The sequence below is a fragment of the Altererythrobacter sp. Z27 genome, assembly GCF_052683155.1.
Window position 1 is genome coordinate 1945326 of the sequence record NZ_JBQYMC010000001.1, and the last position, 111872, is coordinate 2057197.

Here is a 111872-nt window from a genome sequence, read left to right on the forward strand (position 1 = left end):
GGCGGAACAGCTGGGCAGCGATTTCCTGATCGAATGCGACGTGTCGGACATGGTGGCGCTCGATGCCGCATTCGACGCGCTCAAGGCGCGCTGGGACCGGCTCGACTTCGTGGTCCATGCGATCGGCTATTCGGACAAGACCGAGCTGCGCGGCCTTTATGTCGACACCAGCCTCGAAAACTTCCTGATGACGATGAACATCTCGGCCTATTCGTTGGTCGCGGTGGCGAAGCGCGCGGCCGAAATGATGCCGCCCCTGCAGGAAGACGGTAGCGGCGGCGGCTCGATCCTGACGCTGACCTATTACGGCGCGGAAAAGGTCGTGCCGCACTATAACGTAATGGGCGTGGCCAAGGCCGCACTCGAGACCAGCGTGAAATATCTCGCCAACGACCTTGGCCCGCGGAACATCCGCGTGAACGCGATCAGTGCCGGGCCGATCAAGACGCTGGCGGCGAGCGGGATCGGCGATTTCCGCTACATCCTCAAATGGAACGAGTACAATTCGCCGCTGCGGCGCAATGTCACGATCGAGGATGTCGGCGGTGCGGGGCTCTATTTCCTGTCCGACCTGTCATCGGGCGTGACCGGCGAGACGCACCATGTCGATGGCGGCTATCACGTGGTGGGCATGAAGCAGGAAGACGCGCCGGATATCGCGCTGGGGTGAGCGCGCGCAGTATAACTTGAGCGACATCTAGCGTTCGGTCACCAGTGTGTGCCCTGGCATGAGGGCGCCATGGCATATTTCACCCAATAGTGCAGTCGGGCCGGATAACCGATAGCTAGCGGGTATCATCAATTGCGAGGGTGCCGCCTGCCGAAGGCGCATCAAGGCGCTCATTGCCAAACCCCTCAGACCAGCGGATCAGTCGAGGAGACGCCCAGATGCAGAATTGCGCCAGCGCAATCCCGACCGGAAGATCAATGGCGTAATGCCAGCGCGTTCCGATCGCCATGATGAGGATCAGAACAAGGATCGGCCCATAAACCACGATCAACTTGCGATCATACTTCCAGATGAAGAACGCGAAGAGGTAGGTACTCGCCGAATGCAATGATGGCATGGCGCCAAGACCGGCGACGAAATACCGTTGCCCATTGACCTCGAACCAGGGAATGCCTCCTGCCATCATCTGCTGATAGGCTGCATACATGCCCAACTGCGACTGTGTGATGTGATCGACGGGGCCTGTTTCGTAGATAAACGGTCCAACGGCCGGCAAGAGCGAATAGGCTAAGCCGCCTAAGCCTTGCAGAAGCAACGCGGCGATAAAGACTTCCCTGAACTCCCTCGGGCAGTTGATCGCGTGGACAGTGAAGCTGATCACGAAAAGGAGGACGAAGCTGAGGACATAGAAGCGGTCCATCAGGGGATGAAGCGATACGAGCCAACCCGTCGCCCCAATGCATAGATCGATCAGTGGCCTGATCCATTGGTCGGTCATCCAATAGAACGCGTCGAACGAGTTCGGGTTCAGGTAATGAGACCATAGCTTAACGTTGAAGTGCGCCCACAGAACGATCGCATAGGCCGCAAGGGCGACGACGACGACGGCAAGGTGACGCTTCGCCCCAAACAGGCTGGCAAGCGAGAAAAACAACGCAACGGCCACGAAGGGATAGAGGTAGTGCATCCCGATCGCCATGGCTGAAGATGCGCTGGGTGTATGGACGGGCAAGCCGGTTGTCGCCGCAATCGCGAGCATGGCCACCACGAACGAGGCAGCGATTGCGATCTCGAGCCAGAACTGGCCGAGATGCGCTTTTGCAGATCGTCTCGGTTTGAAGCGCATTTACGGCTTTTCCCTAATCGCAAGTGGTCGCTATTTCTACGCCCGAGATTAGGTGCCCTCCATCTCCGACGGCGCAAAAGGTAGAGAAAGATCGTTAACGAATAATGGTGTAGCTGGAGCAAGTCACTCTTGGAGCGTGCGAATGAATGTGAAGGCCTGGTTCCACAGTCCTATGTTCAGGCTGAACATCGTGATGATGTCCTCGCTGGCGTTCCTCGTTTACGGGTTCAGGCCACCCGCAGGGGTGATCGAGGTCCTGCAGCTGCCCGTGGCAGGTTTGCAGGTATACTTCATAATTGCGGTCCTGCTTCAGGTCGGCGCTCGCGGCTTCATTGCACCACTCAGCAACCTCCAGCGCGGTCTGATCGGTTCGCTGATTGCCTACATTATCATTGTCTCTGTCACGTCACCCATACCTTCTGCTCACTCTCTCGTGGTCTCCTGGGTCCTCCATGCGCTGTTCTTTGTTGCGCTGCTGGCCTTCTTTCAGAACGTAGGCACTGATAAGTCGGAGTCGATTTGGCCGGTGCTGGGCTTCACGGCGGGAATTCATGTCTGTGCGTTTCTCGTCGCATGGATTGTTTGGCCCGAAAACATCGCCCGCATGAGCATTCCGGCGTTTGGGAATGTCCGCCATTTGGGCTATCTGCTCGCCCCGGTCGCCGCAGTCATGGCCTTGCAGTTCGTGACCGGGCGAGATCGCGCGCCAATATGGCTGTTGTGCTTTTCACTCGCCGCGTTCTACTTGATCTATACCGGTTCAAGGGGGGGCATAGCAGCCCTGCTTGCCGGCCTGACGATCACTGCTGTCTACTTGGCCTGGCGCGGCCAAGCGGTCCACCGCGCCAGAATTGCAGCTTTGATTGTCGCAACCGCCTTTCTGATCATTATTTCAGAGGTTCTGCCATCGCTACCTTGGCCGCCTCTCGTCAGCCGGTGGATCTTTGACATCGGCCAGGATGAGCTGGAAATAATCCAAGGTCGCGGAGCGATCTGGGCTTTGGCTGCGAGCGCCATAAAACAGAGCCCGGCTTTTGGATATGGCCCGATCCTCCTAAGCGAGGTTCCCACTTATGAAATATCGAAAGCCTACTACCAACCTCACAACATCGGTCTTCAATTACTACTCCACTGGGGAATGGTCGGATCTGTAATTCTGGCGGCAACGGCTTGCTCGTTCGCCGCAAATATCCTGAACGCGCTCCATCGCCAGCCTGGTCAAGTGCTGCTTCCTCTTGCCGGGCTTGCGACAGTTTGCATCCACGCGCTCGTCGATGGTGGGCTCTTCTATCCTTTCTCCACTTTGCTTGCCGTAACCTTCTTCGCACTTTTAAGCTCTGCCGAAAACCAGAACAGACCAGCAGTGGCTGGATAGATTCAGCGAGCAATTTACTGATCTGCTTCGAACACACCTCTGGTAGAATTGCAGGCATGCCAAATCATGTCGCAGCGCGATATTACTGCACAGGCAGATCATCGTGACATCAAAGCGAAGCGCTGATAAGCGCCCGATCCAATCCTGAAATCTAAATTAGGAAGCATTTGTGAAAGGCATCATTCTTGCCGGCGGAAGCGGCACACGACTCTATCCGGCGACACTATCCATCTCTAAGCAATTGCTGCCAGTCTACGACAAGCCGATGATCTATTATCCGCTGTCTGTCCTAATGCTGGCCGGGATCCGCGAAATTCTTGTGATTTCGACGCCGCGCGATCTTCCCCTGTTCCGCGACTTGCTGGGCGATGGCTCTGCCTTTGGCACGGATTTTTCGTACGCCGAACAGGCGCAGCCGAATGGATTGGCTGAGGCCTTTCTGATCGGGGAGAGCTTCATCGCGGGACATCCAAGTGCGTTAATCCTGGGCGACAACATCTACCATGGCGAGAAACTGGGAGAGAAATGCAAGCTGGCAGCAGAAGAAGCTGCAAATGGAGGCGCCAATGTTTTCGCGTATCACGTAGATGACCCGCAGCGATATGGCGTCGTCGAGTTTGAAGATGCTACTGGACGCGCGTTGAGTATCGAGGAGAAACCTGCCCAGCCAAAGTCGAACTGGGCAGTCACCGGGTTATATTTCTATGACCAGGACGTGGTCGACATAGCGCGCCAAGTTCGCCCTAGCGCGAGGGGTGAGTTGGAGATTACCGACGTTAATCTGGCCTATTTGAATCGAGGCGATCTGCACACAACCCGTCTGGGGCGCGGATTTGCATGGCTCGATACGGGCACTCACGACAGCCTTCACGAGGCAGCGAGTTTCGTGAAAACAATCGAGCATCGGACCGGCATCAAGATTGCCTGCCCTGAGGAGATAGCGTTCGAGCAAGGCTGGCTTGGTGCCGAAGCGGTCCTGGCGCGCGCAAGCGCTTTAGGGAAGACTGGCTATGCAGATTACCTGCGCAAGATTGCGATGAAGACCTCATGACGAAATTCATTCGCCATGCCATTCCTGAAATCATTGAGGTCCAGCCCGAGAAATTCGGCGATTATCGTGGCTATTTCTCCGAAGTCTTCAAGCAAGGCCTGTTTGAAGCTGAAGGCATCGCAGCAGATTGGATCCAGGACAATCAGTCATATTCGGCTCAGGTTGGGACCGTGCGCGGGCTTCATTTCCAGGTCCCGCCTGTGGCCCAAGCAAAGCTGGTCCGGGTGCTTCGTGGAGCGATCTTCGATGTCGCAGTGGACATTCGAAAGGGCTCACCGACTTATGGCGAGTGGGTGGGTATCGAATTGTCAGCGACCGTGCTGAACCAGCTCTATGTTCCGGTGGGGTTCGCCCATTGTTTCATGACATTGGAGCCCGATACCGAGGTGCTGTACAAGGTGTCAGCACCCTATTCCCGCGAGCACGAAGGGTCCATCTTTTGGGCTGACAAGGATCTGGGTATTGCCTGGCCCGATACTGGGGGCGCTCCCGTATTGTCAGAGAAAGATGAGGTCGCGCCATCTTTCGCGGATTTCGATTCCCCATTCGAATACCGAACCCGCTACTGAAACCTTCGGCTGTTTTGGCGAGCGGGGTGCGCAGCGCCCAATTGGGCGGGTTAGATGTCGAAGTCGCGCAGGCAGCCGATCGCTATCCGCGCCTGCAGCCCTTCATCCTGCGCCTGGCCGTCCGTTTCATCTTGCTCAGCCAGCCGGTCGCCTGAATTCGCAGCAGCCAGAACGCCGCCCTCAAGCGCCCGGTCCCGATATATCCGGGCAGCTTCCTCAATCGCGGAGAGTTGTGCGCCAGTCAGCACCCTGCTCTCGCTAAGTTTTGACATGATTGCCGTGATTGCGTCAGCACATACGAGTGCCCGCACGGCCGGATCCTCGTTCGTCGGAGAAGTACCGAGATTGCCTATCGAAAGAAGCTTGGCGGCGCGCCTTTCGGCTTCCCCGAATTCGACGCTGCGAACTGACACTTCGTCGCCGGGACCCACATCTTCCCGATTAACATCAGCGCGACAACCAGCGAGACCGGCTGTAGCTACCGCTATGAATACGCAAACCAGATATTTTTGAACCAACATATTTCTACTGCACTATGCCAGTTGGTGGTTCCTTCCAAGTGGCAATTTCTCTACGGGAGGCGCATGCCTGATTTCCGTTCAAAGCTCGCAATTTCCGGTCCCGGATTCTTCTTTGCAGCATTGGTTTCGACCCTTCTTTTACTTTGGATCGCCGGTGGCGCATCGCGTGCAGACGCTTCCGGACAGGTTCTGGTGAGGGGAGGAGCGTGGCTGATAGCGCTTGTGGCAATCCTGTTTGCACCGCGCCCAGAGTTCAAAGCAATGAAGACGACTGGCGCGATCCTCGCATGCGCGGTTGCGGTTGTTGCGATCCAACTTGTGCCGCTTCCGCCCGGGCTTTGGCAATCATTGCCGGGCAGAGAAATCTTGGCAGAGGCGGCGCTCGCAACCGGGCAACCCCAGCCATGGCGACCGATCTCGATGTCGCCAGATGCCACAGCCAACGCCTTGTCATCTTTGATTGTGCCAGCAGTGGTGCTGGTCTTTGCGGCCAATATGTCGGCCCAGCATCACAGATGGACCGTTATTGTCCTCTTGACGCTGGTCTCGTTGGCAAGCTTCTTGGGATTGCTTCAGGTTGTCGGTTCGCGGATCAACCATCCCTTTGTCAACGATGTCCCGGGCCAGGTAAGCGCTATATTTGCCAACCGGAACCATTTTGCGCTGTTTCTGGCGATCGGATGCCTTTTGTCAGCGGCAGCCGCAGTTCAGTCGAAGAAGCGCTTTCTTTGGCGTGGATTGGCTGCGAGTGGATCGATGCTTGCATTCGCGCTTCTCGTCCTGGCTACAGGCTCACGAACGGGTATCGTTGTCGTGGCGGCGGCCGTTCTGCTTGGTCACGTGATGATGTGGCGGCAGATCAAAGAGGAGCTGCAGCAGCTCCCGCGAAAGTTCTCCATCTGGATCATGGCTGCCGGGCTGCTCGGTTTTGTAGGGCTCTTGATCGCCAGCATTGTGCTTGGCCGCGCCGAAGCAGTCGAGCGACTTGTGTCGCTGGAGGCCGGCGTAGATCTGCGCATCAAAGCGCTCCCGGTTGTTCTGGAGATGGTCGCCAATTATTTTCCGGTCGGCTCTGGCTTTGGAACATTCGATCCCGTGTTCCGGATAAGCGAGCCGGATAGTTTGCTCAGCACGCATTATCTCAACCACGCGCATAATGATTTTGCAGAAGTCCTCCTCGACGGCGGAATTCTTGGGCTCGCCCTATTGGTATGGGGCATCGCCTGGTGGGCTCGGCGAAGCGTCCGCGCCTGGCGGAAGAATGACGAGCGCAACGCGATCTTTCCGCAGCTTGGCTCAGCAATTGTATTGCTGATCCTGCTCGCAAGCGCGACTGACTATCCTGCAAGAACCCCGATCGTGATGGGCCTTGTTGCACTGGCTGCTGTTTGGCTTGACGGGACCGACCGCCTTCCGGGCGATCCCTCCCGTCGCAAAAGCGCCAAGCGAGATTAATCGACAGCGCTGTCCCGCAACACGCGTCCAGTAACGGGCTTGTCCAGCAAAAGATCCAGATATTCGCCGGCAACGGTGCTCCACCTGTAGCGAAGCCGCAACCTGCCTGAGGCCTCAGCCGAGATCTTTCCCGAAGCACAATCCTGCAGCAGTGCACAAAGGCTTTCCAGATCGGTGAAATAGGCGCCTTCCCCTTCAAGGGTGGCGCGATTGAACGAGCAATCGAACGCCACGATGCGATCCGCGTGGTAGATCGCTTCGAGTAGCGACGGATTTGTGCCGCCCACACTGTGTCCATGAATATAGGCGCTGCATCCGGCCCTGATGTCAGCCAGAAGCGATTGATCGTAAGTTGGAGGAATGAGTTCAATATTGGGCAAATGCCCGTACTTTTCCAACAGACCCAGACCGTACTCCGAGGCTTCCCAATTCCCGACGAACTTCAATGGCAGGCCGGTCTTGGCTGCCGCCTCAACGATCATCGCCGTATTATTTTCTGGCTCGACCCTGGCGACCGCAAGGAAGTAACGCTCTGAGCTCGCTGGTGCGGAAGGTGCTGTCGATACATGGTCTGCACCATAGGCAATCAGACGCGGCTCTACCTTGTGAAGCCCCCGGATGATCGGGACGAGCGCGTCGTTGTCTGCAATTATCGTGTCGGAGAAGCGAACCGCAAAGGCCTCAAGACACTTCAAAACCGCACGGGCGAAACCCCCGAATTTGTCCCTTCGCCACTCGAGCCCGTCGATGTTGGTTACTACGCGCGTTTTCGGACGAAGAAACCTGACCAAAGGTAACAACCAGGCAGCCGAAGTTCCCAACAGCAGGATCTTGCCGTGGCGCCGTACGAAGGCGGCGTGAAAAAGCTGGAGGCCGTCATGGATTATACTCTGCGCCCCGCTCGCCGAGAAAGGCATCCACACGCGCGCGTGCCCGACAAAAGACCCCTGCCTTTCGTTTGTGCTATAGGCAGCCTTCTCACCGTAGATCGTAAACCGAACCTTCCCTGGATCGACCTGGATAGCCAGTTGCTCGACCATGGTCTCGAACCCGCCATAGCGTGCCGGTACCCCGCGTGTACCGACGATGGCGAGAGATGTGACTTCTTCCGCCATCGTGCCGGATTTTTCCTTGATCGGAGCAGAATTGGGTGAGGTAATCACTATGTTCGGTTCCTAAATTCGGCCCGGCGGGCGCCGAATGTTCTGATCATTATCAGAAGCGCAATCATCCTGTGGCCAAATGTCGGCCCAAGCCGCAGCATCGACTTCGCGATCTCAAAAGTGACCCTGCGCTCACCGAATCTGTGAAGCCTAGAGCACGCTGATGAACGCAAACCTTCAATTTCCCTCGTATCATCTTGAAAAGCTAGGGTCTGAATGGGAATATCGCGCGCCATTACAAAGGCCTTGCGCACATAGGCTGCGACAGAACGGCTTTGACCAGCTCCCAGCACATTACTCGAATGCTGCCGATACAGGCTGAGCTGCTGGGGGACCGAAACTATCTTGCCAAAGTGCACAGCCAAAAGCGCAAGCGCCCAATCATGCATAACGTACTGGCCGGGACGGAGGGTTTCCAACGCAAGGCGAACGAGCGGCCACGAAAGCAACATTGTATGCCCGATCACCGGGTTCGCCAGATGAAGTCGCTCTGACGCCAGATCGCGTGGCATTTGAAAAGGTCGACCTAAATAGTGGCTCTTCCGAAGCGGAACTAGCTGCTCGTCGCAAATCATGACATCATGGAACAGCAGCAAGCGCTCTTCAGCCTTTGTTCCAGCATCGGCCATTGCTTTGAGCATGACCTCAACTTTTTCCGGCAACCAGACATCGTCCTGGTCACATAGAAAAATCAGATCGTCATCTCCACAAAGGCGTGCGATATCAGATAAGGCGTGAAAGAAAGAAAGCGCGGGCCCTGGAGCGCGATTAACCCACTCAAGTGTAATCTGCGGCCACTTGTGAGAAAGAGCCGCTGCTAGATCGCGTGTGTCATCCGTGGACGCAAAGTCGTACAAATGCACAACATCCACGGGTACACGCTGAGCAAAGATCGAGGCAAGCTGCGCCTCGAGGAATTTTGCCCCATTGTGTGTGCACAAGACGACTCTAATCATTGAACGCCCGATTGCTAATCATGCGCTAGGCTGAACCACCTCGATTTCCGGCAACGGAAAGAACAAGTTTTGGCCAGCAAATGCCTTCGCACCAACAAAAAAATCGCGGAAATGCCAAGGAAGGACCAAAAGGTAGTCTGGAGATTTGCCTAGCAATTCCTGTTCGGGAATTATCGGGATATGGGTGCCAGGCGTCACGCAGCCGAACTTGTCAGGGTTCACTTCACCAACTGCATCGATCATGTCGGGGCCGAGCTCGCAATATTGCAGGAGCACATTGCCTTTTGTCGAGGCACCAAGCGCCGCCACCATCTTACCCTCGGCACGCGCGTCGAGGATAAATTGCCGAAGATCACGCTTTAGATTTTTGGCGCGATCGGCAAAATCCGCATAGGTGCTCAACAAATGGATGCCATCGTCCTGTTCCTGCCGCAGAATTTCAGCAACAACTTCGCGCATCGGGGCGCCAGTTCGCTTACCTGCGGTGACAGAGAAGCTGCCGCCATTGACATCATTGAATTCTACATCGACGATCTCAAGTCCGGCTCGTTCGGCCATCCATTGGATTTGATGCAAGGCGTAGAATTCAATGTGCTCGTGGCACACGGTATCGTAGGAATTGTGCTTGAGCATGGCAGGGAGATAGCTTTGCTCGAAAACCCAGACGCCGTCATCTTCCAAGATAGCCGCGATTTCCCGCATGAAGCCGAGTGGGTCCTCAAGGTCGTAGAACATTGAGAACGAAGTAACCACTCGTGCCTTCCGCCCCTCCAGTTTCTCTTCCACCAAGCTTGCCGAGAAGAAATCTGGGATGATCTCTATACCCGGCGCATAATACTGTCGGAATTTTTCAGCAGTCGGATCGATACCTGCGCGTCGAAGTTTCTCTCCTTCATAGAAACCCAGCGTCGTCCCGTCATTGCTGCCGATGTCAATGACCAGGTCTCCATCGCGAAGAATGCCAAGTGCTTTTATCCGTTCGACCTTGCCCCGTAAGTGGTCTACCATCGACTTGTTCAGGCCAGACCGATAACCGTAATTTTCACCATACATCTCGGCTAGGTCGAAGCTTCGGTCCAGCTGGACTAGTCCGCATACATCGTCTCCTTCGCATTTGAGCAACACCAAAGGCCCCGCTGTTAGTGGTGGATCGCCGGCCTTTGGAAAAGTACCGGTCATCTCCTGGACGCCCAGATCCAATACGGTTTCCAGGTTTGGATTTCCGCAGATACGGCACTGTGTGATGCGATCACTCATTCAATATGTCCTTCTTTGACTGACGCCCCGGCTAATTCAGCCAATTCGGCGTCGACCATTTCCTCTATTAATTCTTCAAAGCTGATTTCGGGTTGCCAGCCAAGGCATTGGCTTGCCTTGCTTGCGTCTCCAACCAACTGGAGAGACTCTGACGGCCTGACATTTGCATCGTCGCTCTTGACGTGTTTGCGCCAATCAATCCCGACTCGCGAGAAAGCAATCTCGCACAAATCCGCAACCGAGTGCGTGCGGCCCGTCGCTACTACGTAATCTGCCGGTGTCGGGTGCTGCAACATCAACCACATGGCGCGCACGGTATCGGCTGCATGTCCCCAGTCCCTTCGAGCCGAAACGTCGCCCAGAATGAGTTCATCCTGGAGGCCGGCACTGATCCGGGCAGCTGCTCGGGCAATCTTGCGGGTGACGAACTGCGGGCTGCGCAGCGGGCTCTCATGATTGAACAAGATAGCAGAGCAAGCGAACAGCCCGTATCGATCCCGCGCAATCCCAACCATATGGTGCGCGAATAGCTTGGCCGCCCCATAAGGGCTTTCAGGAGTGCCGACAGATGCTTCATCTTGCGGGCTTGCCCGACAGCCTCTGAGCATTTCGCTACTTGACGCCTGGCAGAATCTGGCCGCCGGAGCATTGAGCCGCATGGCCTCAAGAATCCGTACGACGGCCAAGCCATTGATGTCACCCATAGCGAGTGGCGCGTCGAACATTCCTATGCCGGTAGAGAAAGCAGCGAAATTGTAGATCTCGTCAGGCATTACCTCCCGCACGAGCTGCGCAATCTCTTCCGCATTTCCCAAATCCGCCTGGCGCAATTCAATCTCGCGTCCCGGACGGCTCAGGCGACCAGCGCTTGGGGCGCTCTCGCGAGACGTACCAACAACGGAATATCCCTTGTCGGCAAGCAACCTCGAAATGTAGGCGCCATCCTGGCCCAGGGCTCCGAATACCAATGCGCGCTTTTTGGTCATGCCGGGTGAATTCGATAGGATCGGCGCGCAAAGAACCGGCTGATTGCGTTAGAGAACCTGCTATTCCAGGCCAAGGCGAAGCAAGCGGCGCGGTATCGGCCATGCCGCGAAAGTAGCAACAGGGTCATTGCCGTCAGGTTGGCAATGTGCCCGGGGAAGAATGCGAAAACCAGGAGAACCAGTCGCCAGGCGCCTACCGTGCGATCAGAAAAGTGGCTCTTGTATTCATGCCGTCCGTAAGAGCCGTTCGCCCGAAACCCAAGCAGCTTTCGCACCATCCTCCATGGCTCTCGCGGAGTGACCTTTGCCTTTGCCGCATCCGAATAGCCTGGGAAGCCCCATATCAATTGGGGCCACTTGAACATCCAGATCTCAAAGCCGCGGGCGCTCCACATAGCATTTCCGAAGCGGATTTGGATGAGTGACTCTCCTAGAAGAATGGCCTTCTTGATCGGCTTTTGAAGAATGACGCCAACATGGACAAACAATGTACCGTAATAACTCGTGCGATCACGAGCGAGCCATTCGCTCCTTCTGATGATGGTGCCGCCAATAAATGAGAGCACGTCACCCCCGTCTGCAAGCAATTGATCGCAATCGGTTTCGCCGTAGGTTCGCATGCCATCGAATTCGAATCGTCGACACTGCAGCAACTGATCCATTGTTCGATCGCGCACCTCGGAATCAACCACCAAAAGGTCCGGGTTCTCCGTTTCAAGCAATTTCAGGACCCGAGGGACCGCACCTTTTACCAGAAGATCGTCGTCGGTCATGAGCCAGACGTACTCGCCTTCGGCATAGGAAACGACCTTGTCGTAGTCGGCATCAATGCCGGAGTTCGCTGTCTCGCGATAATATCGCAGCTGTGGCCAGTTGCAGGCAAACTCGCTCACCACCGCTTCGGTATTGTCTGGCGAAGCTCCGTCAAGGACAACGATTTCGACTCCTGGCTGCAACTGATCGCATACGCACTGAAGCGTTTCAGCTATGAAATCTCCGCGCTTGAACGTCGCAATGCAGATCGAGAGCTTGATGTCAGACACCTACAAGCCTCCTCAGCGCAAGCAAAGGCTTGCCCAGCAATGAGCCAAGGATCGGGGTTGCCTGAAGACGCGCGAATGCAAGACGGCGCGCCATCATCAATCGCGCGCGGATCATTGAGCTGCGATATTCTCCAGCGGGATCCAGGCTAACCGAGGGTAAGAATTCTACAGACGCATACCAATCGTTCACCCCGGTCCTGCGAAAACGCGTGTAACCCCGCTGCTCAAGATATCGACCAACTTCACTGCCAAGCAAGACGGAGTTGTCTTCAATTAGGAGCAACTTCGGTTTCCATTCGCTCAGCGTGAAACCTTTTAGAACCTCCAGCTCATGGCCTTCAACGTCGATCGACACAAAAGCGATACGCCCTGGCTCAAAACCGGCATCTTCGAGTATTTTATCGAGCGGAGCCGTATCGACCTCGACTGGGCGGATGCTATGCCCCCCCCGCTTGATCGCGTCCTCGCTACCAGGGGCGATACTCGAAACAGCGTGCGAGAGATCTCCGCCTTCAGCAAGCATCAACGTTGCCTTGCCAGCGGAACTCGAGGCCGCGCCCTCGAACAGATACGAACTGCGTTCGGAGCGCAACTTTTCACAAAGATCAGGATTTGGTTCGACAAGAACGCATTTCCACCCCAACTTCTCGAAATAGAGCGAAACGCTTCCCGTGATGCCATCGTTCGCGCCCACTTCGACGCACGTTAGCTCTTGTTCACCCTCGAAAAAATCTTTGAGGAGCCGGTCCTCGTCGAACTGGCCATAGAAAATAGTATCAGACGTCATTGCATTCTTTGCCTTACCGTATTGGCCAAGCCCCTAAATGTCTCGCGACCTTGCGGCAACACAATCAGGCTCAAGAAAAATGCTGCGCTCGATGCCACAAACGCGATCATCAATCTAAAAAGCGCTGCTTCGACCTGTTCCGTTGCGATACTTGCGACGAAGAAGGTCGACGAAGCTATAACTGCCGGCGCAACCAGCCCCTTCCAAATCCATCCGGTCCCAGCGCCGGTCAGGATCAAGCGTCCGGTCAGGTGTGTTCCAACTACCATATAGACCGTGTGCGTCGCGAGCCATGCCAATGCGGCACCGAGAAGACCAAACTCCAACGAGAGCCCGTAAAGGAGCGGCATAAACAACGCCAGCAAGCCAAGATTCAAATAAAGCGGCAACCGCGTATTTCCCGCTGCCAATTGAAGGGCGAAAGGTAAATACATCGTGCAGTGAAAGAGAGTGGCAAAACAAAGCACCACAGCGGGTCGCCACGTTCCTTCCACTATCGCCGGGTCAGCGAACCAAATTTCGAGCAATGGCTCAGCAGCAATGCTCAAAAAGAGCCCCGCCGGGAAGATAATTGCTAGAATAATGCTTGAGAAACGCTGGTAATAGTTGCGTACCTGTTCGGGCGGGCTCTCCTCAAGCAATGCAGTCAATTTCGGGTAGAGAACATTGAAGGCCGGGATTGTTAGACGATAGAGAAGCGCGGCAAGAGCAAGCGCGATGGTATAATATCCGACTTGCTCCAAATCGGTCGTACTCGACAATATGACCCTATCAAGGTTCATCATCAGTGCGCCGGTCGTTGCAACACCCGCCACCCCAACCGTAAATCGCCAGACTGATAGCGCCGATTGCCAATCATAACCTGGCTCAGTCCGCTGCCCGATGATCCGCCACGCGGCTGAACGCATGGCCAGGGAGTGCCCCGCGCCGACAATGATCTGCCACATGAAGAAGGCCGATAGTGTCGCCTCGAACCATGCCAGAACCAGAATTGCACCAATCGTTGCCAGGGTGTTCGTAGCAATTGTAAGCGCGCTTGCGATGTCAATTCGCTGGGCTCCGTTGAGCGCGCCAACGTAAATGGAACCTGGCCATCTGACACCCAACGCAATAGCACTCAATACGAGGCTATTGCGAACTTCGTCTGGCTCCAGTGCCTCGGATACTATCCATGATTCCGCGATCCATGGTGAGGCCATTACCAGAGCAAAGGCCGCCACTCCCCCCATAACTGTGAAAATTGCAGACATGGAATGCAGGATCGCTCGCCCCTGCTCGATCGAGCCGGTTGCGCGCGACCTTGCAATCTCACGGCTGACAGCCGGAGCAAATCCCATGTCCAACACCATGAAGAGACCCTGCAAGGCAAGGTGAACACCGATCATCCCAAAAGCTTCTGCGCCCAGATAATTGACGTAAAACGGCATCGCGATCAGGCCTGCAATTGCCGCCCAGACTGAGCTGGTCAGCCCGGCAAGAAAATTTCGCCTGTCGCTCATGAAGCCCTGCGGTCAGGAATGGAGTCCGTGATCGCGCAATAGGCGCTCGCTCTCGGCTTGGCGCAAGTCTGAAGCGACCATCTCTTTAACAAGCTGCTCAAATGTCGTCCGAGGTTGCCAGCCAAGTTCCTCGCGGGCAAGGGTGGCATCGCCTAACAATGTCTCTACTTCCGTTGGCCTGAAATACCGTGGATCAACAGCCACAACGGTTCGACCATCCTTGTCCATCGCCGTCTCGGTAAGCCCCTCCCCCTGCCATTCCAACTCCATGCCACCTTCGCGGAACGCGGCGTCGATAAAGCTCCGCACAGTATGTTGCTCGCCACTTGCGATAACATAATCCTTGGGCTGATCCTGCTGCAGCATCAGCCATTGCATTTCGACATAATCACGGGCGTGCCCCCAGTCGCGCATTGCATCAAGATTACCGATATAGAGGCAATCCTGCAGGCCGCACGAGATCCTTGCGACCGCCCGCGATACCTTGCGGGTAACGAAATTTTCGCCACGGACCGGTGACTCGTGATTGAAGAGAATGCCGTTGCAGGCGAAAACGCCATAGGCCTCACGGTAGTTCACAACCGTCCAGTATGCGAATAGCTTTGCGATCGCATAGGGCGAGCGAGGATAGAATGGTGTCGACTCGCGTTGTGGAACTTCCTGGACCAACCCGTATAGCTCAGACGTAGAAGCCTGGTAGAACCGGGTCGTGCGCTCGACCCCCAAGGCGCGCATGGCCTCAAGAAGCCTGAGCGTCCCTAGTGCGTTAACATTGGCCGTATATTCGGGTTGCTCGAATGACACTGCGACATGGCTTTGTGCCGCAAGATTGTATATCTCGTCTGGTTCGATTTGCTGCAGAAGCCTGATCAGGTTCCCGCCATCTGTCAGATCGCCATGGTGCAAGAAAAGACGTACGTCTTCTTGGTGGGGATCGTGATAAAGATGGTCGATCCGGGCCGTGTTGAAACTGGACGACCGTCGCTTGATGCCATGGACAATATACCCCTTCTTGAGAAGCATTTCTGCAAGATAGGAGCCGTCTTGGCCAGTGATACCGGTGATCAACGCGATTTTTTTGTTTGCCATAATAATTGTCAAAAATTTCCGTGAAAAATTTAGAACTGGCCACGATTCATGAAGTCAATGACTTCGGAGGAGTTCGGCTGGCAGGCCAATCTACCGCCACAATCAAGGAAAGCTAAACAGATCATCACTGGCCAATTAACGAGCCCCGCCATTAGAGAGGCTCATGCGCTCGGGCAAGCGCAAGATGCTGCGCAATGGTGGAGCCGGCAATTGCTCTTCAAGCCTGTGACAAAGCCTCGTCATGCCACGCAAATGCCCCCTCTACTCGGCCCGAAGTCACGGTATAGCGCTCACCGTTCTGGTGTCACGAACATCGGTGCGGAACAGAAGTTGGCAGGTTAGGAACCAAGAGGGGACAAGCAACCAGGGGTTGTTGAAGCCGATGAGAAAGTAGACGCCCGCACGCATGAAAGCCAGCAACTTGCTTTCCGCGGCAGAAAGAAACAGGGCCAGCGTCAGAGCCATGATTGCCGCCAAAGCCAACGGGCCCAGTTGCAGCATGAGCATCGGCAGCTGCATCTCGATCTGATAAGGCTGCTCTATGCTGGTCGCCAGTTGCGGAACAAAGGCGCCCCAACCCCAGGCTTGGTAGTCTGCTTGTTGAAGGCTAAGAATAACCTCCAGCTGGGTCTGCTTGGCCAGAACGCTCAGAAAAATGTCCGGCCTCAGCACGGGCAGGTACAGGTAGATCATGAACAGACCCGCAGCGCCGACCACCGCAGCACCGATCTTCGCCCCGATAGAACTTCGGACGAAAATCGGCCAGATAAGATTCATCCCCAGCAAAAGTATAACAACAACACTTTTTGCAATGAAAACAACGAAACTTATTACCAAAACAAGCGCAACGACACGAATTGTTGCTCGTCGGAATGTAGACAACAGAAATACTGCAGCGAGGCTGGCCGATTCGAAGAATAGCCTTTCGGTATAGCCATCATTGGATTCGATACGGTTTAGCCCGCGAAACTCCTGCAGATCAACATCGTTTACGAAGAAGTAAAACCCGAGTAACGCATTGAAAATGGTAAGGTATGTGAGCCCCCGAAGCAACAGTTCAGACTCGCCCCGGACGGCATGATTTATGACTGGCATTGCCCAAACGAATAGGAGGAAGCCAAGGGCATGAAAATCTTGGAAGGAATTAGCTGGCTGAGTTAAATATACGAAAAGGCCAATTGAAGTAATCGATAGAGTCAAAAAAAGGTCCCGGCGATAGGCCGCATCGCCCCAACCATTCAAGACCAGCGCCACGGGAACAAACGCCTTCTGCGACAAATAGAGCAGCGCTGGCCAGAGATTGGTTACAAACGGGAACCACAAAATACGTAGCAGGCGCCAGTAGTTGCGCCTTAGCTTGGCGGCTTGCGCGGTCAAATTCCCGGTAAAGGCGGCGTCCATCGTTGTCAGCCCAGATCCTTGTCGATAGCGCCGCGCTGCGCACGCTTTGCCGTCCTGCTTCCAAAAAGCTTCTGCTTGGCGACCACGATCGGGTTCCATGCTTGGGCAAATGCGCGCTTCAAGGGGTTGGAAGGCCGCCAAGACGTGCTTGCATAGGGAACATGCCGCGACCCATCATCCAGACTGTAGGCATATGCGGCTATCGAAGTACGATAACGCCGGGCGGGAAACCGGATCGGTTTGTAGCCATGCAATGTGTGAGGCTTTGTAAGCATGATCACCAATCGGTTCTCGACCGGATCTACCGAATTTTTCTGTCCGGTTTCCGAATGCTCTAGCTCCAGCTGGCCGCCCCAGTCAGGCTGGTAATCCGGATTGAGGTAAAGCAGGATATTCAGTTCGCGGATCCAATCATTGCGCACTGGATGCCTTGTGAAATCTGCATGCATGTCGAGAAATGAGCCCGCGCCTCCCTGGTGCAGCCCGCCTCCCGCAAAACTGGGATCGATAAACACCTCGAAACCCATCAATTGGCTCAGGAAATCAGCAAATTGCGGAGAAAGCAGTTCGTCACGCAGTTGCCGCGTTACCTGGCTCAATTCTTCGATCTTCGGATTTTCGATCTTGTTCTTTGCGAAAATGAAGTCGGACGATTTCTCTGTAGTCGTGGCCCGACTGAAAAATCCTTCCGTGCGGATCGCCTCAATCCCATGCGGACGTAAGAAGCTGTCGATCACGACATACTCGAATGGCGACGCGTTGCGATATTGCTTCACCAAATCTGCAAGCTCACGATCAAGCCGTTGGAAATCAATCAAGGTCTGCAATTGAAGCTCCTGGACGCCAGATGTTGGTGGCAATCGAGTAATATTGGATGTTCGAGACAGTCTAATAGTTGAAGGCCAGTGAAAGGCGAACCTCGAATCCGACTGGGATATTCAATGAAGTGGCAGTCGTGTTGCGCACTGCAATGGGGATTTCGACAAGTTCGAGTTTATCACTTTCGTTGCGGTAAAGTTGCTTTCTAGCGAAGGATATCGAGCCGCCGCCAAGCTCCTCTTCCTGATCGTTGCCCCAAATATCGTAGCCGCTCTGAAAAACAAGACCGGGCGCAGAAAGCTCGACACAGCAGGTAACCAGCGAATGCCCGGATGCTATCGGTACTTGCCGGACTTCGAGAACCCTTGCCTCTCCCGGTGGCAATATGATCTTCGATCTTGTCCGGACGACATGGCCAAGAGGAAGATCGAAGAGCGATGCACACCTAACTCCGCCCGCAGTCCCCTCTGTCACGACTCGGCCTCGCAGGGTGAGCGCGCTTTCCTTGTCTGCCCAAACTGCGTTCCAATAGAACCGGCCACCGAACGATGCGTTCAGGAGCACCGTTCTGGATCGTTCCACTCGAATTGCACCATCGTCATTGCCAAGATAGCCAGTTCGCCAGAATGGCGTACCGCACACAACGTCAACCGAAACATTGGTGCAGGATTGTATCGACATGCTGCGGCCCAGAGGCTGGGTGATCAGCCCGTCGAACTTAATGTCCGTGCAACCTTCGAAAGATACCGCTGTTCGCTGCTGCAGAGGCCCTTTGGTGTAATGGCCTGACCGAGCAACCTGGCTGCCTGAAATGACCGCGTATGCGCAGTTCCTGAGCACTAGGCCGCGGGCGCCGGTCTCGAACAGTGTCGCGCCCGAAATGCTGACGAATGGCGTATCCTCAATTGCGACGGATTCTTCATAGCACTGGAAGAACCTAACATTCTCGATCCGCAGACCATCGCAACGCTTTGCAATGATAACCCGCCCGCAATGTACTGCGCCAATGCAGCCTTCGATCCGCGCGTCGCGAACAACATAGAAATCCTTGTTCGCCGTTATGAACCTGATCACGGCATCGCAGTCTTCAGCTGACCAATCGACAAGTTGAGGCATCTGCGCCGAACGGCCCTCATCAGCATCTGCAAGCAAGCCGGTCTCCAATCCGTGGAAAGAGACATCTCTGGCATAGAAATGATTGGATCCTGCAAGGTCGACGCCAATCGCCCCGGGCTGGAAACCGGGCGGGGCACCCCAATCCGATTGCTTGCCTTGCTTTGCCATCAACGCAAGCCCGATGATGCGCGCGCCTGTGGTGCCGCCGGCATCGATCAGGAGCGCTCCATCAGACACAAGTTCACTGGCTGTCGCCCCAGAACTTCCCTCATTCGAAGGGTAAGGCTCCCATCCTGAAGCGCCCTCGCCAATCAGCATCTGTCCGCTCGACAATTTGATTGTGCCACTCAGCAAGTACCGGCCCCTGGGTACGTCCACGATCACACATTCGGACAGCGCCTTCTTGAATGCGGCCGTATCATCGCTGACACCGTCTCCGAGCGCCCCGAACTTCCTTACGTTTCCGCGGCTCGCCCCCTCGAAAACGGTGGCCGAGGCTTCATCGGCCCATGCAACCCCGGCACCAGCCGTAGCGCCAACCGCTGCAATGCCCAGCAACCCTCGCCTGTCGGTCAACGCCCACTTTCGCTCGTTCGCATCATCGAATGCGGATCCACCTTCCATTTGGCCAACACGCTCCTACGACTGTGTTTTATCAATGATATCAGCTTCGAGCCACCATGACGGAATCGAGCGGGAGTTCAAAGTAGGCAGGGCGATCTAGGAATACGAGAAGCGAAGGACTTTCGCGTCGCAGCATTCTGCCGAGTGCATCCATGGCGCCACCTGTTCGGCGCATTCCTTTGTGTAAGGATTGACAGTTTTGTCGCCTTTACCAAGAATGACTAGTGACCTATAGGCCCTTGCCTTGCCTCGCCAGACGCGGACATTCTACTAACATGAAAAAAATCCTTGGAGCGCTTCTATTTCTCGCGCTGCTTAGCGCATGCGGAGGGCGGGAACCTATCCGCTCGACAGAGAGCCTAACCGTCATCGATGGCGCAATGGATTTGCCGCCTCCGATTAGGACTGACTTGACTGCGCCGGATCGGCCATCGCTGATCGGGCCACTCGATCGCATCGAGGTCGATGTTTTCAACGTCCCCGATTTGAGCCGGGAGTTGCAAGTGGATGCAAGTGGCAGGATTGCAATGCCGCTTGCGGGCACAATCGAGGCAAGCGGCACGACGGCCAGCGAATTGGCTGCTGCGATCGAGGATGCGCTGCGCGGTCGATATATTCGCGATCCCGAGGTCACCTTGAATATCAAGAGTTCGGTCAGCCAGGTGGTGACAATCGACGGCGAAGTCGTTGAGCCCGGACTCTATCCAGTAACCAACCAGATGACCCTGCTGCGCGCCGTTGCGTCGGCCAAGGGACTTTCGGAATTTGCGCGTTTGGACGATGTTGTGGTCTTGCGCACCGTTGAGGGCAAGCGAATGGCCGGTTTGTACAACATGAGCGCAATTCGTCGCGGACAATACGAAGATCCGCCGATTTACGCCAATGACGTGGTTGTGGTTGGCGATTCACCACAGCGACGTCTGTTCCGGGATTTTGTTTCTGTTTCGCCGCTTCTGGCAGCACCGCTGGTCGCGATATTGCAAGGCGGAAACTGATATGAACGCTATTAGCCAGAATGTAGCTTCCTTCCCGGGCGAGGCGGTGGGCTATCATGGAGCCGGCACTGTGCTGGAGAATGAACCTGCGGTGCAGCAGTATCTCAGGATAGCGTTGCGCTGGCGCTGGGTCATCGCGGGCTCAGTTTTGCTCTTCGCAATGCTTGGGCTGATCGTCACCCTGCTGATGACGCCAATGTATTCGGCAGTAACGACAATTGAAATCTCGCGAGACTCCGATCAGGTCACCAATTTCCAGGGTGTCGAACGCGAAACCACCGTCGCCGACCAGGAGTTCTACCAGACGCAGTATGGTTTATTGCGCGCGCGAACCCTAGCGGAGCGCGTGGCTATCGAGCTCAGACTCGTCGATGATCCCGCATTTTACGAGATGTACGGCGTCGATGTAGACGATCCGGCGTTTGAGTTGGAGGCCGGCAGGTATTCCGCCGGCGCGCGCGACATGCGCCAACGCGTGGCGGGCGAAACCCTACTCGCAAATGTTAGTATTGAACCCACTAGGCTTTCGCGACTGGTGGACATTCGTGTTTCCAGCCCAGATCCCGAATTTTCTGCCCGAGTTGCCAATACTTGGGCGGACAATTTCATCAAGACGAACTTGGAGCGCAAGGTCGAGGCTACTTCGTACGGGCGGGAGCAGCTGCAACGACAGCTGGCGGAATTCAAGGAACGCCTTGATGAATCCCAGCGCCAGCTCGTCGCGTATGCCTCCAATCAGGAGATCATCAATCTCCCGGCACAGGTCGCGGGTCAGGGTGGCGCCAACACCAACCGGTCGATTGTGGCCGAGAATCTTGTAGCCTTGAATGCAGCCCTGGCCAAAGCAACCGCAGATCGTATCGAAGCGGAAGCGCGATTCCGTCAGGTAACTTCAGGTAAAGCGTCCGGTGAGGCATTGACCAACCTCGCGATCAACGGCCTTCGCCAGAAACGTGCAGAGCTTGGCGCCAAGTATCAAGAGCTGATGGTAACCTTTGAGCCAGGCTACCCATCAGCCGTCGCCTTGAAATCCCAGATCGATGAACTCGATCAGGCGATCGCGCGGGAAGAGGGACGCATCGAACGGGTACTTGATGTTTCCTACCGGGAAGCGCGGCAGCGCGAACTCGCGCTCCAAGAGAAGGTCAATGAACTCAAGGACGAGTTCCTGGATCTGCGTCGTCGCAGCATTCAGTACAATATCTTCGAGCAAGAAGTCGAAACCAACCAAGCGCTGTACGACGGCCTTCTTCAACGGTTTAAGGAGATTGGCGTTGCGGGCGGCGTCGGCGTCAACAACATTGCCATTGTTGATCCTGCGAGAGTGCCTGAAGAGCCTTCAAGTCCAAAACTTCTTCTCAATCTTCTGCTGTCTTTGATTGCCGGTGCGGCATTGGGAGCGGTCATTGCACTGGCGCTCGAACAGCTCGACGATGCGATAGTGGATCCATCGGAAGTTCAGCGAAGGCTTGGTCTGCCGTTGCTTGGCTCTGTGCCGAAGGTGGGCGATCAGGATCCCGCAGAGACTTTGCTCGACAGGAAGTCTGACCTGGCCGATGCTTATATAACCGTGCAGACAGGCCTGAGTTTCGCGACAGCACACGGCGTGCCTCGTTCGTTCTCGGTAACATCAACGCGGCCGTCTGAAGGCAAATCCACTTCAGCCCTGTCTTTGGCGGCTACGCTTGCGCGTACCGGTCGCAAGGTGATCCTAGTCGACGGTGACATGCGTTCTCCCTCGGTGCACCACTTGGGTGGCGTTCCCAACACCAAGGGCCTGAGCAATTACCTCTCCGGCGAAGAAGATCTGCCGTCTCTTTTCTTCAGAATGGAAGAATTCAACCTTACGGCAATGTCGGCAGGTCCGCCCCCCCCCAATGCCGCCGAGCTTCTCACCGGGCCGAGGCTTGATCAATTGGTCGAGACGCTGCTGCGCGAGTTCGACCACGTAGTGGTCGACTCACCTCCGGTCATGGGCTTGGCAGACGCGCCTCTGATCGCAAGCCACGTCGAAGGCATTATCTATGTGGTCGAATCCCATGGCATCAAATCGAAGATCGTCAGGCGCGCGATTGATCGCTTGCGAGGGGTCAAGGCCCAGATATTCGGTGCAATCTTGACCAAATTCGAAGCTCAGAAATCCCATTATGGCTACGGCTACGACTACGGCTACAGCTATGGACGAGAGAAGTCGGGGGCAGAGGCCTCCTAATGCCAAGGACGCAAGATCGCGAGGCAGTCGGGAGGCCAAAGATAACAAAGGCGCGCGCGCTGTTGCTGGCGCTATGCATCGGCTTGGCGGCGGTGAGCCTGTTGGACACTCTCGCCAATATTGCCCTCAAAACCCAACCGGAACTTGCCCACCGCTTGGCTCCATGGGATGGCAAAGCCAGCTCAGCGGTTTCCGAAGCGCTCTTCTCGCTAGATCCCAATCCTTCTCCGGCGACGCGGACAAGTTTTCTCGCAACGCGAGCCTTACTGCAGGATGCAACGTCCGTTGAAGCAGCCACTGTCCTTGCTCTTCAATCGAGATTGCGAGGTGATTTCGAGGAATCCGATCTCTTATTTCAGCACTCTAGAGCGCTCTCCAGGCGTGAACTGCAGGTGCAGTTTTGGGCCATTGAAGAAGCGGTGAGCCGGGGTGACATCGATAGCGCGTTGCGCAACTACGATTTGGCAATGCGTACCTCGGGCCAAGCAACAGGAATCCTGTTTCCCATCCTGGCGTCAGCGATCTCGGAGCCACGTATTCGCGCCCCGCTTTTGGACATCATGGCGAGCAACCCGCCATGGGGCGAATTTCTGATAAATTATTTCGCTGACAGGCCAGCATCCCCGCTCGATTCAGCAAAGTTCATGCGGGAAGGCGCGAAAAGGAAGTTGCCGATTGATGATCGGGATCGCGTGCTAGTGGTCAATGCCTTGCTTTCGAGCGGCGAGGCGGATGAAGCCTGGGACTTTTACAGCGAATTCCGCCGCGACGTTGCGGCCAACCGATCGCGCGACCCGCAATTTCAGCGGATCCCCGATCCCCCTGCATTTTTTGATTGGGTGCCAACGAATACCGGAGCAATTGCAGCAAACTTTGTCGCAGATGATCAAGGTGGCGCGCTCGAGTTTTTTGTCGCGACTGGCTATTCAGGCGAGATCATTCAGCAGTTGCAAGTACTCCCGCCCGGAACATACCGCCTGTCGGGGGTTGGCAAGGCCGAAGCTTCGTCTGGAAGCACGGCTCCATACTGGGCTTTATATTGCGACAATGGCAAGGAACTGGGGCGATTGGCCATCCCCGCAAGCACAGGCTCAATCGACCGCTTTCAAGGCGACTTTGACGTCCCGATCAATTGCCCGGTGCAGAGATTGGCGCTTGTTTCAAGTAGCATCAACAAGCTTGGGGGCCTTTCTGGCCAGATCAACAGCGTGCATCTATTACCGCGTGGCGCGGCGCCACAAGGCAAGGGCGAAAGATAGATGATTGTTCGCTTGGCATACATCCTCGCGATTGGTAGCCTTTTGCTGTCTGGCTTGGCCCTTCCAACGTCAGCGGTTGCACAGCAATCGCAGTCGGTCGACACTCCGGATGCCTTGACCGGCCAGGTCGGCAAGCGTCAGAGCAAGGAGCAGCTGACACAGATTTCGCGGCCACTGGGTCGGATCGAAAGTCGGCTAAATACACGCATCGACAATCGCCTGGACAACCGCATCAGACGAGAAACAAACCGAGAGGTCGACGCATCGTCAGCATTTGAAGAAGCACGCAGCAACACCGAGGTCAAAACAACCGAAGACACGCCGCAGCGCGACGACTGAAGAAGGGGTATGCTTTTGCCGATGGCATGATGTTGTGGGCAAGCTGTTCTGCCTCACGTTTAATCGGTTCAATGGCGAGATTGTGCTTTGCCGACCTTGGATTCGTTGCGATCTCTAGATCCTTGCGATCTAACTTCTTGCACTCAGTAAATACCGAAGCGCATGAGACTCTTTACGGAAGGCAACTCATGAAGATAATTATCGTCGGCGCCGGTGGCCAGGTCGGCCGCGCCCTTCTGCATTCGGCGCCTGACGAATTCGAAGTCATCGGAAGAGACTCGGCACAACTCGATGTCTCGAACAGGCAGGCGGTCTTCGACGCGGTACAATCGAATCGTCCGGATGCGATAATCAATGCTGCTGCATACACGGCAGTTGATAGGGCCGAGCAAGACGAAGAGCGCGCTCTGGCCATCAATGGAACGGGTGTCGAAAACTTAGCCCATGCCGCTGCAACCATCGGTGCGCGGCTCATTCACATCTCGACTGATTTTGTTTTCGATGGGGCCTCGCGCGAGCCATATTGTCCTGCCGATCCAGCAAGTCCGATAAACGCATACGGGCGAACTAAACTCGCCGGCGAGCATGCGGCGTTGGCTTGGCGCGACGCTCTGGTGGTCCGTACCTCTTGGGTCTACGCTTCTGAAGGCAATAACTTCGTCAACACCATGTTGCGACTGATGCGAACCCGTACCGAAGTTTCTGTCGTTTGTGATCAGATGGGCACGCCAACGTGGGCAACGAGCTTGGCGTCGGCCCTTTGGGCGCTCACGTCTTCGGAGGCGACGGGAATTCTCCATTTCACAGATGGTGGATCGACGAACTGGTACGAATTCGCGCGCGCAATTCAGGATGACGCCCTGCACTGTGGGCTGCTGGAGGCGCCAATTGAGATCAAGCCAATCGGGACCTCTTCCTATCCCACCCCCGCCAAGAGGCCGGCCTATTCTGTTCTCGATACTACAAGGACGGCGGCGATACTTGGATACCGCTCCCAAAATTGGCGAAATAACCTGAAGAAAATGATCAAGGAATTGACCACGAATGCCTGAGATTCTCGTAACTGGTGGGGCTGGATTCATCGGTGCCAACTTCGTGCACCATTGGCGCATGAACCATCCGAACGATACCATTCTAGTGCTCGATGCTCTCACCTATGCTGGTAACCCCGCAAACCTTGCTGGGCTTGACAATGTGGAGTTGGTTGAGGGCGATATTTGCGACACTGATCTGGTCTTAAGTTTGTTGATAGAACGCAAGATCGATACGATCGTCCATTTCGCTGCCGAAAGCCATGTCGACCGATCGATCACTGGGCCTGATCTTTTCGTTACGACCAATGTTGTCGGAACACACAGTTTACTGAAGGCGGCGCGGGAAGCCTGGCTCGATAAAGGTTCAGGTAGACCCCACCGGTTCCATCACGTTTCGACCGACGAAGTCTACGGATCACTTGGGCCAACCGATCCCGCGTTCAGCGAAACCACCCCGTATGCCCCGAACTCACCCTATTCGGCATCCAAGGCGGGCTCTGATCATCTCGTTAGGGCCTATCACCATACCTATGGCCTCGAAACAAGCACCAGCAATTGTTCCAATAATTACGGCCCGTTCCAATACCCAGAGAAGCTTATACCTCTGTTCCTTATCAACTGCCTCCACGGGCGCAGCCTGCCCATTTATGGTGACGGAATGAACGTCAGGGACTGGTTGCACGTATCCGACCACTGTCGTGGGATTGAAAGTGTAATCACAAAGGGACGCGCAGGAGAAACCTATAATATTGGTGGTGGGCAAGAGTTACCCAACCTCACTGTTGTAAGCGAGATGTGCAAGGCCGTTGACGAAGCATTTGCCTCCGACCCGCAACTGGTAGTTCGTTTTCCTGATGCGCCAGCGGCCAAGGGTATTCAATCAGCAAGCCTCAAGACATTTGTGTCGGATCGGGCCGGGCATGATCTTCGATATGCAATTGACGAAAGCAAGGCGCGTGACGAACTGGGCTATGTGCCCGAACGAGACTTCGCAACGGGTTTCCAGCAGACGTTGAACTGGTATCTCGAGAACGAGGATTGGTGGCGTCCATTGCTTCGCTAAGCATACGATCAAGTCACGATGTTGGCGCTTGCGCGATGGACTCTTTGCTCAACGTTGGTCACTGTGGCTCAAGCCACTAAAATGCAATGGCATTAACTGGATTTCGATGCGATGACACCTTCTGCTAAGGCCTTGAAATCTCTCTGAATGGTACGAATGAATCGTCCTCCGATAGGGCTTGCTACGGCAAGGTCTGCTCCGACATTGCATGTAGCCGAGCAAATCGGCTTCTACGTGCTTGCCGGAGTCCTGCTTCCAGCGGCCGTGTGGGCGGCCCTGCGCGGCGTTCCATTGGATGAGCCGCACATGCTGGGCATGCTTTTGCAGCTGCAGATGGCAAACCTCGCCTGCTGGTATGTGCTTGGCCGCCTGAGGACATATGCGCGTGCGCGGCTTCTGTCATACGTGCTACCGGTCAACCTCGCCTTGTTCGGCATTGTGTTTGCCATAAACGGGATGTGGCGGCTCGATTTCTCGTTCACGCTGTTCTTGACCTCTCTGTTCGCCACGCTTGGCATTAGCTATCTCGTCACGACCAGGATCCGCCATTCCAACCCCAGGCTTAGGCACTACATCGTCCCCGGCGGCTCTATCGGCACCTATCTGGCAGAACATGGGTTCGAGCCGCTAGCTTCCGAACAACAGCTTGAGGCGTTGATCCTTGTTGAACAGGTGTCCGGCTCCATCGTCGCGGACTTGCATCATGATCATTCGCCCGAATGGGAGCGACTCCTAGCGAAGGCAGCACTGAAGGGAATACCGGTCTATCATTATCGCCTTATCGAAGAGGCGCTGACCGGTGAGGTGCGGATCAACCATTTGCGCGAAAATGAGCTTGGCTCGCTCATCCCCAATCTGCCTTACCGATATGCCAAGCGAGCCATCGACGTCGCGGGCGTTGTCATCCTTGCGCCATTTTTGCTGCCGGCAATTGGTTTGTTGGCGCTCCTCATAAAGATGGATTCGCCCGGATCTGCCTTCTACTTTCACGAACGCGTCGGTTTCCGCGGCGAGAACTTCAGAATGGTCAAGCTGCGGACAATGCGCGAGCGCGTCACTCCGGTCGACATGGAGTTGCGCATAGAGGATGCGAAGACGAGAGATAACGACGACCGGATCACCGGGGCCGGACGATTTCTGCGCAAGACAAGGCTGGATGAGCTGCCGCAAGCATGGAACGTCCTGACCGGCGACATGAGTTGGATCGGGCCAAGACCGGAGGCGCGAGATCTTGCCGAGTGGTATGAAGGTGAAATCCCGTTCTATTCCTATCGGCATATCGTGCGGCCCGGGATAACCGGCTGGGCGCAGGTCAATCAGGGACATGTCGCAGATGTCGAAGAAGTAAAGACCAAGCTCCGACTCGATTTCTACTACGTCAAGAACCTCTCGCTCTGGCTCGATATCCTTATCGCCCTCAAGACGCTGCGCGTGATTGTGCGCGGCATCGGGGCCAAGTAGGATCCATCGCGAAACCATAGGGGGCGCATGCGCACAGTCCTCGTCACCGGATCGGCCGGCTTCATCGGCTACCACCTCTCGCGGCTGCTGCTCGACGAGGGGTTTGCGGTGGTCGGCTATGACGGCATGACCGACTATTACGACGTGCGCCTGAAAGAGCAGCGGCACCAGAGGCTGCTGCAGCACCAGCACTTCCGTGCCGAAATCGGCATGCTGGAGGATTTCGAGCAACTGCGGGAGCTGGCACTCGACACTCGCCCCGAAATCATCGTCCACCTCGCTGCGCAGGCCGGGGTGCGATACAGCTTCGAAAACCCGCGCGCCTATGTCGACGCAAACCTGGTCGGAAGCTTCAACGTGCTCGAGGTCGCGCGCGAGCTTGGGGTCGGGCACCTGCTGATGGCTTCGACCAGCTCGGTCTATGGCGCCAATGAAGCGATGCCCTTCACCGAGCTCGACAAATGCGACACCCCCCTGTCTCTCTACGCGGCGAGCAAGAAGGCAAATGAAGCCATGGCGCACAGCTATGCGCATCTGTGGGGATTGCCGACCACCATGTTTCGCTTCTTCACGGTCTACGGGCCGTGGGGTCGGCCCGACATGGCTTTCTTCAAATTCACCAAAGAGGTTCTCGAAGACACGCCAATCGATGTATACAACGATGGTGACATGTATCGGGATTTCACTTTTGTTACCGATCTGGTTCGTGGAATTCGCTTGCTGCTCGACACGCCCCCATCGCTGCCGGAAGGGCGGGGCGAGACCTCGCCACATGACAGTATCTCGCCCGCAGCCCCCTATCGCGTAGTCAATATCGGCAATGGCGAGAAGGTGCGGCTGCTTGATTTCATCGAGGCGATTGAGCGAGCATGTGGCCGCAAGGCAGTGCGGAACTACCTTCCGATGCAGAAGGGCGATGTCCAGGCGACATGGGCCGATACCACGCTGCTCCGCGAGCTCACCGGCTATGCCCCGCAAACGCGCGTCCCTGAAGGGATCGAGCAATTCGTTGCCTGGTATCGCGAGTATTATGGCGTTTGAACCAGGCGAATGCTGACAAGCCCGCACCCGAGTGTATATATGTCCGCTCAACGACCCTCCGGCAGCGAGGCGCAACAGGTTTGAATACGCAGGATCGCCTAACCCATTCAACAACAAGGTTGAATCGTGCCGCACCCCTGCCATGGCGGGCTGGGCGCATGTTGCTGGTGCTGGGCTGCCTTACCGTGTTCGGAACCGACGCGGCGATCGCCGATCGGCCCGACCTGCAGGTGATCAACAGTTCGCCCTTGCGGTTCGGGACCTTCGCCGTTCCGACCAGCGGTTTCCGCGAGGTTTCGCCATCGGGCGCGGTCAGCAGTTCGGGCATCTTCGTGATCGACGACAGCGGCACTGGCCCTGCGCAATTCATCGTGCAGTATGATCGCGGCAACAACAGCCGCAAGCTGATCACGGTGTCGATCGACCTCGTCATGTCCGCAGCGCCGGTGTTCAACAACGGCGGGCTAGTCGCTCGCCTGACCAGGTACCAAACCGATTTGCCCGGCTATGGCGTGGTCGATGCCGGGCAAGCCATCCGCATCGAAATCCCCAACTGCACGCAGCGGGTCTGCGCCACTTCCTTCCAGGTTGGCGGGCGGCTCAATGTAACACGGACCTTCGGCGGTGGGATAGTGAACATCCCCATCCCGATCGATGGCGTGGCAGTCGAGGTGCGCTGAGCCGAACTGTCCCGCATCGGGCCTAGGTATTCGCCCGCAATTGGCCGGCATCGGCCCCGGGAGTAAGAACGCCCCTCGACAAGGAGGCGTGAACTATCCGCATCCACCCGCCTTTTGCGACCGCGGCGCTGTCGCTTGCCCTGTTGCCGGCGCCCTCGTCGGCTCAGCCGGGTGAGTTCGCTTCGGCCAACGGATCGGCAACAGCCACGGTCGTCTCGCCGCTTAGGCTTGAGGCAGTCGCACCGCTTGAATTCGGGCCCGTAGGGATTCCCGCTGAAGCTGGAGGATCGATCACAATCTCGCCGCTGGGCGCACCACCAACCTATTTGGGCACATTGCAGCAGGCCTGCTCCGCCCATGATTCCTGCATGGCCCGACCGGCGCGATTCGCGGTCCGCGGCGAGGCCGGGCGGCACTACCGGGTCGAATATCCGACAGAAGCCCCTGCCCATCCCGTTTCAGCGGGTGGGCCGTCGCTCACTGTAACTGGGCTCATCCATGCCTTCGAGAACCGCGATGTTCCGGGTGGTCGCGGGCTGCTCGGGCCGGGCGGTGACAGCTCATTCCGAATCGGCGGTACGCTCGAAGTTCCGGAGGGAACACCTGCCGGGATCTATCGGGCCACGCTCGACGTAGTTGTCTCCTATGATTAACCCGCGACTTACTGCGGGAGCAAAGTACTGGAATTACGTGAATTTTTCTTAAGAACGATTTCTTAAGGGCCACGTAGTTATCCCTATGGTTGCACCGGCAACAGCCGGGCTCATTACCATTTCAGGAGACTACGCATGAAGAAGATCGTTCTGGCAGCCTTTGCGGCCGCCGTTGCCGTTCCGGTCGCCGCAGCGCCGGGCGATACTGCTACCACTCAGGGCGAAGCCACCGCCGAAATCGTCGCGCCGATCTCGATCGTGCATGACACCGGCGCATCGCTCAATTTTGGCCTGATCGTGGCCGGAACCACCGGCGGCACTGTTGTCGTGGATACTGCGGATGCCGGTAGCGTGACTGGTGACCTCCTTTTCGCGAGCGGTTCGAGCAACTCGGCTGACTCGTTCACCGTTTCGGGCGATCCCGACCGCGCTTTCACCATCGAACTGTTCGATGGAGCGGTTGACGATGGTGGCAGCAACAGCATGAACTTCACCACGACGACCGATTCGCTTTCGGTTTCGCTCAACGGATCCGGCTCGTACCAGTTTGCTGTTGGCGGCACGCTGACCGTGGCCGCCAACCAGCCGGCCGGCGTCTACTCGGGCCAGTACGACGTAACTGTCAGCTACGACTGAGCCATTGAACCAGGAGCAGCCGCCGGTCCGCATCGGGCTGGCGGCTGGCCTGGCCAGGGACGAGCCCGATGACGCATCCGGTCTTCATCAGATATGGCAAAAGGCTCGTCGCAGGCCTCGCCGCATGCCTGGCCATGGCCAGCCATGCCGCGCCGGGCAACACCGACACGGCCAGTGGCACAGCCACGGTAACATTGATCGAGCCGCCATCAATCACGGCGATCGACGATCTGCGCTTCGGCAGGATCATGTCGCTGCCCGCAGCGGGCACAGTCACGATTGCGCCGGGCGGCGCGGTCACAAGCACGATAGACCTTACCGGGACACCCAGCATCAGGGGCCCGGGCCGCTTCCTTGTTTTCGGCGAGCGGAACCGCCGTTTCATTACGGTGGTGTCTCCCAGCACCGTGATCGTGAACGAAAACGGCACGCCGATGGTGGTCACTGCACTGAACTACAATCGGCCAGCGTCACAGGGGCAGGGGCAAGCCCAGCACAATCGCACCAATCAAAGCGGGTTCTTCGACCTCTATGTTGGCGGTACGCTGAATGTGCTCTCCAATCAGGAACCCGGCGAATATTCGGGAATTTTCGAGGTAACCGTCGTTTACCTCTGACATATTGGTTTGCTTCTAGGGTTTACGCCTAATTAACCATAAACTGGCAATCGTTTGGGTGACATCAACAGGGGTCACCTGACATGAATTCGCTATCGGCAAAACGTCGCAACAAGGGCCTGTTCCTTGCCGGCGTGTTCGCAAGCCTGGCCGCATTCGGCCCTTCGGCTATCTCCGCACAGGACGCTTCGCAGCCCGCCGCAAACCCGGCGCCCCCACCCCCGCCCGAAGGATCGGTCGGCGGATTGGGCGACGTGAACCTGTTTCCCAAGCGGATCGTGATCAACGGGCGGCGCGAAATCGCCACTGTGGGCATCTACAACAAGACCGCGAATGACGGCGATTACGAGATCAAGATCGTCGATATGGCGATGACGCCAGAAGGGCGCGTGCTCGCATTCGACAATGGGCTCGACGAGGAAACCAAGGCCGGGGTCAAAACCGCCAGCGCGATGCTGCGCTATTCGCCCCGCCGGGTCACCCTGCATGGCAGTGAATCGCAGCTGATCCGCGTCATGGCGCGTGCACCGGCGGAATTGCCCCCCGGAGAATATCGCTCGCATTTCCTCGTTTCGGCAGTTCCGCCGATGAACCGGGGCTTCTCGATCGACAGCGCTGTCGGCAATGACAACGCCAACGGAATCGGAGTTACTATCCGCCCCCGCTTCGGGATTTCGATCCCGGTGATCGTCCGCATCGGCGAAACCACGCTCGACGTAGGCATCGCGAACCCGACGGTCGTTACACAAACCGATGGCTCGAAGGCTGTAAGCCTTACGGTGACGCGGTCCGGTACGCGTTCGGCTTATGGCGACATCGTCGTGACCGCGAACGGCTCCAGCAAGCCGGTCGCGCTTACCAGAGGGGTGGGCATCTATCCCGAAGTCGACAGCAGGCAGGTTACGATCCCGTTTGAGGAGGACGCCGATCTGCGCTTCTTCGCACCGGGGGCGCGGCTGAAAATCGAATTCATCGACGATGACTTCAAGCCGGGCGCGAAACTTGCCATGCAAGAATTCCAGGTCCCTTGAACCGCCGGAAACTCATCCGGAATGTAAGTGCCGTAAGCCTCGGCACGCTTGCGCTCGCCCTGTGTTCGTATCCGCGCGAGCAGGGCGAGGGCACAAAGCGCATGCCCATGCCCTCGCCGCAAGGGCGCGAAGACGCAAAGAAACGTGACCTCTCGGTCAAGGAGATCCCCCAGCCGGCCTTTGGCGGCGAAGCCGCGGCCAAGGCCGCGACCAAACGGAAACCTGCCTCTCCCGGCACTTCAGCTAGCCTGGCGAGCAGGCCGCCGTCGACGCAGGTCTTCGAGCCTGCACCGCCCGCCGTCATCTCCCCGGCAGGGCAGCCACCGCCCTTGCCGACACCCTCACTGAACGATGCGCCGCCGCCCTTGGCGGCGTTTGGTGTTCCCGGGGTTGGCCACGAACCGGCCGCAAGAGAAACTTCCGAGGTCGATACCACTGCGGATGTCACCTCCGTAGCTGCCGAGCCTCCGATGCCAGCTCCGGTTGACAAGTCGGACGAAACGGCAGCTCCCAGTGCTGCGGGAATCGGGATGCCCGAATCGGCACCGCAGATCCTCGACACCGATACTGCGCCGTTCGAACCTTCCGAAAGCCCCGCAACTGAAGCGGACGCAGCTGAACTGGCGACTGCCGATGTCGACGCGGAGTCCGCGATCGCGCCAGAAGGGGATGTCGAACCAACTCCGGCGACTGAAGCGACCTCAAGCGTCCGCGTATGGGACTTCAAGACCGGGGCCCCGCTCGCTCCAACCACCCCCGAAGATCGGGTCGAGGCGCCTGCCTCCGCCGATGCACCAGCCGAGGAGCCAGTCGCTGAACCGGCCGCATCCGAACCCGCCGAGCTGATCGATCCACCCATAGTCGCCGAAACGGATTCCACCGAAGCGAGCGCCGAGGAAGCGACGACCCTCGCACCTGAACCAGTGCAGGCCGAAGCCGAAAAGCTGTCGCCCGCCACCGGCGCAACACCGGTTCCGGCTGAGACAAGCGACACGACCGCGTCGGCCGCCACAGCGCGCGCCTGGGACTTCCGCACCGGCGCTCCGATCCCGCCGGTTGCAGCCGCTCCGGCAGCCGTTGAGCAAGCCGCGCCCTCCACACCGAAGAAACCTGCCCCGCAGGCGGCGGATGACAGCGCGGAAGTCGTAACCGTGACGCAAGCGGCCCCTTCATCCTCGCTCGACGGCGGCTCGGCTGAAATGCCGGTCCTGACCTATCAGGACGAGCTGATCCTCGAAGTGAAGGTCAAGGGCGTCAACGCATCCGACACGATCATCGCATACGGCACGCCAGAGGGCATCTTCCTGCCGCTGGGCGCGATGGCGCGCATTCTCGACCTTGCCATTACGGTGAGCGACGAAGGGCATTACGCCCATGGCTGGATCCTCAAGCAGGACCAGATGCTGGCGATTGATTTGCGGCAGGGGATCATCGAAACCAACGGCCAGCAGAGCGCAATCAAGGGCCCGATCGCAGCGCCGTTCGAAGGCGAACTGTACCTGCGGGTCGACCAATACGCCGAATTCTTCCCGCTCAAGATCGATGCCGACCTGCGATCGATGGCAGTGACGATCGAGACGCTTGAGCCCTTCCCCTTCCAGCTGCGCGCCGAACGCGAAGCCAAGCGCGCCAAGATCGAAGCACGCCAGAATAAAGGAGAAACACGCTCTTTCGAGCGGATCGACATGCCGTGGGAGGCAGCTTCAGTGCCTGCGGCAGACGTCGCGATCCGTGCGGTGTCGGACAGCACTTTCGGCCCGCGCGTGGAAGGCGAACTGCGGCTGGCCGGCGACCTCGGCTACCTTTCGGCTGACGCCTATCTGAGCGGCGACACCAAGAACGGCGCAACCGCAGCCCTCATCGAACTTGGCCGTGTCGATCCCGACGGCGGCATGCTGGGGCCGCTTTCGGCCAAGGCCTTCTCGGTCGGCGACGTCTCGACCGAGTCGATGTCCCTGGGGCTGCGGAGCGTTTCGGGGCGCGGGTTCTCGGTCACCAATTCCGCCACGCAGATGGCATCGGTATTCGAACGGGTCGACCTGCGCGGCATCCTGCCCGATGGCTATGAAGTCGAGCTTTACCGCAACGATGTGCTGATCGGTTCGACCCGCGATGCTGTGAACGGCCAGTACGAATTCCTGCAAGTCCCGGTCGATTTCGGGCTCAACGTGTTCCGGATCGTGTTCTACGGGCCGCAGGGCCAGCGCAGCGAAACCGTACGCCGGATCACGGTTGGCGATGGACGTGTTGCCAAGGGCGACCTGGTCTATAGCTTCGGGGCCGCGCAGAAGGACCGTAACCTGTTGGGCGTAAAGCGGCCCAATTTCGTGCCTCCGCGCGACTATGCCAATTGGCGGGCCGGGGGCCAGCTGGCCTATGGCGTCACCACTGGCCTGACCGCACTGCTCGGCGCTTCCTGGTTCGAGCGCGACGGAGACAATTGGATCACTTCGGCGGGCATCCGCACCAGCCTGGGCGGCTTTGCTGTGAAGAGCGATGTCGGAATGGCGAATGACGGAGCCATGGCCTATTCGGGCGGCATCGGCGGGCGGCTCGGCCGCTCCGCGCTCACGCTCAGCCACACCGAATATACCGGCCTGTTCCCGGACGAGACCAAGACGACCGGGCTGCAGTTCCTGCGCCGCGCAACCGAAGCCGACTTCAACACCACGATTAACCTTGGCGATCCGGCCACCGGCCTTGCCATCCCGCTCAGCGCCCGCGTGCGCAATTATGTCGACGTTAGCGGGCGCAGCACGTTCGTTGCCGGCGTTCGCGCTTCGACAAGGACTTCGGGCCTGCTGCTGTCGAACACGCTCGACTATTCGCGCACGCGCTCGCCCGGCTTCGAAACCAATGCCCAGCTATTCGGCAATTTCGACCTCTCCACCTTCTCGCGGTCCGACACGCGCGCGCGCTTCTCGCTCGGCTACCGTGTCCTGCCTGAGCCGGACATAACCAATGCCGGTATCGAGATCGACCATGCGCTCGACGAGCGGACGTCGCTGCGCGGTTCGGCCAATTATGATTTCGGCAGCAAGGCGCCGTCCTTCGGCTTGTCGGGTGTCCGCGATTTCGACCGCTTCAGCCTAGCGCTGGACGGGAATTACTCCTTCTCCAATGATTCCTATTACGTCGGCCTGCGGCTGGGCTTCAGCCTCGGGCGGGATCCGCTGAGCAAGCGGGTCTACATGGCGAAGCCCGGGGTCGCCACGTCTGGCGGGGCGGCGCTGCGCGCGTTCCAGGACATGGACGGGGACGGGGTCTATGGCCCGAGCGATCGCGTGCTGCCCGATGTCGACTTTGTCGCCTTCAACCAGACCGCCAAGACCGACAAGACCGGCCTCGCCCGGATCAGCGGACTGGGCACTGGCCGCGGCATCGGCGTCCAGATCGACCCGTCGAGCTTGCCCGATATCGACCTTGCCCCGGCAAAGCCCGGCATCGAGCTGGTGCCGCGCGCCGGCAGGCTTCAGACTGTCGACTATGCAGTGATCGCGGTCAGCGAGATCGAAGGCATCGCCAGCTTCGTTTCGGACAGCGGGGCCAAGGGTGTGTCGGGCGTCAAGCTGCAGCTGGCCGACGAGAACGGGAAGGTCGTTGGCATCGTCAAGACCGAGCTCGACGGATATTACTTCTTCGAGCGCGTGCCGCCGGGCCGCTATCGCATCACGCTCGATCCGGACCAGGCATCTCGCCTCAATTTGTGCCCGGTGGATTTCGGCATGATCACAGTCGGGTTCGAATCAAGCCTGCTCGCCAAGGACATCGAAATCGGCGTGTGCGCGATCGACCGGCCGGTGATCGCGCGCGCAGAAGCATCCGCTCCACCGCTTGGATCGGAGTAAGGCCCGTCAGGCTTCGGGCTCTTCTTCGGCGGGAGTCTGCGGCGCCGCTTCCGGCTCGGCCTGTTCACCCGGCAGCGCCTGGTCGCGTTCGCGCTCGAGCCGCTCCATATATTCGCGCTCGATCTGTTCGACCCGCTCCTGCTGTGCAGCAGCATCGGCATCGATGGTCGAAAGGCGTTCGGCCCGCGCCGCTTCGATCAGCTGGCCAAAGCGCACGTTCTGCCCTTCGCGCTTGTCGGCATAGGCGGCGTTGATCATCTGCTGGGTACAGCCGGTCCAGCCGCCTGCGCCCGCCGGATCGCAGGACAGCGCGCCAAAAGAGCCGACCATCTCGTAGCGATCGACCCGCTCGGTCCATGCGACGTTCTGCGTGCTGTCGCTGAAGCGCAGGTTCTCGGGGATGCGATAGCGCTCGCCCTCTTCCTTGCGCGCGCAGACGGTGATTTCGCCATCGGCCGGGGTCGGACAATCGTCATCGCCATAGACAATCACCATGTTGACCTTGTCGCCTGCCTCGTCCTGCGCGGCGACAGGTGCGCCAAGTGCAAGCAAGGGAGTGGCGGCGATCAGCGAAGCGGCGATGGTGCGGCGGAGCATGGCGATTCCTCGAACAAGTGAAATACAGGGCGCGATTACAGCGCCTTTCGGTTGAATAGCATATGAAGCGAGCGAAGGCGCGCCTTGATCGCGCTCAAATTCGCTCGGCCAGCCGGATCGCAGCGCGGCAGCCCAGCCGGATCGCACCAGACAGCAGCGGATAGGCCGGGGCCCGCTCCGCACCCGCTGCCAAGGCGGCGTCGCGATGGGCGCGCTCGTCTTCGCGGAATTCATGGATCATCCCGGCCAGTTCCGGGTCGCAGTCATCCTCTGCAAGCCGGTCAAGCTGCTGCGAATAGTGCCGGTCGATCTCTTCTTCGACCGCAGCGGTGCAGGCCATCGCCGCTTCGGGTCCGATCAGCGCGGTCGCGGCACCCAAAGCATAGCCGGCAACCGACCAGAACGGCTGCAAAGCCGTGGGCCTGACTCCGCGTTCGGCCATCAACGCATCGAAACGGGCGCGATGGTCAGCCTCTTGCTCGGCCATGTGCTGGATTTCCTGCACGTGCGGCCCGCGATTGCCCAGCACGGCCAACTGCCCGGCGTAAATGCGAGTGGCACCATACTCCCCCGCCTGGTCGACGCGGATCATCCGGTGAAGTTCGTCGCGCGAAATGCTGCCAGTACTCATGCTTCCAACCTCAGGCCGTTTTCGCGCCGCGGCGTAGCAACACCCAGATCGCGATGCCAGCTCCGCAGGAGATCAGGAAGTTCCAACCCGCCAGTGAAATGCCGAGCAGGTCCCACGGCGCAGAATCGCAGCGAACCAGGGGAGCGCTCATGATTGCGGCGAGCGGATCGTCAGTTACTGCGACTGCCGAGGCGCAGCCGGTGATCCCTTCCCACCAGTCGTATTCGACCCCGGCGTGAAATCCGCCGATCAAGCCCGAAACGAAGACAGAAAAACCGGCCAGCGCGACCCAGAGATTGCGCGGCGGCGCTACAAACGACAGGCCCGCCAACCCCAGTGCCACGAAATGGGGATAACGCTGCCACCAGCACATTTCACAAGGATAGAGGCCGAAGCCGTATTGCGCGAGATAGGCACCCCCCAGCAACAGGGCGGGCACGCCCAGCGCCAGATGTTGTGCCATAAGATCCGCTGGGCGCCCGCCCGACAAACTGTTCATGCCGCTCGGCTAGCCCATTCAGCGGCGCAGCGCCACTGTTGCACGCGTGGTGCGCCGCAATGTCTCAAGTGCGTAATGCAGCTGGAAGTCGCTGACGCCCTGATCCTTGAGCTGCGCGGCGGTCAGCTGGAAGCGCGGATCGATCTGCTTGTCGGCTTCGAGCGCATCGTCCTTCAATCCAAGCTCGTTGACCAGGTGGCCGCGTAAGTCGCTTTCGCGCATCACATACTTGTTGCGCTTCTCCAGGTCCGGATCGGACAGCTGCGGAACTTCGATGTCGGGCTTGATCCCGCCCTCCTGCACCGAATGCCCCGCCGGAGTGTAATAGCGCGCAGTGGTGAGCTTCAGCGCGGCATCGCGGCCAAGCGGAAGCAGCGATTGCACGCTGCCTTTGCCAAAGCTGCGATCGCCCATCACCAGCGCGCGACGGTGATCCTGCAACGCGCCCGCGACGATTTCCGAAGCCGAGGCCGAGCCTGCATCGATCAGCACGATCAGCGGAACGCTCTCGGCGATCTGGCCCATGAACTTCTGCCCTTCCTGGCGCGTCATGTGGCGATAATTGGTCCAGTCATCCGCATCGTAATGGATGTTCTCGCCGCGTGCGCGGCCGCGCTGGCTGACAATGCGGCCCTGGCTCAGGAACAGATCGCTCAGCGCCACCGCCTCGTCGAGCGATCCGCCCGGGTTCGAGCGCAGGTCGAGCACCAGCCCGCTGACGCGCCCCGCTGCTTCGCGCTGCAATGCCTGCCATGCGGTGAAGACATCGCGCCCGACATTGGTCGAGAATTCATTGACGGTGATGACCCCGACCTTGCCCGCTTCGAGCTTGTAAGTGACCGGTTCAAGCTCGATCACGCCGCGCTTTACCGACAGCTCAAGCGGCTCATCGCGGCCCGGGCGATAGATCGTGAGCTTGATCGAGGTGCCTTCCGGTCCCCGCATGCGCGCCACGGCTTCGTCGAGATCGCCGCCATAGATCAGCTCGCCATCGAGATGGGTGATGAAATCGCCCGCCTTGACGCCCGCCAGTTCGGCCGGGCTGCCGCGGAAGGGCGAAACGACCTTGACCGCGCCCTCATCCATCACGACCGACAGGCCGAGGCCCGAATAATTGCCGTCGATCAGCGTTTCGAGCCGCTGCAGCGAGCTGCCGTCGAGATAGGCCGAGTGCGGATCGAGTTCCGCCAGCATACCGTTGATCGCACCGCGGATCAGCACTTCGTCTTCGACCGGCTCGACGTAATTGGCCTTCACCTGCTGGTATGCGGCGAAGAATTTCGCAAATTGCGGACCAATGCGCCCGTCTACCTGCGCCATGCCGGCAGTGGTGGCCGGAATGAGCGCGACAGCGGTGACAAGGGCGGCGCTGCGCAGCAAGTCGGCGATTCGCATGAAGTGATCTACTCCTGTGTTCCGGTGGCGATTCTATAACGCCGCGCGGCTGAATGCCAGATGAGAGCGTGGAGGCGTCCCGATGCGGTGCGTTCCGGGGCGAAAACGCAAACTTACATATAGTCGAGCGGATTGACCGGTTGGCCATCGCGCCGCAGTTCGAGCGTGATCGCCGGGTCGCGCCGCGCGGCGGTGCCGATCGGGCTGCCGCCGATCACTTCGTCGCCCGCAGCAACGTCGGCTTGCGCAAGGCCGGTGACAAGGCTGGTAAAGCCATTGCCGTGTTCGACGATCACAATCTGGCCATACCCGCGATAGGGCCCGGCGAATGCCACGCGCCCCGCAGCCGGCGCGATCACCTGCGCCCCGGAGCCGGGCGCGAGGCGCAAGCCGGTGACTGGAAGGCCCGCTGCATCGCTTTCGCCAAAGCCCGCCAAAGTGCGGCCCTGCACCGGCAATTGCAGCGGGGCGGGCAGCGCGGTCGGGCGCGGCGTCGGGCTGGCGCGCTGTGCATCGAGCACTTGCGAGGCACCCGGGCGCGGCGGGCGGACCAGCGGGCCGGGCAGTGCAGCAAGTTCGGCGCGCAAGGCACCGGCTCGGCCCAGTTCATCGACCAGCGAATTGAGGTCGCGCGCATTCTCGCTCAGCGCCAGCGCTCGTTCGCTTTCGCGCTGCGCCACCTGACGCACTTCACGCGAAGCCAGCCTCTGCTGCGTCGCCAGCGTTTCGAGCGCGCGGCGCCGCTCGAGCAGCAATCCCTCATCCATGCGGAGGCTGGCCAGGGTTTCGCCCGCTTCCCGCTCGAGTTCGCGCCCGCGAGCCAATTCGCCACGCAGTCCCACTGTGCGGTTGCGAATCTCGGGCATGGTCGTCTCGAGCACAGCGCGGACATAGACCGTGTCCTTGAGCGTTCCCGGCTGCAGCGCCGAGAGCACCAGCGGGCGGCGCGCCATATTTTGCAGCGCGGCGGTAAGCCGCACCAGCGGCTGCTGCTGCTCAGCCAGCCGGGCATCGAGCAGACGGCGCTGGTCAGTGATTAGTGCAAAGCGGGCCTGCGCGGCAAGGATATCGGCTTCGGCCTGCTGGATTCGCGCAGCGAGCGCGGCTGCCTCGCGCGCCGAACGGTCGGCCGCTTCGCGCGTTTCGGTTGCTTCCTTGTCGAAGCGCTGGGCGCGGCGTTCGGCATCGGCGGCAGCGCGGCGCGCGCGAGCATAGGCCTCGCGGGCGGAACCCGCATCGCCCATTTGTGCGCCCACAGCCAGCATGTCGCTGGCGCCCGCCACGGGCCAGGCGAAAATCAGCCCGGCGGCGATCGGCGCGGCGACCAGTCCGGTCAGGGCAAGGAAACGGAAGGCAGGCATCGGCCCTATCCTGCCCGATGATAGGGATGGCCTGCAAGGATCGTGGTCGCGCGATAGAGCTGTTCCATCAGCATCGCTCGTGCCAGCAAATGCGGCCACGTCGCTGCCCCAAAGGCGAGCAGCAGATCTGCTTCGGCGCGCTCTTCTTCGCTGTGACCGTCCGCCGCGCCAAGCACGAAACGCGCTTCGCGCATCCCGTCGTCACGCCAGCGGCCAAGGATTTCGGCGAATTCCTCCGAAGTCAAATTGCGGCCGCGCTCGTCGAGCAGCACCGTCTTGCAGGGCATCTGCGGATCGGGAATGCGCCCGCCACTGTCGGGCAGTTCGGTGAGCTTGACCGGCCATGCCAGCCGCTTCTCATAGCGCGCGACAAGTTCCGCTTCGGGAGAGCGAGCAATCTTGCCGCGTGCAATCACGTGGAGAAGCATGGTCAGGTTTCGCGTCCGCGCTGCGCAGGGACGATTTCCCTCGCCGGCGCGGCTCAATCGCTATGCTGTGCCAGTGGCAGCGTTGCTGTCGCCGAAGCCCCACATCCGCTCGAGATTGTAGAAGCTGCGCACTTCCGGGCGGAACAGGTGGACGACGACGTCGCCGGCATCGATCAATACCCAGTCGGCCGTCGGCAGCCCTTCGATACGGACCGATCCGAAGCCTTCCTGCTTGATCTTTTCGGCCAGTTTCTGCGCCATGGCCGCGACCTGGCGGGTCGAACGGCCCGAGGCGATCACCATGTGATCGGCAATCGAACTCTTTCCCTGAAGCGGGATCGAGACGACTTCCTGCGCCTGGTCGTCATCGAGCTGGCCCAGCACGAGTTCGTGCAGCGCCTCAGCAGTCTTGCCCGCCTTAGCCACAGCCGGCGGGGCCTGGGTTGTGATGTCGGCAGCAGCCGACAGGGTTTGCGCCTGGTTCATAGGCGGTTTCGGTTCTCCTGTGCGTGGGGATATGCAAGCGATGGTTCGCGAAAAGGCCGGAAACGCGGAAAATGCGTCTCATGCGCCCTCCTCTTGGGCGACAAGATGATGAGTCAACCTGTCTCGAGGTGGGTGGCCGGAATAGCGCAAAATCCAGTCCGGATCGGCGCGGCGGATGGCCGTGGCCGAACGCGGATCGGGATCAAAACGCAATAACACCAGGGCTGGTGCGCTCCATCTGCCCCCGTCTAACAATCTGGCGACCGGTACACGATAGCGCCTTAGCCAGGCCATGGCGGGGCTCGCCAAGGCAGCGCCATCATAACCCGGCCTTGCCACAACCGCAATCGGCATCATGCGCGCGATGCTGCGCCAGTGGCGCCAGCGATGGAATTGCGCCAGATTGTCGGCCCCCATGATCCAGACGAACTCGCGCTTGGGATAGCGCCGGATGAGCGCGCGCAAGGTATCGACCGTATAGCGCGTGCCGAGTTCGCGCTCGATCGCTGTCGGCACGATCGGTGCAAGCCGTGCCTGCCGCTGCGCCGATCTGAGCCGCGCGCCGAGCGGAGCCATGCCTTGCGGGGGCTTGAGCGGGTTACCCGGCGAAACCAGCCACCACACTTCGTCGAGCCCGAGCGCATCGATCGCGAAGCGCGTGATGCGGCGATGCCCGCCATGGGCGGGGTTGAAGCTGCCGCCGAGGATGCCGGTGCGAACGGGAACCATGCCGCGCAGGATCAGGCCTTTCGCTTGCGCAAAGTCACGGGCGCGCCTGGCCGGTGCCGCGCACCTGCCATTTGTAGGTCGTCAGCCCTTCGAGCGCGACCGGGCCGCGCGCATGCAGCCGCCCGGTGGCGATGCCGATTTCCGCCCCAAGCCCGAACTCGCTTCCATCGGCAAATTGCGAGGAAGCGTTGTGCATCACGATGGCGCTGTCGACTTCGGCAAGGAAGCGTTCTGCCGCCGCCTGATCGGCGGTGACGATCGCGTCGGTATGCGCGGAAGAATGGCGCGCGATATGCGCCATCGCGTCTTCAAGCCCGTCGACCATCGCGGCCGAAGCCACGGCAGCGAGATATTCAGTGTCCCAATCATTGTCGCTTGCGGGCAGAACGCGCGGATCGAGCGCCTGGATACGGGCATCGCCGCGCACTTCGCATCCCGCGTCGATCAATGCGCCGACCAGCTCGCCTGTGAAGGGATAGCGGCAATCGACCAGCAGCGTCTCCAGCGCGCCGCAAATGCCGGTGCGACGCAGCTTGGCGTTGAGCACCACTTCGCGCGCCATCGCAGGATCGGCCGCTTCATGGACGTATGTGTGGCAGATCCCGTCGAGATGGGCGAGCACCGGCACCCGCGCATCGGCCTGGACCCGCGCCACCAGTCCCTTGCCCCCGCGCGGCACGATCATGTCGATCAGCCCCGCCGCCTTGAGCATGGCGCCCACCGCTGCACGGTCCTGCGTCGGGAGCAGTTGCACCGCCTCGGGCGAAATGCCCCCGGCGGCCAATCCGCGCACCAGCGCGGCATGGATCGCGCGGTTCGAATGGACCGCTTCGCTGCCACCGCGCAGCAAGGCGGCGTTCCCGGCGCGCACGCATAGCGCCGCGGCGTCCGCGGTCACATTGGGGCGGCTTTCATAGATGATTCCGATGGTACCGATCGGCACGCGAACGCGGCTGAGGATGAGGCCATTGGGGCGTTCGACAGTGTCGATCACTTGCCCGACCGGATCGGGCAATTGCGCCACCGCCTCGACCCCGGCAGCCATGGCTTCGAGCCGCGTTTCGTCAAGCCGCAAGCGGTCGAGCATGGCGGGGGCAAGCCCGCCTGCTTCGCCCGCAGCAATGTCGCGGGCATTGGCGGCGAGGATAATTTCAGCATCCTCACGCAAAGCAGCAGCGGCATGCATCAGCGCCGCCGCCTTGGCGTCATCCGGCATCGCCGCGAGCGCGCGCTGCGCGGCGCGCGCCTTGCGCGCCAGTCGTTCGACCAGCGCGACAGGGTCTTCAGTGCGGGTGTCTGCAAGCGTTGCCATGAGGCCCCTTTAGCACCGCTGCGCCAAGCTGTCAGGATAGTCCAAATGGCATGTCCGAAGAGGAGAAATTGCCCCGAACTTGGTAAAGTTTTCGCGTGGTAAATTTAATCTTTCCACCGGATGGAACGATTCATCGCACTTTGGCTTCGACTCGCCCCTCGGGTTAACGAGTCGATTCGACCTACCGCCCCGGCTTTGCTAGCCCGCGAATCGGGTCAAGACAGTGGTAATCCACGAGAGGGGTCGCATTGCGTAACGTCATTCCCGCCGGCGGATGGGGCGAACGCCTGCGGCGCTGGTTCCCGGATCGCGAATTTTTCATGCGATCGCAGGGCCAGGTCCGTTTCATCAAGATTTCTTCGCGCGTGCAGATGGCTGCCGCCGGCTTGGCACTGGCCTTGCTGGTCGGCTGGGGCGTGTCGATGGGCGCAATGGCCTGGTCGCAATATCGCGCGCAGGCCGATCGCACGCTGCTGCTCGAGCGCGAAGCCAAGGTCGCCACGGCGCAGGAACGGCTCGACGTCTATGGCGCGGACCTGAAGGGCGTTGAGCAAGACCTGCGCAAGCGCCAGGATTTCCTCGAGGCGATGGTCCCGATGCTGCCCGAAGACGTTGTCGCGGACGAAACCGTCAGCGATTCGTCGAGCGAAGCCGCCGCCACGGTCGACAAGGTCGGCGCATTCTTCCCCGAAGCGCGCGGCCTGGCCGAGATCGAAGCCCGCCAGCTCGCTTTCGCCGAACGGTTGACCCGTTATGCCGACCGCCGCGCCAAGCGCGCCGAACAGGCGATCCGCAAGCTCGGGCTCGACCCGCAGGCCATGCTGCGCCGCGCCGAACGACAGGCGATGGGTGGTCCGCTCGAAATCCTCGCCACCTCGGCGAACGGCGAAATCGACCCGCGCTTCGAACGGCTCGGCCTCAGCCTGGCGCGCATGGCCGCGCTTGAGGAAAGCCTCGACGGGATCCCGCAGGTTCGCCCGACCAGCCGCAGCCAAACCAAGGTTTCGTCGGGCTTCGGCTATCGCCGCGACCCCTTCACTCGCCGCGGCGCGATGCATTACGGACTCGACTTCAAGGGCCCGATCGGCGCGCCGATCTATTCCGCCGCAAAGGGTCGCGTCAGCTTCGTCGGCCGCAAGCCCGGCTATGGCAATGTCGTGGAAGTGAGCCACGGCAATGGCGTGATGACCCGTTATGCCCACCTGTCGCGTTTCGCGGCGAAGGTGGGTGACCGCGTCGAGGCAGGCGATGTGATCGCCGCGCTCGGCAACACCGGCCGTTCGACCGGCCCGCACCTGCATTTCGAAGTGCGCACCAACGACCGCGCGGTCGATCCGCGCCCCTTCCTGGAGAAAGCGCAAGATGTTCTCAAAGAAGCCCGCGGAACCGACGCGGCCAACCGGACCAGCTAAACCCATGGCCAGCAACAGCTCTACATTTTCCGTGATCGGAAGCGACGTCACCATCAAGGGCGACATCAGCGCTTCGGCAGACCTGCATGTCGACGGCACGATCGAAGGCGACATCGCCTGCGCTTCGCTGGTCCAGGGCGAAAGCAGTAAGATCACCGGCGGCATCACCGCCGAAACCGCCCGGCTTGCCGGAAAGGTCAACGGATCGATCCGTGCGCGCGAACTGGTGATCCTGCGTAGCGCGCAAATCGAAGGCGACGTACATTACGAAGCGCTCACCATCGAACAGGGCGCGCAGGTTGACGGGCGTTTCGCCCATGGCGCGCGCAACCGCGTGACCGACGCACCCAAGCTTTCCACCGAAGGCGGCAAGCCCGCTTCGGCCGAGGAGCCCAAGCTGGGGCTCGTCAGCTAATTATTCCCTCTGGTTTCGGATGACAGGGGCGCTCGGCAACGGGCGCCCTTTTTCTTTGCCCTGCGCCTTGGATCAGCTGCCCATCACTTCGGCGCGCAGCGCCTTGCGATCGAGCTTGCCGATGATCGTGCGCGGCAGGCTGTTGCGGATCACCACTTCGTCGACCCGTTCGTGCTTGCCGACCCGTGCATTGAGCCAGTCGCGCAATTGCTCGGCGCTGGCGCCTTCTTCGCCCGACAGCGTGACATAGGCGCGCGGCTTCTCGCCGTGATAGGCATCGGGCACGCCGATCACCAAAGCTTCCTTCACTGCGGGATGTTCGAGGATCACATCCTCAACCTGGCTCGGGAAGACCTTGAACCCGCCCACGGCGATCATGTCCTTGATCCGATCGACGATCTTGAGGAAGCCGTCCTCGTCGATTGTCGCGACGTCGCCGGTACGCAGCCAAATCTTGCCGTCGCGTTCGATCAGCACTTCGGCGGTCGCTTCGGGCCGGTTCCAATAGCCGCGCATCACTTGCGGCCCGTGCACCGCCAGTTCGCCCGGTTCTCCCTCGGGCGCGAGCTGCGCCGGATCGCCCTTGTCGAGCAGGATCACTTCCGTGCCCGGCAGCACCTGGCCGATGGTGCCGCGCTTGCGCATCCCTTCATAGGGATTGACCGACACCACGCCCGAGCTTTCGGTAAGGCCATAGCCTTCGACTAGCCGGACCCCGCTCAATTCCTCGAACTTCGCATGCACCGGCGCGGGCATCGGCGCGCCGCCCGAAATGCAGACCTTGAGCGAGGAGAAATCCGTACGGCCGAAATCGGGGTGGTCGAGCAGCGCCTGGAACATGGTCGGCACGCCCGGAAAGCCGGTTGCGCCATAGCGCTGGATCGTCGCCAATACCTGCCCGGCCTCGAAACGCGGCACCATGGCGATCGACGCCCCGCTCGCCACCGCATGGTTGAGCAGCGCAGTATTGGCGAAGACATGGAAGAAAGGCAGCGCGCCCAAGAACACTTCGGTTTCGGGGTTGGCGAAGGGATTGATCGCCGTAACCTGCCGCGCGTTGATCGAAAGATTGGCATGGGTGAGCATCGCGCCCTTGGGCACGCCGGTTGTTCCGCCGGTATATTGCAGCAGCGCGAGATCGTCAGGCTCGATCGCCACTTCGGGGCGAGCCGCATCAGGCTTGCCGAGCGCTTCGCTCCAGCGCCGCACCGCCGCGCCATAGGCAATCTTGGCGATCTTGCTGCGACCCAGCGTCTTGAGCGCCAGCCCCTTGTACCAGGGGAGCATCTGCACCAGCGAGCCGACCACCAGCGTTTCAAGCGCGGACTCCTCGAGAACCTGATGCGCCGTACGGTAAAGCTCGGGCACGTCGAGCGTCACCAGCAGCCTTGTGCCCGAATCCGCCACTTGGTGGCTGAGCTCCTCGATCGTGTAGAGCGGCGAGAAATTGACCACCACCGCGCCCGCCATCATCGCGCCGTAATAGGCAGAGGCGTAGATCGGGACATTGGGCAGGAACAGCCCCACCCGGTCGCCGCTCCCGATCCCCATATCGCGCAAGCCGGCGGCAAACCGGCACGCCTCCTGATGGATTTCGCGATAGGAGTAGTCGCGCCCGAGGAAATTGAGGAAGCGCGCGCTTCCCCGCCATGCAACGGCGCGGTCGAACAGCTCGGGCAGGGTTAGCGGCTCGAAGTGCGTGTCCCACGGGGTGGGATGACAGTAGTGCGACCTGCTTACATCCATGTAAGCAGGATGACCTATCCCCCGCTAGTGCACAAGCAAAAAGCGGAGATTTTGCCGTAGCTTATTCGCTGCCCGCTGCTTCGTCGGCTTCGGCGGCGCGCTTCGCGGCAAGCCATGCCTCGGCTTCGGCTTCCTGCGCGGCTTCGGTGGCGGCGGATTCGGCGGCATTGCGCTCGGCGCGCAGTTCCTCGATCAGCTTTTCCTTGTCGCTGCGGGTATCGCCGCCTGCGACGTCTTCAGCCTGGATGCCGGCGCGCTTGGCGGCCTTGGCAACCACGGCGTCAAGCTCGCGCTGCGAGCACAGGCCCAGCGTAACCGGATCCTTGGGCTGGATGTTCTGGATGTTCCAGTGAGTCCGCTCGCGGATCGCGGTGATGGTGTTGCGGGTCGTGCCGATCAGCTTGGAGACCTGCGCGTCCGACACTTCGGGGTGGTTGCGCAGGATCCACGCTATACCGTCGGGCTTGTCCTGCCGCTTCGACACCGGTGTGTAGCGCGGGCCCTTGGTGCGGGTGACCTCGACCGGAGCCTGCTGCATCTGCAGCCGGTATTCGGGATCGGCCTGGCCGCGTTCGATCTCTGCCTGGGTCAGCTCGCCCGAATGCACCGGATCGCGCCCGGTATATTTGCTGCCGGCCAGATCGTCGGCCATCGCCTGCACTTCGAGGATATGCAGGCCGCAGAAATCGGCGATCTGCTCGAAGCTAAGCGCGGTGTTGTCGACCAGCCAGGTGGCGGTGGCGTGCGGCATCAGCGGAGTGGGCTGGGCCATGATGAAGCTCCCATCGATTGAATTGGGCGTAAAAATAGAAGGGCCGCCCCTTGCGGAGCGGCCGTTGTGGCGGGGTAGATAGGGGAGAGTGGTGGATTCGGCAAGCGGAATGGCCGCTGAGGGCGAATCCGGGGCTCAGGCGGGGAGCGCCCCCGCGAGCTGTTCGGCCTCTTCCTCCAGCGCCGCCAGCCCCTGCAGGAACTGCACGCTGGCTGCTTCCCAGCTGAAGCCGGCGCCATAGGCGGCGCAGTCCTTGCGATCGCAATAGCGTGCGGCGTCGATTGCGCGATAGAGCTTGTCGGACAGCGCACCCACCTCGTCGGTCACGATGTCGAGCGGCCCTGCCACCGGAAACGCCGCGACCGGCGTACCGCAAGCCAGTGCTTCGATCATCACCAGGCCGAAAGTGTCGGTGCGGCTGGGAAAGACGAATACATCGGCCCCGGCATAGCAGCCCGCGAGCTCGCGCCCGGTCCGCTTGCCGAGGAAGATCGCATCGGGGAAGCGCTCCTCGAGATCGGCGCGCGCGGGGCCGTCGCCCACCACCACCTTGGTGCCCGGATAGTCGCAACCGAGAAATGCCTCGATATTCTTCTCGACCGACACGCGCCCGACATAGAGCAGGATCGGGCCTTCGAGCCCGACATATTCGGGCGGCGGCGGCGCGTCAGGCGAAAAGCAGTCGAGATCGACCCCGCGGCTCCAGTGATGGAGCGGCCCGATGCCTTGCTCGTGCAATTCGCGCCGGATCGTCTCGGTCGCCACCATCACGCGCTGCGCGGGGCGGTGGAACCAGCGGATGTAGGGCCAGAAGTACTTCGCCGCGAGGCCTGTGCGCCGCGCGAGATACTCGGGAAACTGCGTATGATAGGCAGTGGTGAAAGGCACGCCATGCCGGGCGCAGAAATTGCGCGCGGCGAGACCTAGCGGGCCTTCGGTAGCGATATGGACCGCGTCGGGCGCAAGCCGCGCCAGCCGCCGCCCGACCGAACCGGGAGGCGCCAGCGCCAGCCGGATCTCGGGATAGGTCGGGCACGGCATCGAACGGTAATTGTCGGGCGAGATGACTGCGACTTCGTGTCCCCAGCGCCGCAGGATGTCGTACGTCGTCGCCAGCGTGCGCACCACTCCGTTCATCTGCGGGTGCCATGCATCGGTGACGACCGCGATGCGCAAGGGCGCGTCGGGCGACCAGAACATGTTCATGCAGCCTCCCTGCACGCGGCGGGTTCGGAATCGGCTTCCGCCGGCGCCTCTTCGGCCTCGCGGCGCGCCACTTCGTCCGGCCAATGGAGGATCTCCATCCGCCCGTCGAAATGTTCGACCAGCGCGTTGCAGCCTTCGACCCAGTCGCCGTCGTTCCAATATTCGATCGACTTGCCGTGCTGGGTGAACTCGCGGAATTCGGCGGTGTGGATATGGCCGCAGACCACGCCGTCGACCCCGCGTTCGGCCGCGGCCTTGGCCACGACCTGTTCGTACCTTCCGATGAATTCGACCGCGTTCTTGACCTTGTGTTTGGCCATCTTCGACAGCGACCAATAGGGCAGGCCGAGCTTGCGGCGCGCGAGGTTGACCCAATGGTTCAGCCCCATGATGAAATGGTAGAGCGCGTCGCCCACAAAGGCGAGCCAGCGGTGCGCGAGCATCACCGCATCGAATTCGTCGCCATGCAGCACCATCAGGCGGCGGCCGTCGGCGGTGTCGTGGAACGCGACGCGGCGGATCTCGACTCCACCGAAATTGAGCCCGGTGAACTGGCGGAACATCTCGTCGTGATTGCCGGGAATGTAGACGATCCGCGTGCCGCGCCGGGCGCGCTTGAGCACGCGCCACACAATGTCGTTGTGCTCGGCGGGCCAGTAGAACTTCTTCTTGAGCCGCCAGCCATCGATAATGTCACCGACGAGATACATCGTCTCGCTGTCGGTATGGTCGAGGAAGTCGATCAGCAGTTCGGCATTGCAGCCCTTGGTGCCGAGATGCACGTCGCTGATCCAGATTGTGCGATAACGGCGGCGGCGGATTCCTTCTGGTTCGGGCCGGCTGAGCGGCCGCACCGGGAAATTCGCGACGGGCGAGGAATGCGGGCCTTCGGCGGGGAGGGGAAGCGCGGGCGAGAATTGCTCGACCATGGTCTGTGCTCCTGCGACAAGCATCTGTCGCCGGACAGCCATGGCAGGGTTTTGTTACATCACGCGCGCAGTTCAGTGACGATTCGGGGAAAGCAAGTCAGCCCTGTGTCAGGCCCGCGTCAATCCATCGGCACGAAGCCGGGAAGCGCCTGGACCCGATCGAGCCAGCGGCACAGATAGGGATAGTCCTCCAGCCCGAAGCCGCCTTCCTCGGCGACATGGGTGTAGGCGAACAGCGCAATGTCGGCGAGCGTCACTCCGTCACCTGCCATCCAGTCGCCGCGCGACAGATGCTCGTCCATCAGCCGCAGCGCTTCGCAGCCGGCCACCCTTTTGGCCATGATTTGCCCGCTCTGCTGGATCGAGAGGTTCGCTTCGCCCACAAAATGCAGCCAGAAGCGCAGCGTCGCGACATTGGGTTCGTGATTATACTGCTCGAAGAACATCCAGCGCAGCATGTCGGCCTGCGCAAAGCGATCCGCCGGGATCAGCGCGCTGCCACTGGCGAGGTACCAGCAGGCCGCATTGCTTTCAGGCAGGAAGCGCGCGCCCGGCCCTTCGCCGATCTGCAGCACCGGGATACGCCCGTTGCGGTTGATGTTGGCGAGGAAGTCGGGCGTACGGGTCTCGCCCTTCATGATGTCATATTGCAGCGTCTCTAGCGGCAGGCCGAGCAGCGCAGCGGTGAGCCGGATCTTGTAGCAATTGCCGCTGCGCGGATCCTCATGGAGGGTATAGGTTTCAGTCATCGACCGATGATGTCACGCCCAGCGATGCCCAGCAATCCCCCAGCTGCAGGGTTACCCTGTAGCAGCCGCGCCAATCCGGATCGATGCGCTCAAGCAAGGCCGCTTCTGCCGCCCCAAAGGCATAGACGGAGACCCGCTCCATATCTGGCAAGTCGCGCGAACGGAGATTTTCCAGCTGGCCGGACCAATAGGCTTCCGCATCCACTGACCATTCGCCGCCTGCCCGGCGCGCGATTTCCACTTCGGTCCATCGTGCCACGCCTTCCTTCCAAAGCTGGAAGTCGTAGTAGCGCCAGTTGCGATCGCCCGCTGCAGTGGCAAATGCAGTGCGCTTTGCGAGATATTGCTGCGTCGCTGCGAGCAGGTCTTGGTCGCTGGCGTTCAATGCGGCCAGCAATGCATCGGCAGCCGCGCGATAGGCGGTCGCAACATCACGGTCCTGGTATGGAAAGGGATACTGGATCATCCACATGCCGCTCTGGTCGCCGTCCGACAAATCAAGCGCTTCGGTCCGGTCGTAGTAGCCGGGCAGTTGGCCCTGCCATTGATGGAAATGCTCGTGCAGGATTGTCCTTCGCCAGGCAGCGCGGGAAAGACCGGTCGCATCCGGCGAACCCATCGCGATCACCTCGCCCGGCCCGAAGATCGGCATGGCCGCCAGAAGCGCCGGCCGGCGCCAGCTTGTCGGGCCTTGTTTGACCGAACACCCGGTCGCGGCGTCTTGCCCGAGCGCTTCGAACCCGGCAGGCGTCCGGCTGTCACACAGCAGGTATTCGGCCTCTTCGGTGACAAAGAGGAAGGAAAACGGCGCCGAGGTGAAGCCCGGCCAGACCGCATCGCCGGAAGCGGCCACGATTCTGGTAGCTGCAATGTCTTCGGAGATGTCCGGCGGGAGCGCGGTTCCGCCAGCAAGAATTCCAAGTAGAGCGGCGAACATCCCGGGACTCCCTCGTTGCCCTAACGAACTTGTCGGCCCAAGCCTCTGAATGCACGATGAATTTTAGCTACCAGCGACCTTAAGCACGATCTTGCCGATATGGTCGCCTGCTTCCATGCGGGCGTGCGCAGCGGCGGCATCGGCCAGCGGGAACACCGCATCCATCACCGGCCTCAGTTCGCGCGAAGTAAACAACGGCCAGGCGTTCTCCGCAATCTCGTCAGCCAGCGCGGTCTTGAACGCATCCGAGCGCGGGCGCAGCGTCGACCCGGTCAGCGTGAGGCGGCGGCTCATCACCACCGCCATGTTGATCGTCGCCTGCGCGCCGCCCAGCACCGCGATGGTGACGTGGCGGCCGTCTTCGGCAAGGCATTTGAGGTTGCGCGGCACATAATCGCCCGAAACCATGTCGAGCACGACATTCACGCCCGCGCCGCCAGTGTATTCCTTCACCGCCTCGACAAAATCGCTTTCGCGGTAATTGATCGCAAGGTCCGCGCCGATCTCGCGCGCGGCAGCGCATTTGGCCTCGTCGCCGCAAGTCGCGATCACTTCCAGCCCGAATGCCTTGCCAAGCATGATCGCCATCGTGCCGATGCCCGAAGTGCCGCCATGAACCAGCAGCCGGTCGCCTTCAGCCGCCATGCCGCGTTCGAACACATTGTGCCACACAGTGAACAACGTTTCGGGAAGCGCCGCCGCTTCGGCCAGCGGCATGTCGTGCGGCACCGGCAGGCAATGGCCCCATGGCGCGGCGCAATATTCGGCATAGCCTCCGCCAGGCGTGAGCGCGGCAACGACCTGGCCGACCAGTTCGCGCGGGACTTCGCTGCCCACCGCCACCACTTCGCCCGAAACTTCGAGCCCCGGCAGCGGCGACGCGCCGGGAGGGGCGGGATAGTGCCCGGCGCGCTGGATGCAGTCGGGCCGGTTGACCCCGGCATAGGCGACCTTGATCAGCACATCGCCCGGCTTGATCTCGGGAAGGGCGGTTTCGCGCAGGGTGAGCACTTCAGGCCCGCCGGGCGTGTCGAACCCAACAGCCTGCATCGTTTCCGGAAGCCCGCCTGCGCCCGCCTGACCCATTTTCCCCATCATCCCTGTTGCAAACGCCCTGTGTCTGCAAGGCGACAGTCGACACCTCTCCTTGCATCGACAGTGGCAAGTAGCTGTGCAGTGCATTGACAGCAAGCCACCCGGCTTGCGATGCTGCAGAAGTAATGCACGAAGACGACCTTCCCCGCCCGCGGGGCGACGCAGCGAGCAAGCTCGCAGCAGAGGATCTTTCACCCTATTCGATCGACGAGCTGGAAGAGCGGATCGCGCTGCTCGAAGCCGAGATCGCACGGGTCGAAAATCACCGTCTCAAATCCGCCGCACACCGCAATGCCGCCGATGCGCTGTTCAAGAAGCCCGATACATGAGCGCCGCCCGCGAGTTCCGGATTCGCAATTATGCGCGCAGGCCCCATATCCAGGGTGGCCGGGAATTCTCCCGGTCGTTTAACCATTCGTCTTCACTCTCTCCCGCAAGGGAGAGCTTCCGCCCCCTCCTGTAGAGTACCCCCATGCCCAGTTTCGCCCAGAACCTCGAAAGAACGCTGCACAACGCTCTCGGCAATGCTTCCGAGCGGCGGCATGAATATGCCACGCTCGAACATTTGCTGCTGGCGCTGATCGATGATGAAGACGCGGCGCAGGTGATGGCGGCCTGCGGGGTCGACCTCGCCGAGCTGGCCGAAGTGGTGAAGCAGTATCTCGACCAGGAATACCAGTCGCTGAAGACCGAGGATGGCGCCGATCCGCAGCCGACCGCGGGCTTCCAGCGCGTGATCCAGCGCGCGATCCTGCACGTGCAGTCCTCGGGCAAGGACACGGTGACGGGCGCGAATGTGCTGGTGGCGCTGTTCAGCGAGCGGGACAGCTATGCGGTCTATTTCCTGCAGCAGCAGGACATGAGCCGGCTCGATGCGGTGAGCTATATCAGCCACGGCATCGGCAAGGGCGGACGCCAGCTCGAATCGAAGTCGCCGCAAGGCTCGGATGAAGCGCAGGCGGAAAGCGGCGAGCAGGCCAAGGAAGGCGGCAACAAGAAGGAAACCGCGCTCGACCAGTTCACCGTCAACCTCAATGCCAAGGCAGAGGCCGGCAAGGTCGATCCGCTGATCGGCCGCGGGCCCGAAGTCGACCGCACGATCCAGATCCTGTGCCGCCGCAGCAAGAACAACCCGCTCTATGTCGGCGATCCCGGCGTGGGCAAGACCGCCATCGCCGAAGGGCTGGCGCGCAAGATCATCGAAGGCGATGTGCCCGAAGTGCTGCGCGACGCGGTGATCTATTCGCTAGACATGGGCGCGCTGCTTGCAGGCACGCGCTATCGCGGCGATTTCGAGGAACGGCTCAAGCAGGTCGTCAACGAACTCGAGCAGATGCCCGAAGCGATCCTGTTCATCGACGAAATCCACACCGTGATCGGCGCGGGCGCGACCAGCGGCGGGGCGATGGACGCTTCGAACCTGTTAAAGCCGGCGCTGTCCTCGGGCGCGATCCGCTGCATCGGTTCGACCACCTACAAGGAATTCCGCAACCATTTCGAGAAGGACCGCGCGCTGCTGCGGCGGTTCCAGAAGATCGACGTCAACGAACCGACCATCGAAGACACGATCAAGATCCTCAAGGGCCTGCGCAGCGCCTTCGAAAAGCACCACAAGGTCACTTACACGCCCGACGCGATAAAGACCGCAGTCGAGCTGTCGGCGCGCTACATCAATGACCGCAAGCTGCCCGACAAGGCGATCGACGTGATCGATGAAGTCGGCGCGATGCAGATGCTGGTGCCGCCCAGCCGCCGCAAGAAGAAGATCACCGCCAAGGAGATCGAAGCGGTGATCGCGACAATGGCGCGGATTCCGCCCAAATCGGTCAGCACTGATGACAAGAAGGCGCTGGAAAACCTCGAACGCGACCTGAAGCATGTCGTGTTCGGGCAGGACGAAGCGATCCACCGGCTTTCGACCGCGATGAAGCTGAGCCGTGCCGGGCTGCGCGATCCCGACAAGCCTATCGGCAGCTTCCTGTTCTCCGGCCCGACCGGCGTCGGCAAGACCGAGGTCGCGCGCCAGCTCGCATCGATCATGGGGATCGAACTAAAGCGCTTCGATATGTCCGAATACATGGAGCGCCACAGCGTCAGCCGCCTGATCGGTGCGCCTCCGGGCTATGTCGGTTACGATCAGGGCGGCTTGTTGACCGATGCGATCGACCAGAACCCGCATTGCGTGTTGCTGCTCGACGAAATCGAGAAGGCGCACCCCGACCTGTTCAATATCCTGCTGCAGGTAATGGATAACGGCCGGCTGACCGACCACCACGGCAAGACGGTCGATTTCCGCAATGTCGTGCTGATCATGACGACCAATGCCGGTGCGGCGCAAATGGCGACGCAAGGCATCGGCTTCGGCGATGTCAGCAAGGAGGATGCGGGCGACGAAGCGGTGAAGAAGATGTTCACCCCCGAGTTCCGCAACCGCCTCGATGCGATCGTGCCGTTCGCCTATCTCGGCAAGAGTACTGTCGGGCGCGTGGTCGACAAGTTCATCCTCCAGCTCGAACTCCAGCTGGCCGAGCAGAACGTGCACATCCAGTTCGACAAGGATGCGCGCGAATGGCTGGCCGACAAGGGCTATGACAAGCTCTATGGCGCGCGCCCGATGGCGCGCCTGATCCAGGAGCGGGTCAAGCAGCCGCTCGCCGAAGAGCTGCTGTTCGGCAAGCTGGCCGATGGCGGCGAAGTGCATGTCGGCATCAAGGACGGCAAGCCCAGCTTCGAGATCACGCCTGCTCCGCCCAAGGCCAAGCCGAAGCGCAAGCCCGCAGCGAAGAAGAAGCCTGCCCCGAAGAAGCCGACTGCCAAGCCCGAAGCTTCGGGCAATGACGGCGGCGACAGCAAGGGTTGACGACCGAGGCGTTTCGATTAAGTTGCAAATAACAACTTAGGAGAGCGCCGTGTCCCCTGCCGAATTCCTTCTTCCGACATATGACCATTTTCTGAGCACTCTGGCTGGGCTGGTCGAAAAGGCAAAGACTCACCCCAAGGGCGACAGCCTGCTCAGCGCAAGACTAGCAGAGGACATGCTCCCGCTGTCGACGCAGATCCGCTTCCTGTGCAACATGCCGGGCGAGCACCTGCGCACCCTGGCCGGAATCGAATTCGTTTCTTCCGACGCCGACGATGCAACTCTCGCAGATGCGGCCACCCGCATTTCGAAGGCCCGTGAATGGGTCACAAACTTCGATGTGACACAGATCAAGCCGACCGATGCGTCGGCCGGGTTCACCCTCCCCAACGGCATGGCTTTCGATCTCACGGCAGGACAATACATCCGCGACTGGGCGCTCTCGCAGTTCTATTTTCATATCATGGCTGCCTACATGATCCTGCGAAGCGAAGGTCTCGAGATCGGCAAGGCCGACTATGTGCCCTACATGCTGCAATATCTGCGCGTTCCGCAACCGGCCTAGAGCGATAGTTTTACCAGCTTGTTGCGCGATGTTGCGCCGTGCTGCAGCTCAATCTGAGACGGCGCGATGGACAGGGCGGCGGCGAGCAGGCGGATCACCGCGTCGTTCGCTGCCCCGTCGTGCGGCTTCGCGCGCGTCTTCACATGAACCACGCCATCGCGCAGCATAATCGTCTCGCTGCGTGCGCCAGGAGTCACCCTTAGCGACAGCCGCCCATCGCTATCGGCCAGCCGTGCGATTTCCTCTGCGGCAGGAACTTCTACCCTGGGTCTAGCCACCGAGTGCCTTGGCAATCGCATCGGCGTGGTGCTTTGCATTCTCGACATAATGCGCGGTGCCCATCCGCATCCCCGCGATTGCGGCGTCGTTGAGTTCGCGCAAAGGCTTGGCCGGGCGCCCGGCCCACAGCATGCGCGGCTCCATCACCTTGCCTTCGGTGAGCATCGCGCCGGCCGCGAGCATCGCCTCGCCGCCGATCACCGATTTGTTCATCGCAATCGCTCCAAGCCCCACAAAGCCGCGATCGTGGATCGTGCAGCCGTGGATCATCGCCATGTGTCCGATCAGCACATCGTCGCCGATGATCAGCGGCGAGCCATCCGGGTCGCCCGGGCGCGGCGGGTCGCAATGAAGGATGCTGCCGTCCTGCACATTGCTGCGTTCGCCGATCACGATCCGGCTGACATCGGCGCGCAGGACGCAATTGTACCAGATCGAGCTGTCCGCTCCGATCGTGACATCGCCAATGATAGTGCAGCCCGGCGCGATAAAGGCGCTGTCGTGAATCTGCGGAGTCTTTCCGTGGATCGGGACGATGTTGACGCCGGGCCGGTGTGTCATTGCTTCTGCTCCCATTGCTCGCGTGTCAGCATATACTGGATCGTGGGATTGTCCTCTGGAGCGAAATCAGGATCGTCGAAATCGAGATCGCGCCTACGCTCCATCCCAAGCTTCTCCATGAAGCGCCAGCTGGGTATGTTCCGGTCGCAGGTCAGCGCCACCAGATGAGGCACGCCAATAGTCCCAAAGGCCCAGTCGATCACCGCGCACATCGCTTCATTGGCATAGCCGTTGCGCCAGCGATCTTCGCGCACGAGCCAGCCAATCTCGTGATCGCCCAGGTTGGTCGCGTTCGGATTGTCGACCAGCTTCACCCCGCAATGACCGACCAGCTCACCGCTGGATTTCTCGATCATCAACATGAATCCGAAGCCGAACTGCGCAAACCAGGCCATCGATTTGGCGTGCTTGGCTTCGATCTCGTGCAGCTCCTTCACACCGCCGAGATGCTCCATCACTGTCGGCGTGTTGAGCACGCGGAATTGCAGTTCGGCATCGCTTTCGTCGATCCTGCGCAGCACCAGCCGCTCGGTCTCGATCACAATGTCACCCACGCTGCTTCTCCCATGTTTCGCGGTCTATCGAATAGACGATCAGCACCGGATCATCGACGTCCCAGCTCGCATCGGCAAAGTCGAGATCCTCGCGTCGGCGCATGCCAAGCCGCTGCATCAACCCCCAGCTCGGCACATTGCCATTGACGGTGAGCGCGACCACCTCGTCCGTGCCAAAGCGCTCAAAGGCCAGATCCAGCGCCGCAGTCGCGGCTTCCTTCGCATAACCCTGCCCCCAGGCGGTTTCGCGCAAGCGCCAGCCGACTTCGGTCGTGCCGATCGGCCCGCCTTCCTGATTGCACAACTTGAGCCCGCAGAAACCGAGGATTGCGCCATCCTCCTTGCGCTCGACCGCCCAGAATGTGTGGCCGTGATCGCGCGCGTAGCCCAGCAAGCGCTCCTGCACGGAAAGCCGTTTGGCCGCATCGCACACGCCGCCGAGCCAGCGCATCACGGCGGAAGTATTGGTCCCTTCCCAGAACTCCGCCCAATCCGCATCGCGCCAGTCGCGCAGTACCAGCCGTTCGGTTTCGTGACGAAATTCCGCCATCGGGTTCACCCGCCGAGCAGGCGCGCCGCGTGAAACGCGTGATAGCTGAGCACGCCGCTGCAGCCCGCCCGCTTGAACGCAAGCAGCGTTTCGAGCACCAGCGCATCGCGATCGCCCGCGCCCGCAGCCACCGCCGCCTCGATCATCGCGTATTCGCCGGAGACCTGGTAGGCGAAGACCGGCACTTCGAAGCGCTCCTTCACTCGCCGTACGATGTCGAGATAGGGCAGCCCGGGCTTCACCATCACGCTGTCCGCGCCTTCGGCAATGTCGAGCGCCACTTCGCGCAGCGCCTCATCGCCATTGGCGGGATCCATCTGGTAGGTCTTCTTGTCGCCCTTCAGCAGCCCGCGCGAACCCACCGCATCGCGGAACGGCCCGTAAAAGGCGCTCGCGTATTTCGCGGCATAACTCATGATCTGGACATTGGGGTGCCCGTTCATCTCTAGCGCCATGCGGATCGCGCGCACGCGGCCGTCCATCATGTCCGACGGAGCGATGATGTCCGCCCCGGCTTCGGCCTGGTTGAGCGCCTGGTCGACCAGCACCGCGACGGTATCGTCGTTCACGACATAGCCGCCATCATCGACGAGCCCGTCCTGTCCGTGGCTGGTGTAGGGATCGAGCGCGACATCGGTGAGGATGCCGATATCGCTGCCGCAGGCATCGCGGATCGCCTTGATCGCCTGGCACATCAGATTGTCGGGGTTGAGCGCTTCGGCGCCATCATCACTGCGCCTGTCGGCGGGCGTGTTGGGGAACAGCGCAACACAGGGAATGCCCAGCGCCGCCGCTTCCTTCGCGCGATGCGCAATCCCGTCGGCCGACCAGCGCGATACACCGGGCAGCGTGGCGATCGGCTCTTCCACGCCCGTTCCCGAAGTCACGAACAGCGGCCAGATCAGGTCGGCCGGAGTCAGAATGTTCTCGCGATGAAGCGCGCGGCTCCACTGGCTGGCACGGGTGCGGCGCATGCGCAAATTGGGATAGGATCCGCTCATGCGCGCGTGTTGCCGGATAATTGCGGCGGGCGCAATCGGGCGCTGGCGGTCAGCCGATCTTGCGCTTGTTGTCGATCTTCTCGATTTCGCGCTTGGGGGCGGCAATTTCGCTCGGTTGCAGCTCGAGATCTTCGAGCGCGGCGCCGGGCTCGATCATCTTGAGCTCAGACAATGCGGCGCGGAAGCTCATCAGCTCGCGTCCTTCGAGCTGCGCGCGAGTGACGAAATTGACCGTGCGCGGATCGACCGAGCGACCATTGCGATACATCTCGTAATGCAAATGCGCGCCGGTCGAGAGCCCGGTCGAACCGACATATCCGATCACCTGGCCGCGGCGGACCTGTTGGCCCGAATTCACCGCCAACCGGCTCATATGGCAATAGCGGGTCGAAAGCCCATTGCCATGGCCCAGCCGCACCGCGATGCCGCAGCCGCCCATCCGCCCCGCCGCACTCACGCGGCCATCGGTAACTGCAACGATTGGCGTGCCATATCGCGCGCTAAAATCGACCCCCGCATGCATCCGGCGATAACCGAGGATCGGGTGGCGGCGCATGCCATAGCCCGAAGTCAGGCGGCCTGGCACCGGTGAGACCATTCCGCCGCGCTGCTCGCCCACGCCCGAAGCCTCGAAGAAATTGCCATCCTGCCCCCAGCGCATCAGCTGGGTCTTGGGCTTCCCGTCGCGGTCGATCCCGGCATAGAGCACCTTACCCGCCTGCCGCTCGCCCGTCGCGGCGCGGCGATAGGCGACAATAATGTCGAACTCGTCGGTAGCGCGCACGCTGCGTTCGAGGTCGATCTGCCCGTCGAGCGCCTTGATGAATTCCTGCACCGCGCTGGTCGGCGCACCCGCAGCACGGGCGGAGCGATAGAGGCTCTGGCCCACCGTGCCGCGAATCCGCAGCGGCGTGTCGTCGACGCGGATCACATTGCGGCGCAGCGACAGATTGCCGTTATCGTTGAGCACTTCGAGCTCGAGATCGAAGCGCGCGCGGAAGGAAAGGTCGTCGAGCGGGCGCGAAGCCCCTGGCGCAGGTCGGCGCCCAAGCGTGATATCGATCGTGGTGCCCGGTTCTATCTGGTCAAGCGGCATTTCGCCCGCGACCAGCTCCTGCACCCGCGCGGCATCGCTTGGCCCCACGCCGGCGCGCTGCAGCATGCGGTCGAAACTGTCGCCGCGCGACAAAGTGGCTACCAGCTCGACCTGCGGACGCTCCGGAGCCGAAGCGAGCGGAATCACGCGCGGCCCGGCACCCATTTGCCGCCCGCTGTCGGCGCCCAGCGCCAGCGGCAGGATCATGTGGCTGCGGAATTCGTCGCGCGCAGTCTGGTCGATCGCCATTGCGGGCCGCGCTTCGAGCGGGGCGAAATCGGGCCATAGCGCCAGCGCCACTGCGCTGAGCCCCAGCATCGTGCCCAGCCCGCGGAACCAACGACGGCTGCCGATATCTTCCGCTAGATCGGGCGCGATATCGATCCCGTCGAGCCGCCGCGAGGCTTCGTTGCGCCATTCGTCGAAGCGCGCGCGCCAGTCCTCGACGCGCTTGAGCACGATCTTGCCATTGCCGGGGGAGGTGCTGGCCGATGCGCTGCCAGCAGGCGGCACGTCGCCGAAATCGAGGAAAGGTTCCTCGATCGCTGGCGCGGTCTCGCCCGGCAATTCGCGCAATTGCTCCAAAGCCCCAACTCCCTCGCGCCCTGCGAACCCCATGGTGCAGCGCGCTCAATGGCCCATTTCTTTCGCCGATCAAAGTAAATGCTGGCTTAATGCGCGATCAACCGAGTCCGCCAAGCGGCGAAATGTTGAGAAGCGCCCCATGCGGCATGCCGCGCGGTTGCGGGGGGCGCGGCGCGGTGCCACAAATGCCATTGTGAGCGACGGCACGATCAAGGCGGTCCTGGGCCCGACCAATACCGGCAAGACCCATCTCGCGATCGAGCGCATGTGCGGCCATTCGAGCGGGATGATCGGCTTTCCGCTGCGCCTGCTTGCGCGCGAAGTGTTCGACCGGGTCCGCGCGATCAAGGGCGACAAGATGGTGGCCCTGATCACCGGCGAGGAACGGATCGAACCGCCCGACGCACGCTATTTCTGCTGCACGGTCGAAGCGATGGACCGATTGGGGGGCGGGCATGCGTTCGTCGCGCTGGACGAGGCGCAACTCGCCGCCGATCCCGAGCGCGGGCATATCTTCACCGACCGGCTGCTCAACGCCCGCGGCCGCGAAGAGACGATGATCCTCGGCTCTTCGACGCTCGAACCGATGGTCAAGGCGCTGGTGCCGCGCGCCGAGCTGGTCGGGCGGCCGCGCTTCTCCACCCTCAGCCATGCCGGAAGCTGCAAGCTGTCGCGCCTGCCGCCGCGCAGCGCGGTCGTCGCCTTCAGCGTCGAGCAGGTCTACGCCATGGCCGAAGCGCTGCGCCGCTTTCGCGGCGGGGCGGCAGTGGTAATGGGCGCGCTTTCGCCGGAAACGCGCAACAAGCAGGTCGAACTCTTCCAGAACGGCGAAGTCGATTACATTGTCGCCACCGATGCGATCGGCATGGGGCTAAATCTCGACCTCGACCATGTCGCCTTCGCATCGCTCTCCAAATTCGACGGGCGGCGCCAGCGGCGGCTGACTCCTGCCGAGATGGGGCAAATCGCCGGGCGCGCAGGGCGGCACCAGCGCGACGGCACCTTCGGCACGGTTTCTGGGATGCGCGGCAGCACGGCTTCGCCGCCCGAATTCACAGACGAAGAAATCTACGCGATCGAAGAGCATCGCTTCGCGCCGCTGACGCATTTGTTCTGGCGCGAAGCCGAACCGCGCTTTGACGATCTCGCCACGCTGGTCGGCGACCTTGAGGCGCCCCCAGACGAACCGCAACTGCGCGCAGCACCCGAGGCAATCGACCTGGCCGTGCTCAATCGGCTGGCCGAGGAACCGCTGGCGCCAAGCATCAAGGGCGCGGGATTGGTGCGGCGCTTCTGGGAGGCCTGTTCATTGCCCGATTTCCGCTCGGTCGGCGCAGAACAGCACGCGCGCTTCGTCGCACGGCTGTGGCAGGACCTTTGCGAAGGCTATATCGGGGCGGACTACGTCGCCTCGCGCATCGCCGAACTCGACCGGACGCAAGGCGATATCGATACGCTGCAAGGCCGGATAGCCGCGGTGCGTTCCTGGGCCTATATCTGCCAGCGCCCCGACTGGGTATTGGCGCGCGACGAGATGTTCGCGCGCGCCCGCGCGGCCGAGGCTAAACTGTCGGACGCGCTGCATGCGCGGCTGACCGAGAGATTTGTAAACCGGAGGACTTCGCTCTTGATGAAATCGCTGGGCCAGGATGGCAGCGGCCTGCCGGTCGAACTCGCGCCAGATGGCGCGCTGACTGTCGATGGCGAACCGATCGGAAAGCTCGAAGGTTTCCGCTTCGTGGTCGCGCCGGACGCCACAGTGGCCGATCGCAAGATGTTGCTCGCTGCAGGCGAGAAGGCGCTGCCAGCCTTGCTGACGCAGCGCGCGCAATGGGTTGCGTCCGAAGGGCTTGGCGAACTCGAATTGTCCGAAGGCGCGATCCAGTGGAACGGCCACCGGCTTGGTCAAGTCGAACTGCCCGACGATTTCGGCAAGCCGCGCCTCGTTCCGGTGCGCGAGCTTGGCCTCTTGCCCGAACTCGAGCGCAAGCAATTCGAAGCCGCGCTGCTCGGCTGGCTTGAAGCTCAGCTTGAACCGCTCGCCCCGCTCCGCGCGCTTGCGGCGGCAGCGCGCGATCCGGCGGCGGGTTCCGAGGCGCGCGCACTGCTGCACACAGTGATAGCAGGACACGGCAGCGTCAGCCGCGAAGATGCCGGTTTGCAGCATTTGCCCAAGGAATTGCGGCCCTATCTGCGCAAGCTCGGCGTGACCTTCGGCGCGCTCGACATTTTCGTACCTGCGCTGCTCAAGCCTGCCCCGCGGCACCTGCTTCATGCGCTGGGGATCGACCGCCGCCCGCTCGAAGGGGCCATGCTGCCCGTGATCGGCGAGCAGCGGCGCTTGCCCGCGGGCTATCGACCGGCGGGCAGCCAGGCGATCCGCGTCGACCTGGCCGAAAAGATCCTGCGCGCCGCTTTCGATGCGCGCGCAAAGGCAACCGGGGCAGGTGGCAAGGGCAAACCGCCTTCGCAATTCGCGATCGACCTTTCGCTCCCGATCTCGATTGGGCTTGAAGCAGGCAATATCCCGCGCCTGCTCGGTAGTGCCGGGTTCAAGCGGCAAGGCGCCCGCGCGCTGGCAGAAGGCGCATTCGGCCCGCCTGCGCCCGACATGTGGAGCTGGCGCCCGCGTCGCCCCGGCGAACGCAACGATCGCGATGCACCCGCAGCCAAGCAAAGGCATGGCAAGCCGGGCCATAAGGGCCACGGCAAGGGAGGCGGCAAAGGAAAGCCAGCCGCGAAAGGCGGAAAGCCGCGCGAAAGCCAGCATGGCCCGGCACGCGCCGGCGGCGCCTTCGATGCGCTCAAGGAACTGCTCGGCTGATGGGCGAGGCGATGCGGATGGACCGGCTGCTGGTCTATCTGCGCTTCGCCCGGACGCGCAGCCGTGCGCAGGCGATGATCGCCGAAGGGCACATGCGGCTCAACGGCGTGCATGTGCGGCGCGGCAGCGAGGATGTGCATCCGGGCGACGTGCTCACCTTCCCGCTGGGGAACCAGGTGCGGATCGTGGAGGTTCTTTCACTGCCCGACCGGCGCGGCCCGCCCGGAATGGCGCGTTCGCACTATCGCGAGCTTGACCGCAGCGGAGAAAGCGCGATAGCAGCGGACGAAACACGCGATACGCAAGGGGAATCCGCCACATGACCTATGTCGTCACCGACGCCTGCATCCGGTGCAAATATACCGACTGCGTCGAAGTCTGCCCGGTCGACTGTTTCTATGAGGGTGAGACGATGCTGGTCATCAACCCCTCCGAATGCATCGATTGCGGCGTGTGCGAGCCGGAGTGCCCGGCCGAAGCGATCCTGCCCGATACCGAGGACGGCCTCGAAATGTGGCTTGAGCTCAACGCCCAATATTCGGCCGAATGGCCCAATATCACCAGCCAGAAGGATCCGCCGGCCGACGCCGACGAGCACAAGGGCGAGGAAGGCAAGTTCGAGAAGTATTTCTCGGCCGAGCCCGGCGAAGGCGACTGAGCCAGGCCCATCGCCCCCTGTGGGGCATGCATTGATACATCTCCGGATCGAGCCTCTCGCGACCGCTTCCGATAGCTTTCGGGGCGATTGCGCTTGCGACTCGCAATTTTGTTGCGGGTGTGCTATATAATCGATCAACCGCGCCGGATTGGTCCCGGCGCCCGGGTTGTAGCAGAGAAAGGCAAGGCCAAATTCTCGGATAGCTGGTGGCACGCGGCGCCTGCCTTTGCAGGCCCGGAAGGGTCCCTTCGACTGTCCATCAATGGCCTGGCCCAGAGAAAGGATTGTGCATGGCAAGCAAGGCTCCTGCCTTCACCGTCGGCGATTATGTGGTCTATCCCAAGCACGGCGTTGGCCGCGTGGTCGAGCTCCAGAACGAGGAAATCGCGGGCATGCAGCTTGAGCTGTATGTTCTGCGCTTCGAGAAGGAGCGGATGACGCTGCGCGTGCCCACCAACAAGGTCGAAGCGATCGGCATGCGCAAGCTGTCGAGCGACAAGACGCTCAAGGAAGCGATGGAAACGCTCAAGGGCAAGCCCAAGGTCAAGCGCACCATGTGGTCGCGCCGCGCGCAGGAATATGAAGCGAAGATCAATTCGGGCGATTTGGTGTCGATCGCCGAAGTGACGCGCGACCTGTTCCGCCCCGAAGACCAGCCCGAGCAGAGCTATTCGGAACGCCAGATCTTCGAAGCGGCTTCGAGCCGCCTCGCACGCGAACTCGCGGCGATGGAAGAAACCGACGAACCGACCGCACTCGGCAAGATTCTCGACGTGCTGCGCAAGCACGCGCCACAATATTACGACAACACCGAAGACGCCTGATCGACCGGCGACATTCGGAATTCGACGAAGGGCTGCCCGAAAGGGCGGCCCTTTTCGCATGGGCGGTTGATGTGGGTCCCATAGTGTATTACATGGGCAATACGGATTATGTGGTGGAGGAACCCATGCTGAACAAGCTGATCAAGCGCCTGGCGCCCGTTGCAGCGATCGCCCTTTCCGCGGCGGTGGCTGGCTGCAACGACATGAATATCGAAATCAATGGCGAGGAAGGCGTACCGCTGGCCGAACTCGACACGTCGGGCGATGCCCCGACCGAGTTGATCCTGGCCGGCCCCGACACGGTGGTGCTGAGCGAAGGCGACACGCTCGACATCGATGTCGAAGGCGATAGCGAAACGACCGAATTGCTCCGCTTCTCGCTCAAGGACGGCGCGCTCGCCGTGATGCGCAAGAACGGCAAATGGGATCACAGCGGCACGGCAATCGTGCGTGTGACCATGCCTGCCCCGAAGGAAATCGTGATTGCTGGCTCGGGCAAGGTCGAAGCGGCGACCATGGCGGATACCGCCGATGTCACCATCGCCGGTTCTGGTGAGCTGGAAGTTGCCACGCTTGCGGCAACCAAGGCCGATGTCACGATCGCGGGTGCAGGCACATTCACGACTGCCGGTACAGCGACGACGCTCGACCTGAATATCCTCGGTTCGGGCAAAGCCGACATGGCCGGGCTCAAGGTCGACAGCGCCGATATCACCGTCGCGGGTTCGGGCTCGGCCAGCTTCGCCTCGGACGGCAAGGTCGAAGCCAGCATCATGGGATCGGGCGATGTGCGCGTGATCGGACGTGCGACCTGCGAGATCAATGCGATGGGTTCGGGCACGCTCAAGTGCCAGCCCGGTGCCGAAGAGGCCGCACCGGCCGAATAACCGAAGCCAATTCGGCGCGCTTCATCGAGTGCCGCTGGACAAGCAATGGCCGCGTGTGGGACATCCAGCCCATGCGCGGCCTTCGCTTTCTTGCTCTCGCCCTGTCCTCCCTTGTCCTGAGCGGCTGCGTGGTTCGCGCCGCCGCTGACGTCGTGACCGCACCCGTCAAGGTTGCGAGCAAGGGCGTCGACCTTGCCACCACCAGCCAGTCCGAAGCCGACGAGAAGCGCGGACGCGAAATGCGCGAGCGCGAGGAAGAGTTGCGCCAGTTCGAACGCCGCTATGATCGACAGCTGGAGAAATGCCGCGAAGGCAATGATCGCGCCTGCTTCGAGGCGAAGGAAACCTACTCGGAAATCCAGATCCTGCTGCGCAACAACCCCGGGCTGGCCGCATCTCCCGAGCGTTGAGCGGGCAGAATCAGGCTGCGGCGCGCCGCAGTCGGTCGTTGATCGCCTTGCCGATCCCGCGTTCAGGAACCGGCGCCACGGCAATGCGTGGGTGCTCGCTGGCCGCGGCAAGATGCAAGCAATCGTAGAGCCGTGCGGCGGCTTCATCCAATTCGCCCGCCGCGGAAAGGGTGCAATCGCCCGCAACATCGCCAAAGCCGATCAGGAATTCGTCAGCTTCGGCATTGAGCGCGCCCAGCCGCACGGGTTTTCCGGGCGCATAATGGCTGGCTAGTTGGCCCGGAGACTCAATCCGTGCTTCAATTCTTCCCGCAGGAGTCTCCCCGCCAATTTTGCTTTCCGCACCGCCATAGCGCGCGCGCAGGGCCTCGACATCCACCGGGCCGGGTCGCAGCTCGTCCCAGCAGCCATCATTGCGGATAGCGACAATGGTCGATTCGACGCCCGCCGCGCAGGGCCCGCCGTCAAGCACCAGGTCGATCCTTCCGTCGAGCGAGGCGAGGACATGTTCGGGCCGCGTCGGGCTTATGAAGCCGCTGCGATTGGCCGAAGGCGCCGCCAGCGGGAAATCCACCTGCTCGAGCAATTGCCGCATCACCGGATGCGCCGGGCAACGCAAGGCGACCGTCGGCAGCCCGGCAGTCACGGCCGGTGCCAAACCTGCATCAGCGCGTAAAGGCAGGACCAGCGTCAGCGGCCCCGGCCATTCGCCCCGTGCAACATCCAACGCCACACCGGCGACATGCGCAAACCGCTGCGCCTGCTGCGCATCGCGCACATGCACGATCAGCGGGTTGAAATCAGGCCGGCCTTTCGCGGCATAGATCCGCGCCACCGCTTCGACACAGTCGGCGCGCGCCGCGAGGCCATAGACTGTCTCGGTCGGCACCGCGACCAGCCCGCCCCCGGCAAGAATCGCCGCCGCACGCGCGATTCCCGCAGCGTCCGCAGCTATCACTTCCGTAGCGTTCTTGCCGGTCATGCCCGCCCGCTATAGGTGGGGACGCGCAAAGCCAAGTTTTTTGCTGCGAGACAAGGATTCGACCGACGTGACTCCCTATACGCCGCCCACCCAGGACCAGCTGCTTGCCATCCGCGTCAACGCCGGGATCGACGAGCTCGCGCAGAGCGAGCGTTTCGGTGCGGCCGAACCCGATTTGGTCGAAGCGATCGTCGAAGGCGTGGGGCAGTTCGCGGCAGGCGAATTCGCACCGCTGAACCGCGTGGGCGACCTTGAAGGAGCGAAGCTGGAGAATGGCGTGGTCCGCCTGCCAGACGGTTTCGCCGAAGCCTACGCCGCCTATGTCGAGCAAGGCTGGAACGCGATCGCATCGCCGGTCGAATTCGGCGGGCAGGGCCTGCCCTTCACGCTCGCCTGCAACGTGCTCGAAAACCTCGGCAGCGCGAACATGGCGTTCAACCTGCTGCCAATGCTGAGTGTCGGCGCGATCGAAGCGCTCGAACATCACGGCTCGGACGCGCAGAAGGCGAAGTACCTTCCCGACCTCGTCAGCGGCAAATGGTCGGGCACGATGAACCTTACGGAACCGCAGGCGGGTTCGGACGTCGGCGCACTGCGCGCCACCGCCACGCCGATCGAACAGGGCGAGCACGCAGGCAAATTCCTGATCCAGGGGCAGAAGATCTTCATTACCTGGGGCGAGCACGAGCTGGCCGAAAACATCGTCCACCTGGTGCTGGCGCGCCTGCCCGACGCGCCCGAAGGCACGCGCGGGATCTCGCTATTCCTCGTGCCCAAATACCATGTGAAGGACGATGGCTCGCTCGGGCCGAAGAACGATCTGCGCTGCGTCAGCCTTGAGCACAAACTGGGCATCAACGCTTCGCCCACTTGCGTCATGTCCTATGGCGACAATGGCGAATGCATTGGCGAGCTGGTGGGCGCGCCCAATCGCGGGCTGATGGCGATGTTCACGATGATGAACAACGCGCGCATCAATGTCGGCAACCAGGGCGTGCAGATCGGCGAGCGAGCAACGCAGCAGGCGCTCGCCTATGCGCGCGACCGGGTCCAGTCGGCCCGCGCCGGTTCGCCTGACAAATCGCCTGTCGCAATCATCGAGCATCCCGATGTGCGGCGCATGCTGCTGCGCATGAAGGCGCTGACAGAAGGTGCGCGCGCGCTGCTCTATTATTGCGCAGGCCAGGTCGATCGCGGCACGCTGGGCAATCTCGCCGCAGGGCAGCGCGCCGAAGTGCTGGTGCCGCTGGTCAAGGCCTGGGGCACCGATGTCGGGGTCGAAGTCTCCGGAATTGGAGTGCAGGTTCACGGCGGGATGGGCTTCATCGAGGAAACCGGCGCGGCACAGCATTGGCGCGATTCGAAGATCGCCCCGATCTACGAAGGTACCAACGGCATCCAGGCGGCCGATCTCGTCACGCGCAAGCTCGGGCTCGAGCAGGGTGGCGTGGTCGAGGCGCTGATCGCCGACATTATCCGCGACAGTGCCGACGAACCCGCGCTGCGTGCGCTGGCCGAAGATTGTCGCGCGATCGCCACATGGATGGCGAGCGAAGCGAGCCTCGACGACCGGCTGGCGGGCAGCGTGCCCTTCTGCACCATGCTCGCGGTCGCAGTCGCAGGCTGGCAGCTGGCGAAGCAGGCACAGGCCGTGGCGGCGGGTGCTGCCCCCGCGCTGGTCGCAACCAAGCCGGTGACGACGCGCTTCTTCCTCGACCGGATCGTGCCCGAGGCGAGCGGCCTCAAGACGTCAGCCACCGCAGGGGCAGGGCTGCTCTACAGCCTCTCCGCCGAAGCGCTGGCAAGCTAAGGCGCAGGGCATGGCCGACCAGGGCGATCCGCTGGCACGCATTGCCGAGGCGCTCGAACGGCTGGCCCCGCCCGCGCAGGACAGCGCCGACTGGCTCCATCATGCAGGTTATGTCTGGAGCGCAGGCCGGGTTCGCGCCGTAGCGCAACTCGATGCGTTGCCGCTCGACCGGCTCAAGGCGATCGACCGGCAGAAACAGGCGGTGCGCGAGAACGTGCGGCGCCATGCGCAGGGCCATGCCGCGCATGACATGCTGCTGTGGGGTGCGCGCGGCATGGGCAAGTCCGCGCTGCTGCGCGCCTGCGTCGCCGCCGAACAGGCGGAAACCGGCGCGCGACTGGCGCTAGTCGAGCTCGATCCCGCCAGCCTCGATGCCCTGCCCGAGCTTTTCGCCGCGATCGGCATTCTTGAGCGGCGCTTCATCCTGTTTCTTGACGATCTCGCCTTCGACCATTCGTCCGACCAGGTGATGAGGCATTTGCGCAGCGCGCTCGAAGGCAGCCTTGCGCCGCGCCCCGCCAATGTGCGGCTGGCGGTGACTTCCAACCATCGCGCCATCCTTGCGCGGAGCAGCGAGGACCAGGCCGATCCGCTGCAGGAACGCGACCGGATGGACGATTCGCTCGCGCTGGCCGACCGTTTCGGCTTGCGGCTGGGCTTCCACCCCTGCTCGCAGGACGAGTTCCTTTCGATCGTCGCAGCACATGCCGTACCGCTGGGTGTGGAATGGTCGCCCGAGGAAGCGCTCAGCTGGTCGCGCGAACGCGGCCCGCTGTCAGGGCGCAGCGCATGGCAATTTGTGGTTGAACAGGCCGGTCGCGCAGGGAAAGCAATCTGACGCCGCGACTTCGCGCCCTATTGCACCGGGACGATGCGCTCCAGCTCCTCGCCGGTGAAAACCGCCTGCGGATCGCCCGATAGCTCGCGTTGCGGGCGGAGCGGAGCCGAGCGCACCCGCTCGATGCCCTTGCCGGGCTGCGCGCCCGGCGCATTGACCCGCCAGATGATGCCGGCCGTGTCGTCGCTCACCAGCAGCGAGCCGTCGCCCGCCCATTCGACCCAGGTCGGCCGGCCATGCGTAGTACCGTCGCCCTTGAGGAAACCGGTCAGCAGCGGAACGGGCTTGCCCTGCGGATTGCCGCGTGCATCGAAGGCGACATAGACCACGTCATAGCCGGAGGCCGGTTTGCGGTTCCACGAACCGTGGCGCGCGATAAAGGCCCCGCTGGCGAATTTATCGCCCATCAAATGGCCTTCCTGCGTGAAGACCAGCCCGAGCGCCGCGACGTGCGGGCCAAGCGCATATTCGGGCTTGCGCGCATATTCGACCAGATAGGCCGGGCGCGGCGCCTTGACGCGTTCGTCGAGATTGTCCTTCCAGTATACCCACGGCCAGCCATATTGCGCGCCCACGGGCACATTGGTGAGGTAGTCTGGCACGAGATCGCTGCCGAGCATGTCGCGCTCGTTCACAGTAGTCCACAGCTCGCCCGACCATGGGCTCCAGGCAAGCCCGTTGGGATTGCGCAGCCCGACCGCGAACTGGCGCTGGCGATTGGTCGTCAGATCATATTCCCAGATCATCGCACGGCCCTGCTCGACCTCCATCCCGTTCTCGCCGATGTTCGAGACCGAACCGACCGCGACATAGAGCAGCGTGCCTTCGGCGTTGAGTTCGAGATTGCGCATCCAGTGGCCTCCGCCCGGAGGAAGGTCCATCAGCTTGCGCGCCTTGCCGGTGACCTTGAGCGCGCCGAGTTCATAAGGATAGGCCAGCACTTCGTCGTGATTGGCGACATAGAGCGTGCCGTCATGCCAGCCCATGCCTGAAGGCGAATCGAGCCCACCCGCCTCGTCCAGGATCACTTGCTTCACTTCCGCAGTGCCGTCGCCATCGGCATCGCGCAGCAGCACGATCTGGTTGGGCGATTCGCCGGTTGCACCGGCGCGGCTCATCAGCAGATCGGCGATCCAGCCCATGATCCCGCCATCGCCATCGCTCTTGGGCGAACGCGCCAGTGCCGCCAGCACGTCGCCATTGGGCAGCGCCTGCAGCACGCGCGGATGTTCGAGCCCTTCGGCAAAGCGCGCGACCGCCAGCCCTTCGGCGGCTTCGGGTGCTTCGCCCTCGGCCCAGCCCACCGGCTTGGCGATGCCCAGCGTGGGGAAGGATTCGGCCTTGGGCTGCTCCAGCGTGGGATCGGTGCCTGCAACTTCGTCGACCGACAGGGTCGCGTTGTCGCCGCGCGCCAGCCACCAAACGGCAGCCCCCAGCAGCAGGATGATGACGAGAAGGGCGATCAGGATCTTGCGAGTTGTGCTCATGAAGCAAGCGAATAGGCCAGCCGAAGGGGCGCGGCAATCTCCCTCTTGCACGGGCCGGGCTTGCCTTCGCCGCGCGGGGCACTAGATCGCTCGACACGATGTATGATTTTCGCCCAGATCCTTCGCTCGAGCCTGCAGAACGCTATCGCCAATTGTGCGACGCTGCCGATGCCCTGACCCAGGGCGAAAGCGACGGCGTGGCCAATATGGCCAATGTCGCAGCGCTGGTGTGGGAGTTCCTGCCCGATCTCAACTGGGCGGGTTTTTACCGGATGGTCGAAACCGGCACTGGAGCGGAACTGGTGCTTGGCCCCTTCGTCGGCCGGCCCGCCTGCATCCGCATCCCGCTGGGCAGGGGCGTTTGCGGGGCAGCGGCGGCATCGGGCGAAACGCAATTGGTCGAAGACGTTCACGCCTTCCCCGGACATATCGCTTGCGACGCAGCAAGCCGGTCGGAAGTGGTGGTGCCGGTGAAGCGCAATGGCGAGGTTGTGGCTGTGATCGATCTCGACAGCCCGCTCCCGGCGCGATTCACAGAGGACGACGCAGCGGGAATCGAGGCCTTGGCCGAAATTCTCGCGTCACGGATCTAGTTACTCCGGAAATTCCTGCTGAATTTCAGTTGGTTGGGTGGCAAAGTTGCGCGGCGCAACTTCTCGCTCAGGTCTTCAACCGGAAAGTCGCGCGGCGCGACCTGTCGTTTCGCTAGATATCGCCGCCGGTTAGCCGCTGGCAGATCAAATCGAGCTGGTCGAGCGTGCGATAGCGGATCGTCACTGCGCCCTTGCGCGGGTCGGTCTCGGTCTTGATCCGCACCGTCAGGCCCAGGAATTCCTCGAGATGCGCCTGCACCGCAGCGATATCGGCATCCTTCGCGGGATCGCGGGTGTTGCGGTTGGCGGATTTGCGCGGTTTGGGCGCTGCATCGCCGCGGACGAGTTGCTCGACTTCGCGCACCGAGAGATTGTCACGCACCGCCTGCTTCGCAAGCGCGATCGCATCGTCATGCCCGATCAGCGCGCGCGCATGTCCCATCGATAGCGTGCCTTGCTCGACCAGATCGAGCACTGCATCGGGCAGCGCCAGTAGGCGCTGGAGGTTCGCAACGTGGCTGCGCGACTTTTCGACCATGCGCGCGATATCGGCCTGGGTCAGCCCTTCATCATCGCTCAGCCGCTGATAGGCACGCGCTTCCTCGACCGGGTTGAGATCCTCACGCTGGATGTTCTCGATCAGCGCGAGCGCCATGACTTCGCGCTCATCGAGTTCGCGCACCAGTGCAGGAATCTCGTGGAGCCGCGCCTTCTGCGCCGCGCGCCAGCGGCGTTCGCCCGCCACCAGCTGGTAACGGCCTGCGCCGCGCGGACGCACGATCACCGGCTGGATCACCCCGCGCGTGGCGATCGACGCAGCAAGCTCATCGAGCGCAGCCTCGTCGAAATGCTTGCGCGGCTGCCCGGGTAGTGGCTCGATCGCCGAGACAGGCAGCGATGCGAGACCCGAAGTCGCGTAAGATTCTGTTTTCGCGCTGTTTTCACTCGAAACATCGCCTAAAGGCTGCGCCAGCGGCTCTTCGCGCCGGGTTTCGCCCAACAAGGCACCCAGCCCGCGACCGAGCTTCTTCTTGCGGTCGGCCGCGGGGACGCCCGGCACCGAAAACCGGATCGGATCGGTCGGGTTGCTCATGCGGCCTTCCTTTCGCGGGGCAAGCGCCCGATGAGTTCGCGCGCCAATGCGATATAGGCGCGGCTGCCGGCGCAGGAGTGGTCATAGACCAGTGCTGGCAGGCCATGGCTCGGCGCTTCGGACAGGCGCACATTGCGCGGGATCACGGTGTCGAACACCAGGCCCGCGAGGCATTCGCGCACATCGTCCGCCACCTGGTCGGTCAGGCGATTGCGGCGATCGAACATGGTGAGCGCCACGCCGATGATGCCAAGTGCGGGATTGAAGCGCTGCTGCACCTGCTCCACCGTCTGCAACAACTGGCTGAGACCCTCGAGCGCGAAGAATTCGCACTGCAGCGGCACCAGCAATGTATCGGCGGCCGAAAGCGCGTTGAGCGTGAGCAGGCCGAGCGAGGGCGGGCAGTCGATAAAACAGATATCGTGCCCGCGATGCGCCGAAAGAGCAGTGGCAAGGCGCGAAGTCCGTTCCTCTACCGAAACCAGCTCCACCTCTGCACCGCTCAGATCCACCGTCGCCGGAACGATATCGAGTCCGGGAATGCTGGTAGCGACCATCGCATCCTTGAGCGGGATTCCGTCGATCAGCACGTCATAGCTCGAAGCGACGCGCGCAGCGGTGCCCACGCCCAGCCCGGTCGAGGCATTGCCCTGCGGGTCGAGGTCGATCAGCAGCGTGCGCCAGCCGATCGCCGCCATCGCGGTGGCGATATTGATCGCGGTCGTGGTCTTGCCCACCCCGCCCTTCTGGTTCGCAATGGCTATCGTGATCATCGGCTGCTTTCCGCCTTCCCGCACTCAAGTGCTTACGATGATCCCCGCCTCTGCATCGGTCAAGGAGTGTTCCACGTGAAACATCCGACGAATCTTCGCAGGGATTGCTTCCAGTTCCTGCGCCGCCGAGCGCCCCTTGGGCAACAGGTAGGTGGTCGCCTTTGTGGAAAAGGGTGCGGATAGTTTGAGGAGTTTTGGCAGCGGCGCGAAGGCGCGTGCCGAAATGACACGCGCCGCGAAGGGTTCGACCAGTTCGAGCCGCTTGCCTTCGACCCGGCACAGCGGAAGCGCGAGCTTTTCCGCCATTCGCTCGAGCCATTCGACGCGGCGCGCGCGTGATTCGACCAACACCACTTCGCGTTCGGGCTCCAGTGCGGCGATCACCAGGCCGGGGAAGCCAGCCCCCGTGCCAAGGTCGAGCCAGGCACCCGATGTTTCACGTGGAACAAATCGTAGCAATTGGGCGCTGTCGGCGATATGGCGCTGCCATACCTGCGCCTCGGAAGGTCGAGAAATCAGGTTCTGGCGCTGGTTCTCGGCGACAAGCTCAGCAATCAGCGCTTCGAGCCGCTCAATCGCGGCCCGATCCGCGATCTGCTCGACATAGCGCCGCGCCGACGCTTCATCGGTCAATATCTGCCCGGTCATGCTGCCCTCTGCCGCCGGCGCGCATGGACAAGCAGCGCCGAAAGCGCCGCGGGCGTGATTCCGGGCACCCTTCCCGCAGCCGCAAGATTGGCCGGTTTCGCCGCCCCAAGGCGTTCGACCATCTCGTTCGACAGCCCCGGAACCTCGCCAAAGGGAAAATCGCTTGCCAGTTCAAGCGCTTCGCTTGCCCGCAAATCGCGCAATTCGGCATCCTGCCGCGCGAGATAGGGTGCATAGGCGGCATCCTCTGCCATTTCGGCAATCAGCGGATCTTCGGACGAGAGTTCTTCCTCCAGCCATTGGCTCAGATCGGCCAAGCCCACCCCGTCGTGCCGCAGCCACTCGCTCACTTGCTTGACCCCGCCATCGCGCCGCACCGGCAGGCCCGCCTCGCTCAACTCGCGCGCATGGATCGCAGTGTCGAAATGCCCGGCCAATGCCGCGCGTCGTTCTTCGCGGCGCACAAACCATTCCGCCCGCTCCACACCCACACACCCCGCTTCGATCCCCAGTGGCGTAAGCCGCGTGGAAGCATTGTTGGCGCGAAGCCGCAGTCGGTACTCGGCGCGAGCAGTCAACATGCGATAGGGTTCGCTCACGCCCTGCAGGGTCAGATCGTCAACCATCACTGCGATATAGCTGTTTGCACGGCCGAGTTTTGGCGCCTCACGGCCCAAAACTTGCGCTGCGGCGTGGAGCCCCGCCACAAGCCCCTGCGCCGCCGCCTCTTCATAGCCGGTTGTGCCATTAATCTGCCCGGCACAGTAAAGCCCCGGAATCGCGCGCAATTGCAGGTCCGCCGTGAGTGCCCGCGGATCAATGTGATCGTATTCGACCGCATAGCCTGGCACTTCCATCACAACCTGCTCAAGCCCTGGCATCGCGCGGAGCATGGTGAGCTGGACATCGGCCGGCAAGGAGGTGCTGATCCCGTTGGGATAGACCAAATGCGTGCTCAACCCCTCAGGCTCGAGGAACACCTGGTGCCCTTCGCGATCACCGAAGCGATGGATCTTGTCTTCGATGGAGGGGCAATAGCGCGGCCCAGCCGCTCCGATCGCCCCGGTAAATAGCGGGGAACGGTGGAGGTTCGCACGGATCGCTTCGTGCGCAGCCTCAGTGGTGCGTGTGATCGCGCAGAAGATTTGCGGATTGGCGCGACACTCGGTGAGTGGCGACATGGTCCAGTGATCGGGATCGGAGGGCTGCTCTTCGAGACTGGCCCAGTCGATCGTGCGCCCGTCGAGCCGGGGAGGCGTGCCCGTCTTGAGCCGCGCCATCGGCAAATCCGCACCGCGCAGCTGCGCAGCGAGCTTTTGCGCCGAATTCTCGCCGATCCGACCGCCTTCGAAGCGTTCCTCGCCGCGAAACAGCGTTCCCCCGAGGAAGGTCCCGGTGCACAGGATCACGGCCGCCGCCTCGATCGCCGTGCCGCCGGCCAATTCCAGCCCGGCAACACGCCCTTTGGCTAGCCGGAGCGCTGCCACTTCACCCTCAATCAGCTCCAACCCAGCCTGCGCCTTGACCGCGCACTGCACCGCAGCCTTAAACAGCACGCGGTCGGCCTGCACGCGTGGGCCCCAAACAGCGCTCCCCTTCGAGCGGTTGAGCATGCGGTAATGGATTGCCCCGGCATCGGCTGCGCACCCGATCACCCCGTCGAGCGCATCGACTTCACGCACCAGATGGCCTTTCCCCAGGCCCCCGATCGCCGGATTGCAGCTCATCGCGCCGATTGCATCGAGATCGAAGCTCACCAGGCCCGTGCGCGCACCCATGCGGGCGGCCGCACAGGCCGCCTCGACACCGGCATGACCGCCGCCGACCACAAGCACGTCGAAGCTACGCATATCGCGCCGATACAGGCGCGCTGGCGCGGGGTCAAAGAACTTTCGCGAGAGCGGGGACGCGATGTTTCACGTGAAACATCGGGGTGTTGCCGCCTATTTCCCGATGCAGAAGCGCCCAAACAACGCGTCGAGCATATCCTCCGTAGTCGCTCGCCCCACCAGCCGGTCGAAAGCGAGGCGCGCCCGGCGCAGGCATTCGGCGATGATGAGGGGGTCAGACAGCTCACTGGCCTCGCTCAACGCAATATGGGCTTCGGCGAGCAATCCATGCTGGCGTGCGTTGAGCGCGGCCTCTCCGGGCTTGGGCATCAATTGACGCGCCTTTTCTATCAGCGCTGCCTTGAGTGCGCCGAGATTTTCTCCGGTCCGCGCGGAAACCCGCCAATCGGGCGCAGATTTAACCGGATGCGCATGATTGTCGATCTGTGCTTCGACTTCCCAACAACCCTTCGGCCCCTCGTCTTCCGGGCCCAACCAAAGAACCAGATCGGCACGTTCGAGTTGTTCGCGCGCACGCCCGATCCCGATCGCTTCGATTTCGTCACCCCCACCCTCATGCAGGCCCGCAGTATCGACGAAAGTGAAGGGAATTCCGGCGATAGCTACCGAGCGTTCGATCACGTCGCGCGTGGTCCCCGCAATCGGCGAGGTGATGGCCGCCTCACTCTCAACCAAAGCATTGAACAAAGTGGATTTTCCAGCATTTGGCGGCCCGGCGAGCACCACACGGAAACCCTCTCCCAGCCGTTCCGAACGCGGCCGCGCAAGCCATTCCGCCAGTTCGCCCGCCAATTGGTCGAGACGCGCGCCGAAATCGGCCCCCAACCCGCCGACATCGTCTTCATCGGCAAAGTCGAGCGCCGCCTCGACTTCGGCAGAGAGCCGCAACACGCCGTCGCGCCACAATTCGACCCGCCGCGAGAAACCCCCGCCCACCATCGCGATTGCCGCGCTGCGCTGGAGCTCGGTTTCGGCGCTGAGCAAATCCGCCAGCCCTTCAGCCTCGGCAAGGTCGATCTGCCCGTTGGCAAAGGCTCGTCGAGTGAACTCGCCCGGTTCGGCGCGGCGCAGGCCCGTCAGCGCCCCCAATTCGGCCTCGATCGCAGCAATGACCGCGCGCCCACCATGGCAATGCAGTTCGGCAAGATCCTCGCCCGTCGCGGTGTTCGGACCCGGAAACCATAGCACCAGCGCCTCATCGAGAAGCGCGCCGTCGCCACCCGAAAGCTTTGCCAGGCTGGCATGCCTAGGTTCGACATCGCGCCCCACCAGCGCGCGCAAAGCCACCCCAGCCGCCGGACCACTGATGCGGATCACGCCGATCGCGGCGGGCGGCGCCCCGCTGGAAAGTGCGAAGATGGTGTCGCTCATGCCCGGATGGTGCGCGGCCTAGTCGTCGTCAGACTTGGATTTCGAACCGGCACCACGCATGCCGCTTTCCATGAAGCTCTGGAACATCTTGAGCCCCATCTGCCCCATGGGTGCAAGCTGCTGGGCATACTCCTGCAACTGGTCGGGATTGGAGACCCCTTTCATCGCCTTGGCGATGCTTTCGACATAGATATTGTTGGCCTTCGACACATCGGGCAGCCCCATGAAGGCCCGCGCCTCTTCGGGCGTGCAGTCGATTTCGATATGGACCTTCATCGCACTTACTCCCTCCAACCTTCGGGAACCCCGTATCGCCTGACATATTTGGGTTTGGCAATCACCTGCGGCAAGCGATAAGCCGCTTTCACGCTGAATCAAAGGAGCAGCCGCAATGACCCAGTACGCGACGATCCCCACCTTCGACGGCAATGCCAACTTCGATGCCTATGTCGCGCGGCCTGCAGGCACACCCAAGGCAGCGATCATCGTGATCCAGGAGATCTTCGGGGTGAACCCCGGGATCCGCCACAAATGCGACAGCTGGGCAGCCGAAGGCTATCTCGCGGTCGCGCCCGACCTGTTCTTCCGCATGAAACCGGGCATCCAGCTCGACCCGGACGTCGAATCCGAATTCCAGGAAGCGCTCGGCTATTTCGGGGAATACAATCCCGATGACGGGGTGAAGGATATCGAAGCGACGATCCACTGGATCCGCCGTGTGGCCGGCGTGCGCAAGGTCGGCTGCGTCGGTTACTGCCTGGGTGGCAAGCTCGCCTATATGACAGCAGCGCGCACCGATATCGACGCATCGGTCGGCTATTACGGAGTGATGATCGACCAGATGCTGGGCGAAAAGCACGGCATCGCGCATCCCTTGCTGCTGCATGTGCCTACCGCAGACCATTTCGTCGGGCCCGAAGCGCAAGCGGCGATGCATGCCGGGCTGGACGATCATCCGCGTGTAACGCTCTACGATTACGAAGGGCTCGACCATGGTTTCGCCACTGAAAGCGGCAACCGCCGCGATGAAGCGGGCGCGCAGCTCGCCGACAGCCGCACGAAAGCCTTTTTCGCCGAACATCTCGGCTGAACATCGCGTATTTCAAGGAGCATCCAATGAGCATTGCAGCCGAGGGCCTCAAGCGCTGGCACGAAGTGATCGACGGCGGAAGCGATCCTGCCGCACTCGCCGCGATCATGCGCGACGATGCGGTGTTTCACTCGCCCGTCGTCCATACCCCGCAAGTGGGCAAGCCGATCGTGGTCGCCTATCTCACCGCAGCAGGGGCGACGCTGGGAAATGGCAGCTTCACCTATGTGCGCGAAGTTGTCGGCGAAGATACGGTCGTGCTCGAATTCACCACCGAGATGGACGGCATCCACGTCAACGGGATCGACATGATCACTTTCGACGAGGAAGGTTTGATCAAGGATTTCAAGGTGATGGTTCGCCCGCTCAAGGCCATCAACAAGGTCTGGGAAATGATGGCCGCGCAGCTGGAGCGACAGAAAGCGTAACTGGCTTGGTGCCTAGTTCAACGCCGCGAAATTGAGGATGATCCGCCGCAGGTTCGGCTCGATCTCGGCGGGCAGCTCGGCATCGAGAGTGGCCCTTCGTTCGGAGACCTGGTCGGCAATGCGGATATGCCGCATCAGCCAGTCAGGGCAGGCGCGCGTGGCAATCGAGATATCCTCGATGATCGAAACCCCGCCATGGCGCGGATCGGCTTCGATCTTGCGCATCACCCAGGACAGATCCTCGACATCGCCTTCGAGCAGCTGGAGGAAGTTGCGTCCATTATAGAGCAACAGGCCAGTGATGCCGCGCGCGGCATTGTTGCGCTGGCAGGCCTCAAGGATCAAAGCGATTTCCGCCGGGCCAATCCCGTCCGCCGTGCTGATATAAACATATTGGCGCAACATCGGCCCGGTGATAGCCGGATGGCGTCCAAAGGCAAGCGGGCCCGCACCGCAGCGGTGCGAGCCCCCGTAAGCCTTACTGGTTCATCGTCGCGAAAAAGTCTTCGTTGGACTTCGAATCCTTCATCTTGTCGAGCAGGAACTCCATCGCATCGATGGTGCCCATCTGCATCAGGATGCGGCGCAACACCCACATCTTCGACAGATTGTCCTTGCCCACCAGCAATTCTTCCTTGCGGGTGCCGGACTTGCCGACATCGAGCGCCGGGAAGATGCGCTTGTCCGCAACCTTGCGGTCGAGCACGATTTCGCTGTTGCCGGTGCCCTTGAACTCTTCGAAGATCACTTCGTCCATGCGGCTGCCGGTATCGATCAGCGCGGTGGCAATGATCGACAGCGAACCGCCTTCCTCGATGTTGCGCGCTGCGCCGAAGAAGCGCTTGGGCCGCTGCAGTGCATTGGCGTCGACACCGCCGGTCAACACCTTGCCCGAGCTCGGTACCACGGTGTTGTAGGCGCGGCCGAGGCGCGTGATCGAATCGAGCAGGATCACCACATCATGCTTGTGCTCGACCAGGCGCTTGGCCTTTTCGATCACCATTTCGGCAACCTGCACGTGGCGCGTCGCAGGCTCGTCAAAGGTCGAGGAAATCACTTCGCCCTTCACGCTGCGCTGCATGTCGGTGACTTCCTCGGGTCGTTCGTCGACCAGGAGCACGATCAGGAACACTTCGGGGTGATTGTCGGTAATCGCCTTGGCGATGTTCTGCAGCAGCACGGTCTTGCCGGTGCGCGGCGGCGCCACGATCAGCGCACGCTGGCCCTTGCCCTGCGGAGCGATGATATCGATCACGCGCGCGCTCTTGTCCTTAACGGTCGGGTCGACCGGGTCCAGCGTCAGCTTCTCGTCCGGATAGAGCGGCGTGAGGTTGTCGAAATTGGTGCGGTGGCGCACAGCCTCCGGATCGTCGAAATTGACGCTGGTGAGGCTTGTGAGGGCAAAATAGCGCTCACCATCGCGCGGGGCGCGGATCTCGCCTTCAACCGTGTCGCCGGTCCTCAGGCCCCATTTGCGGATCTGGTTGGGCGAAACATAGATGTCGTCGGGCCCGGCGAGGTAATTCGCCTCGGGCGAGCGCAGGAAGCCGAAACCGTCCTGCAACACCTCGATGGTGCCGACACCCATGATCTTCTCTTCATATTCCTCGTCTTCGGCGAGTTCGCGCAGGATGCTGAACAGCAAGTCCTGCCGGCGCATGGTCGACGCGCCTTCGACACCCAGCTCTTCGGCCATGGCGACCAGTTCGGCCGGTGTCTTTCGTTTCAAGTCTTTGAGATGCATTGCAATATATGTCCGTCTCTGGATTGGCCGACAGGTCGTCGCCTCGTCTGTAGAGCGAGGCATATGGGCTTGGAGAAAGCAGACCTTGGCTTCGCCGAATGCGAAGCCTCATGCCGGATAGAGGATTTCAAAATACGGCCCGCGGAAACCGCCGTCAATCGCCGATTGTTCTCGGAGCGAATGGTTCAGAAGGGGCGCAGCACCGCCAGCACGACGATGACCGCCAGCAACAGGCCGGGCACTTCGCCCAGTATGCGCAGCTGCTTCTCGGAGAGCGGCCGTTCCCCGGCGGCGACCTTCTTCGATTGCGCAACCATGAAGCCGTGATAGCCGGTGAGCAGCAGCACGAAGAGCAGCTTGGCATGGAGCCAGCCCAGCCCCGGCGCGCCCGCGAACAGGCCCAATTCGGTCGCCATGAGCAGGCCGAGCACCCACACCACCACCAGGCTCGGCGTGAGGATGACCTTGCGCAGCAGGCCCATGCGGTGGACCCACAGGGCTTCCTCCTCCGATCCGGGCTGCGCGGGATGGACATAGATGAGCTGCCGCGGGAGCATGAACAGGCCCGCCATCCAGAAGACCACGAAAATGATGTGGCCTGCCTTGAGCCAGAGATAGGTCATGGCGATGACGTCCTGCATCGCTCGCTTATGTAGGCGCCCATCGCCGCTGCGTCATCCCCTGCCACAATCATCACTGTCCGCGTACTGCCGCAACGAGCTGTTCGACATGCTCGATCGGAGTGAACTGGCCGATCCCGTGGCCCAGATTGAACACATGCGCGCGATCGGCGAAAGTCCTGAGGATGAAGCGCGCGCGATCGACCAGCGGCGCGCCGCCCGCCATCAGCAGCAGCGGATCGAGATTGCCTTGCACCGGCATGCCCTTGGGCAATTCGCGATCGGCCCATTCGGGATCGACCGTCTCATCCAGCCCTACCGCATCGACTCCGGTCTCATTGGCATAGGCGGCAAGTTTCGCTCCCGCACCCTTGGGAAAGCCGATCACCGGCGTATCCGGGTGCGATTGCCTGAGCGCAGCGGTGATCGCGGCATTAGGCGCAATCACCCAGCGGTCGAACTGGTCGGGGGCAAGGCTGCCGGCCCAGCTGTCGAACAATTGCACCGCTTCGGCGCCAGCATCGATCTGGCCGCGCAGGTAGGTAATCGAAACTTCGACGATAGCATCGATGATCGCCTGGAACCGTGCCGGATCGACATAGGCAAGTTCGCGCGTCGCATGCTGGTCGCGGCTGCCTTCGCCCGCCACCATATAGGTCGCGACAGTCCAGGGGCTGCCCGCGAAACCGAGCATGGTCACGCTTTCGTCAAGCTGCGCGCGGCACAGCCGCAAGGTTTGATAGATCGCTTCGAACCTTTCGGGCTGTGCAGTGAAATCCTCCAGCCGGGCTTCAAGCAGCGGCGGCGAGAGCCTGGGGCCCTCGCCCGCAAGGAATTCGAGCCCCTGCCCCATCGCATGCGGCACGATCAGTATGTCCGAGAACAGGATCGCCCCGTCGAAACCGAACCGGTGCAAGGGCTGGATCGTGATCTCCGCCGCGGCTTCGCTATCATAGACCAGCTCGAGGAATCCGCCCTTTTCAGCGCGCAATGCGCGATATTCGGGGAGGTAGCGCCCGGCCTGGCGCATCAGCCACATGGGTGCCCGTTCACCCTTGTGACCGCGCAAAGTGTCGAGAAGCAAGCCGGGCATGAGGTCTTATCCAATCAATATAATTGTATTTATAAAAGGATTTAGGAGTCTGTTGGCCCTGTGGATTTCGGGGACAAGTGGCTCCTGCCCGATTTTTCCCGCGAAGCAAAGTACTGTCCGGCGCGCGAATCGCGGGATTGCCTGAGTCGAGTCAAACTTATCCGCGCTATCCCCAGCCTGTTGATAGCGGCGCCGGATGTAGACAAACCCGCTGGCAATAAAGCCGATAGCGGGCATGGAATCTCTCCCCGAACTTGTCGGCAGGCCTCTCCCGTGGTTTATGCCAAGCATTCTCCACAGGCATTCCCGGCAAGGATGCAACAACCGCGCAATGCAACGCATGCACCTCCACCTCGTTTCGGACTCAACCGGCGAAACGCTCGAGATGATCGCCAAGGCGGCGCTCGCGCAATTCGACGATCCCGATGTCGTGCGCCACTTCTGGCCGATGGTGCGTTCGCGCCAGCATCTCGACCGCATCGTGCCGTCGCTCGCCGCCAGTCCCGGCTTGGTGCTGTTCACTCTGGTCAATCCCGAAACCCGCGCCCGGCTGGAGGAACATTGCCGCCAGCTGGGCCTGCCTGCCGTGCCGGTGCTCGATGCGGTCACAGCCGCGCTCGAAGCCCAGCTGGGCGAGGAAGCGCGCGGCAGGCCCGGCCGCCAGCACCTGATGGACGAGGCCTATTTCCGCCGGGTCGAAGCGATCCATTACACGATCGCACATGATGACGGCGTGGGCTGGGAAGACTGGGAAGAGGCCGACATCTTGCTGGCCGGCGTATCGCGCAGTTCGAAAACGCCGACCAGCATCTACCTCGCCAATCGCGGGTACAAGGTTGCGAATATTCCGTTGGTAATGGAATCGCCGCCGCCGCCTGCGCTGTTCGGACTGCGCCGCCCGCTGGTGGTGGGGCTTACCACCGCGCCCGAGCGGCTGGTGCAGGTGCGGCGCAACCGCTTGCTGTCGCTCAATGAAGGCACTGAGACATCCTATGTCGACGGCGAAAAGGTGCGCGAGGAAGTGCAGTTCGCGCGGCGCATGTTCGCCGACAATGGCTGGCCGGTGATCGATGTGACCCGCCGCTCGATCGAGGAGACCGCCGCCGCAGTGATGCGCTTCATGCAGGAACGCACTGACCGGCCCGTTATGGGCGGCGAAGATGGCGAAGGCGCGATATGATCGTGCTTGCTTCGAAAAGCGCGTCGCGCCGCGCCATGCTCGATGCTGCCGGCGTCGCCCATGAAGCGATCCCCGCATCGCTCGACGAGCGCGCGCTCGAGGCGGGGCTGGCGGATTGTACGCCGGGAGAGATTGCCGAAGCGCTCAGCGTCGCAAAGGCGCAAGCGGTAGCGAACATCCATGCCGGGCGGCTGGTGCTCGGCAGCGACAGCCTGGTGATGTGCGGCGGGCAGCGTTTCGACAAGCCCGAAAGCCGCATGCAAGCGGCCGAGCATTTGCGCTTCTTTTCGGGCAAGGTGATGGAACTGCATAGCGCCGCGGCATTGGTGCGCGACGATACTTGCGAATGGAGCGCGGCTTCGCTCGCGCGGCTGCATGTGCGCGAACTCAGCGAGGGCTTCATCGAGCGATATCTCGACGCCGAATGGCCTGAAGTGGGCCATTGCGTCGGTGTGTTCCGGATCGAAGGGCTCGGCGTGCAATTGTTCGAGAGAATCGAAGGCGACCACTTCACGGTTCTGGGCATGCCACTGCTCGGCGTGCTCGGTGCGCTGCGCGAACTGGGGGAGCTGCCTTCGTGACCACCCCTTCGACAGGCTCAGGACAGGCCTATGCCGAAGTGATCGGCGATCCGATCGTGCAATCGAAAAGCCCAGCGATCCATGGTTTCTGGCTCGGCAAACTGGGGATCGATGCCGATTACCGGGCCTGTCACGTCTCAAGCGATGGCTTGGCGGAATATTTTCGGCGCCGGAAAGACGATCTGGCCTGGCGCGGTTGCAATGTCACGATGCCGCACAAGCAGGCAGTGCAGGAGCATCTCTACAGTATCGACCAAGTCGCTTCCGCAATCGGGGCAGTGAACACCATATATCCCGCGTTCGACCGGTTGCTTGCTGGGACCAATACCGATGCTGCGGGTTTCCTCGAGCCGCTGCGCGAGGAACTCTACCAGCATCACCTGTTCCGCATGGCACGAATCCTCGGCACCGGCGGGGCGGCACGTGCGATCGTTGCCGCGCTCGCGGAAGAGGGTTTCACTCTGGTGCTCGCGGGCCGCGATCCGGCCAAGGCACGGGCACTGCTCGACGAGCTCGCGCCGCACGGCGAACATCACGCGATCGACCTTGCCCATTTCGCCGACCCGACCGATTTTCCCTTCGATGACCGCGAGGGTTGCCTCGACCTGGTGGTCAATGCCTCGCCGCTGGGCATGCGCGGCCAGCCCGCGCTGGCCTTCGACTGGAGCCACGCCCCGCCGGGCGCGATCGCCTATGACATTGTCACCGATCCGGTCGATACCGCTTTCCTCAAGGCGGCCCGCACCGCCGGGCACCGCACCCTCGATGGCCTCAACATGCTGATCGGCCAGGCCGCGCTCGCGTTCGAGCGATTTTTCGGCCAAGCGCCCCCGCGCGAGCACGATACCGAACTGAGGGAGTTGCTGACCCGATGAACCGCCCGCTCATAGTTGGCCTCACCGGATCGATCGGTATGGGCAAGTCGACCGTCGCGGAAATGTTCATCCGCCACGGCGTTCCCGTGTTCGACGCCGATGCCGAAGTGCGCCGCATGCAGCGCCCCGGCGGCGAGTTGCTGCCCGCGATCGAAGCGGCCTTCCCCGGCTCGACCGGCTCCGAAGGGGTCAAGCGCGAGACACTCGGTGCGCAAGTGTTCGGCGACAAGCAGGCACTCGCCCGGCTCGAAGCGATCGTTCATCCGGCTGTGGCCGCGCATCGCGCCGAATTCATGATCGAGCATGGCGGCGCGCCGATCGTGGTGTTCGATATCCCCTTGCTGTTCGAAAAGGGCGGAGAAAAGCAGGTCGATGCGGTGGTGGTCGTCTCGGCCCCAGCCGATGTCCAGCGCCAGCGCGTGCTCGCCCGGCCCGGCATGACGCCCGAGAAATTCGCCCATATCCTCGAGCTTCAGGTGCCCGATGCGGAAAAGCGCGCGAAGGCAGACCATGTGATCGACACCGGCGTGTCGCATGCAAAAACCGAAGCCGAAGTGGTCGCATTGATCGAGCGACTTTCGGTCGGAAGATAGACAGCATCTTGCCACGCAGAATCGCTTGCCAAACGCCAAACCGAGTCCGATATTGAAGCGGATGCGGGAAATCGTTTTCGACACCGAAACCACCGGCCTCGACCCAGCTTCGGGCGACCGGATGGTCGAAATCGGATGCATCGAAATGATCAATCGGGTGCCGAGCGGCGCCAGCTTCCACGCCTATTTCAACCCTGAACGCGACATGCCCGCTGCGGCAGAGGCCGTCCACGGCCTGTCGATCTCGTTCCTTTCGGACAAGCCGCGCTTTGCCGAGCGCGCCGAAGAATTGATGGAGTTCCTCGGCGATGCACCACTGGTGGCGCATAATGCCGGCTTCGACTTCGGCTTCCTCAATTCCGAACTTGAGCGGATCGGCATGGCGCGGGTCGACAGCGGCAGGATGATCGACACTGTCGCGATCGCGCGCAAGCGCCATCCCGGCGCGAAGGTTTCGCTTGACGCGTTGTGCACCCGCTACGGGATCGACCGCAGCCACCGCGTCAAGCACGGCGCGCTGCTCGACGCCGAGCTGCTGGCGCAAGTCTATGTCGAACTCACCGGCGGTCGCCAGATCGGGCTCGAGCTCGCGGCGGAAACCGCGGTGGTCGAAGTCGAAGTTTCGCGTTCTGTTGCGGCGAGTGCTGCACTCAGGCCGCGCCGCGAACCACGTCCACATGCGCCGAGCGAGGAGGAGTTGGCGCGACACAAGGCATTTGTCGACCGGATCGACTCACCGCTCTGGTCGAACTGAATTTCCGGGGCCGATGCGGCCTCGCAAGAACAGAAAGGAGATCGAGCCGTCATGGATATTCGGGTTTCGGGTCATCAGATCGAAACGGGCGCTGCCCTTCAGGACCATGTGGCAGACCGCCTTGGCGGGATCGTCGATAAGTATTTCGACCGGGCGCTGTCCTCGCATGTCACATTCGGCAAGGCGCCGGCGGGCATGTTCAAATGCGACATCGTGACGCATGTGATGCAGGGGCTGATCCTCAAGGCACATGCAGAAGCGCAGGATGCGCATCTCGCGCTCGACGGCGCGGCGGAGAAGATCGACAAGCAGTTGCGCCGCTACAAGCGGCGGCTGACTGACCGGCACGAGCAGGCCGCGCACGCACAGCGCGAAGAGGAAGCAGCCTATGCTTTCGAGGAAGCGGCCTACACCATCTTCGCGAGCGACGAAGCGGAAGAGGAAGTCACCAGCGATGCCCCGCCGATCATTGCCGAAACCAGTGTCGACATCCCCGAAGCCAGCGTGGCCGATGCGGTGATGATGCTCGACCTGCGCAACACGAATGCGCTGTTTTTCAAAAATGCTGGCACTGGGAGGCATAATATGGTTTACCGCCGCCCCGACGGATCGATCGGCTGGGTCGAGCCTCGCTAAAGCAAATGCCGCAGGATGGAACGCGGTAGAGCTCGACGCCCCTGGATACATTCGAAGGTGGGCTGCCTGGAGAAGGTAGCGGCCTGTGCGTCAGGGGGCGCTGGTACAATCATTGGACGTGATGCAAGCTTGAAATGAACGCGAATTTTCAATTGCTTCCCGAAGCGGTCGTAACGGGTCGGCTTGAATCGAAGCAGGATGTGCTGGAGCAGGTGGCGGCGCTGTTCGCGCGCGCCTATGCGATCGATTCAACGCAGGCGCTCGAAGGGATCGAAGTGCGCGAAAAGCTCGGCTCGACCGGATTCGGCAATGGCGTGGCGATTCCGCATGCGCGTTCGACCGAAGTGAATCGCCCGGTCGCGGTGTTGCTGCGGCTCGAATCGCCGGTCGAATTCGACGCCGCGGACGGCATGCCGGTCGAACTCGTTTTCGGCCTGCTTTCGCCCGAGAACGCCGGTGCGGCGCATTTGCACGCTTTGGCGGCGATCTCGCGGCTTGTCCGGGACGACGTCAAGCGCGAAGCGTTGCTCGAAGCGCCCGACGCCGAAGCGATGTTTGCGCTACTGAGCAACCATCTCGAGCGCGATGCCGCCTGACACATCCGGCCCGAATCCGGCTCCGGTAAGCGGGGCCGAGCTGCATTATCGCGCGCTCGAGCAGCTTTATGCCTCGGCGCCGGTGAACAGGCTGTTCGAATCGCGGCTCGAAATCCTCGGCGAAGGGCGCTCGCGCATCACTTTCGAAGTGGACGAGCGCAGCTACCATGCGGCTGGCGCGGCACATGGCACGATCTATTTCAAGATGCTCGACGATGCCGCCTTCTATGCGGCCAATACGCGCACGACCGACCGTTTCCTGCTGACCACTTCGTTCAACCTGCACTTCACCAAGCCTGTGCGCACGGGCCAGGTGGTCGCCGAAGGGCGCTGGATCAGCGGGAAGCGGCGCGTTTTCGTGGCCGAAGCGCGGCTTGTCGATGCTGAGGGTGACGAGATCGGCCGCGGCACCGGCACTTTCATGCGTTCGCGCATTCCGCTCGCCAGCCTTCCGGGCTATGCGCCTGCGCCTTCGGGCGGCGGTAACTGACCGAAATGGATGCGCGGCTGCCGGCCCATCTCGAAGTCGCCGGCATTATTCGTGCGATCGAATCGCAAGGTGGTTTCGCAAGCGTTATCGCGAAGGGCGAAAAGGACGCCGGAACCATCCTCATCTTAACCATCTATCGCGGCGAGAACGCGGTGCTTTTCGAAAGAATGCCGCAACTGGATGGTTCGCGACCGTATATTGCTGCAAAGCAGCAAAATGCTGAAAATCCGCACGAAATTTCAGAGTATCTCGAAAAACGCAAGCGACAGGACCCCGATATCTGGATTTTGGAGGCAGATATCGCTGATAGAGAACGGTTCGTCGCATCTTTGCCGCGTTAACTTGACTGTTCGCCGCTCGACTCTATGTGGCCCGCCAGCTTCCAGGTGCGCAGGCGGCGCCCTTCGGCAATAAGGCCGGGGTGTTAGCACGCAGACGGGGGGCGGCCGGCAGGCCGATAAAACGGACCACAAGAAACGTGCAAAAGCGCGATCGGTCCAAGCCTGCGTCTGTGCGCGTCCACCGCCTAAAAATATGGATTTATGACTCGCAGGAGCCACGGGCTCGGGCTTGCCGCTGGTGCGGCTGTGCTTGGCCTTACATTTGCCAGCGCCGAAACATCCGGCGCTTTTGCCCAGGAGAACGAACCCGGGCAGATCGAGGCGGCGAACACCGCCGGTGGATCGAATAGTGCATCCACCCCCGTGTTCATCTCTCAGGAAGTGGTGCAACCGACCGTTGCAGCCGATGAAGCTGTCGACGCTGGCGATGCGCAGCCGTCCAAGACAGGCTCGCTGCGCCAACTCGTTGCCACTACCGAGACCGAACTTGCGCTTTCCGAACAGATGCAGTGCCTTGCGGGCGCGGTCTATTTCGAAGCGCGCGGTGAACCGCTCGCCGGCCAGCTGGCTGTGGCGCAAGTGGTGATCAACCGCGCTGAAAACTCGCGCTTCCCATCTAGCTATTGCGGCGTGGTCTACCAGCGCGCGCAGTTCTCCTTCGTGAGCGGGGGCGAAATGCCGCGCATCAAGACCGGTACGGAAGCCTGGCAGCGCGCCAAGGCAATTGCCCGCATCGCGCATGAAGGCCTGTGGGAATCGGAAGCGGGCGACTCGCTCTATTTCCACGCGAAATATGTGCGCCCGAGCTGGAGCAACAAGAAGGTGGCGCGCGCCACCATCAGTCGCCACGTTTTCTATCGCTGATCATCGGCGAAATGACGAGATATGGAAGGGGCCCGCCGCAAGGTTGGGCCCCTTTGCATTGGGTCAGCCCCGCAACACGGCCCAGACCGGCGCGTGGTCGCTCGCCTTCTCGCGCCCGCGATGGGCACGGTCGACCCCGACCGCTTCGAGCCGGTCGGCCAGTTCGGGGCTGAGCAGTATGTGGTCGATGCGGAAGCCGTGATCGCGTTGCCAGGCGCCCGCCTGATAGTCCCAATAGGTCCACACGCCGCCGCGCGGATTGTGCGTGCGCACTGCATCGGTCCAGCCATCGCCCAGCAGGCGCGAGTATGCTGCGCGCGATTCGGGCTGCATCAGCGCATCGTCGGCCATCGACTTGACCGACCACACGTCATTGTCTTCCGGGATCACGTTGAAATCACCCAGCACGGCGGCGGGCACTTCCTCGGCCCAGATCTGCGCCATGCGCGTGCGCAACCGCTCCATCCAAGCCAGCTTGTAATCGAATTTCGGGCCCGGCTGCGGATTGCCGTTGGGCAGGTAGATACACACGATGCGCACCCCGCCGACATCGGCTTCGAGGTAGCGCGCCTGTTCCTCTCCTGAATCGTCAGGGCCGGGGATGCCCAGCCCGCGCTGTACTTCGACGGGGCCTTCGATCCCGGCATTGGCATCGACCAGTATGGCGACGCCATTGAAGGACTTCTGCCCGTGCCAGATCGCGCGATAGCCGATCTCTTCGAACTCATGGCCCGGGAAGTTTTCGTCCATGCTCTTGATCTCCTGCAGGCAGGCGACCGTGGGGCGCGTTTCGACGAGCCATTCCTTCAGGCGCGGCAGGCGAGCCTTGATTCCGTTGATGTTGAATGTGGCGATTTTCATGAGGGCTTAGTGCCCGAACATCGCTCTCGGGTCTAATTCAAATCCCGAAGCTCGATCCGCAGCCGCAACCGGCTGCGGCCTGCGGGTTCTCGACGCGGAATGCCGCGCCGCCCAGGGATTCGACGAAATCGACCACGCTGCCGGAGACGAGATCGAGGCTTATCGGGTCGACTACCAACTGCACGCCATCGGTCTCGCTCACCGCGTCGTCTGCCTCTGGCGCTTCGGCCAGGTCGAACCTGTACTGGAAGCCAGAGCATCCGCCGCCTTCAACCGCCAAACGCAAGATCGCGGGCTTCGCCTGCTTCTGGGCGATCGTCGCCACTCGCCTGGCGGCGGCGGGCGTAAGGGTGAGTGCGTCAGCCATCGCAGCCCGATGTAGGGATGGACCGGGGAATCCTCAAGCGGTCTGGATATAGATCCGCATCGCCTCGGCCTCGTGCTCGACCTGGTCGATGCGATGCTTCACCAGGTCGCCGATCGAGATGAAGGCCACCATTGCGCCGCCCTCGATTACCGGCAGGTGCCGGATCCGCCGCCGCGTCATCAATGCCAGCGCATCGTCGACCAGCGTGCTCGTATCGACGGTGATTGGCGGAGCCGTCATCACCTCCGAAAGCGGGCGGTCGAGGCAGATTTCGCCTTCCTGCGCCAACCGGTAGATCACGTCGCGCTCTGAGAAGATTCCGACCACCGAGCCGCCCCGCATCACCGGTAGTGCGCCGATGCGCTTTTCAGCCAGCAGCTTCACCGCTTCGCGCATGGGGGTCGATGCATCGCAGGAAATGACGTTTGCGGCGCTGCGATCCTGAGTGATCAGTGCGATGCTCATTGCGTGTCTCCTCTCCGATTCCCGCAGGGAGAATGACATTATCGCACGCAAAAGGCGAATCGTGCAGTTGGAAATCGAACGTTGCATCGAGCGACATGAAAGCCCATGTGGCGCGCATGGTCGGCAAGTCCCCTCTCGACGATCCCGAAAAGGCCGCTTTCGCCTGGGCCCGCTATCGCCGGATCATGCGCTTCATGTTCCTTGCGACGGTGGGGGTTGTGCTCATCGCATTGGCGCTGCTCTACAAATCGAACGGCGCGATCTCGGTCCATTTCTACATCGCCGTAGCATTGGGGCTGGGCTTCACCATGCTGCTCACCAGCGCGCTGATGGGGTTGGTGTTCCTGTCGAATGGCACCGGGCACGATGCCTCGGTCGACAACAATCTGCCGCAACACGACGAAGATTGAGCGGCGGCGCCTAGCGCGCGCTTTGCAGGCGGAATTCCTCGACCGGCTCACCGCCGATCAAATGCTCCTGGATGATCCGTTCCAACACATCCCCGCGCGCCGAGTGATACCAGACGCGATCGGGCCACACGACAGCGATCGGTCCAGCGGCGCAGACCTGCAGGCAATCGGCCTTGGTGCGTTGGATCCCACCACAGGGCTTTCCTTCCGGGCCGATCCGCTTGGGCCCGGCCAGCTTGAGCTCGTTGAGCCGCCGCTTGAGGTATTTCCAGGCAGCCTCACCCTCTTCGCGCGAACAGCATTTCTGCTTCTCGCTCATCGCGCAAAGGAAGATATGCCGCTCGATGCTTTCGCCGCCGAGCTTGGCTAGCGCCAGCCCGGCCTCTTCGAGAGGGGTGCGCTGGCTCATTTGGCTGGGGCTTGCGGCTTCAGCCAGCGAGCAAGCCAATCGAACACCGTATTGTGCCATTGCAGCGAGTTCTTCGCGCCCAGTACCCAGTGGTTTTCGTCGGGGAAGACCAGCAGCTGCGCGGGAATGCCGCGCTCCTGCAGCACGGTGAAGCTCTGGATCCCTTGCGTATAGGGCACGCGGAAGTCCTTCTCGCCAGTGACCACCAGCATCGGCGTTTGCCACTTGTCCACATGGTTCGCCGGGTTCCACTTCTCGTAGGTTTCGCTCGCTTCGGAGTAAGACCCACCGAAATCCCAGCGCGGGAACCACAATTCCTCGGTGGCGAAATAGAAGCTGCGCATCTCGAACAGCCCGTCATGCTGGACGAGGCATTTGAAACGATCGGGCCATTGCCCCGCAATCCAGTTGACCATGTAGCCGCCATAGCTGGCGCCCATTGCGCAGGCATTGCTGCCGTCGATTTGCGGATCGAGCGCGAGCGCGGCGGCGAGGCCGAGTTGCAGGTCTTCGAACGGCTTGCCACCCCAGTCGCGGTTAATCGCATCGGTGAAAGCCTGGCCGTATCCGGTGCTGCCGTGGAAATCGACCGAGATCACCGCATAGCCCTGGCTGGCGAGCACGCGCGGATTCCAGCGGCTCGACCAGCCGTCGTTGAACGAGCCCTGCGGCCCGCCGTGGATGTAGAGAATGGCGGGGATCGGCCCTTCCTGCTTTTCGAGGCGGGTGATCTGGCCCCACACAGTGTCGCCATTCGCCCCGGCGAAGCTGAAGCGGCTGGTGACGGTCGTCGCCAACTGCCCCATCCGGCTCATCGCGATGTCGGTGAGCGGGTGCGCTTGCTTCCAGTCCTTCGAGAGATAGAGTTCGTGCGGCGCGCCGATCGAATCGCGCGTGAACAGCAAGCGACCGCCCGAAAGTGCAGTAACGCCCGAGATATGCGCTTCATTGCCCGCCATCAGGTCGAGCCGCTCGACCGTGCCGGTGCGCGGATCGATCCGGAACGCAGGCGTGTCGAGCACGTCGCCTGCCGTGGCGACGATCCAGCGCGAATCGGGGGTCCAGGCGATGCTGTCGAAACTGCGGTCGAACTCCTGCGTCAGCGCGCGGGTCTTGCCGGTGCGCAGGTCGCGCAACTGGATCACCAAACGGTCCGCTTCATAAGTCGGCCGCTCCATCGCGAGATAGGCGAGCCAGCGCCCGTCGGGCGAAGGCGTAGGCGCCGAATCATGCGCAAGATTGGCTTCGGTCAGTTCGACCGGGGCAGCGCCTGAAAGATCGGACCAGTAGATGTCGAGATCGGTCGAGCGCGGCTCTGCGGCATCGGCGACGCGTGCCACGAAATAGACGCCCGAACCATCGGGCGCCCAGGCGATATCCTCGGCCCCGCCGAAGGGCATGGTGGGCGTGTTGCCGGTGAGCCCGGTCGCCGGATCGCGCCCGTCGAGCGGCGCACCGTCGCCCGCCACTTTCCCGTCCGTTAGGTCGAATACGAACACGCGGTTGAATGTGCCGGGCGTGGTCCAGCGGTCCCAATGCCGGACGAAGCCGTCGGCCGTGTCGTAAAGACGCCCGGTGCCGGGCCCGGACAAATGCGCCTTGCCATCGCCTTCGCACCCGAAATGCGGGCAATCGCGCGCGATCGGCGCCCACACTGCCAGCCGCTTGCCATCCGGCGAAAGCTTGAAACCGTCGATCGCTGTTCCTGCGAAATCGGCAACCATGCTGGCTTCGCCAGTAGCACCGCCCGCATGCAATTCGGCGCGCCAGAGCCGGGCGTAGCCGCCGCCGGATGATGCATCCGCTGTGTCCGCGCGATCCGACAGGAAATAAAGCGCTCCGTCGGGGCCGAACGCCAGGTCTGACGCGTCGCCGCCAAGGTCGAGCTTGGTCGAGCCAGCTTCGGGATCGGCAAGGTCGATCAGAAACCATTCGCCGCTGCGCGCGAGGGTTTCCGCGTCCGTCCGCGTAACCCGATAGATCGCCAGCTGCCCGTCGGGCGAAGTGACGGCCGCGCCAAGGCGGGGCATTGTGACAAGGTCCTGCGCCTGCATCGGCGGGGCAGCGGGGCCATGATCGTGTGCAGTGGCGGGGGCCGCAAGCAGGGCGGCGGCGAAAAGCAGCGCGTGTGACTTGGTCATGCGAGCAGGCTTAACTGCTCGACCGGCGCGGCGCTAGCGGCGTTTGCCCGCGATCCGCGCGATTTCGGCCTGGACCATCTTTTCGACCATTCCCGGCAGGTTCTTGTCGAGCCATTCGGCCAGCATCGGGCGCAGCATTTCGCGCACCATCCCTTCGAGCGAGGTTTCGCCCGAACGCACGATCTGTGGGCGAGCACCCGGTTCGGCGAGCATTGCCAGCGCCTCGAAGTTTTCGCGCATCGACTGGCGCACCGAATCGGTGGTCAGCGGCGCATCGGCGTCGTCTTCCTCATCGCCGGCGTGTTGCACGGCGTCTTGCGCGAATTCCATACTGGTGAGGTCGAGTATGTCGGAATCGTCGTCGCCCCCATCAACCTCACGCGCCAAAGACTGCGGGGCAGGGGCTTGCAAAGCGGCATCGCGATTGTCGCGCGCAATCACCTTCTTGATCGATTCGAGAATCTCTTCGACCGAAGCTTCACCATGCTGCGCCATTGCGCGCGATCCCCTATAGTTCGTCTAAGCGGCGCCCGGCGGGCAGGTGACGTCAATCGGTGGTGACGTCACCCGATTCATCGGGCGGGCCAATCATCGCGTCAGGCGCGGGGATGTCAACGGTTCTCGTTGATGTTGCAGCAGGTTCTTCGTCGCGCTGCCAGTCGAACAGCTGGCCGCGCACCCGGCGCGCGTTGACTTCGGGATCGTAGAGTACGCCGGTGTCGAGGTTGAGGTCGCGCGCTTCGGCCCTGCCCATGGCGGCCAGTACGCTGAAGCCTGCGACATAGGCGTTGCGCCGCGCGGTCACCAGCTGGGCGCGAGCGGAAAGCAGTTCCTGCTCGGCATTGAGCACGTCGAGGATCGTGCGGTTGCCGATCGAATTCTCGGCGCGCACACCTTCGAGGCTGAGTTCGGCGGCGGACACTGCCGCTTCGGAACTGACGATAACGGCATTGGCGGCCTGCCAGCTCGAATAGGCTGCGCGGACCTGCGCAATCACATCGCGCTCGGTCGCGATGACGTTCTCGAGCGCGGCGCTTTCGCGAGCATAGGCCTGGCGCTGGCGTGCAGCCGGGAGCCCGCCCTGGAAGATCGGTATGGTGATCTGTACCCCGGCGTTGGCAGTGGTTTCGCTCTGCCTGAAGTCGGACGAGATCGGGCCGCCCAGCGTCCCGTAGTAATTGGTGTAATCGAGCCCGGCGAACATGCCGACGGTCGGCAGGCGGCCTGCCCCGGCCACTTCGGAATCGAAGCCCGCGGCCTTTGCCCGCTCCTTCGCGGCGATCAGGTCGGGATTGTTGTCGAGCGCGGCAACCACCGCTTCGCCGACCGTTTCAGGCAGGCCCGGCAGCGGCGGCGGCGCCTCCAGATTGCTCGGCGCGCGGCCGACCAGCTGGATGTAGTTCTCACGCGCGGAGATCAGATTGGCTTGCGCATTGCGAAGGTCGCCCTGCGCCAGCGCGAGGCGCGATTGCGATTGCGCCACGTCGGTGCGGGTCAGCTCGCCGATCTCGAACCGGTCGTTGGTTGCCTGCAAATTGACGGTCAGCACTTCGACCTGGTTGGTCGAGAGCGCCACCAGCGCTTCGGTGCGCAGCACGTCCATATAGCCGGCGACGACCTGGCTGAAGATGGCGCTTTCAGTGCCGCGCAAATCGGCCTGGCCCGCGGAAACGCGTTCCTTCGCGGCCTTGATCCCGTTACGGATCGCGCCGCCCGAATAGATCGGCACGGTCATGTCCGGGCCTGCCAGCAGTCGCCGTTCGGGCGCGGTGAAACTGTTGGGCGAAGCCTTCACGAACTCGATGTGATTGGCCGTGGCGCTGATATTGGGCAACCCTTGCGCGCGCTGGATCGGCACTTCCTCGTCGGCGGCGCGCTGCTGTGCGCGGGCCGCCTGCAGCGAGGGGTTGGTTTCATAGGCGCTTGCCAGCGCTTCGCGCAGGCTGTCGGCCTGTGCGGTCGCAGGGGCCAGCGCGGAGCCCAGGAGAAGGGCAGCGGCGATGCGCCGCAGGGTAGGGCTCCGGTCAGGCAAAATCAGAAACTCCATTCCTTCGGGCGGTCGAATGCATGCAGCACCGGGATGCCGATATCGGCAACTGGCTGCAGTGTGACGCTGCCAGCAACCTTGCGGCCAACGGCGAGGCGAGTGACGCCGCGCTGCACGATCCCGGTGACGATGCGGCCGTTTTCTTCGAGCTGCTTGGCGAGCGATTCGGGCAATTGCTCGATCGCGCCGTCGACCAGCACCAGCGAATAGCTCTTGCGGCCGCGCTTGCCCTTGGCGACCTCGTCCGACGAAACCGTATCGAGCGAGCCGACCAGCGGCCGCAGCAGTTCGGCAAGATATCCCGAGCCGCTTTCGACCACGAGCGCGCTGTCGCTCGGAGAGGGGAGCGCTTCGGAAAGCATCCTGCCATGCACCAGCGGGGCGGCGAGATGCTTGCCATTGCCCAGCGGCACGGCGCGGTCGACATAGGCGATCGCCCGCGCGCCTTCCGGCACGAAGTCTTCGCGCGCGACCGCGCCCATGCGGGCGAGAACGAAGGGCTCGTTCACGCCGCTGGTGCGGAGCTGGCTGTCAATCATAGCCTTGCGGGCTGCGGGCATATTGGTCTCGGTCATGATTTCCGTCGGCTGTATTACACACACAATACACTGCGTCAATCTGCTCTAGCGATTGCGGTGCTTGCAGCCAAGCGCTTTGACGCTAGGAGCAGCACGCGTCTATGGGGCGGTTGAATCGACCGACAGGAGCACAGCTTCGATGAGCGACATGATCACAATCCGCGAAGACGATCTGATCGAGACCGTGGCGGATGCGCTGCAATATATCTCCTATTACCACCCGGTGGACTACATCACCGCGCTGGGCGAGGCCTATAAGGCCGAGCAAGGCCCGGCGGCGAAGGATGCGATCGCCCAGATACTGACCAACAGCCGGATGTGCGCCGAAGGGCACCGGCCGATCTGCCAGGACACCGGCATCGTCAACGTCTTCATCAAATGGGGCCAGCAATGCCGGCTCGAATCGGCGCGTTCGCTGCAGGAGGTGGTCGATGAAGGGGTGCGCCGCGCCTATAACCATCCCGAAAACAAGCTGCGCGCCTCGATCCTGGCCGATCCCGCCTTCACTCGCCGGAATACGCGCGACAACACGCCCTGTGTGCTGTCGGTCGAAATGGTGCCCGGCAACACGATTTCGATCGACGTTGCGGCCAAGGGTGGTGGTAGCGAGAACAAGTCTAAGTTCAAGATGATGAACCCCAGCGACAACATCGTCGACTGGGTGGTCGAGCAGATCCCTTCGATGGGCGCCGGTTGGTGCCCGCCGGGCATGCTCGGTATAGGCATTGGCGGCACGGCCGAGCATTGCACGAAGCTCGCCAAGGAATCGCTGATGGAGCCGATCGACATGGCCCAGCTGAAGGCGCGCGGCGCGCAGAACGATATCGAGCAGCTGCGCATCGACATTTTCGACGCGGTCAACGCGATGGGTGTAGGCGCGCAGGGGCTGGGTGGGCTGTCGACCGTGCTCGACGTCAAGATTCTCGACTGGCCGTGCCACGCCGCGGGCAAGCCGGTGGCGATGATCCCGAATTGCGCCGCCACCCGCCATGCGCATGTGGTGATGGATGGTTCGGGCCCGGCCTATCTCGATCCGCCCGATCTCGACCAGTGGCCCGACGTTCACTGGCAGCCCGACAAGGAAGCCAAGCGGGTCGATCTCGACCATCTCACACCCGAAGAAGTTTCCAGCTGGAAAGCGGGCGACCGCCTGCTGCTCAGCGGCGCGATGCTGACCGGGCGCGACGCAGCGCACAAGCGCATCCAGGACATGCTCGACAAGGGCGAGGAACTGCCAGTGGAGTTCAAAGGCCGTGCGATCTATTACGTCGGCCCGGTCGACCCGGTGATGGGCGAAGTGGTCGGCCCGGCTGGCCCGACCACCGCCACCCGCATGGACAAGTTCACCGAGATGATGCTCGATCTTGGCTTGCTCGCGATGATCGGCAAGGCCGAGCGCGGGCACAATGCGGTCGAAGTGATCAGCCGCTTCAAGGTCGCCTATTTGATGGCGGTGGGCGGCGCGGCCTACCTCGTCGCGCGCGCGATCAAGGAGGCCAAGGTCGTCGCTTTCGAGGATCTCGGGATGGAGGCGATCTACGAGTTCACGGTGAAGGACATGCCGGTAACCGTCGCGGTCGACAGCCAGGGCACCAACGTCCACACGCTGGCCCCGGCGCAATGGAAAGAGCGGATTGCAAAGGAAAATTTGCTCGCGCGAGGGTGATTTCGCGTCGTTGGTCACTCGATGAACTTTCGATGAACGCCATTCCGTGGCCGACGACGGATTCGCCTTGCGCGACCGCCGGGGTTAAGGGGCATTGGTAATGACAATAGCTTCAGCCAAGTCCCAGCCAAGGGTCGCCTTTCGTACCGTACTGATTTCAGTGGTGGTGCTGTGGGCGATGTATTTCCTCCTCGCTTCGGTGCGCTGGGAGATAATCGGCATCGGCCATTCGACCGAAATGATGGTCCGTCGCGGTGCCGTCGTGGTCGGCGGAATGGCGGTCACCCTGGTGCTGTGGGCAGTGCTTCGCCTGTTCGATGCGGGCGCCATGTGGAAGAAGACCACTGCCGCATTGGTATTGTCGCTGCCTGCAGCGCTCCTGCTCGCGCAGATCAACACCGTCGTCTTCGCCGATATGAACGTGAAGATGGAGCAGCTCATCAACGAGCGCCTCAACAAGGACGTCGGCACGACCGACGGCGGCAATGCGGCAACCAGCGCTCCGCATGACTCTGGTCAGAGCGGCGCATCGGAAGCCGAGCCAAACTTGTTCCCTGAAAGTGAATCGATGGCCGATGGCCAGCCGGAAGAAATGGGCTTTCTCGATTCGCTCGGCTCGCTGACCGACATCGCCTTCAGCCGCTATTTCATGATGCTCGCATGGTGCGCGATCTACCTGGCTCTGCTGACCGGCGAAAAGGCGCGGGTTGCCGAACGGCGCGAGCTGGAGTTCCGCAATGCCGCCAAGGCTGCCGAGCTGCGTTCGCTGCGCTACCAGGTCAATCCGCACTTCCTGTTCAACACGCTCAATTCGCTTTCCTCGCTGGTCATGACCGGCAAGGCGGACCGTGCCGAGCAAATGATCCAGACCATGTCGCGTTTCTATCGGCACAGCCTGGCCGACGACCCCACAAGCGACGTGCAGCTCGAAGACGAGTTCGACCTGCAGAAGCTCTATCTCGACATCGAAGCGGTGCGTTTCCCTGAGCGGCTGCGCAGCAATTTCGACCTTCCGCGCGATCTTGTCGATGCGCGTGTGCCCGGCATGATCCTGCAGCCGCTGGTCGAGAATTCGGTGAAATATGCAGTTTCCCCGGTCAGCCGGCCGGTTACCATCACAGTTTCTGCACGCGAGGAATTCGACCGGCTGGTGATCACTGTCAGCGACGACGGCCCGGGCGTACCCGAAACGGCACGCAAGGGCTTCGGGATCGGCCTCGCCAATGTACGCGACCGGATCGAGGCGCGCTTCGGGCCGGACGTCACGCTTGAGTCGGGGCCGGTGCCCGGTGGATATCGCACCGAAATGCGCCTACCTTTGACTCGCAACGGCTGAATCCATGCAATCGGAGGCGCCTTTGAGAACGCTGATCGTCGATGACGAGCCGCTCGCAGTCGAGCGGATCCAGGTGATATGCGCCGAAATCGGCGAGATCAATGTGGTCGGAACGGCGAGCGACGGAGCAGCGGCGCTGCGGCTGGTCGACGCTTTGTCGCCCGACCTCGTATTGCTCGACATGACCATGCCTGAACTCGACGGGCTGGGCGTCGCACGCGAACTGGCGCGCAAGGACAACCCGCCAGCTGTGATCTTCGTGACCGCGCATGACAATTTCGCGGTCGAAGCGTTCGATCTCGATGCGATCGACTATGTCCTAAAGCCTGTGGCCGCAGACCGCTTGGCGCGCGCTATCGAACGCGCCGTGGCGCGGCGCGGAAACCCGCGCGCCAGCGAGAGCGAATGGCTCGAGGAACTGTGGGTGCCACATCGTTCCGAATTGCTGCGGATCGCCGTGAACGAAGTGAGCCGGATCGATGCGGAGCGCGACTATGTCCGGCTGTTCGTGGGCGACCAGAATGAGGGTGGCCGCAGCTATCTGCTGCTGCAAACCATCGCGGGCCTCGAACAGCGGCTCGACCCCGAACAGTTCATCCGCATCCACCGCTCAACCATCCTGCGCAAGGATCGCATCCGCGGCCTTCGGCATGACGGGCTGGGCGTCTGGTCGGCCGAACTCGATTGCGGCGATGCCATGCGGATCGGCCGCACCTATTTGCCTAAGGTCAAGGCCATGGCCGGCCGCTAGACTGCGGCGACGCGCCGGTTCGGTTCCCCTGATTCCAGATAAAGAAGCGGCCCGAGCCCCGGGACTGGAAAGGGCTCAGGCCGCAAGCCTGCACAAGGGGTGCAGTCGGTTTTGCCGGGTCAATCGCCAAGCTTTTGTTCGTTAATCGCTTCGGTCATCTGGTTGCGGGCGCTCTTCATGGCGGCAGCCATGCAGTCGCGCTTTGCGGTGTCGACCTGACGCGGGCGGGCGGTAGGCGACCCTACGCCGCAAACCTTGCGCGCGGCGCGGGTGAGGCGGCTTTCGAGCCGATCTTGTCCGGCGGCTGCCTTGAGGTTGAGATCGCTGTAGGCCACGTGAATCGTACGGCCATCCTGTTCGCCGGCAACCGCGGGGGTGGTCGCCAGCAGCGCGGCAAGGCTTGCTGCCGCAAGTGCGGACTTCAACATAATTTCCTCCATTTGCGGCGGCCTCGTTAAAAGGGGGGAAGGGGGAAGGCCTTAACCGCGAGATGAAGGTTACGGATATCAGCAGTTTGGCGCAGCCCGTCCTCGACGGCTGTGCGCAAACGCTCGACCGGCGATGCAGCACTCGGACCGATTGCTGACCAAGGCCGATCAACTGCCATTTCACATCGACCGGCGTTTGCGCAATAATATGACCATGGCGATCGCGATCATCTTCCTGCTCGGCATCGGCAATTTCGCGCTGCACAAGGCGGTGCTCGAAAGCCGACACCCGCTGCTGGGCCATGTGCCGTGGTTCGTGCACATGCTGGGCGGGCGGCTGACGCTGGTGACCGAGTTCCTGGTCCTGCTCGCTGCGCTCATGCTCGCGGCGAACGGCTGGCCCGGGCTGGCATGGGCCTATCTGATCTACACAGCGCTGAATGCGCTTGCGGCGTGGCTGATCCTCACCGGCCGGATCTGACAGGCGCTTCCTTCGCGAAACAGATGTGCTAGGCGCCTGAACCATGCCCGGCGACGCATCGATCCTGTTTCATGTCAGCGACACCCATTTCGGGGTGGAGGATCGCGCCGCAATGGCGTGGTTCGAGGCGGCGGTGCATGCCGAACGGCCCGATGCGATCGTCTGCACCGGCGACCTGACCCAGCGCGCGACGCATCGCCAATATGCGGATGCGGCCGAGTGGTTCGCCCGATTGCAGGTGCCGGTGATGCTGCAACCGGGCAATCACGACATGCCCTATTACAATCTGTGGGAACGGTTCCGCCGGCCCTATGCCCGTTATGGGGCGCTCGAACAGGCTGTCGGCGCGGAAATCATGCTCGACAATGCGCTGATCGTTCCCTTCGACACCAACGTGCCCGCTCAAATGCGCTGGCCATGGTCCGACGGCGTGGTGACGCGCCGCAAGCTCGCCGCCGCATTGGCCCGGCTCGACGCCTTGCGCGCCGATCCTCGACCGAAGCTGGTCGCGTGCCACCACCCCTTGCTGGCCGAAGAGGACGGGCGCAAGAATCCGACGATCCGCGGTGACATGGCCTTCGCCGAGCTGGCCGCGGCCGGGGCCAGCGCGGTCCTGTCGGGCCACGTCCACTTTCCGTTCGACCAGATCCGCTCGCGCGAGAACCATGCGATGCGGATGATCGGCGCGGGCACGCTTTCGACCCGGCTGCGGCGCAATGCCCCGCCTTCATTCAATGTGCTGCTGATCGACCGGGCAGGCTCGATTTCGGTTGAGGCGCGCGACTTCCGCGCCTGACCCGTTGCCTTGCCGCCCAAACGAAAAGGGCGGCCCCGAAGGACCGCCCTCTTGTGGGTACCGAAGTGCTGAAGGATCAGCGCTTCGAGAACTGGAAGCTGCGGCGAGCCTTGGCCCGGCCGTACTTCTTGCGCTCGACCACGCGGCTGTCGCGGGTGAGGAAGCCGGCGGCCTTGACCGTCGAACGGAGGGCCGGTTCGTACTTGCTCAGCGCCTGGGCGATGCCGTGCTTCACAGCACCAGCCTGGCCCGAGAGGCCGCCGCCCTTGACGGTGGCGACGACGTCATACTGGCCCTGGCGATCGGTGATCGCGAAAGGCTGGTCGATGACGAGGCGCAGCGTCGGACGAGCGAAGTAAACTTCCTGGTCGCGGCCGTTGACGATGACCTTGCCGGTGCCGGGCTTCAGCCACACGCGAGCCGTGGCGTCCTTGCGGCGGCCAGTGGCATAGGCGCGGCCATGCGCGTCGAGCTCCTGCTCGCGCAGCGGCGCAGTGGCAACGGCGATCACCGCTGCGTCACCTTCAGGGGCGTCGCCGGCGATGGTCTTCAGATCGGCCAGATCGGTGACCGTTTCGTTGTTGGTTTCGTCAGCCATTATGCGGTGACCTTGTTCTTGCGATTCATGGAAGCGACGTCGAGCGTTTCGGGCTTCTGGCCGTCATGCGGATGCTCGGTGCCGGCATAGAGGTGCAGCGCCTTCATCTGCGCCCGGCCCAGCGGGCCGCGCGGAATCATGCGTTCGACTGCCTTTTCGAGCACGCGCTCGGGGAAGCGGCCTTCCAGCACCTTGGCGGGGGTCGTTTCCTTGATGCCGCCCGGGTGGCCGGTGTGCTTGTAATAGGTCTTGTCGGCCATCTTGCGACCGGTGAACTTCACCTTGTCGGCATTGATGACGATGACGTGGTCGCCGCAATCGACATGCGGGGTGTAGCTCGGCTTGTGCTTGCCGCGCAGGATATTGGCGATGATCGTAGCGACGCGGCCAACAACCAGGCCGTCGGCATCGATCAGGTGCCATTTCTTTTCGACCTCGGCCGGCTTCACGGACCGGGTCTGCTTGCTGAGCGCCTTCATGGGTTCATATTCCTAGATATCTATGGGCTGCAGCGGCATCGCTCCGGCCCGAATCCTCCCCACAGCGCAATGCCGCAGGTGCGAGATCGCGGCGCAAATGTCGTTTGGGGGCGCACAAGTCAAGCAAAACCGCGCTTTTCGGAGGAGGTAAAATAATACCACCCTCCTCGGGCGGGGATCAGGCCTGGCTCAGGCTCCACGTCTCGGACGAGAATCTCTCGCTGCCCGCCAGCCGGGTCGTGACCCGCCGCTCGGCCCGTTCGAGCCAGGCCGAACCCGGGGTGGCATGCGCTGCATAGGCCAGTTCGAATTCGCCAGCCGTGCCATCGGGCAGGGCAAGCGGGCGGGTTTCGTTCAGTGCAAGGTGCCGCGGGAAAAACAGGTCGCGCGGCATCTGGTCGAGCATCGAGCTTCCCGCTTGCTGCAATTGCGCGAGGAGGCGCCTGTGCTGCGTCGCTTCCGCTCCGGATATTGCGGCGCGGGCGATGATCTCTTCGGCTGCCTGCATTGCGGCATCAACGTCTTCCCGGGTTTCGGATGTTCCCGCTGCGACAATCATGCCCGACCTGTCGAGCAGGATCGGAAAAATGTGATCGGTCGAGCGGCCGCGTTCGACTTCGGCAATTGAGGCGATGCGTGGCGGCGCCTCGACGTCGGCGCGCAGCTGGCGACCATGGACGGCGATCCCTCCGACATGCTCGGAGAAACTCACCAGCCATTCGCGTTCGACCACGATCTGCTCGCCATCGTGCAATTGCCGCACGAGGCGCCGCACCAGCCGCATTGGCACCAGCGGAAAGCGCAGCGCCACTTCGGCCCGCGCAAGCCCGGAAAGGCCAACCAGCGATAATCCGGCAATCGAACCCAAGGCGGAGCGGCGCGACCACTTCCCCATTACTATCCTCCCTGCCCCAACAGGCCTAGCCAGGCGCGCGTTCCGTCTGCAGCGGAATCGCAGCGCCAGCCGAGAATGGCTGGAGTATCATAGGGATGCAGCACTTCCAAACGCGTGATCGCGCGATCGAGCAGATCCTCATTGGTCTTGAACAGCGCGCCGATTTCCTCCGCACTTCCGCGCTCTCCCTGCCAATCGAAAATCGATTCTATGGGGCCGAGCAGATTGGCGCAGGCGACCAGTTTCTCGTCGAGCAATGTCTGGGTCGCCGCGCGGGCGCTGTCCCGGTCGGGGAAGGGGCACCAGATCAGCGCGCTCACGCGCGAAGTGCCTTTCGCCGCCCGTCGGCATGCATGCCCCAAGCGACGCTTGCGACCAGCAGTGCGCCGGTCAGCTGGTGCGCCACCGCCACCCAGAGCGAGACCCCGGTCAGCACGGTGGCGATGCCGAGGATCACCATCACGCCGAAAGCGCTGTGGATCGCGATCGAGGCTTTGCGCTCTTCCTTGCGCACGCGCCGCGCCAGCCAGATGAGTGCGGCTACGGCCACCCAGGCCCACCAGCGATGCAGGAAATGGAGCAGGAAGGGGTCGTGAGTCAGTGCCCATATCCATCCGCGCGACAGGTCGGGCTGAGGGAAGAATTCCCCATTCATCAATGGCCAGTCATAAGCGGCATGGCCTGCATTGAGCCCGGCCACCCAAGCACCCAACAGCAATTGCACGAACAGCACCAGCGCCACGATCAGGGATGGTCCGGTCAGCCGTACGGGTCTCTCGGCCGGATCCTGTGCCAGGGCTTGCAGGTCGCGCGCGGTCCACACCAGGCCGCCCAGCGTGAAGAAGGCGGTAAGCAGGTGGATCGAAAGCCAGAAATGGCTGACATCGGTCATCTGTCCGCTCAGCCCCGAACGTACCATCAGCCAGCCGAAGGTGCCCTGCAGCGCGCCAAGCGCCAGCAGTGCCAGCAGGCGCGGCTTGTACCCTTGCGGGATCGCACCCTTGACCCAGAACCATGCCAGCGGCAGCGCAAAGGCCAGCCCGATCAGCCGGCCGATCAGGCGGTGGAACCATTCCCAGAAGAAGATGAACTTGAAATCCGCCAGCGTCATTCCCGCGGGCCCCGCTTCGTAGAGATACTCGGGCGTCTTGCGGTAAAGCTCGAACTCGGCCTGCCACGCAGCCTCGCCGATCGGCGGAAGCACGCCGGTGATGGGATTCCATTGAGTGATCGACAGCCCGCTTTCGGTAAGGCGCGTGATCCCGCCCACCGCTACGATGAGCACAACCATTGCCGCGACGACATATAGCCAGCGCACCAGCGCCAGCGGGCGCGGCATTGCATGGTTGGGGGTTTCGCTCATCGCTGCTTGGCCTGCGCTTGCTGACATGGCGCAGCTAATCGGCACTGCCTGCCGAAAGTGCAAGCCGAATCGCCGTACTATCGCTTGCAACACTTGCAAGATGTTACACTGTTACATAAATGGCAGGCTCGCCATGGCGCACAACTCTATCTCGATTCGGCGGCGGCTCGACCGTGCAGGCATCTGGCTTTCGAGCCTGTGCCTGCTGCATTGCGTGCTCACCATCCTGCTGGTTTCAGTGCTGGGGCTTGGCGGGCAATTGCTGCTCGCACCGGAAATCCATCGCTTCGGGCTGGCGCTGGCGCTGATCATCGCCGCGGTCGCGATCGGCTGGGGTGCGTTGAGGCATCGCCGCCGCCTGCCCTTCGTTACGGCGATGATGGGCCTCACCTTCATGGGCGGCGCGCTGGCCGTTCCGCACGGGCTCTATGAAGTGGTCCTGACCATGATCGGCGTGGCGCTGGTTTCGACCGGACACATCCTCAACTTGCGTCACGCGCATTGAGGGCTATGTGGCGCTGGTATGAGCGCCGCCAAGACCATCACCCTCAACGGCGAAAGCCGCCAAACCTCCGCCGAAACCATCGCCGCGCTGGTGCGCGAGCTTGAGCTCGATCCTGCCAAGGTAGCGGTCGAGCGGAATCGCGAAATCGTGCCCCGCTCGACGCTGGCCGATGTGCAGCTACAAGATGGCGACACGCTGGAAATCGTGCATTTCGTTGGTGGCGGCTCGGATGACGACAGCTGGAGCGTGGCGGGGCGGACTTTCCGCAGCCGGCTGATCGTAGGCACCGGCAAGTACAAGGATTTCGCACAGAACGCCGCGGCAGTGGAAGCAAGCGGAGCCGAGATCGTCACAGTGGCCGTGCGCCGGGTCAATGTCAGCGACCCCAAGGCGCCGATGCTGACCGATTACATCGATCCGAAGAAGATCACCTACCTGCCCAACACGGCAGGCTGCTTCACTGCGGATGATGCGATCCGCACGCTGCGGCTGGCGCGCGAAGCGGGCGGCTGGGACTTGGTGAAGCTCGAAGTGCTGGGCGAAGCGCGCACGCTCTATCCCGACATGCGCGAAACTCTCAAGGCGACCGAAATCCTCGCGAATGAGGGCTTCCTGCCGATGGTCTATTGCGTCGACGATCCGATCGCCGCGAAACAGCTTGAGGATGCGGGCGCAGTGGCGGTGATGCCGCTGGGGGCGCCGATCGGCTCGGGCCTCGGCATCCAGAACCGCGTCACGATCCGCCTGATCGTCGAAGGCGCCAATGTTCCGGTGTTGGTCGATGCGGGCGTAGGCACTGCGAGCGATGCGGCAGTGGCAATGGAGCTGGGCTGCGACGGGGTGCTGATGAACACTGCAATCGCGGAGGCGAAAGACCCGATCCGCATGGCCCGCGCAATGAAGCTCAGCGTAGAGGCCGGGCGCGAGGCCTATCTCGCGGGACGGATGGGTCGCCGCATGTATGCCGACCCGAGTTCGCCGCTCGCGGGACTCATCTGATCGATAGCTAACGCTAAATTAACCACATTGCGCGAACCTGCTCCTTGCAACAGGGAGCATTTGCCATGGCTATTGCTGGCACCGCATCGATGACGATCAACGAGATGCGCGAATTCGCGAGCTTCTCGGCCGCGGAACAGCGCTACATCAAGCGCAGCCTCGATATCGGGCTGGGGCGGCAGGACGCCTTCAAGCTGTGGGCGCGCAGCGAAGGTGAAAACGCCGCGATCCGCAGCCAGTATGTCGCCTACCAGGAATTGAAGGCGCTTCGCGCCACGATCCCGCATGATGCCACGATCGCGCAGGTCGAAGGTTTCATCGGCAAGCTCGTGCGTGTTGCCGCATTCGACCTCTCGCAGGAGCGGATCAGCAGCTTCTCGGCATTTCGCTTCCTCTACGAACGCTTGCTTGGCGCCGATGTACGTCCTTGGTTGCCGAGCGGCTTCTGCGCCGCCGCTGCCTTGCCGCAGATCCGCCCCGAACAGCGCAAGGTTCTGCTGCAAAGCCTCAGTGAGGCTGCGGCGACCGCACCCGGCTGGTCCGACCGCGAACCGAGCTTCTACCCGGAATATATCGAAGCAGCCGAGGCGGCGTGAGGACTAGCCAGGAAAGGCCAATTCAAACGTACCGTCCTGGTTTAGCGATAATGAACCGCGCTGAAGAATATCCATGCCCAAGAGGACATCGTAGTAACGACTGTCTCCAACGTCGATGCCCTCAACTTCGTCACCTATTCCGAAGGCTGCTGAGATCGTTTCGCTATCGCTGTCCGGCCAGATCGCAACGTGAAACAAATAAGTCCAATGCCAAGCGTGGCTATGGACGTTTCCAACCTGAATGCGCCCTCGTCGCTGAAGTTTAAGCTTGTCGACGACATTCTGCGTTACGCAGGTGCGCAGTGCGCCAGTGTCGACAAGCGCGATAAATTCCTCAAAATGTTGATTAACTTGATAAAGAGGCTCTGCAGCTGGATCAAAGGCCCTAATGCCAACTTTCACCCTAATGCGATTCTGATGAACCCGGCCCCTCAGGTATCGCATAAGAATAAAATCCCAAATCGACTGGCTCTGAATCTACTTGTTGGATTGAATAAGGAGACTTTCCAAATTTTTCAAAGCCCTTACGCTCAGCGTCCGCCGGAGAGTCGAAAACACCTATTAGCTTTTGATCATGTAGTAGTGCATATCGACCTGCTTCTTTCGGAAGGAGGGATCGGAGCAAATCGAGGAAGACGGCGTAATTTCGTTCAATCTCGACTTCTATCGAATGTGCCATGGTCTCCCCTTTCAGCGAGAGATTCCCACAGAATATCCACATTGTCACTAATCACCCCAAGCATCTGCGCTGAGGCGAGTCGTGCATGCGGCGGGATGAGTCGTTAACCCCGATAGAGCCCGTCGATCCGATCCTGGTAACGCTCGCGGATCTTGTGTCGGCGGATCTTCATGCTCGGGGTCATTTCCTCGTTCTCGATCGAGAAGGCCTCGTCCGCGAAGGCAAAGCCGCGCACTTTCTCGATCACCGAGAGGTCCTGATTGACGCGGTCGATCGCGGCGCGAACCGCAGTCTTGAAGGCGGGCAAGTCCTGCAATGCCTTCATGTCGAATTTCTCGTCATTCGCCTTGGCCCAGTCGACCGCCCATTCGGCATCAGGCACGATCAGGCCCACGACGTAAGGCCGCTTGTCGCCGCTTACCATCGCCTGCGCGATCTCGGGCTGCAGCGTGAGCATGCCCTCGATCTTCTGCGGTGCGATATTGTCGCCCTTGTCGTTGACGATCATGTCCTTCTTGCGGTCCGTAATGACGATCCGTCCGACCTCGTCGAGATGGCCGATGTCGCCGGTGTGGAGCCAGCCGTCGACGATGGTGCGCGCAGTTTCTGCATCGTTGCGCCAATAGCCGTGCATCACCAGTTCGCCGCGCACGAGGATCTCGCCGTCATCCGCGATCCGCACTTCGACGCCGCGCATCGGCGGGCCGACAGTGTCCATCTTGAGGCCTGCCGCGGGGCGGTTGCAGCTGATCACCGGCCCGGCTTCGGTCTGGCCATAGCCCTGCAGCATGGTGAGGCCCATCGCTTCGAAGAAAGTGCCGACGTCGGGGTTGAGCGGCGCGCCGCCGCTTACCATGGCCTTGATCCGACCGCCGAAACGCCCGCGAATCTTGGGGCGCAGCGTCTTTTCCAGGATGAAGTTCATCGGCTTGTCGCGCAGCCGCTTGCGGCCCGCCTCGCTCATGATCAGCGCGCGGTCCATCAGGTAATTGGCGAATTTGCCCTGCTTTTCGACCTGCTTCATGATGCGTGTGCGCAGCACTTCGAACAGGCGTGGCACCACCACCATGATCGTGGGCCGGGTTTCCTCGATATTGCTGGCGAGCTTCTCCAGCCCTTCGGAATAATAGATTTCCGCGCCCACCCCGATCGGCAGGAACTGCCCGCCGGTATGCTCATAGGCATGGCTGAGCGGGAGGAACGACAGGAAGCGGTCGTCCTTGATCCCGAAATCATCGATCAGGATTTCGGCTGCGCCCGCCACATTGCACAGGATCATGCCATGATGCTGCAGCACGCCGCGCGGCGCACCGCCGGTACCGCTGGTGTAGATGATGCAGGCGGTCTGGTCGCGCCCGATGTCGGCGAGCCGTTCTTCCACCGCCTTGCGCGCGGCAGCTGCGTCGCCTGAGGTCACGCGTTCCCAGGAATGGTAGTCGAAACTGCCCGACTGGTGCCGGTGCAAATCCTCGATCCCGATGACATGCTCGACGATGCCGCTCGACTGGATCGCGGGGTGAAGTGGGCCGAGCAATTTCTCGTCGGAAACGAACACCGCGCGCGCGCCTGAATTGTCGAGGATGTGGCTGTGATCGCGGGTGGTGTTGGTGATGTAGGCGGGCACGGTGACGCAGCCTGCGGCCATGATCGCAAGATCGGCAATGCACCATTCGGGCCGGTTCTCGCTGACAATTACCACGCGGTCGCCGGGGTTGAGGCCGAGGCCGCGCAGGCTCTCCGCCAGCAGGCAGACCCGCTCAGCGGCCTCGCGCCAGCTCTGCGTTACCCACTGGCCGCCCCGCTTGCTGCCGAGGAAGGGCGCGTCACCCTTCTCATCGGCGCGCTTCAGGAAAAGCTCAACGAGATTGTTGGCAGAATCGATGTCTTGCAGCACCTCAGGCTCCTCGCGCCGTTTTTCTGTTTATCGCCGGGGATTAAGCCCAGCCGCGCCTGTCGGCAAGTGGGCTGCCCGGCTCAGGGCACGTCGAGCCCGGTTTCGATCCGCGGGTCGCGCGCGTTCATCCATTGCTCGCCTTCGCGCACAATGGCGTTGCCCTTGATCGGCGCTTCGCGCAGCACGATCCGCGCGTGCCCCAGTGCTTCGAACTGCGGTGCGGCGGCTGCCAGCCAGGTACCCTGTTCGAGCATCAGCGCATCGCCAACCGCCATCAGGAACGGGAGCGCCAGCGAATCCTGTGCCGAGAGCCCGAAATCGATCGCGCCGATGATTGCGCGCGTCGTCGTCACCGGAATAGTCGGGCCGCCTGCTGCGCCCACCGCCATGAAGGGGTGGCCTTGCGGGTCCCACACGACCGTGGGCGACATCGAGCTGCGCGGGCGCTTGCCGCCTTCGACGCGATTGGCCACGATCCGCCCGTTCACTTCGGGCGAACGGCTGAAATCGGTCAGCTCGTTATTGAGGTAGAAGCCGTTCGCCATCAGGCCCGATCCGAACGAGCTCTCGATGGTCGAAGTGTAGCTGACCATCGTGCCTTCGCCATCGACCGCGGCGAAATGCGACGTGCCATGCTCTTCGGGCTCATCGCCATCGGCCAATGCGATCTTGGCGCCGGCGGGGGTTCCCGGGGCAACATTGCCGTTGCGCTTGCCCGCGTCGATCAATGCGCTGCGCATCGCGATATAGTCGGGCGCGATCAGCCCGGCGATCGGCACGTCGATGTAATCCGGATCGGCCATGTAAAGCTCGCGGTCGGCATAAGCGAGCCGCTGCGATTCGATGAACAGGTGCCAGGTGACCGGATTGTCCTTGCCCAAGGCCTTGAGATCGAAGCGTTCGAGCTGGCCGAGAATCTGCAGCACGGCGACGCCGCCCGAACTGGGCGGGCCCATGCTGCAGACGCGGTATTTGCGGTAGCTGCCACACACTGCGTCGCGCTCTTTGGGCTCATATCCGGTCAGGTCGTCCATCGTCATTGCGCCATCGCGCGGTGTGGCTTGTGCCA

At 61.8% G+C, this 111872-nt stretch carries 119 protein-coding genes (2 of these 119 cut by a window edge); 54 read left to right on the top strand and 65 right to left on the bottom strand.

The genetic code is table 11. The features are described from left to right. Positions 1-670, top strand: partial view of an enoyl-ACP reductase FabI gene (fabI, locus tag ACUJ47_RS09495; protein ID WP_445538159.1) — the 3' portion only. The gene continues 155 nt to the left of window position 1, outside the view; 670 of the gene's 825 nt are visible here — the last part of the coding sequence; its start codon lies off the left edge, out of view; the stop codon is at positions 668-670. Positions 671-785: 115 nt separating this feature from the next. On the opposite strand, the gene ACUJ47_RS09500 is transcribed toward fabI, so the two are convergent. Then, positions 786-1796: a phosphatase PAP2 family protein gene (locus tag ACUJ47_RS09500; protein ID WP_445538160.1), complete on the bottom strand. Its 1011-nt coding sequence runs from the start codon at positions 1794-1796 to the stop codon at positions 786-788. Between the two features lie 142 nt (positions 1797-1938). On the opposite strand from ACUJ47_RS09500, the gene ACUJ47_RS09505 reads away from it, so the two are divergent. From ACUJ47_RS09505 to rfbC, 3 genes are all read left to right on the top strand, one after another. Beyond that, positions 1939-3171 (top strand): O-antigen ligase family protein, encoded by a 1233-nt coding sequence (locus ACUJ47_RS09505; RefSeq protein ID WP_445538161.1) that lies wholly within the window; start codon positions 1939-1941, stop codon positions 3169-3171. Between the two features lie 169 nt (positions 3172-3340). Continuing rightward, positions 3341-4222 carry a glucose-1-phosphate thymidylyltransferase RfbA gene (gene rfbA / locus ACUJ47_RS09510; protein WP_445538162.1) on the top strand — a complete coding sequence of 294 codons (882 nt, stop codon included), beginning with the start codon at positions 3341-3343 and terminating at the stop codon, positions 4220-4222. Further along, complete coding sequence (gene rfbC / locus ACUJ47_RS09515) at positions 4219-4791, top strand: dTDP-4-dehydrorhamnose 3,5-epimerase (protein ID WP_445538163.1); 573 nt, start codon at positions 4219-4221, stop codon at positions 4789-4791. The genes rfbA and rfbC overlap by 4 nt, the downstream gene beginning before the upstream one ends. A gap of 50 nt (positions 4792-4841) precedes the next feature. On the opposite strand, the gene ACUJ47_RS09520 is transcribed toward rfbC, so the two are convergent. After that, positions 4842-5312, bottom strand: a complete 471-nt coding sequence (locus tag ACUJ47_RS09520) for a hypothetical protein (protein WP_445538164.1) — start codon at positions 5310-5312, stop codon at positions 4842-4844. Between the two features lie 63 nt (positions 5313-5375). On the opposite strand from ACUJ47_RS09520, the gene ACUJ47_RS09525 reads away from it, so the two are divergent. Continuing rightward, complete coding sequence (locus ACUJ47_RS09525; RefSeq protein ID WP_445538165.1) at positions 5376-6767, top strand: O-antigen ligase family protein; 1392 nt, start codon at positions 5376-5378, stop codon at positions 6765-6767. Here ACUJ47_RS09525 and ACUJ47_RS09530 read toward each other — a convergent pair. The 11 genes from ACUJ47_RS09530 to ACUJ47_RS09580 form a co-directional block, all read right to left on the bottom strand. Beyond that, positions 6764-7930, bottom strand: a complete 1167-nt coding sequence (locus ACUJ47_RS09530; protein WP_445538166.1) for a DUF1972 domain-containing protein — start codon at positions 7928-7930, stop codon at positions 6764-6766. The two genes, ACUJ47_RS09525 and ACUJ47_RS09530, sit on opposite strands and share 4 nt — an antisense overlap. Further along, positions 7930-8886 (bottom strand): glycosyltransferase, encoded by a 957-nt coding sequence (locus tag ACUJ47_RS09535; RefSeq protein ID WP_445538167.1) that lies wholly within the window; start codon positions 8884-8886, stop codon positions 7930-7932. The genes ACUJ47_RS09530 and ACUJ47_RS09535 overlap by 1 nt, the downstream gene beginning before the upstream one ends. 18 nt (positions 8887-8904) lie before the next feature. Then, positions 8905-10143 (bottom strand): class I SAM-dependent methyltransferase, encoded by a 1239-nt coding sequence (locus ACUJ47_RS09540; protein WP_445538168.1) that lies wholly within the window; start codon positions 10141-10143, stop codon positions 8905-8907. After that, a complete protein-coding gene (locus tag ACUJ47_RS09545; RefSeq protein WP_445538169.1) occupies positions 10140-11129 on the bottom strand; it encodes a GDP-mannose 4,6-dehydratase in 990 nt (329 codons plus the stop codon). Before ACUJ47_RS09545 ends, ACUJ47_RS09540 begins: the two co-directional genes overlap by 4 nt. Further along, positions 11126-12172, bottom strand: coding sequence for a glycosyltransferase family 2 protein (locus tag ACUJ47_RS09550; protein ID WP_445538170.1), 1047 nt, complete (start codon positions 12170-12172; stop codon positions 11126-11128). The genes ACUJ47_RS09545 and ACUJ47_RS09550 overlap by 4 nt, the downstream gene beginning before the upstream one ends. Next, a complete protein-coding gene (locus tag ACUJ47_RS09555; protein ID WP_445538171.1) occupies positions 12165-12959 on the bottom strand; it encodes an FkbM family methyltransferase in 795 nt (264 codons plus the stop codon). The genes ACUJ47_RS09550 and ACUJ47_RS09555 overlap by 8 nt, the downstream gene beginning before the upstream one ends. After that, on the bottom strand, positions 12956-14458 hold the full coding sequence (locus ACUJ47_RS09560; protein ID WP_445538172.1) for a lipopolysaccharide biosynthesis protein: 1503 nt from the start codon (positions 14456-14458) through the stop codon (positions 12956-12958). Before ACUJ47_RS09560 ends, ACUJ47_RS09555 begins: the two co-directional genes overlap by 4 nt. A gap of 12 nt (positions 14459-14470) precedes the next feature. Beyond that, positions 14471-15547 (bottom strand): GDP-mannose 4,6-dehydratase, encoded by a 1077-nt coding sequence (gmd, locus tag ACUJ47_RS09565; RefSeq protein WP_445538173.1) that lies wholly within the window; start codon positions 15545-15547, stop codon positions 14471-14473. A gap of 276 nt (positions 15548-15823) precedes the next feature. Next, positions 15824-16948, bottom strand: a complete 1125-nt coding sequence (locus ACUJ47_RS09570; RefSeq protein WP_445538174.1) for a hypothetical protein — start codon at positions 16946-16948, stop codon at positions 15824-15826. A gap of 5 nt (positions 16949-16953) precedes the next feature. Next, positions 16954-17775, bottom strand: coding sequence for a 2OG-Fe(II) oxygenase (locus ACUJ47_RS09575; RefSeq protein ID WP_445538175.1), 822 nt, complete (start codon positions 17773-17775; stop codon positions 16954-16956). 61 nt (positions 17776-17836) lie between these two features. Continuing rightward, positions 17837-19507: a glycosyl hydrolase family 28-related protein gene (locus tag ACUJ47_RS09580; protein WP_445538176.1), complete on the bottom strand. Its 1671-nt coding sequence runs from the start codon at positions 19505-19507 to the stop codon at positions 17837-17839. A gap of 275 nt (positions 19508-19782) precedes the next feature. Here ACUJ47_RS09580 and ACUJ47_RS09585 point away from each other — a divergent pair, with 275 nt between their 5' ends. The 14 genes from ACUJ47_RS09585 to ACUJ47_RS09650 all read left to right on the top strand — a co-directional run bounded on the left by ACUJ47_RS09585 (position 19783) and on the right by ACUJ47_RS09650 (position 36376). Continuing rightward, the gene (locus tag ACUJ47_RS09585; protein WP_445538177.1) at positions 19783-20502 is read left to right on the top strand and encodes a polysaccharide biosynthesis/export family protein; all 720 of its coding nucleotides are present in this window, start codon (positions 19783-19785) and stop codon (positions 20500-20502) included. 1 nt (position 20503) lies between these two features. Continuing rightward, a complete protein-coding gene (locus tag ACUJ47_RS09590) occupies positions 20504-22714 on the top strand; it encodes a GumC family protein (protein WP_445538178.1) in 2211 nt (736 codons plus the stop codon). A gap of 62 nt (positions 22715-22776) precedes the next feature. Next, positions 22777-23973 carry a hypothetical protein gene (locus ACUJ47_RS09595; protein WP_445538179.1) on the top strand — a complete coding sequence of 399 codons (1197 nt, stop codon included), beginning with the start codon at positions 22777-22779 and terminating at the stop codon, positions 23971-23973. After that, a complete protein-coding gene (locus ACUJ47_RS09600; RefSeq protein ID WP_445538180.1) occupies positions 23974-24312 on the top strand; it encodes a hypothetical protein in 339 nt (112 codons plus the stop codon). It begins immediately after the preceding gene. Between the two features lie 188 nt (positions 24313-24500). After that, positions 24501-25364, top strand: coding sequence for a dTDP-4-dehydrorhamnose reductase (rfbD, locus tag ACUJ47_RS09605; protein WP_445538181.1), 864 nt, complete (start codon positions 24501-24503; stop codon positions 25362-25364). Then, complete coding sequence (gene rfbB / locus ACUJ47_RS09610) at positions 25357-26409, top strand: dTDP-glucose 4,6-dehydratase (protein ID WP_445538182.1); 1053 nt, start codon at positions 25357-25359, stop codon at positions 26407-26409. The genes rfbD and rfbB overlap by 8 nt, the downstream gene beginning before the upstream one ends. A gap of 156 nt (positions 26410-26565) precedes the next feature. Further along, positions 26566-27870: a sugar transferase gene (locus ACUJ47_RS09615; RefSeq protein WP_445538183.1), complete on the top strand. Its 1305-nt coding sequence runs from the start codon at positions 26566-26568 to the stop codon at positions 27868-27870. Between the two features lie 27 nt (positions 27871-27897). Then, positions 27898-28911 (top strand): NAD-dependent epimerase/dehydratase family protein, encoded by a 1014-nt coding sequence (locus ACUJ47_RS09620; RefSeq protein ID WP_445538184.1) that lies wholly within the window; start codon positions 27898-27900, stop codon positions 28909-28911. Positions 28912-29069: 158 nt separating this feature from the next. Beyond that, positions 29070-29591, top strand: coding sequence for a DUF4402 domain-containing protein (locus ACUJ47_RS09625; RefSeq protein WP_445538185.1), 522 nt, complete (start codon positions 29070-29072; stop codon positions 29589-29591). Positions 29592-29734: 143 nt separating this feature from the next. Next, on the top strand, positions 29735-30244 hold the full coding sequence (locus ACUJ47_RS09630; RefSeq protein WP_445538186.1) for a DUF4402 domain-containing protein: 510 nt from the start codon (positions 29735-29737) through the stop codon (positions 30242-30244). 135 nt (positions 30245-30379) lie between these two features. Further along, a complete protein-coding gene (locus ACUJ47_RS09635) occupies positions 30380-30880 on the top strand; it encodes a DUF4402 domain-containing protein (RefSeq protein ID WP_445538187.1) in 501 nt (166 codons plus the stop codon). Between the two features lie 68 nt (positions 30881-30948). Then, positions 30949-31497, top strand: a complete 549-nt coding sequence (locus ACUJ47_RS09640) for a DUF4402 domain-containing protein (protein ID WP_445538188.1) — start codon at positions 30949-30951, stop codon at positions 31495-31497. Positions 31498-31580: 83 nt separating this feature from the next. Then, positions 31581-32528, top strand: coding sequence for a hypothetical protein (locus ACUJ47_RS09645; RefSeq protein WP_445538189.1), 948 nt, complete (start codon positions 31581-31583; stop codon positions 32526-32528). 101 nt (positions 32529-32629) lie between these two features. Next, positions 32630-36376 carry an SdrD B-like domain-containing protein gene (locus ACUJ47_RS09650; protein ID WP_445538190.1) on the top strand — a complete coding sequence of 1249 codons (3747 nt, stop codon included), beginning with the start codon at positions 32630-32632 and terminating at the stop codon, positions 36374-36376. Between the two features lie 6 nt (positions 36377-36382). Here ACUJ47_RS09650 and ACUJ47_RS09655 read toward each other — a convergent pair whose 3' ends face one another. The 9 genes from ACUJ47_RS09655 to ACUJ47_RS09695 form a co-directional block, all read right to left on the bottom strand. After that, positions 36383-36973, bottom strand: a complete 591-nt coding sequence (locus ACUJ47_RS09655; protein ID WP_445538191.1) for a hypothetical protein — start codon at positions 36971-36973, stop codon at positions 36383-36385. A 94-nt stretch (positions 36974-37067) separates the two neighbouring features. Continuing rightward, the gene (locus ACUJ47_RS09660) at positions 37068-37604 is read right to left on the bottom strand and encodes a demethoxyubiquinone hydroxylase family protein (RefSeq protein ID WP_445538192.1); all 537 of its coding nucleotides are present in this window, start codon (positions 37602-37604) and stop codon (positions 37068-37070) included. 10 nt (positions 37605-37614) lie between these two features. Then, a complete protein-coding gene (locus ACUJ47_RS09665) occupies positions 37615-38067 on the bottom strand; it encodes a disulfide bond formation protein B (RefSeq protein WP_445538193.1) in 453 nt (150 codons plus the stop codon). Between the two features lie 54 nt (positions 38068-38121). Further along, a complete protein-coding gene (locus ACUJ47_RS09670) occupies positions 38122-39498 on the bottom strand; it encodes a S41 family peptidase (RefSeq protein ID WP_445538194.1) in 1377 nt (458 codons plus the stop codon). A 113-nt stretch (positions 39499-39611) separates the two neighbouring features. Beyond that, complete coding sequence (locus tag ACUJ47_RS09675; RefSeq protein ID WP_445538195.1) at positions 39612-40859, bottom strand: murein hydrolase activator EnvC family protein; 1248 nt, start codon at positions 40857-40859, stop codon at positions 39612-39614. 5 nt (positions 40860-40864) lie between these two features. Next, entirely contained in the window at positions 40865-41287 is a 423-nt protein-coding gene (locus tag ACUJ47_RS09680) for a 23S rRNA (pseudouridine(1915)-N(3))-methyltransferase RlmH (RefSeq protein ID WP_445538196.1), read from the bottom strand. Between the two features lie 60 nt (positions 41288-41347). After that, positions 41348-41773: a ribosome silencing factor gene (gene rsfS / locus ACUJ47_RS09685; protein WP_445538197.1), complete on the bottom strand. Its 426-nt coding sequence runs from the start codon at positions 41771-41773 to the stop codon at positions 41348-41350. 78 nt (positions 41774-41851) lie between these two features. Then, positions 41852-42502: a nicotinate-nucleotide adenylyltransferase gene (locus ACUJ47_RS09690; RefSeq protein WP_445538198.1), complete on the bottom strand. Its 651-nt coding sequence runs from the start codon at positions 42500-42502 to the stop codon at positions 41852-41854. Between the two features lie 34 nt (positions 42503-42536). Beyond that, a complete protein-coding gene (locus tag ACUJ47_RS09695) occupies positions 42537-43814 on the bottom strand; it encodes a glutamate-5-semialdehyde dehydrogenase (RefSeq protein ID WP_445538199.1) in 1278 nt (425 codons plus the stop codon). Between the two features lie 248 nt (positions 43815-44062). Between ACUJ47_RS09695 and ACUJ47_RS09700 the strand changes: the two genes are divergently transcribed. Beyond that, on the top strand, positions 44063-45226 hold the full coding sequence (locus tag ACUJ47_RS09700) for a M23 family metallopeptidase (protein ID WP_445538200.1): 1164 nt from the start codon (positions 44063-44065) through the stop codon (positions 45224-45226). A 4-nt stretch (positions 45227-45230) separates the two neighbouring features. Further along, positions 45231-45641 (top strand): bactofilin family protein, encoded by a 411-nt coding sequence (locus ACUJ47_RS09705; RefSeq protein ID WP_445538201.1) that lies wholly within the window; start codon positions 45231-45233, stop codon positions 45639-45641. Positions 45642-45713: 72 nt separating this feature from the next. Here ACUJ47_RS09705 and ACUJ47_RS09710 read toward each other — a convergent pair whose 3' ends face one another. From ACUJ47_RS09710 to ACUJ47_RS09740, 7 genes are all read right to left on the bottom strand, one after another. After that, positions 45714-47387 carry a long-chain-fatty-acid--CoA ligase gene (locus tag ACUJ47_RS09710; protein ID WP_445538202.1) on the bottom strand — a complete coding sequence of 558 codons (1674 nt, stop codon included), beginning with the start codon at positions 47385-47387 and terminating at the stop codon, positions 45714-45716. Between the two features lie 61 nt (positions 47388-47448). Next, positions 47449-48159, bottom strand: a complete 711-nt coding sequence (locus ACUJ47_RS09715) for a DUF1013 domain-containing protein (protein ID WP_445538203.1) — start codon at positions 48157-48159, stop codon at positions 47449-47451. A gap of 135 nt (positions 48160-48294) precedes the next feature. Further along, entirely contained in the window at positions 48295-49365 is a 1071-nt protein-coding gene (locus ACUJ47_RS09720; protein ID WP_445538204.1) for a glycosyltransferase family 4 protein, read from the bottom strand. After that, entirely contained in the window at positions 49362-50294 is a 933-nt protein-coding gene (locus ACUJ47_RS09725) for a UDP-2,3-diacylglucosamine diphosphatase (protein WP_445538205.1), read from the bottom strand. Before ACUJ47_RS09725 ends, ACUJ47_RS09720 begins: the two co-directional genes overlap by 4 nt. A gap of 119 nt (positions 50295-50413) precedes the next feature. Further along, positions 50414-51043, bottom strand: a complete 630-nt coding sequence (locus tag ACUJ47_RS09730; RefSeq protein WP_445538206.1) for a glutathione S-transferase family protein — start codon at positions 51041-51043, stop codon at positions 50414-50416. Beyond that, positions 51036-51980, bottom strand: a complete 945-nt coding sequence (locus tag ACUJ47_RS09735) for a hypothetical protein (protein ID WP_445538207.1) — start codon at positions 51978-51980, stop codon at positions 51036-51038. The genes ACUJ47_RS09730 and ACUJ47_RS09735 overlap by 8 nt, the downstream gene beginning before the upstream one ends. A 63-nt stretch (positions 51981-52043) precedes the next feature. Continuing rightward, positions 52044-53066, bottom strand: coding sequence for an NAD(P)H-quinone oxidoreductase (locus ACUJ47_RS09740; protein WP_445538208.1), 1023 nt, complete (start codon positions 53064-53066; stop codon positions 52044-52046). 134 nt (positions 53067-53200) lie between these two features. On the opposite strand from ACUJ47_RS09740, the gene ACUJ47_RS09745 reads away from it, so the two are divergent. From ACUJ47_RS09745 to ACUJ47_RS09755, 3 genes are all read left to right on the top strand, one after another. After that, complete coding sequence (locus ACUJ47_RS09745; protein WP_354144819.1) at positions 53201-53404, top strand: DUF1192 domain-containing protein; 204 nt, start codon at positions 53201-53203, stop codon at positions 53402-53404. Positions 53405-53547: 143 nt separating this feature from the next. Then, entirely contained in the window at positions 53548-55935 is a 2388-nt protein-coding gene (gene clpA, locus ACUJ47_RS09750) for an ATP-dependent Clp protease ATP-binding subunit ClpA (RefSeq protein ID WP_445538209.1), read from the top strand. Positions 55936-55984: 49 nt separating this feature from the next. Beyond that, positions 55985-56500 carry a DUF1993 family protein gene (locus ACUJ47_RS09755; RefSeq protein WP_445538210.1) on the top strand — a complete coding sequence of 172 codons (516 nt, stop codon included), beginning with the start codon at positions 55985-55987 and terminating at the stop codon, positions 56498-56500. Here the strand turns inward: ACUJ47_RS09755 and ACUJ47_RS09760 are convergent. Genes ACUJ47_RS09760 through ACUJ47_RS09785 form a run of 6 tightly spaced genes read right to left on the bottom strand, consistent with a single transcriptional unit; the run spans position 56497 to position 61117 of the window. Beyond that, positions 56497-56778, bottom strand: a complete 282-nt coding sequence (locus ACUJ47_RS09760; protein WP_445538211.1) for a DUF167 domain-containing protein — start codon at positions 56776-56778, stop codon at positions 56497-56499. The two genes, ACUJ47_RS09755 and ACUJ47_RS09760, sit on opposite strands and share 4 nt — an antisense overlap. After that, entirely contained in the window at positions 56771-57340 is a 570-nt protein-coding gene (locus tag ACUJ47_RS09765) for a gamma carbonic anhydrase family protein (protein ID WP_445538212.1), read from the bottom strand. Before ACUJ47_RS09765 ends, ACUJ47_RS09760 begins: the two co-directional genes overlap by 8 nt. Further along, positions 57337-57894, bottom strand: a complete 558-nt coding sequence (locus ACUJ47_RS09770; RefSeq protein ID WP_445538213.1) for a GNAT family N-acetyltransferase — start codon at positions 57892-57894, stop codon at positions 57337-57339. The genes ACUJ47_RS09765 and ACUJ47_RS09770 overlap by 4 nt, the downstream gene beginning before the upstream one ends. Continuing rightward, positions 57887-58444, bottom strand: coding sequence for a GNAT family N-acetyltransferase (locus ACUJ47_RS09775; RefSeq protein ID WP_445538214.1), 558 nt, complete (start codon positions 58442-58444; stop codon positions 57887-57889). Before ACUJ47_RS09775 ends, ACUJ47_RS09770 begins: the two co-directional genes overlap by 8 nt. Positions 58445-58449: 5 nt before the next feature. Next, entirely contained in the window at positions 58450-59445 is a 996-nt protein-coding gene (gene hemB, locus ACUJ47_RS09780; RefSeq protein ID WP_445538215.1) for a porphobilinogen synthase, read from the bottom strand. Positions 59446-59494: 49 nt separating this feature from the next. Beyond that, positions 59495-61117, bottom strand: coding sequence for a peptidoglycan DD-metalloendopeptidase family protein (locus ACUJ47_RS09785; RefSeq protein WP_445538883.1), 1623 nt, complete (start codon positions 61115-61117; stop codon positions 59495-59497). A gap of 202 nt (positions 61118-61319) precedes the next feature. Between ACUJ47_RS09785 and ACUJ47_RS09790 the strand changes: the two genes are divergently transcribed. The 6 genes from ACUJ47_RS09790 (at position 61320) to ACUJ47_RS09815 (ending at position 66729) form a co-directional block, all read left to right on the top strand. After that, positions 61320-63950, top strand: coding sequence for a helicase-related protein (locus ACUJ47_RS09790; RefSeq protein WP_445538216.1), 2631 nt, complete (start codon positions 61320-61322; stop codon positions 63948-63950). Then, positions 63950-64273 carry an RNA-binding S4 domain-containing protein gene (locus ACUJ47_RS09795; RefSeq protein ID WP_445538217.1) on the top strand — a complete coding sequence of 108 codons (324 nt, stop codon included), beginning with the start codon at positions 63950-63952 and terminating at the stop codon, positions 64271-64273. The genes ACUJ47_RS09790 and ACUJ47_RS09795 overlap by 1 nt, the downstream gene beginning before the upstream one ends. Next, a complete protein-coding gene (gene fdxA, locus ACUJ47_RS09800) occupies positions 64270-64608 on the top strand; it encodes a ferredoxin FdxA (protein WP_445538218.1) in 339 nt (112 codons plus the stop codon). The genes ACUJ47_RS09795 and fdxA overlap by 4 nt, the downstream gene beginning before the upstream one ends. Positions 64609-64898: 290 nt before the next feature. Then, positions 64899-65432 (top strand): CarD family transcriptional regulator, encoded by a 534-nt coding sequence (locus ACUJ47_RS09805; protein WP_445538219.1) that lies wholly within the window; start codon positions 64899-64901, stop codon positions 65430-65432. A 71-nt stretch (positions 65433-65503) separates the two neighbouring features. Beyond that, a complete protein-coding gene (locus ACUJ47_RS09810; RefSeq protein WP_445538220.1) occupies positions 65504-66319 on the top strand; it encodes a head GIN domain-containing protein in 816 nt (271 codons plus the stop codon). A gap of 71 nt (positions 66320-66390) precedes the next feature. Then, a complete protein-coding gene (locus ACUJ47_RS09815) occupies positions 66391-66729 on the top strand; it encodes a hypothetical protein (RefSeq protein ID WP_445538221.1) in 339 nt (112 codons plus the stop codon). Between the two features lie 10 nt (positions 66730-66739). Here ACUJ47_RS09815 and ACUJ47_RS09820 read toward each other — a convergent pair whose 3' ends face one another. Beyond that, entirely contained in the window at positions 66740-67711 is a 972-nt protein-coding gene (locus ACUJ47_RS09820) for an L-threonylcarbamoyladenylate synthase (protein ID WP_445538222.1), read from the bottom strand. Positions 67712-67778: 67 nt separating this feature from the next. On the opposite strand from ACUJ47_RS09820, the gene ACUJ47_RS09825 reads away from it, so the two are divergent. Both ACUJ47_RS09825 and ACUJ47_RS09830 read left to right on the top strand, forming a co-directional pair. Continuing rightward, on the top strand, positions 67779-69521 hold the full coding sequence (locus ACUJ47_RS09825; RefSeq protein ID WP_445538223.1) for an acyl-CoA dehydrogenase family protein: 1743 nt from the start codon (positions 67779-67781) through the stop codon (positions 69519-69521). 10 nt (positions 69522-69531) lie between these two features. Then, positions 69532-70359: a DUF815 domain-containing protein gene (locus ACUJ47_RS09830; protein WP_445538224.1), complete on the top strand. Its 828-nt coding sequence runs from the start codon at positions 69532-69534 to the stop codon at positions 70357-70359. A 17-nt stretch (positions 70360-70376) separates the two neighbouring features. Here the strand turns inward: ACUJ47_RS09830 and ACUJ47_RS09835 are convergent, their stop codons facing one another. Further along, positions 70377-71846, bottom strand: coding sequence for a PQQ-dependent sugar dehydrogenase (locus tag ACUJ47_RS09835; RefSeq protein ID WP_445538225.1), 1470 nt, complete (start codon positions 71844-71846; stop codon positions 70377-70379). Positions 71847-71944: 98 nt separating this feature from the next. Here ACUJ47_RS09835 and ACUJ47_RS09840 point away from each other — a divergent pair, with 98 nt between their 5' ends. Continuing rightward, on the top strand, positions 71945-72439 hold the full coding sequence (locus ACUJ47_RS09840) for a GAF domain-containing protein (RefSeq protein WP_445538226.1): 495 nt from the start codon (positions 71945-71947) through the stop codon (positions 72437-72439). 112 nt (positions 72440-72551) lie between these two features. Here ACUJ47_RS09840 and ACUJ47_RS09845 read toward each other — a convergent pair whose 3' ends face one another. From ACUJ47_RS09845 to ACUJ47_RS09870, 6 genes are all read right to left on the bottom strand, one after another. Next, the gene (locus ACUJ47_RS09845) at positions 72552-73532 is read right to left on the bottom strand and encodes a ParB/RepB/Spo0J family partition protein (RefSeq protein ID WP_445538227.1); all 981 of its coding nucleotides are present in this window, start codon (positions 73530-73532) and stop codon (positions 72552-72554) included. Further along, a complete protein-coding gene (locus tag ACUJ47_RS09850; RefSeq protein ID WP_445538228.1) occupies positions 73529-74305 on the bottom strand; it encodes a ParA family protein in 777 nt (258 codons plus the stop codon). Before ACUJ47_RS09850 ends, ACUJ47_RS09845 begins: the two co-directional genes overlap by 4 nt. A 24-nt stretch (positions 74306-74329) precedes the next feature. Beyond that, the gene (gene rsmG / locus ACUJ47_RS09855; protein ID WP_445538229.1) at positions 74330-74953 is read right to left on the bottom strand and encodes a 16S rRNA (guanine(527)-N(7))-methyltransferase RsmG; all 624 of its coding nucleotides are present in this window, start codon (positions 74951-74953) and stop codon (positions 74330-74332) included. After that, a complete protein-coding gene (gene mnmG, locus ACUJ47_RS09860) occupies positions 74950-76803 on the bottom strand; it encodes a tRNA uridine-5-carboxymethylaminomethyl(34) synthesis enzyme MnmG (RefSeq protein ID WP_445538230.1) in 1854 nt (617 codons plus the stop codon). Before mnmG ends, rsmG begins: the two co-directional genes overlap by 4 nt. A 93-nt stretch (positions 76804-76896) precedes the next feature. Continuing rightward, positions 76897-78174: a tRNA uridine-5-carboxymethylaminomethyl(34) synthesis GTPase MnmE gene (gene mnmE, locus ACUJ47_RS09865; RefSeq protein ID WP_445538231.1), complete on the bottom strand. Its 1278-nt coding sequence runs from the start codon at positions 78172-78174 to the stop codon at positions 76897-76899. A gap of 18 nt (positions 78175-78192) precedes the next feature. Continuing rightward, on the bottom strand, positions 78193-78450 hold the full coding sequence (locus ACUJ47_RS09870; protein ID WP_445538232.1) for a DUF6489 family protein: 258 nt from the start codon (positions 78448-78450) through the stop codon (positions 78193-78195). Positions 78451-78565: 115 nt separating this feature from the next. Here ACUJ47_RS09870 and ACUJ47_RS09875 point away from each other — a divergent pair, with 115 nt between their 5' ends. Beyond that, positions 78566-79264, top strand: a complete 699-nt coding sequence (locus ACUJ47_RS09875; protein ID WP_445538233.1) for a dienelactone hydrolase family protein — start codon at positions 78566-78568, stop codon at positions 79262-79264. Positions 79265-79290: 26 nt separating this feature from the next. Beyond that, on the top strand, positions 79291-79692 hold the full coding sequence (locus ACUJ47_RS09880; protein WP_445538234.1) for a nuclear transport factor 2 family protein: 402 nt from the start codon (positions 79291-79293) through the stop codon (positions 79690-79692). Between the two features lie 12 nt (positions 79693-79704). Here the strand turns inward: ACUJ47_RS09880 and ACUJ47_RS09885 are convergent, their stop codons facing one another. From ACUJ47_RS09885 to hemE, 4 genes are all read right to left on the bottom strand, one after another. Further along, positions 79705-80097 carry a BLUF domain-containing protein gene (locus tag ACUJ47_RS09885; RefSeq protein ID WP_445538235.1) on the bottom strand — a complete coding sequence of 131 codons (393 nt, stop codon included), beginning with the start codon at positions 80095-80097 and terminating at the stop codon, positions 79705-79707. A 73-nt stretch (positions 80098-80170) separates the two neighbouring features. Continuing rightward, a complete protein-coding gene (gene rho, locus ACUJ47_RS09890) occupies positions 80171-81436 on the bottom strand; it encodes a transcription termination factor Rho (RefSeq protein ID WP_354144848.1) in 1266 nt (421 codons plus the stop codon). Positions 81437-81621: 185 nt separating this feature from the next. Continuing rightward, the gene (locus tag ACUJ47_RS09895) at positions 81622-82077 is read right to left on the bottom strand and encodes a CopD family protein (RefSeq protein WP_445538236.1); all 456 of its coding nucleotides are present in this window, start codon (positions 82075-82077) and stop codon (positions 81622-81624) included. A gap of 52 nt (positions 82078-82129) precedes the next feature. Continuing rightward, positions 82130-83149, bottom strand: a complete 1020-nt coding sequence (hemE, locus tag ACUJ47_RS09900) for a uroporphyrinogen decarboxylase (RefSeq protein ID WP_445538237.1) — start codon at positions 83147-83149, stop codon at positions 82130-82132. A gap of 331 nt (positions 83150-83480) precedes the next feature. Between hemE and ACUJ47_RS09905 the strand changes: the two genes are divergently transcribed. The 10 genes from ACUJ47_RS09905 (at position 83481) to ACUJ47_RS09950 (ending at position 90059) form a co-directional block, all read left to right on the top strand. Continuing rightward, the gene (locus ACUJ47_RS09905) at positions 83481-84329 is read left to right on the top strand and encodes a pyruvate, water dikinase regulatory protein (protein WP_445538238.1); all 849 of its coding nucleotides are present in this window, start codon (positions 83481-83483) and stop codon (positions 84327-84329) included. Beyond that, positions 84326-84910, top strand: coding sequence for a Maf family protein (locus ACUJ47_RS09910; protein WP_445538239.1), 585 nt, complete (start codon positions 84326-84328; stop codon positions 84908-84910). Before ACUJ47_RS09905 ends, ACUJ47_RS09910 begins: the two co-directional genes overlap by 4 nt. Beyond that, positions 84907-85785 carry a shikimate dehydrogenase family protein gene (locus ACUJ47_RS09915; protein WP_445538240.1) on the top strand — a complete coding sequence of 293 codons (879 nt, stop codon included), beginning with the start codon at positions 84907-84909 and terminating at the stop codon, positions 85783-85785. The genes ACUJ47_RS09910 and ACUJ47_RS09915 overlap by 4 nt, the downstream gene beginning before the upstream one ends. Next, positions 85782-86378, top strand: coding sequence for a dephospho-CoA kinase (coaE, locus tag ACUJ47_RS09920; protein WP_445538241.1), 597 nt, complete (start codon positions 85782-85784; stop codon positions 86376-86378). Before ACUJ47_RS09915 ends, coaE begins: the two co-directional genes overlap by 4 nt. Before the next feature lie 61 nt (positions 86379-86439). Beyond that, positions 86440-87132 (top strand): DNA polymerase III subunit epsilon, encoded by a 693-nt coding sequence (dnaQ, locus tag ACUJ47_RS09925; protein ID WP_445538242.1) that lies wholly within the window; start codon positions 86440-86442, stop codon positions 87130-87132. Positions 87133-87183: 51 nt separating this feature from the next. Further along, positions 87184-87768, top strand: coding sequence for a ribosome hibernation-promoting factor, HPF/YfiA family (gene hpf / locus ACUJ47_RS09930; protein ID WP_445538243.1), 585 nt, complete (start codon positions 87184-87186; stop codon positions 87766-87768). A gap of 134 nt (positions 87769-87902) precedes the next feature. Then, positions 87903-88364, top strand: coding sequence for a PTS sugar transporter subunit IIA (locus ACUJ47_RS09935; protein WP_445538244.1), 462 nt, complete (start codon positions 87903-87905; stop codon positions 88362-88364). Then, positions 88354-88854, top strand: a complete 501-nt coding sequence (locus tag ACUJ47_RS09940; RefSeq protein ID WP_445538245.1) for a PaaI family thioesterase — start codon at positions 88354-88356, stop codon at positions 88852-88854. Before ACUJ47_RS09935 ends, ACUJ47_RS09940 begins: the two co-directional genes overlap by 11 nt. A 5-nt stretch (positions 88855-88859) precedes the next feature. After that, positions 88860-89195, top strand: a complete 336-nt coding sequence (locus tag ACUJ47_RS09945; protein ID WP_445538246.1) for a DUF1491 family protein — start codon at positions 88860-88862, stop codon at positions 89193-89195. 201 nt (positions 89196-89396) lie between these two features. Beyond that, positions 89397-90059, top strand: coding sequence for a cell wall hydrolase (locus tag ACUJ47_RS09950; RefSeq protein WP_445538247.1), 663 nt, complete (start codon positions 89397-89399; stop codon positions 90057-90059). 63 nt (positions 90060-90122) lie between these two features. Here the strand turns inward: ACUJ47_RS09950 and xth are convergent, their stop codons facing one another. From xth to ACUJ47_RS09965, 3 genes are read right to left on the bottom strand one after another with little or no spacing between them, the layout of a single operon-like run. After that, complete coding sequence (xth, locus tag ACUJ47_RS09955) at positions 90123-90920, bottom strand: exodeoxyribonuclease III (RefSeq protein WP_445538248.1); 798 nt, start codon at positions 90918-90920, stop codon at positions 90123-90125. Positions 90921-90957: 37 nt separating this feature from the next. Further along, positions 90958-91287 carry a HesB/IscA family protein gene (locus ACUJ47_RS09960; protein WP_445538249.1) on the bottom strand — a complete coding sequence of 110 codons (330 nt, stop codon included), beginning with the start codon at positions 91285-91287 and terminating at the stop codon, positions 90958-90960. 33 nt (positions 91288-91320) lie between these two features. Then, the gene (locus tag ACUJ47_RS09965; RefSeq protein WP_445538250.1) at positions 91321-91752 is read right to left on the bottom strand and encodes a CBS domain-containing protein; all 432 of its coding nucleotides are present in this window, start codon (positions 91750-91752) and stop codon (positions 91321-91323) included. A gap of 116 nt (positions 91753-91868) precedes the next feature. On the opposite strand from ACUJ47_RS09965, the gene ACUJ47_RS09970 reads away from it, so the two are divergent. Beyond that, positions 91869-92162, top strand: a complete 294-nt coding sequence (locus ACUJ47_RS09970; protein ID WP_354144864.1) for a hypothetical protein — start codon at positions 91869-91871, stop codon at positions 92160-92162. Between the two features lie 10 nt (positions 92163-92172). Here ACUJ47_RS09970 and ACUJ47_RS09975 read toward each other — a convergent pair whose 3' ends face one another. The 5 genes from ACUJ47_RS09975 to ACUJ47_RS09995 are packed head-to-tail and all read right to left on the bottom strand — an operon-like array spanning position 92173 to position 97334. Beyond that, positions 92173-92571: a (2Fe-2S) ferredoxin domain-containing protein gene (locus ACUJ47_RS09975; RefSeq protein ID WP_445538251.1), complete on the bottom strand. Its 399-nt coding sequence runs from the start codon at positions 92569-92571 to the stop codon at positions 92173-92175. Then, positions 92568-94712 carry a prolyl oligopeptidase family serine peptidase gene (locus tag ACUJ47_RS09980; RefSeq protein ID WP_445538252.1) on the bottom strand — a complete coding sequence of 715 codons (2145 nt, stop codon included), beginning with the start codon at positions 94710-94712 and terminating at the stop codon, positions 92568-92570. Before ACUJ47_RS09980 ends, ACUJ47_RS09975 begins: the two co-directional genes overlap by 4 nt. 33 nt (positions 94713-94745) lie before the next feature. Then, on the bottom strand, positions 94746-95207 hold the full coding sequence (locus ACUJ47_RS09985) for a DUF2497 domain-containing protein (RefSeq protein ID WP_445538253.1): 462 nt from the start codon (positions 95205-95207) through the stop codon (positions 94746-94748). A gap of 52 nt (positions 95208-95259) precedes the next feature. After that, positions 95260-96759, bottom strand: a complete 1500-nt coding sequence (locus ACUJ47_RS09990; protein ID WP_445538254.1) for a TolC family outer membrane protein — start codon at positions 96757-96759, stop codon at positions 95260-95262. Then, positions 96747-97334 carry a protein-L-isoaspartate O-methyltransferase family protein gene (locus ACUJ47_RS09995; RefSeq protein ID WP_445538255.1) on the bottom strand — a complete coding sequence of 196 codons (588 nt, stop codon included), beginning with the start codon at positions 97332-97334 and terminating at the stop codon, positions 96747-96749. Before ACUJ47_RS09995 ends, ACUJ47_RS09990 begins: the two co-directional genes overlap by 13 nt. A 142-nt stretch (positions 97335-97476) precedes the next feature. On the opposite strand from ACUJ47_RS09995, the gene ACUJ47_RS10000 reads away from it, so the two are divergent. The 3 genes from ACUJ47_RS10000 to ACUJ47_RS10010 all read left to right on the top strand — a co-directional run bounded on the left by ACUJ47_RS10000 (position 97477) and on the right by ACUJ47_RS10010 (position 101090). After that, complete coding sequence (locus tag ACUJ47_RS10000; RefSeq protein WP_445538256.1) at positions 97477-99003, top strand: fumarate hydratase; 1527 nt, start codon at positions 97477-97479, stop codon at positions 99001-99003. 100 nt (positions 99004-99103) lie between these two features. Continuing rightward, a complete protein-coding gene (locus ACUJ47_RS10005) occupies positions 99104-100339 on the top strand; it encodes a sensor histidine kinase (protein WP_445538257.1) in 1236 nt (411 codons plus the stop codon). Positions 100340-100343: 4 nt separating this feature from the next. Further along, positions 100344-101090 (top strand): LytR/AlgR family response regulator transcription factor, encoded by a 747-nt coding sequence (locus ACUJ47_RS10010; protein ID WP_445538258.1) that lies wholly within the window; start codon positions 100344-100346, stop codon positions 101088-101090. A 119-nt stretch (positions 101091-101209) separates the two neighbouring features. Here ACUJ47_RS10010 and ACUJ47_RS10015 read toward each other — a convergent pair whose 3' ends face one another. Further along, positions 101210-101518: a UrcA family protein gene (locus tag ACUJ47_RS10015; RefSeq protein WP_445538259.1), complete on the bottom strand. Its 309-nt coding sequence runs from the start codon at positions 101516-101518 to the stop codon at positions 101210-101212. A gap of 208 nt (positions 101519-101726) precedes the next feature. On the opposite strand from ACUJ47_RS10015, the gene ACUJ47_RS10020 reads away from it, so the two are divergent. Then, positions 101727-101999, top strand: coding sequence for a hypothetical protein (locus ACUJ47_RS10020; protein WP_445538260.1), 273 nt, complete (start codon positions 101727-101729; stop codon positions 101997-101999). 43 nt (positions 102000-102042) lie between these two features. After that, a complete protein-coding gene (locus ACUJ47_RS10025; protein WP_445538261.1) occupies positions 102043-102795 on the top strand; it encodes a metallophosphoesterase family protein in 753 nt (250 codons plus the stop codon). Between the two features lie 76 nt (positions 102796-102871). Here ACUJ47_RS10025 and rpsI read toward each other — a convergent pair whose 3' ends face one another. The 5 genes from rpsI to ACUJ47_RS10050 form a co-directional block, all read right to left on the bottom strand. Beyond that, positions 102872-103393, bottom strand: coding sequence for a 30S ribosomal protein S9 (gene rpsI / locus ACUJ47_RS10030; protein WP_354144876.1), 522 nt, complete (start codon positions 103391-103393; stop codon positions 102872-102874). Continuing rightward, positions 103393-103872 carry a 50S ribosomal protein L13 gene (rplM, locus tag ACUJ47_RS10035; protein WP_354144877.1) on the bottom strand — a complete coding sequence of 160 codons (480 nt, stop codon included), beginning with the start codon at positions 103870-103872 and terminating at the stop codon, positions 103393-103395. The genes rpsI and rplM overlap by 1 nt, the downstream gene beginning before the upstream one ends. 178 nt (positions 103873-104050) lie before the next feature. Beyond that, a complete protein-coding gene (locus ACUJ47_RS10040; protein WP_445538262.1) occupies positions 104051-104767 on the bottom strand; it encodes a hypothetical protein in 717 nt (238 codons plus the stop codon). A 2-nt stretch (positions 104768-104769) separates the two neighbouring features. Next, on the bottom strand, positions 104770-105087 hold the full coding sequence (cutA, locus tag ACUJ47_RS10045) for a divalent-cation tolerance protein CutA (RefSeq protein WP_445538263.1): 318 nt from the start codon (positions 105085-105087) through the stop codon (positions 104770-104772). Next, positions 105084-106157, bottom strand: coding sequence for a COX15/CtaA family protein (locus ACUJ47_RS10050; protein WP_445538264.1), 1074 nt, complete (start codon positions 106155-106157; stop codon positions 105084-105086). Before ACUJ47_RS10050 ends, cutA begins: the two co-directional genes overlap by 4 nt. Before the next feature lie 106 nt (positions 106158-106263). Between ACUJ47_RS10050 and ACUJ47_RS10055 the strand changes: the two genes are divergently transcribed. From ACUJ47_RS10055 to ACUJ47_RS10065, 3 genes are all read left to right on the top strand, one after another. Then, positions 106264-106635: a MerC domain-containing protein gene (locus ACUJ47_RS10055; RefSeq protein WP_445538265.1), complete on the top strand. Its 372-nt coding sequence runs from the start codon at positions 106264-106266 to the stop codon at positions 106633-106635. An 18-nt stretch (positions 106636-106653) separates the two neighbouring features. Next, entirely contained in the window at positions 106654-107634 is a 981-nt protein-coding gene (gene thiS, locus ACUJ47_RS10060; protein ID WP_445538266.1) for a sulfur carrier protein ThiS, read from the top strand. A gap of 65 nt (positions 107635-107699) precedes the next feature. Further along, on the top strand, positions 107700-108230 hold the full coding sequence (locus ACUJ47_RS10065; protein ID WP_445538267.1) for a hypothetical protein: 531 nt from the start codon (positions 107700-107702) through the stop codon (positions 108228-108230). 3 nt (positions 108231-108233) lie between these two features. Here ACUJ47_RS10065 and ACUJ47_RS10070 read toward each other — a convergent pair whose 3' ends face one another. From ACUJ47_RS10070 to ggt, 4 genes are all read right to left on the bottom strand, one after another. After that, positions 108234-108632, bottom strand: coding sequence for a hypothetical protein (locus tag ACUJ47_RS10070; protein WP_445538268.1), 399 nt, complete (start codon positions 108630-108632; stop codon positions 108234-108236). 1 nt (position 108633) lies between these two features. Next, complete coding sequence (locus tag ACUJ47_RS10075) at positions 108634-108909, bottom strand: hypothetical protein (protein ID WP_445538269.1); 276 nt, start codon at positions 108907-108909, stop codon at positions 108634-108636. 103 nt (positions 108910-109012) lie between these two features. Continuing rightward, positions 109013-110803, bottom strand: coding sequence for an AMP-dependent synthetase/ligase (locus ACUJ47_RS10080; RefSeq protein ID WP_445538270.1), 1791 nt, complete (start codon positions 110801-110803; stop codon positions 109013-109015). An 80-nt stretch (positions 110804-110883) separates the two neighbouring features. Beyond that, positions 110884-111872, bottom strand: partial view of a gamma-glutamyltransferase gene (ggt, locus tag ACUJ47_RS10085; RefSeq protein WP_445538271.1) — the 3' portion only. 748 nt of this gene lie beyond the right edge of the window; 989 of the gene's 1737 nt are visible here — the last part of the coding sequence; the start codon falls outside the window, past its right edge; its stop codon occupies positions 110884-110886.

Bases quoted from the DNA above. Each gene is read 5' to 3' on its own strand.
- ACUJ47_RS09645 (WP_445538189.1), top strand. From the start codon at position 31,581: ATGAATTCGCTATCGGCAAAACGTCGCAACAAGGGCCTGTTCCTTGCC.
- ACUJ47_RS10000 (WP_445538256.1), top strand. From the start codon at position 97,477: ATGAGCGACATGATCACAATCCGCGAAGACGATCTGATCGAGACCGTG.
- rplM (WP_354144877.1), bottom strand. From the start codon at position 103,872: ATGAAGGCGCTCAGCAAGCAGACCCGGTCCGTGAAGCCGGCCGAGGTC.
- ACUJ47_RS10025 (WP_445538261.1), top strand. From the start codon at position 102,043: ATGCCCGGCGACGCATCGATCCTGTTTCATGTCAGCGACACCCATTTC.
- hemE (WP_445538237.1), bottom strand. From the start codon at position 83,149: ATGCCCGGCTTGCTTCTCGACACTTTGCGCGGTCACAAGGGTGAACGG.
- rsfS (WP_445538197.1), bottom strand. From the start codon at position 41,773: ATGAACCAGGCGCAAACCCTGTCGGCTGCTGCCGACATCACAACCCAG.
- ACUJ47_RS09670 (WP_445538194.1), bottom strand. From the start codon at position 39,498: ATGCGAATCGCCGACTTGCTGCGCAGCGCCGCCCTTGTCACCGCTGTC.
- ACUJ47_RS09875 (WP_445538233.1), top strand. From the start codon at position 78,566: ATGACCCAGTACGCGACGATCCCCACCTTCGACGGCAATGCCAACTTC.
- ACUJ47_RS09805 (WP_445538219.1), top strand. From the start codon at position 64,899: ATGGCAAGCAAGGCTCCTGCCTTCACCGTCGGCGATTATGTGGTCTAT.
- ACUJ47_RS10010 (WP_445538258.1), top strand. From the start codon at position 100,344: ATGCAATCGGAGGCGCCTTTGAGAACGCTGATCGTCGATGACGAGCCG.
- ACUJ47_RS10020 (WP_445538260.1), top strand. From the start codon at position 101,727: ATGACCATGGCGATCGCGATCATCTTCCTGCTCGGCATCGGCAATTTC.
- ACUJ47_RS10065 (WP_445538267.1), top strand. From the start codon at position 107,700: ATGGCTATTGCTGGCACCGCATCGATGACGATCAACGAGATGCGCGAA.
- ACUJ47_RS09935 (WP_445538244.1), top strand. From the start codon at position 87,903: ATGAACGCGAATTTTCAATTGCTTCCCGAAGCGGTCGTAACGGGTCGG.
- ACUJ47_RS09965 (WP_445538250.1), bottom strand. From the start codon at position 91,752: ATGAGCATCGCACTGATCACTCAGGATCGCAGCGCCGCAAACGTCATT.
- ACUJ47_RS09525 (WP_445538165.1), top strand. From the start codon at position 5,376: ATGCCTGATTTCCGTTCAAAGCTCGCAATTTCCGGTCCCGGATTCTTC.
- ACUJ47_RS09795 (WP_445538217.1), top strand. From the start codon at position 63,950: ATGGGCGAGGCGATGCGGATGGACCGGCTGCTGGTCTATCTGCGCTTC.
- ACUJ47_RS09635 (WP_445538187.1), top strand. From the start codon at position 30,380: ATGAAGAAGATCGTTCTGGCAGCCTTTGCGGCCGCCGTTGCCGTTCCG.
- ACUJ47_RS09545 (WP_445538169.1), bottom strand. From the start codon at position 11,129: ATGACCAAAAAGCGCGCATTGGTATTCGGAGCCCTGGGCCAGGATGGC.
- ACUJ47_RS09535 (WP_445538167.1), bottom strand. From the start codon at position 8,886: ATGATTAGAGTCGTCTTGTGCACACACAATGGGGCAAAATTCCTCGAG.
- ACUJ47_RS09820 (WP_445538222.1), bottom strand. From the start codon at position 67,711: ATGACCGGCAAGAACGCTACGGAAGTGATAGCTGCGGACGCTGCGGGA.
- ACUJ47_RS10040 (WP_445538262.1), bottom strand. From the start codon at position 104,767: ATGGGGAAGTGGTCGCGCCGCTCCGCCTTGGGTTCGATTGCCGGATTA.
- ACUJ47_RS10075 (WP_445538269.1), bottom strand. From the start codon at position 108,909: ATGGCACATTCGATAGAAGTCGAGATTGAACGAAATTACGCCGTCTTC.
- rho (WP_354144848.1), bottom strand. From the start codon at position 81,436: ATGCATCTCAAAGACTTGAAACGAAAGACACCGGCCGAACTGGTCGCC.
- ACUJ47_RS09740 (WP_445538208.1), bottom strand. From the start codon at position 53,066: ATGGGTCAGGCGGGCGCAGGCGGGCTTCCGGAAACGATGCAGGCTGTT.
- rpsI (WP_354144876.1), bottom strand. From the start codon at position 103,393: ATGGCTGACGAAACCAACAACGAAACGGTCACCGATCTGGCCGATCTG.
- ACUJ47_RS09505 (WP_445538161.1), top strand. From the start codon at position 1,939: ATGAATGTGAAGGCCTGGTTCCACAGTCCTATGTTCAGGCTGAACATC.
- ACUJ47_RS09880 (WP_445538234.1), top strand. From the start codon at position 79,291: ATGAGCATTGCAGCCGAGGGCCTCAAGCGCTGGCACGAAGTGATCGAC.
- ACUJ47_RS09970 (WP_354144864.1), top strand. From the start codon at position 91,869: ATGGTCGGCAAGTCCCCTCTCGACGATCCCGAAAAGGCCGCTTTCGCC.
- ACUJ47_RS09655 (WP_445538191.1), bottom strand. From the start codon at position 36,973: ATGCTCCGCCGCACCATCGCCGCTTCGCTGATCGCCGCCACTCCCTTG.
- ACUJ47_RS09745 (WP_354144819.1), top strand. From the start codon at position 53,201: ATGCACGAAGACGACCTTCCCCGCCCGCGGGGCGACGCAGCGAGCAAG.
- ACUJ47_RS09995 (WP_445538255.1), bottom strand. From the start codon at position 97,334: ATGACCGAGACCAATATGCCCGCAGCCCGCAAGGCTATGATTGACAGC.
- ACUJ47_RS09615 (WP_445538183.1), top strand. From the start codon at position 26,566: ATGAATCGTCCTCCGATAGGGCTTGCTACGGCAAGGTCTGCTCCGACA.
- mnmE (WP_445538231.1), bottom strand. From the start codon at position 78,174: ATGAGCGACACCATCTTCGCACTTTCCAGCGGGGCGCCGCCCGCCGCG.
- ACUJ47_RS09940 (WP_445538245.1), top strand. From the start codon at position 88,354: ATGCCGCCTGACACATCCGGCCCGAATCCGGCTCCGGTAAGCGGGGCC.
- ACUJ47_RS09990 (WP_445538254.1), bottom strand. From the start codon at position 96,759: ATGGAGTTTCTGATTTTGCCTGACCGGAGCCCTACCCTGCGGCGCATC.
- ACUJ47_RS09710 (WP_445538202.1), bottom strand. From the start codon at position 47,387: ATGGATGTAAGCAGGTCGCACTACTGTCATCCCACCCCGTGGGACACG.
- coaE (WP_445538241.1), top strand. From the start codon at position 85,782: ATGAACCGCCCGCTCATAGTTGGCCTCACCGGATCGATCGGTATGGGC.
- ACUJ47_RS09910 (WP_445538239.1), top strand. From the start codon at position 84,326: ATGATCGTGCTTGCTTCGAAAAGCGCGTCGCGCCGCGCCATGCTCGAT.
- ACUJ47_RS09715 (WP_445538203.1), bottom strand. From the start codon at position 48,159: ATGGCCCAGCCCACTCCGCTGATGCCGCACGCCACCGCCACCTGGCTG.
- rfbC (WP_445538163.1), top strand. From the start codon at position 4,219: ATGACGAAATTCATTCGCCATGCCATTCCTGAAATCATTGAGGTCCAG.
- ACUJ47_RS10055 (WP_445538265.1), top strand. From the start codon at position 106,264: ATGGCGCACAACTCTATCTCGATTCGGCGGCGGCTCGACCGTGCAGGC.
- ACUJ47_RS09680 (WP_445538196.1), bottom strand. From the start codon at position 41,287: ATGCTTCTCCACGTGATTGCACGCGGCAAGATTGCTCGCTCTCCCGAA.
- ACUJ47_RS09675 (WP_445538195.1), bottom strand. From the start codon at position 40,859: ATGCCTGCCTTCCGTTTCCTTGCCCTGACCGGACTGGTCGCCGCGCCG.
- rsmG (WP_445538229.1), bottom strand. From the start codon at position 74,953: ATGACCGGGCAGATATTGACCGATGAAGCGTCGGCGCGGCGCTATGTC.
- ACUJ47_RS09960 (WP_445538249.1), bottom strand. From the start codon at position 91,287: ATGGCTGACGCACTCACCCTTACGCCCGCCGCCGCCAGGCGAGTGGCG.
- ACUJ47_RS09775 (WP_445538214.1), bottom strand. From the start codon at position 58,444: ATGGCGGAATTTCGTCACGAAACCGAACGGCTGGTACTGCGCGACTGG.
- ACUJ47_RS09830 (WP_445538224.1), top strand. From the start codon at position 69,532: ATGGCCGACCAGGGCGATCCGCTGGCACGCATTGCCGAGGCGCTCGAA.
- gmd (WP_445538173.1), bottom strand. From the start codon at position 15,547: ATGGCAAACAAAAAAATCGCGTTGATCACCGGTATCACTGGCCAAGAC.
- ACUJ47_RS09620 (WP_445538184.1), top strand. From the start codon at position 27,898: ATGCGCACAGTCCTCGTCACCGGATCGGCCGGCTTCATCGGCTACCAC.
- ACUJ47_RS09650 (WP_445538190.1), top strand. From the start codon at position 32,630: ATGCCCATGCCCTCGCCGCAAGGGCGCGAAGACGCAAAGAAACGTGAC.
- ACUJ47_RS10015 (WP_445538259.1), bottom strand. From the start codon at position 101,518: ATGTTGAAGTCCGCACTTGCGGCAGCAAGCCTTGCCGCGCTGCTGGCG.
- rfbB (WP_445538182.1), top strand. From the start codon at position 25,357: ATGCCTGAGATTCTCGTAACTGGTGGGGCTGGATTCATCGGTGCCAAC.
- ACUJ47_RS09730 (WP_445538206.1), bottom strand. From the start codon at position 51,043: ATGACTGAAACCTATACCCTCCATGAGGATCCGCGCAGCGGCAATTGC.
- xth (WP_445538248.1), bottom strand. From the start codon at position 90,920: ATGAAAATCGCCACATTCAACATCAACGGAATCAAGGCTCGCCTGCCG.
- ACUJ47_RS09555 (WP_445538171.1), bottom strand. From the start codon at position 12,959: ATGACGTCTGATACTATTTTCTATGGCCAGTTCGACGAGGACCGGCTC.
- ACUJ47_RS09725 (WP_445538205.1), bottom strand. From the start codon at position 50,294: ATGGTCGAGCAATTCTCGCCCGCGCTTCCCCTCCCCGCCGAAGGCCCG.
- ACUJ47_RS09660 (WP_445538192.1), bottom strand. From the start codon at position 37,604: ATGAGTACTGGCAGCATTTCGCGCGACGAACTTCACCGGATGATCCGC.
- ACUJ47_RS09690 (WP_445538198.1), bottom strand. From the start codon at position 42,502: ATGGTTCCCGTTCGCACCGGCATCCTCGGCGGCAGCTTCAACCCCGCC.
- rfbD (WP_445538181.1), top strand. From the start codon at position 24,501: ATGAAGATAATTATCGTCGGCGCCGGTGGCCAGGTCGGCCGCGCCCTT.
- ACUJ47_RS10005 (WP_445538257.1), top strand. From the start codon at position 99,104: ATGACAATAGCTTCAGCCAAGTCCCAGCCAAGGGTCGCCTTTCGTACC.
- ACUJ47_RS09975 (WP_445538251.1), bottom strand. From the start codon at position 92,571: ATGAGCCAGCGCACCCCTCTCGAAGAGGCCGGGCTGGCGCTAGCCAAG.
- ACUJ47_RS09905 (WP_445538238.1), top strand. From the start codon at position 83,481: ATGCAACGCATGCACCTCCACCTCGTTTCGGACTCAACCGGCGAAACG.
- hemB (WP_445538215.1), bottom strand. From the start codon at position 59,445: ATGAGCGGATCCTATCCCAATTTGCGCATGCGCCGCACCCGTGCCAGC.
- ACUJ47_RS09580 (WP_445538176.1), bottom strand. From the start codon at position 19,507: ATGGAAGGTGGATCCGCATTCGATGATGCGAACGAGCGAAAGTGGGCG.
- ACUJ47_RS09500 (WP_445538160.1), bottom strand. From the start codon at position 1,796: ATGCGCTTCAAACCGAGACGATCTGCAAAAGCGCATCTCGGCCAGTTC.
- ACUJ47_RS09640 (WP_445538188.1), top strand. From the start codon at position 30,949: ATGACGCATCCGGTCTTCATCAGATATGGCAAAAGGCTCGTCGCAGGC.
- dnaQ (WP_445538242.1), top strand. From the start codon at position 86,440: ATGCGGGAAATCGTTTTCGACACCGAAACCACCGGCCTCGACCCAGCT.
- ACUJ47_RS09625 (WP_445538185.1), top strand. From the start codon at position 29,070: ATGTTGCTGGTGCTGGGCTGCCTTACCGTGTTCGGAACCGACGCGGCG.
- ACUJ47_RS09950 (WP_445538247.1), top strand. From the start codon at position 89,397: ATGACTCGCAGGAGCCACGGGCTCGGGCTTGCCGCTGGTGCGGCTGTG.
- ACUJ47_RS09695 (WP_445538199.1), bottom strand. From the start codon at position 43,814: ATGGCAACGCTTGCAGACACCCGCACTGAAGACCCTGTCGCGCTGGTC.
- ACUJ47_RS09600 (WP_445538180.1), top strand. From the start codon at position 23,974: ATGATTGTTCGCTTGGCATACATCCTCGCGATTGGTAGCCTTTTGCTG.
- fdxA (WP_445538218.1), top strand. From the start codon at position 64,270: ATGACCTATGTCGTCACCGACGCCTGCATCCGGTGCAAATATACCGAC.
- ACUJ47_RS09570 (WP_445538174.1), bottom strand. From the start codon at position 16,948: ATGGACGCCGCCTTTACCGGGAATTTGACCGCGCAAGCCGCCAAGCTA.
- ACUJ47_RS09885 (WP_445538235.1), bottom strand. From the start codon at position 80,097: ATGTTGCGCCAATATGTTTATATCAGCACGGCGGACGGGATTGGCCCG.
- ACUJ47_RS09835 (WP_445538225.1), bottom strand. From the start codon at position 71,846: ATGAGCACAACTCGCAAGATCCTGATCGCCCTTCTCGTCATCATCCTG.
- ACUJ47_RS09560 (WP_445538172.1), bottom strand. From the start codon at position 14,458: ATGAGCGACAGGCGAAATTTTCTTGCCGGGCTGACCAGCTCAGTCTGG.
- ACUJ47_RS09765 (WP_445538212.1), bottom strand. From the start codon at position 57,340: ATGACACACCGGCCCGGCGTCAACATCGTCCCGATCCACGGAAAGACT.
- clpA (WP_445538209.1), top strand. From the start codon at position 53,548: ATGCCCAGTTTCGCCCAGAACCTCGAAAGAACGCTGCACAACGCTCTC.
- ACUJ47_RS09540 (WP_445538168.1), bottom strand. From the start codon at position 10,143: ATGAGTGATCGCATCACACAGTGCCGTATCTGCGGAAATCCAAACCTG.
- thiS (WP_445538266.1), top strand. From the start codon at position 106,654: ATGAGCGCCGCCAAGACCATCACCCTCAACGGCGAAAGCCGCCAAACC.
- ACUJ47_RS09985 (WP_445538253.1), bottom strand. From the start codon at position 95,207: ATGGCGCAGCATGGTGAAGCTTCGGTCGAAGAGATTCTCGAATCGATC.
- ACUJ47_RS09840 (WP_445538226.1), top strand. From the start codon at position 71,945: ATGTATGATTTTCGCCCAGATCCTTCGCTCGAGCCTGCAGAACGCTAT.
- ACUJ47_RS09845 (WP_445538227.1), bottom strand. From the start codon at position 73,532: ATGAGCAACCCGACCGATCCGATCCGGTTTTCGGTGCCGGGCGTCCCC.
- ACUJ47_RS09850 (WP_445538228.1), bottom strand. From the start codon at position 74,305: ATGATCACGATAGCCATTGCGAACCAGAAGGGCGGGGTGGGCAAGACC.
- ACUJ47_RS09815 (WP_445538221.1), top strand. From the start codon at position 66,391: ATGCGCGGCCTTCGCTTTCTTGCTCTCGCCCTGTCCTCCCTTGTCCTG.
- ACUJ47_RS09585 (WP_445538177.1), top strand. From the start codon at position 19,783: ATGAAAAAAATCCTTGGAGCGCTTCTATTTCTCGCGCTGCTTAGCGCA.
- ACUJ47_RS09945 (WP_445538246.1), top strand. From the start codon at position 88,860: ATGGATGCGCGGCTGCCGGCCCATCTCGAAGTCGCCGGCATTATTCGT.
- ACUJ47_RS09520 (WP_445538164.1), bottom strand. From the start codon at position 5,312: ATGTTGGTTCAAAAATATCTGGTTTGCGTATTCATAGCGGTAGCTACA.
- ACUJ47_RS09980 (WP_445538252.1), bottom strand. From the start codon at position 94,712: ATGACCAAGTCACACGCGCTGCTTTTCGCCGCCGCCCTGCTTGCGGCC.
- ACUJ47_RS10050 (WP_445538264.1), bottom strand. From the start codon at position 106,157: ATGTCAGCAAGCGCAGGCCAAGCAGCGATGAGCGAAACCCCCAACCAT.
- ACUJ47_RS09705 (WP_445538201.1), top strand. From the start codon at position 45,231: ATGGCCAGCAACAGCTCTACATTTTCCGTGATCGGAAGCGACGTCACC.
- ACUJ47_RS09590 (WP_445538178.1), top strand. From the start codon at position 20,504: ATGAACGCTATTAGCCAGAATGTAGCTTCCTTCCCGGGCGAGGCGGTG.
- ACUJ47_RS09895 (WP_445538236.1), bottom strand. From the start codon at position 82,077: ATGCAGGACGTCATCGCCATGACCTATCTCTGGCTCAAGGCAGGCCAC.
- ACUJ47_RS09870 (WP_445538232.1), bottom strand. From the start codon at position 78,450: ATGAAGGTCCATATCGAAATCGACTGCACGCCCGAAGAGGCGCGGGCC.
- ACUJ47_RS09665 (WP_445538193.1), bottom strand. From the start codon at position 38,067: ATGGCACAACATCTGGCGCTGGGCGTGCCCGCCCTGTTGCTGGGGGGT.
- ACUJ47_RS09720 (WP_445538204.1), bottom strand. From the start codon at position 49,365: ATGAACATGTTCTGGTCGCCCGACGCGCCCTTGCGCATCGCGGTCGTC.
- ACUJ47_RS09735 (WP_445538207.1), bottom strand. From the start codon at position 51,980: ATGTTCGCCGCTCTACTTGGAATTCTTGCTGGCGGAACCGCGCTCCCG.
- mnmG (WP_445538230.1), bottom strand. From the start codon at position 76,803: ATGCGTAGCTTCGACGTGCTTGTGGTCGGCGGCGGTCATGCCGGTGTC.
- hpf (WP_445538243.1), top strand. From the start codon at position 87,184: ATGGATATTCGGGTTTCGGGTCATCAGATCGAAACGGGCGCTGCCCTT.